Source organism: Variovorax sp. 01N425 (assembly GCF_056399465.1).
Genome location: NZ_JBFTRJ010000010.1, coordinates 222,032 through 315,774 on the forward strand (window position 1 = coordinate 222,032; position 93,743 = coordinate 315,774).

The 93,743-nt window shown below is 69.0% G+C and carries 80 protein-coding genes (1 of these 80 cut by a window edge); 33 read left to right on the forward strand and 47 right to left on the reverse strand.

The window, feature by feature from the left end:
- The 3 genes in view from AC1DSC_RS19750 to AC1DSC_RS19760 are tightly spaced (at most 8 nt apart) and all read left to right on the forward strand, a layout consistent with a single transcriptional unit that may run on beyond the window.
- A protein-coding gene (locus AC1DSC_RS19750; protein WP_012748702.1) for an efflux RND transporter permease subunit crosses the window boundary here: on the forward strand, window positions 1–1,256 show its end. The gene continues 1,936 nt to the left of window position 1, outside the view; 1,256 of the gene's 3,192 nt are visible here — the last part of the coding sequence; its start codon lies beyond the left edge, outside the window; its stop codon occupies window positions 1,254–1,256.
- Window positions 1,253–4,495, forward strand: coding sequence for an efflux RND transporter permease subunit (locus AC1DSC_RS19755; protein ID WP_012748701.1), 3,243 nt, complete (start codon window positions 1,253–1,255; stop codon window positions 4,493–4,495). The genes AC1DSC_RS19750 and AC1DSC_RS19755 overlap by 4 nt, the downstream gene beginning before the upstream one ends.
- Window positions 4,496–4,503: 8 nt before the next feature.
- Complete coding sequence (locus tag AC1DSC_RS19760) at window positions 4,504–6,012, forward strand: efflux transporter outer membrane subunit (protein ID WP_012748700.1); 1,509 nt, start codon at window positions 4,504–4,506, stop codon at window positions 6,010–6,012.
- Between the two features lie 85 nt (window positions 6,013–6,097).
- Here AC1DSC_RS19760 and AC1DSC_RS19765 read toward each other — a convergent pair whose 3' ends face one another.
- Complete coding sequence (locus AC1DSC_RS19765; protein WP_012748699.1) at window positions 6,098–6,463, reverse strand: SPW repeat protein; 366 nt, start codon at window positions 6,461–6,463, stop codon at window positions 6,098–6,100.
- 107 nt (window positions 6,464–6,570) lie between these two features.
- Complete coding sequence (locus AC1DSC_RS19770) at window positions 6,571–7,437, reverse strand: MurR/RpiR family transcriptional regulator (RefSeq protein WP_012748698.1); 867 nt, start codon at window positions 7,435–7,437, stop codon at window positions 6,571–6,573.
- Window positions 7,438–7,574: 137 nt separating this feature from the next.
- Here AC1DSC_RS19770 and AC1DSC_RS19775 point away from each other — a divergent pair, with 137 nt between their 5' ends.
- The 4 genes from AC1DSC_RS19775 to AC1DSC_RS19790 all read left to right on the forward strand — a co-directional run bounded on the left by AC1DSC_RS19775 (window position 7,575) and on the right by AC1DSC_RS19790 (window position 11,461).
- Window positions 7,575–8,909, forward strand: coding sequence for an aspartate aminotransferase family protein (locus AC1DSC_RS19775; RefSeq protein WP_012748697.1), 1,335 nt, complete (start codon window positions 7,575–7,577; stop codon window positions 8,907–8,909).
- Between the two features lie 62 nt (window positions 8,910–8,971).
- The gene (locus AC1DSC_RS19780) at window positions 8,972–9,886 is read left to right on the forward strand and encodes an amino acid ABC transporter substrate-binding protein (RefSeq protein ID WP_012748696.1); all 915 of its coding nucleotides are present in this window, start codon (window positions 8,972–8,974) and stop codon (window positions 9,884–9,886) included.
- Window positions 9,887–9,899: 13 nt separating this feature from the next.
- Entirely contained in the window at window positions 9,900–10,556 is a 657-nt protein-coding gene (locus AC1DSC_RS19785; protein WP_012748695.1) for an aspartate/glutamate racemase family protein, read from the forward strand.
- A gap of 80 nt (window positions 10,557–10,636) precedes the next feature.
- Window positions 10,637–11,461 carry an undecaprenyl-diphosphate phosphatase gene (locus AC1DSC_RS19790; RefSeq protein ID WP_012748694.1) on the forward strand — a complete coding sequence of 275 codons (825 nt, stop codon included), beginning with the start codon at window positions 10,637–10,639 and terminating at the stop codon, window positions 11,459–11,461.
- A gap of 21 nt (window positions 11,462–11,482) precedes the next feature.
- On the opposite strand, the gene AC1DSC_RS19795 is transcribed toward AC1DSC_RS19790, so the two are convergent.
- Complete coding sequence (locus AC1DSC_RS19795; RefSeq protein WP_012748693.1) at window positions 11,483–12,304, reverse strand: IclR family transcriptional regulator; 822 nt, start codon at window positions 12,302–12,304, stop codon at window positions 11,483–11,485.
- A 126-nt stretch (window positions 12,305–12,430) separates the two neighbouring features.
- Here AC1DSC_RS19795 and AC1DSC_RS19800 point away from each other — a divergent pair, with 126 nt between their 5' ends.
- Together AC1DSC_RS19800 and AC1DSC_RS19805 are read left to right on the forward strand one after the other, a co-directional pair.
- Window positions 12,431–13,402: a Bug family tripartite tricarboxylate transporter substrate binding protein gene (locus AC1DSC_RS19800; RefSeq protein WP_012748692.1), complete on the forward strand. Its 972-nt coding sequence runs from the start codon at window positions 12,431–12,433 to the stop codon at window positions 13,400–13,402.
- A 10-nt stretch (window positions 13,403–13,412) separates the two neighbouring features.
- Entirely contained in the window at window positions 13,413–15,761 is a 2,349-nt protein-coding gene (locus AC1DSC_RS19805) for a cytochrome P450/oxidoreductase (RefSeq protein WP_012748691.1), read from the forward strand.
- 6 nt (window positions 15,762–15,767) lie between these two features.
- Here AC1DSC_RS19805 and AC1DSC_RS19810 read toward each other — a convergent pair whose 3' ends face one another.
- Both AC1DSC_RS19810 and AC1DSC_RS19815 read right to left on the reverse strand, forming a co-directional pair.
- On the reverse strand, window positions 15,768–16,445 hold the full coding sequence (locus AC1DSC_RS19810; protein ID WP_012748690.1) for a response regulator: 678 nt from the start codon (window positions 16,443–16,445) through the stop codon (window positions 15,768–15,770).
- 186 nt (window positions 16,446–16,631) lie between these two features.
- Window positions 16,632–18,530 (reverse strand): sensor histidine kinase, encoded by a 1,899-nt coding sequence (locus tag AC1DSC_RS19815; protein WP_478131909.1) that lies wholly within the window; start codon window positions 18,528–18,530, stop codon window positions 16,632–16,634.
- 87 nt (window positions 18,531–18,617) lie between these two features.
- Here AC1DSC_RS19815 and AC1DSC_RS19820 point away from each other — a divergent pair, with 87 nt between their 5' ends.
- The gene (locus tag AC1DSC_RS19820; protein ID WP_012748688.1) at window positions 18,618–20,846 is read left to right on the forward strand and encodes a YadA family autotransporter adhesin; all 2,229 of its coding nucleotides are present in this window, start codon (window positions 18,618–18,620) and stop codon (window positions 20,844–20,846) included.
- A 28-nt stretch (window positions 20,847–20,874) separates the two neighbouring features.
- Here the strand turns inward: AC1DSC_RS19820 and AC1DSC_RS19825 are convergent, their stop codons facing one another.
- The 4 genes from AC1DSC_RS19825 to mutS are packed head-to-tail and all read right to left on the reverse strand — an operon-like array spanning window position 20,875 to window position 25,888.
- On the reverse strand, window positions 20,875–21,582 hold the full coding sequence (locus AC1DSC_RS19825) for a response regulator (protein ID WP_012748687.1): 708 nt from the start codon (window positions 21,580–21,582) through the stop codon (window positions 20,875–20,877).
- A gap of 14 nt (window positions 21,583–21,596) precedes the next feature.
- Complete coding sequence (locus tag AC1DSC_RS19830; RefSeq protein WP_012748686.1) at window positions 21,597–22,406, reverse strand: alpha/beta fold hydrolase; 810 nt, start codon at window positions 22,404–22,406, stop codon at window positions 21,597–21,599.
- A 17-nt stretch (window positions 22,407–22,423) separates the two neighbouring features.
- Window positions 22,424–23,263, reverse strand: coding sequence for a proteasome-type protease (locus tag AC1DSC_RS19835; RefSeq protein WP_012748685.1), 840 nt, complete (start codon window positions 23,261–23,263; stop codon window positions 22,424–22,426).
- A gap of 27 nt (window positions 23,264–23,290) precedes the next feature.
- A complete protein-coding gene (gene mutS / locus AC1DSC_RS19840; RefSeq protein WP_436288299.1) occupies window positions 23,291–25,888 on the reverse strand; it encodes a DNA mismatch repair protein MutS in 2,598 nt (865 codons plus the stop codon).
- A gap of 157 nt (window positions 25,889–26,045) precedes the next feature.
- Here mutS and AC1DSC_RS19845 point away from each other — a divergent pair, with 157 nt between their 5' ends.
- Both AC1DSC_RS19845 and corA read left to right on the forward strand, forming a co-directional pair.
- Window positions 26,046–26,660, forward strand: coding sequence for a hypothetical protein (locus AC1DSC_RS19845; RefSeq protein WP_012748683.1), 615 nt, complete (start codon window positions 26,046–26,048; stop codon window positions 26,658–26,660).
- A 36-nt stretch (window positions 26,661–26,696) separates the two neighbouring features.
- The gene (corA, locus tag AC1DSC_RS19850; RefSeq protein WP_012748682.1) at window positions 26,697–27,674 is read left to right on the forward strand and encodes a magnesium/cobalt transporter CorA; all 978 of its coding nucleotides are present in this window, start codon (window positions 26,697–26,699) and stop codon (window positions 27,672–27,674) included.
- 139 nt (window positions 27,675–27,813) lie between these two features.
- Here corA and AC1DSC_RS19855 read toward each other — a convergent pair whose 3' ends face one another.
- The 7 genes from AC1DSC_RS19855 to AC1DSC_RS19885 all read right to left on the reverse strand — a co-directional run bounded on the left by AC1DSC_RS19855 (window position 27,814) and on the right by AC1DSC_RS19885 (window position 35,637).
- Window positions 27,814–28,653 (reverse strand): siderophore-interacting protein, encoded by an 840-nt coding sequence (locus tag AC1DSC_RS19855; RefSeq protein WP_012748681.1) that lies wholly within the window; start codon window positions 28,651–28,653, stop codon window positions 27,814–27,816.
- An 18-nt stretch (window positions 28,654–28,671) separates the two neighbouring features.
- On the reverse strand, window positions 28,672–29,283 hold the full coding sequence (locus AC1DSC_RS19860; protein WP_012748680.1) for a PadR family transcriptional regulator: 612 nt from the start codon (window positions 29,281–29,283) through the stop codon (window positions 28,672–28,674).
- Between the two features lie 98 nt (window positions 29,284–29,381).
- A complete protein-coding gene (locus tag AC1DSC_RS19865) occupies window positions 29,382–30,272 on the reverse strand; it encodes a 2OG-Fe(II) oxygenase (protein ID WP_012748679.1) in 891 nt (296 codons plus the stop codon).
- Window positions 30,273–30,276: 4 nt separating this feature from the next.
- Window positions 30,277–30,885 (reverse strand): hypothetical protein, encoded by a 609-nt coding sequence (locus AC1DSC_RS19870; protein ID WP_012748678.1) that lies wholly within the window; start codon window positions 30,883–30,885, stop codon window positions 30,277–30,279.
- A 17-nt stretch (window positions 30,886–30,902) separates the two neighbouring features.
- Window positions 30,903–32,333 (reverse strand): cytochrome-c peroxidase, encoded by a 1,431-nt coding sequence (locus tag AC1DSC_RS19875; protein ID WP_012748677.1) that lies wholly within the window; start codon window positions 32,331–32,333, stop codon window positions 30,903–30,905.
- Complete coding sequence (locus tag AC1DSC_RS19880; protein ID WP_041945534.1) at window positions 32,330–34,624, reverse strand: alkaline phosphatase family protein; 2,295 nt, start codon at window positions 34,622–34,624, stop codon at window positions 32,330–32,332. The genes AC1DSC_RS19875 and AC1DSC_RS19880 overlap by 4 nt, the downstream gene beginning before the upstream one ends.
- 185 nt (window positions 34,625–34,809) lie before the next feature.
- Window positions 34,810–35,637: an HDOD domain-containing protein gene (locus AC1DSC_RS19885; protein WP_012748675.1), complete on the reverse strand. Its 828-nt coding sequence runs from the start codon at window positions 35,635–35,637 to the stop codon at window positions 34,810–34,812.
- Window positions 35,638–36,027: 390 nt separating this feature from the next.
- Between AC1DSC_RS19885 and AC1DSC_RS19890 the strand changes: the two genes are divergently transcribed.
- Together AC1DSC_RS19890 and AC1DSC_RS19895 are read left to right on the forward strand one after the other, a co-directional pair.
- Complete coding sequence (locus tag AC1DSC_RS19890) at window positions 36,028–39,351, forward strand: bifunctional diguanylate cyclase/phosphodiesterase (protein WP_369663147.1); 3,324 nt, start codon at window positions 36,028–36,030, stop codon at window positions 39,349–39,351.
- A gap of 72 nt (window positions 39,352–39,423) precedes the next feature.
- Window positions 39,424–40,053, forward strand: coding sequence for a glycine-rich domain-containing protein (locus AC1DSC_RS19895; protein ID WP_012748673.1), 630 nt, complete (start codon window positions 39,424–39,426; stop codon window positions 40,051–40,053).
- 51 nt (window positions 40,054–40,104) lie between these two features.
- Here AC1DSC_RS19895 and AC1DSC_RS19900 read toward each other — a convergent pair whose 3' ends face one another.
- The 3 genes from AC1DSC_RS19900 to AC1DSC_RS19910 are packed head-to-tail and all read right to left on the reverse strand — an operon-like array spanning window position 40,105 to window position 43,468.
- Window positions 40,105–41,421 (reverse strand): sulfatase family protein, encoded by a 1,317-nt coding sequence (locus AC1DSC_RS19900; protein ID WP_012748672.1) that lies wholly within the window; start codon window positions 41,419–41,421, stop codon window positions 40,105–40,107.
- A 14-nt stretch (window positions 41,422–41,435) separates the two neighbouring features.
- The gene (locus AC1DSC_RS19905; protein ID WP_012748671.1) at window positions 41,436–42,428 is read right to left on the reverse strand and encodes a Bug family tripartite tricarboxylate transporter substrate binding protein; all 993 of its coding nucleotides are present in this window, start codon (window positions 42,426–42,428) and stop codon (window positions 41,436–41,438) included.
- Window positions 42,429–42,463: 35 nt separating this feature from the next.
- The gene (locus AC1DSC_RS19910; RefSeq protein WP_369663146.1) at window positions 42,464–43,468 is read right to left on the reverse strand and encodes a Bug family tripartite tricarboxylate transporter substrate binding protein; all 1,005 of its coding nucleotides are present in this window, start codon (window positions 43,466–43,468) and stop codon (window positions 42,464–42,466) included.
- A gap of 105 nt (window positions 43,469–43,573) precedes the next feature.
- On the opposite strand from AC1DSC_RS19910, the gene AC1DSC_RS19915 reads away from it, so the two are divergent.
- On the forward strand, window positions 43,574–44,098 hold the full coding sequence (locus tag AC1DSC_RS19915) for a MarR family winged helix-turn-helix transcriptional regulator (RefSeq protein ID WP_369663145.1): 525 nt from the start codon (window positions 43,574–43,576) through the stop codon (window positions 44,096–44,098).
- On the opposite strand, the gene AC1DSC_RS19920 is transcribed toward AC1DSC_RS19915, so the two are convergent.
- Window positions 44,070–45,080 carry a Bug family tripartite tricarboxylate transporter substrate binding protein gene (locus AC1DSC_RS19920; RefSeq protein WP_012748668.1) on the reverse strand — a complete coding sequence of 337 codons (1,011 nt, stop codon included), beginning with the start codon at window positions 45,078–45,080 and terminating at the stop codon, window positions 44,070–44,072. The two genes, AC1DSC_RS19915 and AC1DSC_RS19920, sit on opposite strands and share 29 nt — an antisense overlap.
- Window positions 45,081–45,205: 125 nt before the next feature.
- Here AC1DSC_RS19920 and AC1DSC_RS19925 point away from each other — a divergent pair, with 125 nt between their 5' ends.
- Together AC1DSC_RS19925 and AC1DSC_RS19930 are read left to right on the forward strand one after the other, a co-directional pair.
- Window positions 45,206–46,174 carry a LysR substrate-binding domain-containing protein gene (locus tag AC1DSC_RS19925; RefSeq protein ID WP_012748667.1) on the forward strand — a complete coding sequence of 323 codons (969 nt, stop codon included), beginning with the start codon at window positions 45,206–45,208 and terminating at the stop codon, window positions 46,172–46,174.
- Window positions 46,171–47,388 (forward strand): DUF418 domain-containing protein, encoded by a 1,218-nt coding sequence (locus AC1DSC_RS19930; protein WP_012748666.1) that lies wholly within the window; start codon window positions 46,171–46,173, stop codon window positions 47,386–47,388. Before AC1DSC_RS19925 ends, AC1DSC_RS19930 begins: the two co-directional genes overlap by 4 nt.
- Here the strand turns inward: AC1DSC_RS19930 and AC1DSC_RS19935 are convergent.
- Window positions 47,361–47,984 carry a LysE/ArgO family amino acid transporter gene (locus AC1DSC_RS19935; protein WP_012748665.1) on the reverse strand — a complete coding sequence of 208 codons (624 nt, stop codon included), beginning with the start codon at window positions 47,982–47,984 and terminating at the stop codon, window positions 47,361–47,363. The genes AC1DSC_RS19930 and AC1DSC_RS19935 overlap by 28 nt on opposite strands.
- Window positions 47,985–48,091: 107 nt before the next feature.
- Between AC1DSC_RS19935 and AC1DSC_RS19940 the strand changes: the two genes are divergently transcribed.
- Window positions 48,092–48,550, forward strand: coding sequence for an Lrp/AsnC family transcriptional regulator (locus AC1DSC_RS19940; RefSeq protein ID WP_012748664.1), 459 nt, complete (start codon window positions 48,092–48,094; stop codon window positions 48,548–48,550).
- 19 nt (window positions 48,551–48,569) lie between these two features.
- On the opposite strand, the gene AC1DSC_RS19945 is transcribed toward AC1DSC_RS19940, so the two are convergent.
- Genes AC1DSC_RS19945 through AC1DSC_RS19955 form a run of 3 tightly spaced genes read right to left on the reverse strand, consistent with a single transcriptional unit; the run spans window position 48,570 to window position 52,932 of the window.
- Window positions 48,570–49,631, reverse strand: coding sequence for a mechanosensitive ion channel family protein (locus AC1DSC_RS19945; RefSeq protein WP_012748663.1), 1,062 nt, complete (start codon window positions 49,629–49,631; stop codon window positions 48,570–48,572).
- On the reverse strand, window positions 49,631–51,871 hold the full coding sequence (locus AC1DSC_RS19950; RefSeq protein WP_012748662.1) for an FUSC family protein: 2,241 nt from the start codon (window positions 51,869–51,871) through the stop codon (window positions 49,631–49,633). The genes AC1DSC_RS19945 and AC1DSC_RS19950 overlap by 1 nt, the downstream gene beginning before the upstream one ends.
- On the reverse strand, window positions 51,871–52,932 hold the full coding sequence (locus tag AC1DSC_RS19955) for an inositol monophosphatase family protein (RefSeq protein ID WP_012748661.1): 1,062 nt from the start codon (window positions 52,930–52,932) through the stop codon (window positions 51,871–51,873). Before AC1DSC_RS19955 ends, AC1DSC_RS19950 begins: the two co-directional genes overlap by 1 nt.
- Window positions 52,933–53,053: 121 nt before the next feature.
- On the opposite strand from AC1DSC_RS19955, the gene AC1DSC_RS19960 reads away from it, so the two are divergent.
- On the forward strand, window positions 53,054–53,785 hold the full coding sequence (locus tag AC1DSC_RS19960) for an RNA methyltransferase (protein ID WP_012748660.1): 732 nt from the start codon (window positions 53,054–53,056) through the stop codon (window positions 53,783–53,785).
- Between the two features lie 80 nt (window positions 53,786–53,865).
- Window positions 53,866–54,636 carry a serine O-acetyltransferase gene (gene cysE / locus AC1DSC_RS19965; RefSeq protein ID WP_012748659.1) on the forward strand — a complete coding sequence of 257 codons (771 nt, stop codon included), beginning with the start codon at window positions 53,866–53,868 and terminating at the stop codon, window positions 54,634–54,636.
- Window positions 54,637–54,815: 179 nt separating this feature from the next.
- On the opposite strand, the gene cadR is transcribed toward cysE, so the two are convergent.
- Entirely contained in the window at window positions 54,816–55,289 is a 474-nt protein-coding gene (cadR, locus tag AC1DSC_RS19970) for a Cd(II)/Pb(II)-responsive transcriptional regulator (protein WP_012748658.1), read from the reverse strand.
- A gap of 73 nt (window positions 55,290–55,362) precedes the next feature.
- Between cadR and AC1DSC_RS19975 the strand changes: the two genes are divergently transcribed.
- Window positions 55,363–57,642 carry a heavy metal translocating P-type ATPase gene (locus tag AC1DSC_RS19975; protein ID WP_080515774.1) on the forward strand — a complete coding sequence of 760 codons (2,280 nt, stop codon included), beginning with the start codon at window positions 55,363–55,365 and terminating at the stop codon, window positions 57,640–57,642.
- A gap of 85 nt (window positions 57,643–57,727) precedes the next feature.
- Window positions 57,728–58,990, forward strand: coding sequence for a cation:proton antiporter (locus tag AC1DSC_RS19980; protein WP_369663144.1), 1,263 nt, complete (start codon window positions 57,728–57,730; stop codon window positions 58,988–58,990).
- A 7-nt stretch (window positions 58,991–58,997) separates the two neighbouring features.
- Here AC1DSC_RS19980 and AC1DSC_RS19985 read toward each other — a convergent pair whose 3' ends face one another.
- Together AC1DSC_RS19985 and AC1DSC_RS19990 are read right to left on the reverse strand one after the other, a co-directional pair.
- Window positions 58,998–60,332 (reverse strand): heavy metal sensor histidine kinase, encoded by a 1,335-nt coding sequence (locus AC1DSC_RS19985; RefSeq protein WP_012748655.1) that lies wholly within the window; start codon window positions 60,330–60,332, stop codon window positions 58,998–59,000.
- Window positions 60,329–61,006, reverse strand: a complete 678-nt coding sequence (locus tag AC1DSC_RS19990; RefSeq protein ID WP_012748654.1) for a heavy metal response regulator transcription factor — start codon at window positions 61,004–61,006, stop codon at window positions 60,329–60,331. The genes AC1DSC_RS19985 and AC1DSC_RS19990 overlap by 4 nt, the downstream gene beginning before the upstream one ends.
- Before the next feature lie 162 nt (window positions 61,007–61,168).
- Here AC1DSC_RS19990 and czcI point away from each other — a divergent pair, with 162 nt between their 5' ends.
- From czcI to AC1DSC_RS20010, 4 genes are all read left to right on the forward strand, one after another.
- Window positions 61,169–61,543 carry a cation efflux protein, CzcI family gene (czcI, locus tag AC1DSC_RS19995; RefSeq protein WP_012748653.1) on the forward strand — a complete coding sequence of 125 codons (375 nt, stop codon included), beginning with the start codon at window positions 61,169–61,171 and terminating at the stop codon, window positions 61,541–61,543.
- A gap of 103 nt (window positions 61,544–61,646) precedes the next feature.
- Window positions 61,647–62,975: a TolC family protein gene (locus AC1DSC_RS20000; protein WP_012748652.1), complete on the forward strand. Its 1,329-nt coding sequence runs from the start codon at window positions 61,647–61,649 to the stop codon at window positions 62,973–62,975.
- Between the two features lie 17 nt (window positions 62,976–62,992).
- On the forward strand, window positions 62,993–64,294 hold the full coding sequence (locus tag AC1DSC_RS20005) for an efflux RND transporter periplasmic adaptor subunit (protein ID WP_012748651.1): 1,302 nt from the start codon (window positions 62,993–62,995) through the stop codon (window positions 64,292–64,294).
- Window positions 64,295–64,303: 9 nt separating this feature from the next.
- A complete protein-coding gene (locus tag AC1DSC_RS20010; RefSeq protein ID WP_012748650.1) occupies window positions 64,304–67,492 on the forward strand; it encodes a CusA/CzcA family heavy metal efflux RND transporter in 3,189 nt (1,062 codons plus the stop codon).
- Here the strand turns inward: AC1DSC_RS20010 and mog are convergent.
- Together mog and yjgA are read right to left on the reverse strand one after the other, a co-directional pair.
- The gene (gene mog, locus AC1DSC_RS20015) at window positions 67,482–68,066 is read right to left on the reverse strand and encodes a molybdopterin adenylyltransferase (protein WP_012748649.1); all 585 of its coding nucleotides are present in this window, start codon (window positions 68,064–68,066) and stop codon (window positions 67,482–67,484) included. The two genes, AC1DSC_RS20010 and mog, sit on opposite strands and share 11 nt — an antisense overlap.
- Entirely contained in the window at window positions 68,063–68,719 is a 657-nt protein-coding gene (yjgA, locus tag AC1DSC_RS20020) for a ribosome biogenesis factor YjgA (protein WP_012748648.1), read from the reverse strand. The genes mog and yjgA overlap by 4 nt, the downstream gene beginning before the upstream one ends.
- A 105-nt stretch (window positions 68,720–68,824) precedes the next feature.
- Between yjgA and pmbA the strand changes: the two genes are divergently transcribed.
- Window positions 68,825–70,195, forward strand: a complete 1,371-nt coding sequence (pmbA, locus tag AC1DSC_RS20025; protein WP_012748647.1) for a metalloprotease PmbA — start codon at window positions 68,825–68,827, stop codon at window positions 70,193–70,195.
- Window positions 70,196–70,211: 16 nt separating this feature from the next.
- On the opposite strand, the gene AC1DSC_RS20030 is transcribed toward pmbA, so the two are convergent.
- Window positions 70,212–71,006: a fumarylacetoacetate hydrolase family protein gene (locus tag AC1DSC_RS20030; RefSeq protein ID WP_012748646.1), complete on the reverse strand. Its 795-nt coding sequence runs from the start codon at window positions 71,004–71,006 to the stop codon at window positions 70,212–70,214.
- A gap of 174 nt (window positions 71,007–71,180) precedes the next feature.
- Between AC1DSC_RS20030 and AC1DSC_RS20035 the strand changes: the two genes are divergently transcribed.
- The 4 genes from AC1DSC_RS20035 to AC1DSC_RS20050 all read left to right on the forward strand — a co-directional run bounded on the left by AC1DSC_RS20035 (window position 71,181) and on the right by AC1DSC_RS20050 (window position 76,325).
- Window positions 71,181–72,164, forward strand: a complete 984-nt coding sequence (locus tag AC1DSC_RS20035) for a helix-turn-helix transcriptional regulator (protein ID WP_049826095.1) — start codon at window positions 71,181–71,183, stop codon at window positions 72,162–72,164.
- 71 nt (window positions 72,165–72,235) lie between these two features.
- Window positions 72,236–75,304, forward strand: a complete 3,069-nt coding sequence (locus tag AC1DSC_RS20040; protein WP_012748644.1) for a helix-turn-helix transcriptional regulator — start codon at window positions 72,236–72,238, stop codon at window positions 75,302–75,304.
- A 120-nt stretch (window positions 75,305–75,424) separates the two neighbouring features.
- Window positions 75,425–75,784 carry a group I truncated hemoglobin gene (locus tag AC1DSC_RS20045; protein ID WP_012748643.1) on the forward strand — a complete coding sequence of 120 codons (360 nt, stop codon included), beginning with the start codon at window positions 75,425–75,427 and terminating at the stop codon, window positions 75,782–75,784.
- A gap of 70 nt (window positions 75,785–75,854) precedes the next feature.
- Window positions 75,855–76,325, forward strand: coding sequence for a cupin domain-containing protein (locus tag AC1DSC_RS20050; RefSeq protein ID WP_012748642.1), 471 nt, complete (start codon window positions 75,855–75,857; stop codon window positions 76,323–76,325).
- A 3-nt stretch (window positions 76,326–76,328) separates the two neighbouring features.
- Here the strand turns inward: AC1DSC_RS20050 and AC1DSC_RS20055 are convergent, their stop codons facing one another.
- Window positions 76,329–76,604 carry a DUF4242 domain-containing protein gene (locus AC1DSC_RS20055; protein WP_012748641.1) on the reverse strand — a complete coding sequence of 92 codons (276 nt, stop codon included), beginning with the start codon at window positions 76,602–76,604 and terminating at the stop codon, window positions 76,329–76,331.
- Window positions 76,605–76,674: 70 nt separating this feature from the next.
- Between AC1DSC_RS20055 and AC1DSC_RS20060 the strand changes: the two genes are divergently transcribed.
- A complete protein-coding gene (locus AC1DSC_RS20060; protein ID WP_012748640.1) occupies window positions 76,675–77,217 on the forward strand; it encodes a nucleoside 2-deoxyribosyltransferase in 543 nt (180 codons plus the stop codon).
- 24 nt (window positions 77,218–77,241) lie between these two features.
- Here the strand turns inward: AC1DSC_RS20060 and AC1DSC_RS20065 are convergent, their stop codons facing one another.
- A complete protein-coding gene (locus AC1DSC_RS20065; protein WP_012748639.1) occupies window positions 77,242–78,147 on the reverse strand; it encodes a LysR family transcriptional regulator in 906 nt (301 codons plus the stop codon).
- A 102-nt stretch (window positions 78,148–78,249) separates the two neighbouring features.
- Here AC1DSC_RS20065 and AC1DSC_RS20070 point away from each other — a divergent pair, with 102 nt between their 5' ends.
- Complete coding sequence (locus AC1DSC_RS20070) at window positions 78,250–79,017, forward strand: sulfite exporter TauE/SafE family protein (RefSeq protein WP_208856264.1); 768 nt, start codon at window positions 78,250–78,252, stop codon at window positions 79,015–79,017.
- A 24-nt stretch (window positions 79,018–79,041) separates the two neighbouring features.
- On the opposite strand, the gene AC1DSC_RS20075 is transcribed toward AC1DSC_RS20070, so the two are convergent.
- The 15 genes from AC1DSC_RS20075 to AC1DSC_RS20145 form a co-directional block, all read right to left on the reverse strand.
- Window positions 79,042–79,515, reverse strand: a complete 474-nt coding sequence (locus AC1DSC_RS20075) for an NUDIX domain-containing protein (RefSeq protein ID WP_012748637.1) — start codon at window positions 79,513–79,515, stop codon at window positions 79,042–79,044.
- Window positions 79,515–79,967, reverse strand: a complete 453-nt coding sequence (locus tag AC1DSC_RS20080) for a GatB/YqeY domain-containing protein (protein WP_012748636.1) — start codon at window positions 79,965–79,967, stop codon at window positions 79,515–79,517. The genes AC1DSC_RS20075 and AC1DSC_RS20080 overlap by 1 nt, the downstream gene beginning before the upstream one ends.
- Window positions 79,968–80,074: 107 nt before the next feature.
- Window positions 80,075–80,287, reverse strand: a complete 213-nt coding sequence (rpsU, locus tag AC1DSC_RS20085) for a 30S ribosomal protein S21 (protein WP_007833691.1) — start codon at window positions 80,285–80,287, stop codon at window positions 80,075–80,077.
- 150 nt (window positions 80,288–80,437) lie between these two features.
- A complete protein-coding gene (locus AC1DSC_RS20090; protein ID WP_041945532.1) occupies window positions 80,438–81,670 on the reverse strand; it encodes a BaiN/RdsA family NAD(P)/FAD-dependent oxidoreductase in 1,233 nt (410 codons plus the stop codon).
- Between the two features lie 5 nt (window positions 81,671–81,675).
- Window positions 81,676–82,467, reverse strand: a complete 792-nt coding sequence (locus AC1DSC_RS20095) for a YaeF family permuted papain-like enzyme (protein ID WP_012748634.1) — start codon at window positions 82,465–82,467, stop codon at window positions 81,676–81,678.
- Window positions 82,467–83,597: a sterol desaturase family protein gene (locus tag AC1DSC_RS20100; protein WP_012748633.1), complete on the reverse strand. Its 1,131-nt coding sequence runs from the start codon at window positions 83,595–83,597 to the stop codon at window positions 82,467–82,469. The genes AC1DSC_RS20095 and AC1DSC_RS20100 overlap by 1 nt, the downstream gene beginning before the upstream one ends.
- A 111-nt stretch (window positions 83,598–83,708) precedes the next feature.
- Entirely contained in the window at window positions 83,709–84,599 is an 891-nt protein-coding gene (locus tag AC1DSC_RS20105; RefSeq protein ID WP_012748632.1) for an ABC transporter permease, read from the reverse strand.
- Between the two features lie 339 nt (window positions 84,600–84,938).
- Window positions 84,939–85,856 (reverse strand): ABC transporter permease, encoded by a 918-nt coding sequence (locus AC1DSC_RS20110; RefSeq protein WP_012748631.1) that lies wholly within the window; start codon window positions 85,854–85,856, stop codon window positions 84,939–84,941.
- Window positions 85,857–85,860: 4 nt separating this feature from the next.
- Window positions 85,861–87,129 carry an ABC transporter substrate-binding protein gene (locus AC1DSC_RS20115; protein WP_012748630.1) on the reverse strand — a complete coding sequence of 423 codons (1,269 nt, stop codon included), beginning with the start codon at window positions 87,127–87,129 and terminating at the stop codon, window positions 85,861–85,863.
- Between the two features lie 88 nt (window positions 87,130–87,217).
- On the reverse strand, window positions 87,218–88,336 hold the full coding sequence (locus AC1DSC_RS20120) for an ABC transporter ATP-binding protein (protein WP_012748629.1): 1,119 nt from the start codon (window positions 88,334–88,336) through the stop codon (window positions 87,218–87,220).
- Window positions 88,337–88,474: 138 nt separating this feature from the next.
- The gene (gene cobA, locus AC1DSC_RS20125; RefSeq protein ID WP_012748628.1) at window positions 88,475–89,281 is read right to left on the reverse strand and encodes a uroporphyrinogen-III C-methyltransferase; all 807 of its coding nucleotides are present in this window, start codon (window positions 89,279–89,281) and stop codon (window positions 88,475–88,477) included.
- A complete protein-coding gene (gene ybiB / locus AC1DSC_RS20130; protein ID WP_012748627.1) occupies window positions 89,278–90,183 on the reverse strand; it encodes a DNA-binding protein YbiB in 906 nt (301 codons plus the stop codon). The genes cobA and ybiB overlap by 4 nt, the downstream gene beginning before the upstream one ends.
- Window positions 90,184–90,230: 47 nt before the next feature.
- Window positions 90,231–93,026 (reverse strand): nitrate reductase, encoded by a 2,796-nt coding sequence (locus tag AC1DSC_RS20135; protein ID WP_012748626.1) that lies wholly within the window; start codon window positions 93,024–93,026, stop codon window positions 90,231–90,233.
- Window positions 93,027–93,049: 23 nt separating this feature from the next.
- A complete protein-coding gene (gene nirD / locus AC1DSC_RS20140; RefSeq protein WP_012748625.1) occupies window positions 93,050–93,508 on the reverse strand; it encodes a nitrite reductase small subunit NirD in 459 nt (152 codons plus the stop codon).
- Window positions 93,509–93,527: 19 nt separating this feature from the next.
- The coding region (locus AC1DSC_RS20145) for a hypothetical protein (protein ID WP_478131910.1) at window positions 93,528–93,743 on the reverse strand (216 nt) is incomplete at its 5' end.

The window sequence follows — 93,743 nt, forward strand, 5'->3', positions numbered from 1 at the left end:
TGAACACCGGCAGCATGCTCATCAACATGCGCGCCGACCGCGGCAACCAGGAAGCCACGATGCAGCGCCTGCGCGAGCGCGTGCGCGCCGTGGCCGGCGTCACGCTGTACCTGCAGCCCACGCAGGACCTGACCATCGACGCCGAGACCGGCCCCACCGAATTCCGCGTCTCGCTCGAAGGGGTGGACACCAACACCGTCGACGCCTGGGCGCAGAAGCTGGTGGAGCGCCTGCGCACCGAGCCGCTGGTGCGCAACCCCACCACCAACGCGGGTGCGAAGGGCCTGGCCGCCTACGTGGACATCGACCGCAACACGGCCTCGCGCCTCTCGGTCACGGCCAGCTCGGTGGACGACACGCTCTACAGCGCGTTCGGCCAGCGCATCGTCTCGACCATCTTCACCGAGACCAACCAGTACCGCGTGATCCTGGAAGCGCAGCGCGAGGCATTGGCCTCGCCGCAGCTCCTGGGCAACCTGCAACTGCGCACCGGCGGCGGCAGTGCCACCACGCTCTCATCGATTGCCACGGTGCGCGAGCAGGCCGCGCCGCTGCAGGTGACGCACGTGGCGCAGTACCCGGCCGCCACCGTGGGCTTCGACACGGCCGACAACGTGGCGCTCGGAAAGTCGGTGGCGGCCATTCGCGCGGCGGCCAAGGAGATCGGCATGCCCGCGAGCATGACCATGAGCTTCCTGGGCGCGGCGGGGGCCTACGAGAAATCGCTTTCCAACCAGCTGTGGCTGATCCTGGCGGCGGTGGTGTGCGTGTACATCGTGCTGGGCGTGCTGTATGAGAGCTACATCCATCCGCTGACGATTCTCTCGACACTGCCTTCGGCCGGCGTGGGCGCGCTGCTCGCGTTGATGGTCACGGGCAACGACCTGGGCGTGATCGGCATCATCGGCATCATCCTCTTGATCGGCATCGTCAAGAAGAACGCGATCATGATGATCGACTTTGCCATCGACGCCGAGCGGCGCGAGGGCAAGTCGCCGCAGGAGGCCATCCACCAGGCGGCGCTGCTGCGCTTCCGGCCCATCCTCATGACCACGCTGGCGGCGCTTTTTGCGGCGCTGCCGCTGATGTTCGGCTGGGGCGAGGGGGCCGAGCTGCGCCGGCCGCTGGGCCTGGCCATCTTCGGCGGGCTGGTGGTGAGCCAGGTGCTCACGCTCTTCACCACGCCGGTGGTCTACCTGGCCTTCGACCGCATGGGCCGGCGCTTCGGGCGCAAGCGGGAGGCCGCAGCCGCATGAACCTGTCCAGGCCCTTCGTCGAGCGCCCGATTGCGACGGTGCTGCTGACCATCGGCATTGCACTGGCCGGGATCGCGGCGTTCTTCGTGCTGCCTGTGTCGCCGCTGCCGCAGGTCGACTTTCCCACCATCTCGGTCACCGCCAGCCTCTCGGGCGCCAGCCCGAGCACCATGGCGTCGAGCGTGGCCACGCCGCTGGAGCGGCGGCTCGGGGTGATCGCGGGTGTCAACGAACTCACCTCGACCAGCTCCAACGGCTCCACCCGCATCAGCCTGCAGTTCGACCTCAAGCGCAACATCGACAGCGCCGCGCGCGAGGTGCAGGCGGCCATCAACGCGGCGCGGGCCGACCTGCCCGCCACCCTGCGCAGCAACCCCATCTACCGCAAGCGCAACCCGACCGCCGCGCCCATCGCGATCCTGGCGCTCACCTCCAGGACGCGCACGCCGGGCCAGATCTACGAGGCCGTGTCCAACATCGTGAGCCAGAAGCTCTCGCAGGTGGAGGGCGTGGGCGAGGTCGAGATCGGCGGCGGCTCGCTGCCGGCCGTGCGGGTGGAGCTGGAGCCTTTCTCGCTCAACCGCTTCGGCATCAGCAGCGAGGACGTGCGCGCCGCCATCCAGGCCAACAACGCCAACCGGCCCAAGGGCGCCATCGAGAACGACGAGCGCCGGCTGCAGATCTACACGCCCTCGCCGGGCCGCCATGCCGTGGAGTACCGCGACATGGTGATCGCCTGGCGCAACGGCTCGGCCGTGCGGCTGGGCGACGTGGCGCGGGTGATCGACAGCGTGGAGAACACGCGCACGCTGGGCCTGTTCAACGGCCAGCCCGCGGTGATCGTGCTGGTCACGCAGGAGCCGGGCGCCAACATCATCGACACCGTGGACGGCGTGCGCGAGCTGCTGCCGGAACTGCGCGCGCAATTGCCGCAGGACATCGAGGTGCAGGTGGCCTCCGACCGCACCAACTCCATCCGCGCCTCGCTGCGCGAGATCGAGGCCACGCTCATGATCTCCATCGCGCTGGTGGTGCTGGTGGTGGGCCTGTTCCTGCGCCGCGCGCGCGCCACCATCATTCCGGCGGTGGCCACGGTGGTGTCGCTGCTCGGCACCTTCGGCGTGATGCATCTGCTGGGCTACAGCCTCAACAACCTGAGCCTGATGGCGCTCACCGTGGCCACGGGCTTCGTGGTGGACGACGCCATCGTGGTGCTGGAGAACACCAGCCGCCACATCGAGGCCGGCATGGGCCGCATCGAGGCCGCATTGCGCGGCGCGCGAGAGGTCGGGTTCACCGTGCTGTCGATCAGCCTGTCGCTGGTGGCGGTGTTCATTCCGCTGCTGTTCATGGACGGGCAGATCGGCCGGCTGTTCCGCGAATTCGCGGTGACGCTGTCGGTGTCGGTGCTGATCTCGCTGGTCATTTCGCTCACCACCACGCCCATGATGTGCGCCATGCTGCTGCGCGCCGAGGAGCCCGGCGCGAAGCCGCCGGGGCGCCTCGCGCGCATGGCCGAGAGCGTGTACCAGTGGAGCCTGCGCACCTATGCCCACAGCCTGGACTGGGCGCTCGCGAGCAAGGCCGTGGTCGTGGTGGTGCTGCTGGCGGTGGTGGGCCTGAACGTGTACCTGTTCTCCGCCATTCCCAAGGGCTACTTCCCCGAGCAGGACAACGGCCAGCTCAACGCGGGCCTGCGCGCGGACCAGAGCATTTCGTCGGTGGCGCTCAGCGACAAGCTGCGCCAGGCCGTCGACATCATCCACAAGGACCCGGCCGTGGACACCGTGGTGGGCTTCTCGGGCGGCAGCCGTTCGGGCGGCGGCTTCATGTTCGTCAACCTGAAGCCGCTGTCGCAGCGCACCGAGAAGACCGCAGCCGTCATCAACCGGCTGCGGCCGCAGCTCAACCAGCTCACCGGCCTGCGGGTGTTCCTGAGCCCGGTGCAGGACCTGCGCATGGGCGGGCGTTCGAGCAATTCCACCTACCAGTACACGCTCAAGGGCGACAACCTGGCCGACCTGCGCACCTGGACCGCCAAGCTGGCCGACCGGCTGCGCCAGGAGACCGCGCTCACCGACGTCGACAGCGACCAGGCCGACAACGGCGTGGAGACCTTCGTCGACGTCGACCGCGAAAGCGCCGCGCGCCTTGGCGTGACTTCGAGCGCGGTCGACAACGCGCTCTACAACGCCTACGGCCAGCGCTCGGTCGCCACCATCTACGACGAACTCAACCAGTATTCGGTGATCATGGAGTGGGCCCCGCGCTACCAGCGCGCGCCCGTGGTGCTGAAGGACCTGTACGTGCCTTCGACGCTCACCACCAGCACCACCGCGAGCGGCGCCACCACGGTGAGCTCGCTGGCCAACACCACCGACGCGAGCACCGGCACCTCGACCACCACCTCGGCCAACCCGGGCCTGCGCACCGCTTCCACCGGCCAGGCGCTCGCGGCCAGCACCACGCTGATGGTGCCGCTCTCGGCCATTGCCAAGGTCAGCGAGCGCGCGGTGCCGAGCTCCATCGACCACCAGGACACGGAGCTTGCGAGCACCGTCTCGTTCAACCTGGGCGAAGGCGTGACGCTGCAGGACGCGCGCCGCATCGTCGCGCAGGCCGAGGCCGACATCGCGATGCCGGTCAACGTGCGCGGCAGCTTCCAGGGCACCGCGCTTGCGGCGCAGCAGTCGCAGGGGCAGCAGCTCGCGCTCATCCTGGCGGCGATCGTGGTGATCTACATCGTGCTCGGCGTGCTCTACGAAAGCCTGATCCACCCCATCACGGTGCTGACCACGCTGCCTTCGGCGGGCGTGGGCGCGGTGCTGGCGCTGCTGCTGTTCCGCATGGAGTTCTCGATCATTGCGCTGATCGGGCTCTTCCTCTTGATCGGCATCGTGAAGAAGAACGCGATCCTGATCATCGACTTTGCGCTCGAGGCCGAACGCGCGCGCGGCATCTCGGCCGTGGAAGCGGTGCGCGAGGCCTGCATGCTGCGCTTCCGGCCGATCCTCATGACCACGCTGGCAGCTGCGCTGGGCGCGCTGCCGCTGGCCATCGGCTTCGGCCAGGGCGCCGAGCTGCGCCAGCCGCTGGGCGTGGCGATCATCGGCGGCCTGATCGCGAGCCAGCTGCTCACGCTGCTGACCACGCCGGTGGTCTACGTGCTGCTCGACAAGCTGCGCCGGCGCTCGGGCAACGAGCGGCACCTGAGCCGCGCCGCAGCCTCGCCGACCTGAACAGAAGAATGAACGAAGCTGCCATGACACACCGACAACGCATCCTTTCGCATCTGCCCGGCAGGCTGTCCGCGCTCGCCTTGGCGGCCGTGCTGGCCGGCTGCGCCGTGGGCCCCGCCTACGAAGTACCCACCTCGGCTGCGCCCGCCGGCTGGAAGGAGCAGAAGACCGCCGAAGGCTGGCTGCCCGCCGCGCCGGCCGATGCGCTCGACCGCGGCGAATGGTGGAAGCTCTTCGGCGACGCCACGCTCGACGAACTGGCCGCCCGCGTGCAGGTGTCGAACCAGAACATCGCCGCGGCCGTGGCCAACTACGCGCAGGCCCAGGCGCTGGTGCGGGGCGAGCGCGCTGCGCTGTTCCCCACGGTATCGCTCGACGGCAGCGGCCGGCGCAGCGGCAACATCGGCGGCACCAGCAATGCGGCCAATGCGTTTTCGGCGACGCTCGGGGTCGACTGGGCGCCCGACGTGTGGGGGCGCCTGCGGCAGGCCGTGAGCAGCGCGCAGGCCAATGCCGAGGCCAGCGAGGCCGACTTGGCGTCGGCGCGCCTGTCGGCCGTCGGCGACCTGGCCACCAACTACTTTTCGCTGCGCGAGGCCGATGCCGAGATCGTGCTGCTCGACCAGACCATCGAGGGCTACCAGCGCGCCTTCGAAATCACCAGCAACCGCTACAAGGCCGGCATCGCGGCCCAGACCGACGTGCTGCAGGCGCAGACCCAGCTGGTGAACGCGCAGGCCGAACGCGTGGGCCTGCAGCGCACCCGCACCACGCTGGAGCACGCCATTGCCATGCTGGTGGGCGTGGCGCCGGCCGATTTCAGCCTGCCCGCGGCGCAGTGGACGCCCACGGTGCCCGGCATTCCGACGGGCGTGCCTTCCACGCTGCTGCAGCGCCGGCCGGACATCGCGGCGGCCGAGCGCGCGGTGGCTGCGGCCAATGCGCAGATCGGCATCGCGCGCTCGGCGTACTTCCCCAACTTCGGGCTCAGTGCCTCGGTGGGCAGCAGCGCGAGCCGGGTGAAAGACCTGTTCAACGCGTCCAATACGCTGTGGGCGCTGGGTCTGTCGGTGGCGCAGGTGGTGTTCGATGCGGGCGCCATCGGCGCCACGGTCGACTCGGCCAAGGCGGCGCACGAAGCCAGCGTGGCGCGCTATCGCCAGACCGTGCTCACCGCCTTCCAGGCGGTGGAAGACCAGCTCACTGCCGGCGCCGCACTGGCGCAGCAGGAAGGCCTGCGGCGCGAGGCCTCGGCCGCGGCCGACAAGACCGAGCAGCAACTGCTCAACCGCTACCGCGCGGCCCAGGTGAGCTACACCGAGGTGGTCACTGCGCAGGCCGCCGCCCTCGGCGCGCGGCGCACGCTGGTGCAGCTGCAGGTGAATCGCCAGACCGCCGCGGTGGCGCTGATCCAGGCCCTGGGCGGCGGCTGGCATGCCGGCGGGGCGGGCGGCACCGTGTCGTCCACGCCTTCGACGGCGCAGGCTGCCCCTTCTCCGCAGCGCGGAGTGAAGTAGCTGCCGGGGAGGGCGGCTGCCCGTCCCCTCAGCCCGCTGCACGTGGCGCGCGGGGCCGCTTCTCACGACGCGATCGCCTGCGTGCTCAATGCGCGTGGCGATCCATGCTCCCGCCCAGGTAGTCCTTGTCGGTGACAAGCACCCACAGCGCGAGCACCAGGATGGCCGCAGCCACGAGCACCGCGTTGACCATCGCGTTCTCCACGGTGGCAAAACCGAGCACCCAGGGCGACACGGCCAGCCAGATGGCGAGTGCGCCTTCGGTCCACTCTTCCCATGCACGCGGTACCAGGGTCGCTCCCAGCGCCACGGCGCCCAGCACGACACCCGTCGCCACTGCGCTCCACATCGCGGCAGTGACGCCCTGGAAGCCCAGGACCCAAGGCGAGATGATCAGCCACGCACCCAGGGCGACGTTGACCGGATCTTGCCAATGCTTCACTTGCTTCATGGTCATTACCTCCTGTCGCGACACACAACCGCGACAGCGGTTGGACCATGCCGATCCGGCGGGGTTCCGCGATGCGGCGCTGCAGCATGCAATCGAGCCTGCCGGGCCTAGCCTCCGCGCGCCACCGGCGCCACCAGGTAGGCACCCGACTCGAACAGCTGCGCCTCGGCCTGGTCGATGCGCCGGATCACCGGCTTGCCCGCGCGGCTCGCGAGCAGCTCGACCAGTGCCTCGGTCACGGCCACGCCGGCCGCCACCGAAGGAAAGAACGAGGGGCTGTTGATCGTGAAGAGCAGCGTTTCGTCCGCCAAGAGCGACAGCGGCGAGGCCACGCTGTCGGTGATGGCCACGATGCGGCAGCCGGCCGCCCGGGCCGCCTCGGCCACCTGCAGCGCCTCGCGCGAGTAGGGCCTGAAGCTGGCCACCACCAGCGCGTCGCCCTTGGCGAAGGCGCGCTGCTGCATTTCGAGCGAGCCGCCCTGGCCATCGACCAGGTGCACGCTGGCGCGGAAGAGCCGGTACACATAGACGAACGAGAACGCGATCGGAAAGCAGGCCCTGAAACCCGCCGCATGTACCGCCGGCGCCTTCTCGATCAGCGCGCAGGCCTTTTGCAGCGCCTGCTCGCTCTGCTGGTGCGTGGCCTCCAGGTTGCGGCGCTGCACCTCGAACATCTCGGCCGTGAGGCTGCGGTCCTGCGCGCGGCCGATCAGCTGCTTGGCGCGCCCGCCATAGGTTTCGCTGGCCAGGCCCATGTCGCCGGCAAAGGCTTCCTTGAGCTGCGGCCAGCCCGCATAGCCCAGGTGCTGCGCGAAGCGCACCAGCGTGGCGGGCGTGCTCTGCGCGCGCGTGCCCACGTTGCGCATCGACGCGGTCACCACCTCGTTGGGATGGTCGAGCACGTAGCGCGCCACCTGCTGCAGGGCGGGGCTCAGTTCGTTGAAACGCTGGCGGATCTGGTCTCTGGCGCCCATGGCGGTGTCTCTCTTCTGGCGGTCGTTGGAACGAATGTACCGGACATGGAACGCTGGAACAGTTGACGGAACAAATGTTCCAAACAATAATCCGGTGGAAACGTTAGTTCCAGAACCGAACAGGCCAGCCACCCGCCATGACGCACGTCTTCCACCGCCACCTTCGCCACACCCCGCCGGTTGCCGCCGGCTCCAGCGGCATGTTCATCCGCGATGCCGAAGGGCGCGAATACCTCGACGCCTCTGGCGGCGCGGCCGTGTCTTCGCTCGGCCACGCGCATCCCGAGGTGCTGGCCGCCATGCATGCGCAGCTCGACAAGCTCGCTTATGCCCACACCAGTTTCTTCACCAGCGAAGTGGCCGAGCAGCTGGCCGACGAGCTGATCGCTTCCGCGCCCGAGGGCATGAGCCACGTGTACCTGGTGAGCGGCGGCTCCGAGGCGGTGGAGGCGGCGCTCAAGATGGCGCGGCAGTATTTCGTCGAGACCGGCCAGCCGCAGCGCACGCACTTCATCGCGCGCCGCCAGAGCTACCACGGCAACACGCTGGGCGCGCTGGCCGTGGGCGGCAACGCGTGGAGGCGCGAACCGTTCGCGCCCATCCTGGTGCCGGCCACCCATGTGGCGCCGTGCTATCCGTACCGCGAGCAGCGCGCCGATGAAAGCGCCGAGCAGTACGGCCTGCGCCTGGCGGCCGAGCTCGAAGCGGCCATCGTCGCGCAGGGTGCCGACCGCGTGATCGCCTTCGTGGCGGAAACGGTGGGCGGCGCGACGGCCGGCGTGCTCACGCCCGTGCCGGGCTACTTCAAGGCGGTGCGCGCGGTGTGCGACAAGTACGGCGTGCTGCTGATCCTCGACGAGGTGATGTGCGGCATGGGCCGCACCGGCACGCTGCACGCCTGCGAGCAGGAGGGCGTGGTGCCCGACCTGGTCACCATCGCCAAGGGCCTGGGCGGCGGCTACCAGCCGATCGGCGCGGTGCTGGCGCAGCGCAGGATCGTCGAGGCCATGTCCAGTGGCAGCGGCTTCTTCCAGCATGGCCACACCTACCTCGGCCATCCGATGGCCTGCGCGGCGGCGCTCGCGGTGCAGCAGGTGATCCGGCGCGACGGCCTGGTCGCCAAGGTGCGCGAAGACGGCGCGGCCTTCGGCGCGATGCTGGCCGAGGCGCTCGGCGGCCACGCCCATGTGGGCAACATCCGCGGCCGCGGCTTCTTCTGGGGTATCGAGCTGGTGGCCGACCGCGCGAGCAAGGCGCCGTTCGATCCGGCGCTGAAGCTCCACGCGCTCATCAAGAAGGACGCGATGTCGCGCGGCCTGCTGTGCTACCCCTTCGGCGGCACGGTCGACGGCCGGCAGGGCGACCACGTGCTGCTTGCGCCGCCCTTCATTGCCACGCGGCAGCAGCTGCAGGAGATCGCGGCCCGCCTCGCGGCTTCGATCGATGCGGTGACGCGCGCCGCCGCGCGCTGACCGCTTCGCTGCCGATTTTCTTTCGCCCGTTTTCTTCCACCGCCGTTCCGAGGAGCGCTTCCATGCCCAAGCTTCGTCTGCCGATTCCTTTCGGTGCTGCCGCTCTCGCGGTGGCCTTTGCCGCCCTGTTGCCGCACGTGGCCGCGCAGGCCCAGGAGAACGACACGCTCTCCAAGATCAAGGCGAGCGGCGCCATCACCTTCGGCTACCGCGAGTCGTCGTTCGGCTTCTCGTACCTCGACGGCAACCTGAAGCCGGTGGGCTACAGCATCGAGATCTGCAACCGCATCGTCGAGGCGGTGAAGAGCGAACTCAAGCTGCCGGCCATCGAGATCAAGTACCAGGCCGTGACCTCGGCCAACCGCATTCCGCTGGTGCAGAACGGCACGGTGGACATCGAGTGCGGCTCCACCACCAACCTGGTCGAGCGCCAGAAGCAGGTGGCGTTCTCGCCCGACATCTTCCGCTACAACGTGCGCATGCTGGTGAAGGCCGATTCTGGCATCAGGAGCATTGCCGACCTGCAGGGCAAGACGGTGGCCACCACCACGGGCACCACCTCGTTCCGACTGCTGCGCGAGGCCGACAAGGGCCGCAACCTCGAGGTGAACAACCTGGGCGGCAAGGACCACAGCGACTCCTTCCTGCTGGTGGAGAGCGGCCGTGCGCAGGCCTTCGTGCTCGACGACATCCTGCTGGCCGGCCAGATCGCGAATGCGCGCAATCCGAAGGACTTCATCATCACGGGCGAGAGCCTGCGCACCGAGAACCAGTCGCTGATGTTCCGCAAGGACGATCCGGCCTTCAAGGCGCTGGTGGACCGCGTGGTGTCGGGCATGATGAAGTCGGGCGAGATGGAGAAGCTCTACAACAAGTGGTTCATGTCGCCGATTCCGCCCAAGGGCATCAACATCAACTATCCGCTCAACGCCGAGACGAAGGAGGCCTTTGCCAACCCGTCGTCCAAGGGCATCTGACCCTTCCTGCCGCATGACCCGCATCGCACTGATCCACGCGCTCTCGCACTCGGTTGCGCCCATCAACGCCGCCTTCGAGCGCGACTGGCCCGAGGCCGTGCGCATGAACCTGCTGGACGACAGCCTCTCGGCCGACCTGGCGCGCGGCGGCAAAGGGCTCGACGCGGCGATGCACGAGCGCTTTCAGCGGCTCGCGCAGTACGCGGTCGACACGGGCGCCGAGGGCATCCTCTTCACCTGCTCGGCCTTCGGGCCCTGCATCGAGGCCGTGGCGCAGCGGCATGCGGGCATTCCGGTGCTCAAGCCCAACGAGGCGATGGTGGCCGAGGCCGCGCAAGGGCAGCAGGGCCGCCTCGGCCTCATCGCCACCTTCGCGGCCACGCTGGTGTCGATGCCGCCGGAGTTTCCGCCGGGCATCGCGCTCGAGCCCATGCTGGCCGAAGGCGCGCTCGACGCGCTGAACGCCGGCGACACGCAGCGGCACGATGCGTTGATTGCCGCCCAGGCGGCGGCGCTGCGCGAGCGCGGCTGCACGCGCATTGCGCTTGCGCAGTTCAGCATGGCGCGCGCGCGTGCCGCCTGCGAAGCGGCCAGCGGCCTGCCGGTGCTCACCACCGTCGACAGCGCGGTACGGGCCCTGCGGCTGCGCACGAATCGGGCTCTTCGATAAAGCCCGCAGATGCCAGGGGCCAGCTGAACCTGGCCTGACTCGATGCCTCGCCATAATTGCTGCTCTTTAAAGGAGTAAGCGTGGACATCGTTTTGCTGGTGAAGGCCGCCGTCATGGGCATCGTCGAGGGGCTGACCGAATTTCTTCCGATCTCGTCGACAGGGCATCTGATTCTTGCGGGCTCGCTGCTCGGTTTCGACGACGACAAGGCCAAGGTGTTCGACATTGCCATCCAGACCGGTGCGATCTTCGCGGTGATCCTGGTGTACTGGCAGAAGATCCACTCCACCGTGGTGGCGTTGCCAAGGCAGGCCAAGGCGCGGCGCCTCGCGCTCAACGTGGTCATCGGATTTCTGCCCGCCGTGGTGCTGGGCCTGCTGTTCGGCAAGATGATCAAGGCGCACCTCTTCATTCCCGTGGTGGTGGCCAGCACCTTCATCATCGGCGGCTTCATCATCCTGTGGGCCGAGAAGCGGCCGCCGGGCTCGGTGCGCATCGAGCATGTCGACGACATGACGATGTGGGACGCCCTCAAGGTCGGCCTGGTGCAGTGCTTCGCGATGATTCCGGGCACCAGCCGCAGCGGCTCGACCATCATCGGCGGCATGCTGCTCGGCCTGTCGCGCCAGGCGGCCACCGACTTTTCGTTCTTCCTGGCCATTCCGACGTTGATCGGCGCCGGCGCCTACAGCCTCTACAAGGAGCGCGCGCTGCTGTCGGTGGCCGACATTCCGCTGTTCTCGGTGGGGCTGGTGTTCTCCTTCATCAGCGCCTGGCTCTGCGTGCGCTGGCTGCTCAAGTACATCAGCACGCACGACTTCATTCCCTTTGCCTGGTATCGCATCGCCTTCGGCATCGTGGTGCTGGCCACGGCGTGGACCGGCACGGTGGTCTGGGCGGAATAAGCGCAGCAGCCGGCCCGGCGCTCAGGCGCCGTTCCCGTGCCCCAGGATGGCGCTCGCGGCACGGGCTTCCTGCCGCACCGCGGTGGCGATCGGGCCGTCGATGGCCGGGTCGAAGCCGCCTGTGGCGCCCAGCGCGGTCAGCACCGCGCACACCCGGCCCGCATAGTCGTAGACCGGCGCCGCCACGGCGCTGATGCCGCGCAGGTAGGTGTCCTTCACGCTCGCGCAGCGGGCCAGTTGCACCTCGCGCCGCAGCTGGCCGATGGGGTCCTTCGCGTCCAGCGTGGCCCGCATGTCTTCCGGTGAATCGGCCAGTTCCTGCTCGGCCAGCGCCAGCACCCGCGACTCGTCGAGCAGGCCCAGGAACGCGCGTCCGGTGGCCGACCAGAGCATCGACATCACCGAGCCGGCGCGCACGTTCACCGTGACCGGCAGGCCCGGCTCCTCGAAGCGCACGATGGTCGGCCCCTTGTTGCCCATGACCGCGACGAAGCAGGTCACTTCCAGCGATTCGCGCAGCCGCACGAGGCAGGGCTCGGCCGCGCGGATCGGGTCGGCCTGGCGCATGGCGGCCAGGCCGATCTGGATGGCTTCCGTACCCAGGTAATAGTGCTGCGAGACGGCGTCCTGCAGCACCAGCCCTTCCTCCATCAGGCTGGCGAGGTAGCGGTGCACCTTGGCCGGGCTTTCGGCCACGTGGGCCGACAGGGCCGTCAGGCTGCTGCGGCCGCCCAGGTGGGCCAGCCCCTTGAGCACCGCCATGCCGGTCTCGGCCGATTGCACGCGCTGGCGGCGTTCGCGGGTCGCGGGGGAGAGAGGGGGGAGCTCCGGAGCTTGGGTCATGTGGGCTGCATGTTAGGTGCTGGGGCCGGGCGCCGAGCGGCCGCTCGGGTTCAGGGTTGTCCCTTGAATCAATATTACGCAATGCGTATGATAATTACGCAATACACAATCATGCCGGAGACATCCATGAAAAACCGCCTTGTTCGGTGCCTTGCCGTTCTTTCCCTTGCTGCCGTGGCAACAAGTGCCGGCGCCCAGACCTTTCCCGCCAAGCCGATCCGCTGGCTCGTTCCGTACGCGGCCGGCGGCGGCTCCGACTTTCTCGCGCGCACGGTGGCGCAGACGCTCTCCACCCAGGTGGGACAGCCGGTGCTGGTGGACAACAAGCCCGGCGGCAACACCGCGCTGGCCGCGGCCGAGACGGCGCGCGCGCCGGCCGACGGCTACACGGTGCTGTCGGCCGACAACGGCACGCTGGTGTTCAATCCGGCGCTCTACAAGTCGCTCTCGTACAGCCCGACCAAGGACCTGGCGCCCGTCACGCTGATGGGCAAGTTCCCGATGATCCTGGTGGTCGGCGCCAATTCCGGCATCGCGACGGCCAAGGATTTCATCGCCAGGGCCAAGGCCAAGCCGGGCGACGTGAGCTACGCCTCGGCCGGCGCCGGCAGCCCGCACCACCTGGCAATGGAACTGCTCAAGGTGGAGGCCGGCCTTTTCATGGTCCATGTGCCGTACCGCGGCGCGGCGCCGGCGCTGGCCGACGTGGTGGGAGGGCAGCTGCCGGCCATGATGGTCGACCTGGCGGCCGGCGCCGGCTTCATCAAGGGCGGCAAGGTCCGCGCGCTGGCGGTGGCCAACCCGACGCGCCTGCCGCAGCTGCCCGACGTGCCCACCTTCGCCGAGCTGGGCTACAAGAACGTCGAAGCCGCCGCGCTGGTCGGCGTGGTGGTGCCCTCGGCCACGCCGACGGAGGTGGTGAACACGCTCAACCGCCAGCTGGTGGCGGCCATCCATGAGCCCTCGGTGAACAAGCGCATGGTCGACTTCGGCGTCGAGCCGGTCGGCAACACGCCCGCGCAGTACACCGCGCTGCTGAAGGCCGAGACCGTGCGCTGGCACAAGCTGATCCGCGATTTGAAGATCACGCTGGACTGAGTCTGCTGCCATGTCCGATACCGCCATGCCTTCGCGCACTTCCGGCTGCCCCGTCGCGCACGGGCCGCTGTCTTCCGAGCGCACGCCCACCGGCTGCCCTGTGAGCGCGCGCGCCGCCGAGTTCGACCCCTTCGAGGACGGCTACCAGCAGGACCCGCCCGAGTACGTACGCTGGGCGCGCGAGAAGGAGCCGATCTTCTTCAGCCCCAAGCTCGGCTACTGGGTGATCACGCGCTACGACGACATCAAGGCGGTGTTCCGCGACAACATCACCTTCAGCCCCTCCAACGCGCTCGAGAAGATCACGCCCACCGGCGACGAGGCCAACGCCGTGCTCGCCTCCTACGGCTTCGCGCTGAACCGCACGCTGGTCAACGAGGACGAGCCCGCCCACATGCCGCGCCGCCGCGTGCTGATGGACCCGTTCACGCCCGAGGCGCTCAAGCACCGCGAGCCGATGGTGCGCGAGCTGGCGCGCAGCTATGTCGACCGCTTCATCGACGACGGCCGTGCCGACCTCGTCGACCAGATGCTGTGGGAAATTCCGCTGACCGTGGCGCTGCACTTCCTTGGCGTGCCCGAGGAAGACATGGACACGCTGCGCAAGTATTCGATCGCGCACACCGTCAATACCTGGGGCCGCCCCAAGCCCGAGGAGCAGGTGGCCGTGGCGCATGCGGTCGGCAACTTCTGGCAGTACGCTGGCAAGGTGCTCGAGAAGATGCGCCAGGACCCCGACGCGCCCGGCTGGATGCAGTACGGCATCCGCAAGCAGAAGCTGCACCCCGAGGTGGTGACCGACTCGTACCTGCACTCGATGATGATGGCCGGCATCGTGGCCGCGCACGAGACCACCGCCAATGCCAGCGCCAATGCAGTCAAGCTGCTGCTGCAGCATCCGCAGGTGTGGCAGGAGCTGTGCGAAGACCCGGGCCTCATTCCCAACGCGGTGGAAGAGTGCCTGCGCCACAACGGCTCGGTGGCCGCGTGGCGGCGCCTCGTCACGCGGGACACGCAGGTGGGGGGCGTCGACCTGCCGGCCGGCTCGCGGCTCCTGATCGTCACCTCGTCGGCCAACCATGACGAAGCGTATTTTTCCGATGCCGACCTGTTCGACATCCGCCGCGACAACGCCAGCGACCACCTGACCTTCGGCTACGGCTCGCACCAGTGCATGGGCAAGAACCTCGCGCGCATGGAGATGCAGATCTTCCTGGAGGAATTCACGCGGCGGCTGCCGCACATGCGGCTCTCGGAGCAGCGCTTCAGCTACGTGCCGAACACCTCGTTCCGCGGGCCCGAACACCTGTGGGTCGAGTGGGACCCGGCGGCCAATCCGGAGCGCAGGAACCCCGCGCTGCGCGCGGTGCAGGTGCCGGTGCGCATCGGCGAGCCCTCGCGGCACGCGATCACGCGGCCGGTGGTGGTGGAGCGCGTGACGCCGGTGGCCGAGGGCATCGTCAAGCTGCGGCTCGCGTCGCCCGATGGCAAGCCGCTGCCGCGCTGGACCGCCGGTTCGCACATCGACGTGGAATGCGGCTCGCCCGAGCGGTCGCGCCAGTATTCGCTGTGCGGCGACCCGGGCGAAGCCGGCGTGTTCGAGATCGCGGTGCTGCATGAGCCCGAAGGCCGCGGCGGCTCGGCCTGGGTGCATGCGCAGGTGAAGGCCGGCGACCGGCTGCGCATTCGCGGGCCGCGCAATCACTTCCGGCTCGACGAGTCGCTGGCGAAGGCGATCTTCATCGCGGGCGGCATCGGCATCACGCCCGTCAGCGCGATGGCGCGCCGCGCGAAGGCGCTCGGCATGGACTACGAGCTGCACTACAGCGGCCGCAGCCGCGCGCGCATGGCCTTCCTGGACGAGCTCGCGGCGCTGCACGGCGAGCGGCTGCAGGTCCATGCGAGCGACGAAGGGCGGCGCTGCGACCTGCGCGCGCTGCTTGCCGAGCCGGTGGCCGGTGCGCAGGTCTATGCCTGCGGACCGCTGCGCATGCTCGAGGCGCTCGAAGACTGCTGCGCCGCCTGGCCCGAGGGTGCCTTGCGCGTCGAGCATTTCGAGTCGACGCTCGCCACCCTCGATCCGTCGAAGGAGCATGCCTTCGAGGTCGAGCTGAAGGATTCCGGCCTGGTGGTCAACGTGCCGCCCGGCCAGACCCTGCTGTCGGCGCTGCGCGCCGCCAACGTCGACGTGCAGAGCGATTGCGAGGAGGGCCTGTGCGGCTCCTGCGAAGTGCGGGTGCTGTCCGGCAAGGTCGATCACCGCGACGTGGTGCTGACCCGCCCGGAACGCGAGGCCCACAACAAGATGATGGCCTGCTGCTCGCGCGCCTGCGAAGGCCGGCTGGTGCTCGAGCTCTAGGACTGGTCAGCGCGCCAGGGCGTGCCCGCCGCCCATGTGCGCCGTCTCGGCGCGCGAGCCGAGCGCCAGCTTTCTGTAGATGCCCTTGATGCGGCATTCCACCGCCAGCCGGGGCATGGCCAGCGCCTGGGCGATGTCGCGGTGCTCGAGCCCCTGCACCACCAGTTCGAGCGTCTTGCGCTCCTGCGGCGTCAGCGCCGCTTCGGGCATCGACCCCGGATCGGCCGCCTGCCCCGCATGCCAGGCCAGCACGCGCCGCGCAATGGCCGGATCGATGGTGGCGCCGCCCTGCTCGATGCTGCGCAGGCCGATGCTCAGCTCGAGGTCGTCGCGCTCCTTCAGGAGATAGGCCACCGCGCCGGCGCGGAGTGCGGAAAAAATGGCTTCTTCGCTGCGGGAGGCGGAAATGGCCACGGCGGGCACTTGCGGATGGTGGGCCTGCAGCCATTCGACGAGCTCGACCGCGTCGTCGCCAGGCGGGCCGATGTCCACCAGCATCACGCCGAAGCTCGGCTTTTCCAGCAGCTGCATGGCCATCTCGGCATCGTCGGCCCAGGTGATCTGCGGCTCGTCGCAGCCGAGCGTGGGCAGGATGTAACGCAGGCGTTCCTGCATTGCCGTGTCGTTTTCGACCACGAGCACCGAGCTCAGCGAAACGGTTTCGGCGGCTTCCGAGGAGAACATTTGGGCGGCATTCTGAGACTGTGGCCGAGAAACTGGGACGTTTTGACTTATTTTGCGCGAATGTTGCCGGAATTGACATTTATGTCCCCCGGTTTGCCCATGCCCTGAACAGGGCCTTGCACAGAGGGCCGGACCAGGTGGCGCAACCCGCTCCGGCAAGGGCCGGGACGGGGGTGCGCAGGCCCCTCAAGACGCCGCTGCCAGCGGCATGCGCAGCGCCAGTTGCGTCTGGCCGGGGCGCGATTGCAGCTGCAGTTCGGCCCCCAGGCGGCGTGCGCGCGTGCGCAGGCTGCGCAAGCCCGCGCCGGCGCCCTTGTCGGCGCCGTCCACCACGAAGCCGCGGCCGTCGTCGCGCACGCTGAGCTGCAGTTCGGCGCCGGTGCGCGTCACCGCCACGTCGACGCGGCGGCTTGCGCTGTGCTTGAGCACGTTGGTCAACGCCTCCTGCAGGAAGCGCAGCAGATCCAGGCTCTGCGACGGCGGCAGCTCGAGCGTCTCGATGTTCGATACCTGCCAGCGGCAGTCGATGCCGTTCGCGTCGAGCAGCTGCGAGGTGCGATGGCGCAAGGGCGCGAGCAGCTCGCCGAATGCACGCGCCCCGTCGTGCTGGCCCGCGGCCTCGATGATCAGCCGCAGGTCGTCGCGCAAGCGCTTGAGCATGGCGAGCAGTTCGGGCGCGGAGAGTTTCTCGGGTTTGCGTTCGAGCGTTGCGATGCTGCCGACCAGCATGCCGCCCAGCCCGTCGTGCAGGTCGCTCGCGAGGTTCACCCGCTCGCCGATGCGCGCATGCGCCAGCTCGAGCGCATGCTGCTGCGTCAGCGTGACGCCGAGTTCGGCCTTGGCCGCGTTCACTTCCTCGATCAGCTCGGTGTTGAAGTTCTCGATGCGCTTCAGGCTCTGCACGAAGCGCCCGGCCTGCGTCAGCGCCATGCCCAGCAGCAGGCCATACGAGGACATGGTCGTGTAGTAGATGTTGCTGTCGATCACCTGCGTGAACACCAGCAGGTCGTGCGCGCCCGTTGCCGCCGACAGGGCCATGAAGGGCGCGAGCGAGCGCATCGGGCTGCGGCGATGGCGCAAGGCATGGATCAGCGCGGCGCTGTTCACCGCGATGATCGTGAGGCCGCCCACCAGCGTCCAGACGGCGCGGTGAGCGAGCAGGTTGGCGGAGCCGGCGAGCCACAGGTCGAGCACGCCGGCCACCGCGACCAGCAGCGCAAGGCCTTCCAGCCGCGGCATGCGCCGCTCGCAGAAGCGCAGCGCGAACACGGCGTAGGACACACTGAAGAGCAGCAGCAGCGAGGTGTTCAGCGCCTGCCAGCTGTGGTTGCTCGCAAAGGGCCAGGGGCTGGTGGCGATCTGGTTGTAGCCGAACAGGAGCCACAGCACCGACATCAGCGCGAACCAGCCATAGGCCGTCTCGCGCCGGCGCATGGCCCACAGCGCGGCAAAGAAGGCCGAGACCGCGGCGCTCACCGCGAGCCCGAGCATCTGGAGATCGCGGCGCCAGACGCGCTCCTGCCCGTACTCCGCCTGCATGGCCGCGGGTGCGCCCAGGCTGACCGGGCCGAGGCCGGCCTGGTAGGCGGACAGGCCCGAGACGCGTACCAGCAGCGTGTTGCGGCCCGCCTGCAGCAGCGGCGGCGCCAGCAGCCAGTAGCGCGGGCTGTTCCAGGCGCGGGTCAGCGGCTCGACCAGGCTTTGGTCGCGCCAGATCGGGGTGCCGTTGAGCGACACCGCGCCGGCCATGTTGAGGTAGTGCAGCAGCAAGCCGACCTCGGTGACCTCTGCGGGCTGGTCCCAGGTGAGCCGGTACCAGACCACGCCGTCGAAGCCGGGCCAGCGTTCGGCCCAGCTGTCGGGCAGCGTGACGCGCGTCCATCCGTCGGTCGGCGGGCTGGTCTCGTTCCAGCCCGTGCTCCGCACTGCCTCGACATGGAACTCGGGAGGAGGGGGCTGCTGCGCGAGCGTCGTCGCAGGGATGGAAACAAGGAGGAAGAAAAGAAGGGCGCCCATCAACGCGGCAAGCAGTGCCTGTGCGGGCGATGCGGGCTGCCGGCTCCTCATCCGATCCAGATCCTTCATTTACCAGTTCTCGGGGATGGCCTCGATGAAAACGAAAAGACACACTTTGCCATGTTTTGTCTTGGTTGTTCACAAGGGGAGAAGTCCATGTCCATCCGGATCCACGCGCAGCTGCTGGCGATTGCCTTGTCTTTCGCGGGAAGCGCACATGCCGCCGGCTATGCGGCCGGTGGCGCGGGCAACGCAGGCCCCGCCCAACCCGGCTGGTCGTCGAGCGCCGGCGGCGGTGCGGCTACGGTCTCAGGAGACGGTTCCACTGCGATCGGCGCGGGTGGCGATGGCAGCAACGGAACTGCTGGCGGAACAGGTGGAACGGGCGGCGTTGGCGCCAGTGCGACCGCGAATGGTTCGACGGCCATCGGGGGCGGCGGAACCGCGGGGCAAGGTAGGGCGGGCGGCACGGGCGGGGCAGGGGGAAGCGGCGCCCAGGCCACGTCTTCCGGCGCCATTGCCGTCGGCGCTGGCGGCGCTGGCGTTGACGGTTGCTGCGGCTTCCCCGGCCGCGCCGGCGGCAGCGGCGCGCAGGCCACGGGCAACTCGGCGGTCGCCATCGGGAGCGCCTCTGGCACCAGCCAGGGCGCAGTGGCGTCCGGCAATGGCAGCACGGCGATCGGCGGCGCGAACGGTGGCGCTTCGGGCGCGGCGGCGCTTGCGACAGGCGGTGTGGCGATCGGCTCGGGCAGTCGGGTCGAAAGCGGCGCGAGCGGCAGCGTGGCCATCGGCGCGAATTCCGTCGCCACGGCGGCCAACACGGTGTCCTTCGGGTCCACCGGCCAGACGCGCGGCCTGGTCAACGTCAGCGCCGGATCGGTGAACTCCACGAGCACCGACGCTGTCAACGGCAGCCAGCTGTACGCCGTGCAGAGTGCTGCAGAAGTGGCTCGAGCAACTGCGAGCGGCGCAATGGGCCGGGCGATGATTGCTGAACTTGATGCGACGCGAGCCCAAGACACGGCGAATACCGCACAGACCACGGCCGTTGGCGCTCAAGGCACGGCAAATACTGCGCTCGCGAATGCGGCCACTGCGCAGACCACAGCCAACGGCGCCCAGACCACGGCGGCTACTGCCCAGGGCACAGCAAACACTGCCCTTGCCAACGCAGGCACCGCGCAGACCACGGCCGTTGCCGCCCAGGGCACGGCAAATACTGCGCTCGCGAATGCGGCCACCGCGCAGACCACGGCCAACGGCGCCCAGACCGCGGCGGCTACTGCGCAGGGCACAGCAAATACCGCGCTCGCCAACGCAGGCACCGCGCAGACCACGGCCGTTGCCGCCCAGGGCACGGCAAATACTGCGCTCGCGAATGCGGCCACTGCTCAGGCCACGGCCAACGGTGCCCAGACCGCGGCGGCTGCCGCCCAGGGCACGGCGAACACCGCCCTGGGCGTGGCCAACAACTCGGTCCAGTACGGCCCGGGCGGTACGAGCGTCAGCCTGAACGCCAACGACGGCGCGGGAACCACGCTCAACAACGTGCGCGCCGGCACCGCCGCAACGGATGCCGCCAACGTCGGGCAGGTCCAGCAGGCGGAGCAAGGCGCCGTCACGGCCTCCAACAGCTTCACGATGCAGCAGGTGACTGCCCTGCAGAGCGTCATGAACCAGGCCCTTGCCAACGGCCTGTGCAGCTTCAGCGGGGGCAGCGTGACCTGCGGCACGGGCAGCAAGGCCACCGGCGCGGGTGCCACGGCCATGGGCACCAACGCCATTGCCGATGGCGAGGGCACCACCGCGCTGGGCAGCGGCGCCGAGGCCCGCCATGCCGGCTCGGTGGCCATCGGCGCCGGCGCCAAGGCGCTGGCCGATCCCGCCACGGCCGTGGGCAACAACGCGGTGGCCACCGGCAACAACGCGGTGGCGCTGGGCGCCAACACGCTGGCCTCGGGCAGCAATGCGGTGGCGTTGGGCCAGGGGTCGGTGGCGGACCGCGACAACACCGTGTCGGTGGGCAACGCGGCCACCGGGCAGTTGCGCGGCATCGCGAATGTCGCTCCCGGCGTGCTGGGCACCGATGCCGTCAACGTCAACCAGCTGCAGCAGGCGGTGAGCAGCGCGACCAGCCAGGCGAACGCCTTTGCCGCGCAGGGCGTGGCCTCGGCACTGGCCATGCCGTCGATGCCGGCCCTGTCGGCGGGCAAGAAATGGATGGGTGCCGCCGTGGGCAACTACGCCGGCGCAGCGGCCATCGGCTTTGCCTTCGGCTACCAGGTCAACGACAACCTGAACCTGGGGCTGGGGGTTTCCACCGCCACCAGCAGCGGCAGCAGCAACCGCATCGCCGCCCGCGTGCAGGCCGGCTATTCCTGGTGAGGCGTGCAGCAGGGAAGAACGCGTGCCCTCAGTCCAGCAAGCCGTGCCTTCGGGCCTGGTAGACGGCTTCGGTGCGAGAGCTGACGGCCAGCTTGCGGTAGATGTTCTTGGTGTGGCATTCCACGGTCAGCCTGGAGATCGACAGCGATTCGGCCATGTCGCGGTTGCTCAGCCCCTGCGCCACGAGTTCGAGGATCCGGCGCTCCCGCGGCGTCAGCGCGACGGGCAGCGCAGCAGGTGCATCGGCCGCCGACACGGCGGGCGGCGAAGGCTGCTGCGCCGCGAGCCAGCCGAGGATATGGCGCGCAATGGCCGGATCGATCGGCGAGCCCCCCTGCTCGATGCTGCGAAGCGCAATGCCCAGTTCGAGATCGTCGCGGTCCTTCAGCAGGTAGCCGATGGCGCCGGCCCGCAGCGCCGCGAAGATGACGTCCTCGGTCCGGAAGGCCGAGATCACCACCGCGGGCACCTTGGGATGCTGCGCCTGCATCCAGCCGATCAGTTCGACCCCGCTGCCGTCCGGCAGTCCGATGTCGACCAGCGCGATGCCGAAGCTCTGCGCGCCGAGCAGTTCCTTGGCCGCGGCAATGCTGTCGGCCCAGGCGATCTGCGGCGCGGCGTGGCTGAGCGTGGCCAGCACGTGGCTGAGGCGTTCGCGCATCGCGGGGTCGTCCTCGACCACCAGCGAAGGGCTCAAGGAAACGCCTTCGACGGCTTCCGGCCTGGAATTGGACATATGTTTCCGTGCGATCAGCCCATCAGGTTGCGCAGCGCCGCTTCCACCGCCGCCGCGGTGGCCAGCGGCTTTTCCATGGGAAACAGGTGCGTGCCGTCGAGCATGGCGATGCGTCCCCGGGTGACCTTCTGGGTCATGGCCATGCCCACCTGCTTCATCTCGGCGGACTGGCGCCCGCCGATGAAGGCCGCCTTGCACTTGAGCGGATGGCGGCGCAGCAGCGCGCCCAGGTTGTGGGGCAGGGTGTCGTAGATGGCCGTTTCCACGTCGCGGTCGAAACTCAGCTCTCTCATGTCTTCGCTCGCGAAGGTGCCGTGGTCGATGTAGTCGTGCAGCACCTGCTCGTCCCACCTGGCAAAGGCCTTCTTGCTGCGGAAATGCTCGAACACCGCTTCGCGGTGCGCCCAGCTGTTGCGGCGTTTCCGGCTAATGGCGCCGGGCGAAATGCTCTTCATGAGCGGTGTGCGCTTGACGACATTGAGCGTGTTCGCGCGCCAGCCGCTGAGGACCGGCGAGTCGAGCAGCACCACGCCGCAAGCGAGCGCCGGATGCAGCGCTGCGCACATCAGGCTCAGGATTCCGCCCAGCGAATGGCCGACCAGGAACACCGGGCCGCCGGCGCGGTCGGCGTGCCGTTGCGCGAAGTCGGCCAGCTGCTGCACCAGGTGCGGCCAGTTATCGGTGACGGGGTACTTCGGGTCGTGCCCGAATTTCTCGATGGCATCGACCTCGAAGCCGCGGCTGCGCAGGCTGTCGAGGACGACGCGGTAGGTGCTCGCGGGAAAGCTGTTGCCGTGCGAGAACACGACGGGAGGCATCGGCATGGCCGCGGTCGGCTTCTTCAGATCAGCTTTTCGTCGGGCGTCGAGATCTTGCGCAACGGGCTGTGCCGCGTGGCCGGCATCTTCAGCGGATGCTCGGTGGCGGAGTCGTCCCACACCGGGTCCTCGATGCTGTCGAACACCTCGCGCAGCTTCTGGCCCCAGCTGTTGTGCATCATGCGGTAGTAGGGGTTGTCTGCGTCGATGCAGATCACGCGGTCGGTCTCGAGCTTGTTGGCCTCGTACACCACCAGGTCGAGCGGCAGGCCCACCGACAGGTTCGACTTCATGGTCGAGTCCATCGACACCAGCGCGCACTTGGCGGCTTCGTCCAGCGGGGTCTCGGGTGTGAGCACGCGGTCGAGCACCGGCTTGCCGTACTTCGACTCGCCCACCTGGAAGTAGGGCGTCTCGGTGGTGGCCTCGATGAAGTTGCCGGCCGCATAGACCAGGAACAGGCGCATGCCTTCGCCCTTGACCTGGCCGCCGAAGATGAAGGACACGTTGAAGTCCAGCCCCGCATGCTTGAGCGCCTCGGCGTCGCGGTCGTACACGTGGCGCACGGCCGAGCCGAGCACGCGCGCGGCATCGAACATGCTCTTGGCGTTCCAGATGGTGATGGGGTCGCCCTGCGAGCCGTCTTCGCGCGTTTCGCGCAGTTCCTCGATCTGCAGGATCTCGCGCACCGACTGCGAGATGCTCAGGTTGCCCGAGGACAGCAGCACCATGACGCGGTCGCCCGGCTGCTCGTAGACGATCATCTTGCGGAAGGTGCTGATGTGGTCCACGCCCGCATTGGTGCGCGAGTCGGAGAGAAACACCAGGCCGGCGTTGAGTTTGATGCCTACGCAATAAGTCATTTTTTCATCTCGCACGAAGGATGCCCGCTACGCGGCGCCGCGTTCGCGCGTGTTCAGTTTTTGTAAGGCATAGAGCGCGTCGAGCGCCTCCCGTGGCGTCATCGCATCAGGATCGAGCGCGGCCAGGGCGGATTCTACGGCGCTGGCCATCGGCGTTTCGGCCGCCGGGGGCGGGGCGAACAGGTCGACCTGCGCGCGCGTCTGGGCGTGTTGCGACTCGAGCGCCTCGAGCGCCTGCCGCGCGTGGTTGACCACTGCGGCCGGCATGCCGGCGAGCCGCGCCACCTGGATGCCGTAGCTCTTGCTGGCCGGGCCGGGCTGCATTTCGTGCAGGAACACGATGTCGCGGCCCGCCTCGGTGGCGCTCACATGCATGTTCACGGCGCAGTGGTGCGTGGCCGGGAATTCGGTCAGCTCGAAGTAGTGGGTGGCAAAGAGCGTGAAGGCCTTGCTGCGGTCGTGCAGCTGGGCCGCGATGCCCGCGGCCAGCGCCAGGCCGTCGAAGGTGCTGGTGCCGCGGCCGATCTCGTCCATCAGCACCAGCGACTGGGCGGTGGCGCTGTGCAAAATTTGCGCGGCCTCGGTCATCTCGAGCATGAAGGTCGACTGCGCGTTGGCCAGGTCGTCCGCGGCACCGATGCGGGTGTGGATGGCGTCGATCGGCCCGAGCCGGCAGGCCGCCGCCGGCACGTGCGAGCCGATGGAAGCCAGGAGCACGATGATCGCCACCTGCCGCATGTAGGTTGACTTACCGCCCATGTTGGGGCCGGTGATCACCTGCATGCGCTGCTGCGGCCCGAGCTGCGTGTCGTTGGCGATGAAGCCGCCCGACGATTTTTCGGCCAGCCGCGCCTCCACCACCGGATGGCGGCCCTGCTGGATCTCGATGCAGGGGTGCGAGACGAAGCTCGGCGCGCGCCAGTGCAGCGTGTGCGAGCGCTCGGCCAGCGCGCACAGCGCATCGAGCGTGGCAATGGCGCCGGCCAGCTGCGTGAGCGCGGGCACCGAGGGCTGCAGCGCGTCGAGCAATTGCTCGTAGAGCCACTTCTCACGGGCAAGGGCCCGGTCCTGCGCGCTCAGCGCCTTGTCCTCGAAGGCCTTGAGCTCGGGCGTGATGAAGCGCTCGGCATTCTTCAGCGTCTGGCGGCGGCGGTAGTTGTCGGGCACCTTGGAGAGCGCGCTTTGCGTGACCTCGATGTAGAAGCCGTGCACGCGGTTGAACTGCACCCGCAGGTTGCTGATGCCGGTGCGCTCGCGTTCGCTGACTTCGAGCTTCAGCAAAAAATCGTCGCAGTTCTCGCTGATCGCGCGCAGCTCGTCGAGTTCGGCGTCGTGGCCGGTGGCGATCACGCCGCCGTCGCGCACCAGCGCCGAGGGGTCGGGCTTGATCGCACTCGCCAGCAGGTCGGCGCAGCCCGACGGCGGCGCGAGCCGTTCGATGATGCCGCCCAGCAGTTCGCCGGACGCCGGAAGCGCCGGGGCCAGCTGCTCGGCCTTTGCAAGCGCGAGGCGCAGCGCGAGCAGTTCGCGCGGGCGCACCTGCCTGAGCGCGATGCGCGCCGCGATGCGTTCCACGTCGCTGGTGTTCTTGAGCTGTTCGCGCAAGGTGCGCCAGGGCGCGGCGGTGCCGCCCAGCACCGTGGACTGGAGCGCCGCAATGGCTTCGAGCCGGGCCTGCGCCTCGCCGCGGTCGCGCCGGGGCGACAGCAGCCAGCGCTTGAGCAGCCGGCTGCCCATGCCCGTCATGCAGGTGTCGAGCAGCGAGAACAGCGTGGGCGAGTCTTCGCCGCGCAATGTCTGCACCAGTTCGAGGTTGCGCCGCGTGGTGGGCGGCAACTCGACCAGGTCGCCGTCGCGCTCCACCGACAGGCGCTGCACATGCGACAGCGCGCGGCCCTGCGTGTGCTCGGCATAGCCCAGCAGCGCGGCCGCGGCGGCATGCGCGTTGGCGAGCGATTCGGCGTTCCAGGCCGCGAGGCTGTTGCTGCCCATCTGCTCGCTGAGCTTGCGCTCGCCCAGGCCGCCGTCGAACTGCCACGCGGGGCGGATCGAGAGCGTGAAGGGCGTGGCCGCGCGCGCGGCCTTCAGGCGCTGCTCGAAGGCCGGCGTCACCTCGGCGCTGTAGAGCAGCTCGCTCGGCGCGATGCGCGCGATCCAGGCTTCGAGCGCATCGGCCGGGCATTCGGCCAGCCGCAGCTCCGCGCCGGTCACGCTGAGCCAGGCCAGGCCGCAGAAGTTGCGCGTGCCCGCATGCACTGCGAGCAGCAGCGATTCGCTCTTGTCGTTGAGCAGTTCCGAATCGGTCAGCGTGCCGGGCGTGACCACCCGCACCACCTTGCGCTCGACCGGGCCCTTGCTCGCGCCGACTTCGCCCACCTGCTCGCAGATGGCCACCGATTCGCCCAGCTTGATGAGCCGCGCAAGATAGGTGTCGACCGCATGGAAGGGCACGCCGCACATCACCACGGGCTGGCCGGCCGACTGGCCGCGCTGGGTGAGCGTGATGTCGAGCAGGCGCGCGGCCTTTTCGGCGTCGGCCCAGAACAGCTCGTAGAAATCGCCCATCCGGTAGAACAGCAGGGTGTCCGGATGGTTCGCCTTGAGGCCCAGGTACTGCGCCATCATGGGCGTATGCCCGGAGAAGTCGCTGGTGGAGGGGGAGGGTTGCGCGGTCGTCGTTTTCACTCGGACGATTATCGGGGACGCGAATGCCTCGGCCGGGCCGGCGCCCCACCTTTAAAATCCGCCGGCGCGAACCCCGCGCGAAAGAAACAAGGCGCCCATGGTCCACCCGGATGAATTCAAAGGCCCCGAAGCGGACGCGCTGCCCGACACCGCCACCGTGCCCGCAGAACTCGCCGCGCTGTACCTCTGCATGCCGCCGGCCCAGCTCGCCGACCTGCGCAAGTCGAAACGGCCGGACGGCCGGGCAGGCAATGGCGCATCCATCATCAAGCCGGTGGAAGGCGGCGCGAAAGACCCGGTGCTGTACCAGATGGGCACCTTGCGCGGCTTTGCAAAGACGCACACCGCCCCCACGGCCTTCGACACCGCGCTGGACTCCGGGCTGCCGGGCTGGGTGGCCGCCAGGCTGCCTTTCTTTGCCGAGCGCGAACCCCGCATCAAGCGCGGCCGGCGCGTGCTCATCGGCGGCGCCTGGGACCGGGCGGACCCGCTGCGCGAGAAACGCTTCGCCGACCTGGCAAAGGGCCGCATCCGCTTCACCTCATTGACATGCGCCGAAGCCGCCGCGAGCCTGTGGGCCGACGTGGCAAGCCACAGCGCGCTTGCCGAAAAGGGGCTCGCCCTGCTCAGGCGCGAGACCGAGGCCATCGAGGCCGCGCTGGCGGCCACCGCGCAGCTGGCCGCGGCTTCCAATCCGGATGCGGTGGCCTGACCCGCTTCCTTCCAGACCGACCATGGACGAGTACCGATGCTGATCAACTGCGTGGCCTACGAGAACGGCGCCAAGCTTGCCGACATTCCGGTCGAGGACATCAGCGAGTACATCTCCCGGCCCGGCTGCTTCGTCTGGGTGGCGCTGAGCGACGCCACGCCGCAGGAGCTGGCCCAGATGCAGGAGGAGTTCAACCTGCATCCGCTCGCGGTGGAAGACGCCCAGCACGGCCACCAGCGGCCCAAGGTCGAGGAATACGGCGATTCGCTCTTCGTCGTGATGCACCTGGTCGAGCCCTCTGCCGAGGGCGAGCACTGCGTGAACGTGGGCGAGGTCGACGTCTTCGTCGGCAAGAACTACGTGCTGTCGGTGCGCAACCGCAGCCAGCAGGGCTTCCTGGGCGTGCGCGAGCGCTGCGAGCGCGAGCCCGAGCTGCTGCGCAATGGCGCGGGCTTCGTGCTGTATGCGCTGATGGATGCGGTGGTCGACCGCTACTTTCCGGTGATCGATGCGCTCGAGGTGGAGCTCGAATCCATCGAGCAGCAGATCTTCACGCAGGGCGGTGCGGCGCGCGACAAGATCAAGCAGCTGTACGACCTGAAGCGGCGCAGCATGATCCTCAAGCGCGCGGTGGCGCCGCTGGCCGAGGCGGCGGGCAAGCTGCATGGCGGGCGGGTGCCGCAGATCTGCATGAGTTCGCAGGAATATTTTCGCGACGTGGCCGACCACCTGGTGCGTATCAACGGCTCGATCGACGCCATGCGCGACACCATCGGCACGGCCATTTCGGTGAACCTCTCGATGGTCACGATCGAGGAGAGCGAAGTCACCAAGCGGCTGGCTGCCTGGGCCAGCATCTTTGCGGTGTGCACCGCGTTCGCGGGCATCTGGGGCATGAACTTCGAGCACATGCCGGAGCTGAAATTCCGCTATGGGTATCCGGTGGCGCTGGTGCTGATTGCGGCCACCTGCAGCTATCTCTACTACCGGTTCAGGCGCGCGGGCTGGCTCTGAGCCTTTTCTTTCTCCCTCCCCTTCCGGGGGAGGGCAGGGGTGGGGGCTGGCGGCGTATCAAGCATCGGCGGCCTTGCAAGTGCCGCTCGCCCCCATCCCAACCTTCCCCCGGGAGGGGAAGGAGCAATACCAAGGCGCTTTACTCGTCGTGCGTATCGTGCGTGGCCACCGCACCGCGCCGCCAGTAGCCCGAGGCGCGAATCCACTTGGGGTTGGCGCCGCGTTCGCCCACGAGGTGCGCGCGCAAGGCCTTCGCAATCGCCGATTCGCAGCCCACCCAGGCGTGGAAGTCGCCGGCCGGCAGCGCCATGGCCCGCAGCGCATCGATCAGCACCGGGCTCAGGCCCGGTTCGGCGCCGTTGCGGTGCACCCACTTCAGCGTGAGTTGCGCCTTCGTCTCGAACGGAACCTGGTCGGCTTTGCTGTCGACCTCGGCCAGCACCACCACCCGGGCACTGGCCGGCAGCTCGGCCAGGCGCCGCGCAATGGCGGGCAGGGCGGTGTCGTCGCCGATCAGCAGGTGCCAGTCGAAGGCCGTCGGCACGATGAACGAGCCGCGCGGGCCGCCCACGCCGAGCACATCGCCGGGCTTGGCCTGCTCGGCCCATTGCGTGGCGGGGCCGGCGTCGTGCAGCGCGAAGTCAAGCTCCAGCGTGTTGGCGCTGGCGTCGTGACGGCGCGGCGTGTAGTCGCGCATGGTGGGCCGGCCGCTCGCGGGCCACACCGGGCCGTCGGGCCCCACGGTCGGCAGCGTGAGCTGGCCGGTCACGGCATCGGGGAAAAAGATCTTGGCGTGGTCGTCGAAACCCGGGCTCGTGAAGCCCGCGAGGTCGTCGCCCGTCAGCGTGATGCGGATCAGGTGCGGTGTCACGCGCTGCACGGTCTTGACCGTGAGCTGGCGAAAGCGAAGCTCGTGGCGCACGCGTTGCGGCGTGCGGTCGGGTGTGGTGGAAGCAGAAGTGGTTGTGAAGTCGGTCATTTCAAAAAAAGAAGAAGTTCAGATGCGCTCTAGCTGTTGAGCGGCGCTGTCGAGCACCGCGGCGAAATCGTGGGCTTGTTGTTCGGTGAGGGGGGTGCCCGAGAGGCGCATGCGCATCGCGAGCTTGAGGTTCTCGATGGCGCGCGTGACCTGCGGCGGGCGGCCGCCGCGCGGACCGGCGCCGTCGACGCCGCCGCTCATGCGGGCCATCATGGCGTCGGCCGTGTCGCGGTTGGCGGCCAGGAATTCCCGGCCGCTGGCGGTGATGCTGTAGCGCTTGCGCCCGCCGGTGTCGGCCATCTCCACGCTCAGGTAGCCCATCTCCTCGAGCAGCGTGAGGGTGGGGTAGACCACGCCGGGGCTGGGCGCGTAGCTGCCGCCCAGGCGGTCTTCGATAGCCTTGATGAGCTCGTAGCCATGGGCGGGCTTGTCGGCGATGAGCTGCAGCAGCACGAAGCGCAGGCCGCCATGGCCGAACACCCGTCCGCCGCCGCGTCCGCCGCGGCCTCCGCCGTGCATGCGCTCTTCGCCGCCGTGGCGGCCACGGCCGCCCGAGAGGCCGTCCTCGTGTTCGCCGCGCGGAGAGTGGCAGTGGTGAGAGTGGTGGTGGCCGAAGTGGAAATGTCGCATGATCGATGCCTTCTCGATGTGTATCTGACTTATTTTAGATATATCTAAATAAAAGTCAAACCGATACGCATCCGAATGCCCCGAGGGGCGCGTTGCCCTCAGGGGCGCGGCGCCTGGGCGGCGGCCACGAAGCGCCGCTGCCGCATCCATTTGGTCGCCACCCACTTCTCTCCGCTCAGCACGGGCGCGCCCGCGTGCAGCGATGCGTGGTCCACCTGGCCGAGGCTGTTGCAGTACTCGAAGTACACCGCGCCGCCGCGTTGCGGCGACACCGACCACCCCGTCTCCGGAAACACCGTTTCGCCGCCTTCTTCCACCTCGTTGAGGTAGGCCACGAGCGTGCTCACGCGCTGGCCGCTGCGTTGCAGCGAGGCCTGGTTGGCGGCGTTCGACGGCACCAGGAAATCGAAGTGCGGCAGGCTCTGCGCGCCGGCCGGGTAGTGCAGCACCTGCAGGCCTTCGCCGTTTTCCACCGGCAGGTTCATGAGTTCGGACAGGCGTTCGTCGAGCCGCGCGACGAAGGCGTTTTCGCGCAGCCGGAAGAACATGCCCAGGCTGCTGCGCTGTGCCCCCAAGCGGTTGCGTCCGGTCAGCGGATCGACGCTGGTCGAGGGCGCGAGCCGCGGCCGGGCCAGTGCGATCAGCGCCTCGCATTCCTCGGCGCTGAAGACGTCGCTCAGCACCGCGAGGGCCGGCTGCGCCGCGCGCGCCGCCACGCGCACAATGCGGTCCGCGGTGCGGATCGATGCGCCCGGCGGCAGCCGCGATGCTTCGTGGCGGTAGGCCGGCGCCACCGTGACCGAATCGGTCGGCAAGGGGCCCGCGGTGCGCAGCGCGAACACGAAGGCGTCGACGATGGCCTTGGCCGCATCAGGCGGCATGTCCTGCGTGCGCATGGCCTGCACCACCTGCGCGGGCGTGCAGCCCTGGCGCAGGTTGTGCAGCACCCAGTCGCTCAGCGCGGGCGAAAAGCGCAGCACGGCATCCATCGGGTCAGATGCCCTCTGCAGCCCAGCCAGTGGGCGTGCGCCTGAAGTTCTGCTTGAGCTGCATCGTGCCGGCACCGCGCACCACGCGGTCCACCATCGGAAAGACCCTCTGCGCGTCGGCATCGCCGGTCCACGGTGCGGCATCGATCCTGTAGGTGTAGGTGACGGCGACGGCGGACGCGTCCTTGGCCGCTTCCCAGCCCACGATCCTGTCGAGCGTCAGGTGGGCGGCGCAGAAATCGCCCTGCGGCTCGCGCGCGTGGAAGTATTTCTTTCCTTCGTCGGTCAGCGCATAGCGCGTGACGGTGACCTGGGTGGGCTGCTCGCCTTCCCTGGCTTCCCCGACCTGGGCCGTGGACGCGCTCACCAGCCCCAGGTGCTCCAGCACCGGCATCTGCACGGCGTTGCGCGCGCGCGTGCCGGCTTCGCGCTGCGGCACGTCGATGGGCCAGCGGGTCTTGCCCAGGCACAGGTCGCCCTTGGCCGCGAGGTAGGTGTTCATCGCGGCGGTCAGGTCCTGCAGATTGGCCTGGGGCTGCTGCGGGCCGCAAGCGGCGAGCATGGCGAGCGCGGCCGCAGCCAGTGCCGTGGGGATTTTTCTGTTGTTGTTCATGGAAGAGGGAGAAGGGATCAGTTGGCGCAGGCACCGGGCTTCGCGGGCGCCGCGGGTTGGGTGTCCGCGTCGCTCAGGGTGTGGAGGAAGCAGACCAGGTCGCCCATGTCCTGCTCGGACATGGGGGGCGCCGAGCCCGCGGCGCGGCCGTCCATCGGCAGTTGCGTGTCGATGTTCGATGCGTAGGCAGCCGGCAGGTCGTCGTACTTTTGCACCTTGCCGCCCGTGTACTGGGTGGTGACGAGGCCGTAGGCCGGAAAGCCGGGGTCGTTCTTCGCCTTCGGCGTGCCGCCCACGGTGGGATACCAGAGCTCGGGCTGCGTGTCGCGCGTGTTGTAGAAGCGGACGACCTGTTCCAGCGAATGCATCACGCCGTTGTGGAAGAAGGCCGTGCGCGTTGCCACGTTGCGCAGCGTCGGCGCCTTGAACATGCCGCAGAAGCCGTTCGCGGCACTGGGCGCGGCCGGCGCGTGGTCGGTGCGCATCGGGCCGCACACGCCCATGTCGAAATACTGCAGGTTGCCGTTGGCGGGAATGCCGGCGTTGCGCGGCACGCCGATGGCCTCGTAGGAGAAGTCGGTGAACAGCGCGGAGCTGCCGCCGAGGCCCGCGCCCTGGTAGTGGCACGAGGCGCAGTTGCCGGTGTTCGGATTGGTGAACACCTTGAGGCCGCGCCCTTCGGCGGGCGTGAGCGCACCGCCGATCTTGTTGCCCGCGTACAGGTCGAACTTGCTGCTGTACGGATGAAAGCTCTTGTCCTCGAGCTGGTAGGCCTGCAAGGCCTGCAGGGCATTGGCGAAGGCCGCGTCGCTGTCGTCGAAGGCCTTGGCACCGAAGGCCTTGGCAATGAGCGGGGCGTAGTCGGCGGCCTGGAGCTTCTTCACCACGTCGGCGCTGCTGGCGTTGGCCATCTCGAGCGGGTCGAGCAGCGGGATGCGGGCCTGGGCGGCCAGCGTGTCGGCGCGGCCGTCCCAGGCCAGCCCGCCGCCAGGGCCCGGCACGCTGACGCCGTCGGGGTTGTCCAGCAGGTCGGCGTAGGGCGGGGTCACGTCCTTGTAGCGCAGCGAGGGCACGGCGCGCAGGCCGGCCCGGTCCATGTGCGGGCCGCCGAGCTGCACCGAAAGACCGTTGGCCGGCGCGTGCGCATGCGCCGGGTCGTGGCAGCTTGCGCAGGACATGGCGCCGGAGCCCGAGAGGTTCTTGTCGAAGAACATCTTCTGGCCCACCTGCGCTGCAAGGCTCAGCGTGCTGGAGAGCGCGGGCGGCGTCGCTGCGGCACCGGCAGCCGCGGCGGCCGCAACCGCACCCGGCGGCACGGCGGCAGAGCCGCTGCCGTTGCTGCCGCCGCATGCAACCAGCAACGCGCCCGCGCCGAGCGCCGCCAGCGCGAGCCGACCCGCGCGCGCCGCCGCCGCCGGCCCTTTCGGGCCTGAACGGCGCAGCCTCATTGCTTCAGCGACCAGACATTGAGCTGGTTGGCGTCCGGCCCGACCTGCGCCGTGGTCGACACGTCGCCCGACTGCTTCTGCGTGTAGCCCGCCGGAATCACGAAGGCATGGTTGATCGGCCGCACGCTGTCGAAGTGCGTGTCCGCGCTGCCTGCGTATTCGGGCAGGTTCACGATGTTCTGGGCGATGAAAGCCTCGGTGTACTTCGAGCGGTTCATGTACGTGCCGTCGACCGCCGGGTCGGCCAGCTGGAACATGTCCTGCAGCGTGCGCACGAACGAGAAGTGGCTGTAGGCATCGCTGTCGGACACGCCCTTGGGCGCGCCAGCCTGGTTGGTCAGGATGCCGAAGATGCTCTCGCCGTGGCCGCGGTTGCCCTTGGTGTAGTTGTTGATGCTCGCGTCCACCGACCAGCTGCCGTCCGCGTTCTGCTTGACCGGATTGGCGACCGTGCTGTTCGACACGTTCCAGCCGCAGCAGGAGTTGAAGCCGCTGGTGGCGCTGCCCTCGTCGAACATCAGCACGATGGCCACGCGCTTTTGCGGGTTCTGCCACAGCGGCGAAGCCTGGATGCGCTTGACCGTGTAGTCGACGTAGTTGTCGCCGCGCGTGATGATCGGCGAGACGGCGCTGGTCGACACGTTGTTGGCCACGCTGGCGCAGTCGCTCGCGGTGCCGACGCCGCCTGCGCCCTTCACGCTGATGCCGTGCATGTCGTCGCACTGGTCCGGCACCAGGAAGTTCAGGTTGCCGACGTTGCCGCTGGCCAGGTCGGTGCCGAGCTGGTCGTAGTCGTAGCTGGCGGGAATGGCGTAGTCGGTGCTGTTCTTCAGCGCCGCGTCCCACTGGCCGCCGCCCATGGTGCGGTTGCTGTACTTCCATTCGGGCGCGCTGCGCACGTTCTGGTAGGCCATGCCGGGGTGGTGCTTGGTCTTGTACAGGCCGCCCGGCAGCGGCAGCGTGAGCGTGGCGTCGCCAATGGCCGTGGTGTTGCCGCCCAGCGTGCCCGGCGCGTAGACGTTGTCCTTGGCGGTGACGGCGGCATCGGCCACGCTGTCGGTGCGGAAGTCCTGGCCCGGGTTCATCGATTCGCTGTAGGTGCGCCAGGTCAGGCCGGCATTGGTGATCGCATTGAACAGGTTCGGCCTGCCGACGATGTTGTGGTTCACCGCGGCGGCCTGCGTGCAGGTGGCTGCAAAGGGCGACTTGGCCAGGCCCGGCTGGGTGTTGTCGGGCACGGGCAGGTCCTGCACGGCGTTGGCGCCGGTGGCGTCGCAGTTCCACTGGCTGTCGTCCGTGATGCCCCAGTCGTCGGCGCCGCCCAGGGCCGTGTAGTTGGGCTCGCTCGGGTTGCCGGTGGCGTAGTAGCTCACCAGCTGGTTGCCGGCCTTCAGGTAGCCGTTGATCTTGGGCGCATAGGCCGAGTTCAGGATCGACATCGTGGCCTTGTTCTCGAGCATCACGATGAAGATGTTGTCGTAGCGCGGAATGCCCTCCACATTGAACGCCGCCTGCTGCGATTGCAGGAAGGTGATGGGCTTGCGGTTGTCCGCGACGCTCGCCGTGGCCGCGGTCACGCCGGCCATGCCTGCGAGGCGCGGATCGCCGCCGGGGTTGGCCAGCGCGTCGGGGAACTTGTCGCCGCGGTCGAGCTTGGTGGTGGCGTAGGCGAAGCGGTTGTTCAGCGCATTGGCTTCATTGAGCAAGGCGGCCTGCACGGCGCCGCTGGCGGCGTTGACGTCGCCGAGCAGGGAACCGACAGGCACGCCCAGGCGCGCGGCCAGGTTCTGCTTCTCGGCGGCATAGCTCGTGCCGTTGGCCTCGACCAGCCGCGCCACTTCGGAGGACAGCGGGCTGACCACCACGGCCGTGCCCTGTTCCTGCACTTGGTCGAGCATGACGCGCAGCACTTCGCGCGTGGCCACGTTGGTGTTGCTCGCGGTGTTCCTGGCGTTGGTGCCGATGTCGGCAATGAGTGCCGACGCGCCGGACAGCGACAGGCTGAACTTGCCGTTGGCATCGGTGACCGCGGCGGGCTCGCCGCTGTCGCAGCGGCCGTTGCCGTTGCTGTCCACGCAGACGGTGGCGCCGGCGTAGTAGCCCGGCGTGACCACCGGGTCGGTGCTGCTGCCGGGCTTGAAGGCGCTGGCCGTGAGGACGCCGCTGAAGGTGGTGCTGCTGGCCTGGTTCGCGGGCGGCGGCAGGAAGGCTGCCGGTCCGGCGCCGTGGCTGCCGCCTCCGCACGCGGCCAGCAGCGAGGCTGCGAGCATGCTCAGAGTGGGGTACAGCAAGCCGGATCTGATGTTTGGAATGGCTTTTTTCAATTCGTTCTTTCGACGTGGAAGGGCATGACGCAGCGCGGCGCGGCGCTGCGTCGGCACTGGGGGCCGCGAACGAATCTAGGTTTGCCCCGTGTCAGTCGAAAGGCAGAAGACTTAGCTGTGAATGAGCGAGGGCGGGGCGCCCGCCGCGGTGATCAGGCGATCATCGATTCCAGGTCGGACGCCAGCTCGCGTGGTGCCGGCATGTCCTGCATCACGTCTTCGGACAGGCCGATCGCGTCCGCCGGCTGGGCCGGCCAGACATGCTGCGCGTCGCCGATGCGCAGCCCTTCGCGTTCCAGCGCGACGCGCCAGACCGCCAGGTGCAGCACGCTGGCGAGCGGGTCGACCTGCTCGGCCTCCATCGGGTTGGCGAAGGAGGACAGGGCGCTGACGAACTCGGGCGCGAATTCCCAGCGGGCGGCCAGCCGGGCGCCGACCTGGCCGTAATGGAAGCCGAACTTCTGCCGTTCGACCTCGAGCCGTCCCATGCGGTCGAAGGGGTGCGCGGCGTTGAGCTCGGCCATCGGCTGCTTCATGGCGCCGGCCATGATCAGGTGGCCGATGGCGTGCATGCTGCCGACCGTGAAGGCCAGGCTCTGGTCCACACGGCGCGTCTTGCCCGCGAGATAGCGGGCCACGGCGGCCACGCGCAGGCTGTGCGACCAGAAGGCCGGCAGGTTCACGCCCTCGACCTTGCGGAAGGTGCCCGTGAGGCCGGAGCTCACCACCAGGGAGCGGATCGAGGAGAAGCCCAGCAGCTGGATCGCGTCCTGGATCGACAGGATCTTGCGGCGCAGCCCGAAGTACGGCGAATTGGCCATGCGCAGCACGCGGGCCGTCAGCACCTGGTCGAGCTCGATCTTGCGTGCCACCACGGAAACCGCGGCGTCCTCGTTGCGAAGGAGCTCGATGAGATCGAACACCACCTTGGGCACCGTGGGAAGCAAGTGGCTGTCGGTAAACAGTTCGTCCAGGGTCATGGCGATCTCGGGCTGTAGTTTTTTGCTGCCCGGGATTGTCCTGCAACCTTAGTGTTACATGTTGATGTCTTCGGAATCGGGCCGGTTCCCGCGGCCTGGTTGCAGACTTCCTGCAACACCGATGCGGCTGCGCGCTGGTCCGCGCGGTGGCTACCCCGGGCGCGTAAGTAGATGTTTCTCCGCGGGGTGTTTGATCCATCTCAACACGGCCCGCGGCCGCGGCGCGCAGCATGGTTTTCCCGTGCTCTCACCCTTGTCGAGACAAATCGCGTGACGTTCTCGCTCCGGCCATATATATTTCGCGGACGATACAACCTGTTGCGTTCTCTGTCGTGCCGCGCTGCTGCACACGGAACCGACCGGCCTGTGCCGACGACAGGATCAAATCCGATGTCATCGTCCATCTGGGTCAGGATTCGCTTGCCGCTGGTGATTTTCGCGGCTGGCACGGTGCTGTCGATCGCCCTCGGCGTCTCCGCCCGCCAGGAGATCGGGCGCAGCGCCCAGGCGCGCTTCGACGCCACCGCCTTCGATCTGGCGCGCAAGGTCGAGGCCCGCTTCGATGACTACGTTGCCGTCCTGATCGGATTGCGTGCGCGATTCAACACCTCCGAGACCGTGACGCGAAGCGATTTCAGGGACTACGTCGCGGGGCTGGACCTGGCGCGCGCCTACCCCGGTTTCCAGGCCGTCAACTATGCGCCCCGCATCACGGTCAACGACAGGCAGGCCTTCGAGGAACAGGTCCGCCGCGATGCCAGCCTCGACACCGGCGTTGCCTCCAGCTTCGCCATCAAGCCGCCCGGTGAGCGGGACACGTACTACCCGCTGATCTACATCGAACCGCAGGCCGGCAACGAGAGGCTGCTCGGCAATGACCTGGGCGCGATGCCCGACAGGGGAGACGCGCTCGAGCAGGGGCGCGACACCGGCGGGCTCGTCACGTCCGGCCGCAAGGTCCGCATCGCGGGCCGCGAGTCCGACATCGGATTGGCGATGCGGCTGCCGGTCTACCGCCCCGGGCAACCGCTCGATACGCTCGAACAGCGGCGCAGTGCCTATATCGGTTCGGTCGGCTCGGGCTTCAGCGTCGCAGGGATGTTGAGCGACGTGGTGGGTACCGACGCCATGAGGACGCTCCGGTTGCGCCTGATCGATGCCGGGCCGAGCCGGGGAGCGATCGGGACACGGGTCGAGACCAGGTTCGTGACGACGGCCTCGTTCGGCGAACGGCAATTGCTGTTCGACAGCGCGGCCCTGGCCAGGCCCGCTGCCGCACCTGCGCGCAGCCTGGAGCGCATGCTCGGCTTCGAGTTGGGCGGCCACTCCTGGCTCGTGGAAGTCGGCCAGGACGAAAACCAGGTCTTCGGCCCGCTCGACAAGGCGATCCCGTGGTTCATCGTCCTTGGCGGCCTGGCCACCAGCATGCTGCTTGCCGGCATCGTCTTTTCGTTGACCACCGCACGCAGCCGAGCCCAGATCCTGGCGAACGAGATGACCCGCCACCTGCGCACGAGCGAACGGCAGCTGGAGGAGGCCCAGCACCTGGCAAGCCTGGGCAGCTGGATCCTCGATCCCGAAACCGGAGCCCTGCAGTGCTCCGAAGAAGCCCGGCGCATCCTGGGCTTCGAGGCCGGCCACTTGCGGCCGGAGCTGCCCGCGCTGCTCTCGCGTGTTCCGGCCGCAGAACGCCCCGCGGTCGAACAGCAGATCGCGCAGGCCTCCCGGTCCATGGAACGCAGCGAATTCGAGCATCACCTGTGCCTGCCCGACGGCACCGAGCGCTGGCTCCACGTCATCGCGCAGTCGGCCGAAGAAGACGGAAAGACGATGGTGCGCGGCACCGTGCGCGACGCCACGCGGCCGCGCAAGGATGCGTTGCGCCAGGGGCTCGAATACAGGATTGCCCGGCTGCTTGCCGGCGATGGCAGGGCCGAGACGGTGATCACCCAAGCGCTGGAAGCCCTGTGCACCGACCTGCGCTGGGACTGCGGCGCGTTGTGGAGCGTTGGCGAGGACGGCGTGGTTCGCTGCGCCGCCGCCTGGCATGCCGACCACATTCCCCCGGCGGTGCGGCAATTCGCCTCCGACAGCCGGTCGTTCGAATACCGGGCCGACGAAGGCTCGCTGGGCCGCGCCTGGAAAACCGGCGGCATCGTGCAAATCGACGTGCTGGCGGCTCCGGGCCATTTCGCGCGCGATGCGATGGCCCGCGAGGCCGGGCTGGCCGTCGGCATCGTCGTGCCGATGGCCGTTACCGATTCGATCACGGCGCTGGAGCTCCTTGGCTCCAATCCGTACGCCATCGACGCCCAGACGCAGGAGTCGCTGCGTGTGATCGCCTTGCAGATCGCCCAGTACAAGCAGCGCAAGCAGGCGGAGAGAAGCCTTCGTTTCATGGCCAGCCACGACGGACTGACCGGCCTGTTCAACCGCGCTGCGCTGCAACACGAGCTTGCTCGCGCCATCAAGCGCAGCAACCGCCATCAAAAGCAGTTCGCGGTGATATTCGTCGACCTGGATCGCTTCAAGCACATCAACGACACGCTGGGCCACGGCGTGGGCGACGAGATGATCAAGATCTGCGGCGAGCGCCTCACGGCGCTGCTGCGCGAGGCGGATGTCGTGGCGCGTTTCGGTGGCGATGAGTTCGTGCTGCTCCTGGAGAACCTGTCCAGCGCAAACGATGCCGCGGGGCTCGCCGAAAAAGTGCTGGCCTGCTGCGCCGAGCCTTTCTTCCTCGCGGGGCGCGAACTGCACGTCAGCGCCAGCGTCGGCGTGAGCATCTATCCGGACAACGGCGCAGACGCCGAAGCGCTCTTGAAAAATGCCGATACGGCGATGTACCGGGCCAAGGAAAGAGGCCGCAACACCTTCCGGTTCTACGCCGCGAAGATGAATGCGCAGAATACCGAACAGCTGATGCTCGAAAGCGCGCTGCGCCATGCCTTGGAGCGTGGCGAGCTCGAAATGCACTACCAGCCGAAGATGGATCTGCAGACCCAGCGCATCGTCGGTGTCGAGGCGCTGATGCGCTGGCACCATCCGATCCTGGGCATGATCCCGCCGGTGCAGTTCATTCCAATCGCCGAAGAACTCGGCCTGATCGTGTCCTTGGGCAAATGGGCGCTGGAGAGGGCTTGCGCCGATTCGCGTTCGTGGCAGAAATACGGTTTGCCGAAGGTGTTGATGAGCGTCAATCTATCGCCGCGCCAATTCGAAAGCCGCACGCTCATCGCCGACATCCAGGCTGTCCTGGAAGCCTCGGGGCTGGAGCCGTCGCTGCTGGAGCTGGAGATCACCGAAGGCGCGGTGATGGCGAATCCCGAGCATGCGGCGAAGTTGCTCAGGGCGATCCGGGACATGGGCGTCGGCCTTGCGATCGACGATTTCGGAACGGGCTATTCCTCGCTCTCCTACCTCAAGCACTTCCCGCTGTCGACGGTCAAGATCGACCGCTCCTTCATCAACGACCTGTCGCAGGACGCCGACGCGCGGGCGCTCATCGACGGCATCATCACCCTGGCCCACGGGCTGCGGATGAAAGTGGTCGCCGAGGGCATCGAGACCACGGCCCAGCTCGATTACCTGCGCAGCCACGGTTGCGACGAGGCCCAGGGCTATTGGCTGTGCAAGCCCGTGCCTGCCGACGAGGTGCGCAATTTCATGGCGCGCCACCTGCGCAACCAGTTTGCTCCATCGGAGGCGGCCTGACGGCCGAGTTCCTGAAGCAATCGTCACCGGGCACGTTCGCTCGGACCTTCCCGCAACTTCACAGGAGCATTCATGATCCATTCCACCCAGCGCAAGACACTGGAGCAGACGATCGCCGCCATCGAGGCGATCGACCTCACGCCGATCAAGTTCAAGGCCTGCCGCAAAGAGGACGGCTACGGCTGGTCGGCCGGCTACGCGGACCAGATGGAGGTGGCCTACAAACGCTACCTGATACTGCACGCCAGGCACCCCGAGCTGACGCTCGCTCCCGAGCAGGACGTCGACCGCTTCTGGCACATGCACATCCTCGACACGAGAAAGTACGCGGCCGATTGCGAAACCACTTTCGGCTACTTCCTGCACCACTTTCCGTACCTCGGCCTGCGCGGCGAGGAAGACGCCAAGGCGCTGCAGGCGGCCTTCCTGGAGATGCAGCGCCTGACCGCCGAGGAATTCGGCGAGCCGGCGGCCGCAGCCCGATACGCGCCGGGCAAGGATGCGCCCGCATGGTGCTCGCTCGAGGCGGGCAAGCCTGCAGCCGCATGGTGTTCGCTCGAGGCGGGCAAGCCCGCAGCGGCATGGTGTTCGCTCGAGGCGGGCAAGCCCGCGGCCGCATGGTGTTCGCTGGAGGCGGGCGCTGCCTCCGCGTCCGAGCTGGCCGCTTCTGCTCGCAGGGCCTCGCTTGGCGTGAACAGGTGAAGGATCGGCGAAGGGACGCGGCGGCGGGTCCGCCCGTTCCCTCGCCTGGGTTCAGCGCTGCGGCATGTCCTTGACCGAGTAGCCCAGGCTCACCGTCGCATCCTCCGGAATTGAAGGCATGGTTGCGTTCCAGGCCAGCCAGTCTTCCCGCATGGCCGCGAGCCGCTGCGGCTCCTTCTTGCCCAGGTTCGCGCGCTCGCGCTCGTCGGCCGGAATGTTGAAGAGGTACTCGTTGCCGTCGACCTTCAGGTACTTCCAGTCGCCGTCGCGCATGGCCTGCTGGCCGCGGTGGTTCATGCGCCAGTGCAGCGGACGGCGGAAGCTGTGCCTGGCGTCCTTCAGCACGGGCATCAGCGACACGCCGTCCAGCGGGTAGTCCGCATCGGCCTTGACGCCGGCCGCATCGAGCATGGTGGCGGACCAGTCCATGGTCATGCACAGCTGCCGGCTCTCGCCGCCCTTGGCAATCACCGCGGGCCAGTGCGCGATCCATGGCACGCGGATGCCGCCTTCGGTCAGGTCCATCTTGCCGCCCACCAGCGGCCAGTTGTCGGAGAAGCGCTCGCCGCCGTTGTCGCTGGTGAACACCACCAGCGTGTTGTCGGCCATGCCGTGCTTGCGCAGCGCGGCCATGATCCAGCCGATGCCTTCGTCCATGTGATGGATCATGCGGCGGTACACGTGGATGTTGCCGCCGGCCAGGTCGAACAGGTTGTCCTTCACGAGCGGCGCCTTGTCGGCGTCGTCCCGCGTTTCCCAGGGCCAGTGCGGCGCGGTGTAGTGCAGGCTCAGGAAGAAGGGCGCGTCCTGCTTTGCCATGCGCTCCACGTAGTCGACGGCGCGCTTCGAAAGGATGTCGGTGAGGTAGCCCTCTTCCTGCTTGTCTTCCTCGCCGAACCACAGGTCGTGGCGGCCGGTGGAGTCGCAATGCGTGAAGTAGTCGACGCCGCCCGACATCGGCCCGAAGAACTCGTCGTAGCCCGAGCGCAGCGGCCCGAAGGTGGGCGGATAGCCCAGGTGCCACTTGCCGATGAGCGCGGTCTGGTAGCCGCCGGCCTTCAGCAGCGAAGGCAGCGTGGGATGCTCGGTCGGCAGGCCGAGCGTGGTGCTGCCGCGGCTCTTGCTGTTGATGGGCTCCTCGGCCGCGCCGCGCAGCCGGTACTGGTAGCGCGCGGTGATCATCGCAAAGCGCGTGGGCGAGCACACGGGCGAGTTCGAGTAGCCCTGCGTGAGCTTCAGGCCGTTGGCCGCCAGGCCGTCGAGCACGGGCGACACGGGGCCGAAGGCGGCGTCGCGGCCGCCGTAGCAGCCGAGGTCGGCATAGCCGAGGTCGTCGGCCACGATGAAGATGATGTTGGGTCTGGTCATGTCTTTTGGAAAGGTCAGGGCTGGTAGCCGGACTTTTGCACCACGGGCGCCCATTGCGCCTTGTAGGCCTTGAGCATCGCCGCGGTCTGCGCCTGCGTGCTCACCACCGGCGTCATGCCGGCGTCCTTGAACTTGCGCTGCGTGTCCGCATCCTGCATGACCTCGCGGATGGTGGCGGCCAGGCGCTCGGCCTTGGCCTTGGGCATGCTGGCCGGCGCAAAGAAGGTGTTCCAGCCGGTGGCGGCCAGGTCGAGGCCGGCTTCCTTGAAGGTCGGGATGTTCGGCGCGAAGGGCGAGCGCTTGTCGCCCGAGATCGCCAGGATGCGCAGCTTGCCGGTGTCGTGCAGCGGCAGCACCACGTCCTCGGTGTCGACCGAGATGGGCACCTGGCCGCCGATCAGGTCGTTCAGCAGCGGGGCCGAGCCGCGGTAGCCGATCACCTGCGTCTGCACCTTGGCCTTCTCGCCCACCATGAGTCCGAAGAAGTGCGGCAGGCTGCCGGTGGCCGGCACGCCCACGTTGGCCTGGTTGGGGTTGGCGCGCATCCACGCCAGCAGGTGGTTGAGTTCGCGCACCGGCAGCGTGGGCGACACCGACAGCGCGAAGTTGTAGCTGTTGACGTGCGACACGGGCACGAAGTCGCGCTCGGGGTCGTAGTTGTTGTCCTTGAAGACGAGCGGCGCCACCACCATCACGGCCGGGTTGGCGAGCATCAGCACGTTCTGGCTGGCAGGCGTGTTCCTGGCCTGCTGCGCGGCCAGGCGGCCGCCGGCGCCGGGCTTGTTGTCGACGACGACCGGCACGCCCAGCCTCGCGCCGAGCTTGTCGCCCACGATGCGCGCCACGCGGTCGGTGGCGCCGCCGGGCGCGTAGCCGACGACGATGTGCAGCGGGCTGTCGAGCGCCTGTGCGCCCGCGCTGGCGGGCACGGCGGCGATGGACGCCATGAAGCCGGCTGCGGCAAGCAGCGCGGCAAGGCGGCGGGTGATGGGGGCGGTCTTGGGCATGTGGGGGTTCCTCCTCGGTTCGTTCGTTCGGTCGTTCAGTCGGTGGCCTGGAAATTCACGGCCTTCATGATGCCCGCCCAGCGCGCGGTGTCCTCGCGCATGGTCTTGAGCAAGGCCTCGCTGCCGTCGGCGATCGGGTACATGCCGTTTTGCAGCAGCAGCTGGCGCACCTCGCGGGCATTGACGGCGCGGGTGAATTCGGCGCGCAGCTTGTCGATGACGGGCTGCGGCGTCTTGAGCGGCGCATAGTAGGCAAACCAGGCGGTGGCCACCACGTCCTTGTAGCCGGCCTCGACGAAGCAGGGCAGGTTGGGCATGAGCGGCGAGCGCTTCTCGCCGCTGGTGGCCAGCACCTTCGCGCGGCCCGTGGGCAGCATCTGCTGCGCGCCGCCGACGGTGTCGAAGTACACCGGCACGGTGCCGCCCATCAGGTCCTGCCGCGCGGGCGTGGAGCCGCGGTAGGGCACGTGCACCATCTTGAGCCCGGCCGCGCGGTTGAGCATCTCGCCAAGGAAGTGCGAAGGCGTGCCCGCGCCGTAGGAGCCGAAGCTCAGCTTGTCGCCCTGCGCCTTGGCCCAGGCGATGAATTCGGCCAGCGTGTTGGCGGGCACGTCCTTGTGGACGGTGAGCGCCAGCTCGAAGCGCGCCGCGTTGATGATGGGCACGAAATCCTTGATCGGGTCGTACGAGAGGCTGCGGTATGCGCTCGGGAACATGGTCATCATGCTGGCCGTTCCCAGCAGCAGCGTGTGGCCGTCGGGCGCGGCCGTCTTGACGGTTTCGGCCGCGATGCGGCCCGCCGCACCCGCGCGGTTGTCGATGATGAGCGGGCCCAGCGCATCGCGCACCTGCTGCGCGATGGCGCGCGTCAGCACGTCCTGCGTGCCGCCGGCGGGCACGCCGATCAGCACCTTGATCGGCTGGCCGGGCCTGAAAACCTGGGCCTGCGCGTCGAGCGCGAGGGGTGCCAGGGCGAGTCCGCCCAGCGCGGCAAGTGCGCGGCGGCGGTCGAGGCTCAAGGAAAGGGGCGTGCGGGGCATGGGGCGGTGTCTCCGGGGTCTTATAGGGTTGGCGTTGGATCCCGAAGGACTTTAGAGACGCTACATTCGATTGATCTAATCAACCATCCCCCGGACTAACCCCGAATGACCGTGCCGCGCCGTTCGCCCGACGACCTGCTGCTGTACCGGCTCGCGCGGCTGATCGGGGTTGCGGGCAGCATGGTGATCCGGCTGTGCGAGGGCCGCTTCGGCATCACGCGGCGCGAGTGGCGGCTGATCGCGGTGCTCGCGAGCCGCGGCGAACTGGGCTCCTCGCAGCTGGCCGAGCACGCCCAGCTCGACCGCGCCCGCACCTCCAAGACGACCGGTTCGCTGGTCGAAAAGCGGCTGGTCTCGCGCGTGGCCCGCGCGGGCGACCGGCGGCAGGTGCTGCTGGGCCTGACCGAGAGCGGGCAGGCGCTGTACGAGGAGCTTTTTCCGCTGGTCACCCAGATCAACGCCGAGCTGATGGAAGCGCTCGACAAGGAAGACGCGGCGCGCCTGGACGCATTCCTGGACCGCCTGCAGGCGCAGGCCGAGCGCATGGTGCAAAAGGCCGTGCTGCCCAAGGCCGACCGCGGGCGCCGCGGCGCGGGCGGCATCAGTCCACCTTCATCCCGGTCGCCTTGACGATGCGGCCGTAGCGCGCCTGGTTGGCTGCCAGGCGCTCGGCCGCAGGTGCGCCGGTCTCGCCGAGCGCCACCATGTCGAGCGAAGCGAGGCGCGCCTTGACCTCGGGCAGCGCCAGCGCCTTCTGCAGCGACTGGCGCAGCAGCTGCACCACGGGCTCGGGCGTGGCGGCCGGCACCATTGCGAGGTAGAGCACCTCGAATTCCAGGTCCTTCAGGCCGAGCTCGCCCACCGTGGGCACCTCGGGCAGCAGCGGCGAGCGCTGGCGGCCGGTCACGGCCAGTGCGCGCAGCTTGCCGGCCTGCACCTGCGGCAGCAGGCCCGGCGTGGCGAGGATGCCGGCCTGCACCTCGCCGCCCAGCAGCGCCATCACGGCCGGCGCATTGCCCTTGTAAGGCACGTGCGTGATCCGGGCGCCGGTCGCGGTCGAGAAGATGCCGGCCGCAAGATGGCCCGGGCTGCCGTTGCCGGCGGAACTGAAGGTGGCGGGCTCGGCCTTGGCCTGGGCGATGAATTCCGGCAGCGTCCTGGCCTTCACGGCGGGCCCGACGCCGAAGCTCAGGCCCGAGGAGCTGAAGATCATCAGCGGCTTCAGGTCCCTGGCCGCGAAGGGCATCGACGCGTACAGGTGCGGGTTAATGGTGAAAGTGCTGTCGATGCTCAGCAGCACCGTGTAGCCGTCGGGCGGGCTCTTGGCGACGAGGTCGGCGCCGATGTTGCCGCCGGCGCCCGGCCTGTTGTCGACCACGAAGGGCTGCCTGAGCTCCTTCTGCAGCACGTCGCCCAGCGCGCGGCCGAGGATGTCGAGCGGACCGCCGGCCGGGAAGTTGGTGATGAACTTCACCGGCTTGGCGGGGTAGGCCGCGTCGGCATGCGCGGCCGGGCTGCCGAGCGCGAGGCAAAGCGCAGCGCAGGCGGCGGCGGCAAGGGCCAGGCGGCGCGATGCGCCCGGGGCGTTCTTCTTCGAGAAACCGGTGGTCATGTCTTTGCTTGTCTCCGTATCGGGGGCCACTCTAGAAGGCGGAAGCGGCCCGCACAACTGAAAGCTCTTCTGCCAGCTATTCCTTCTGGTTATATTTGGATGGCCGCTCCACAGGGAAGACACCCATGTCAGCCATGAACAACTTTGCACGCCTCAAGCTGCGCCACCTGCAATGCCTGGTGATGGTGGCGCAGGAGCGCAACCTCGTGCGCGCGGGCAAGGCCCTGGCGCTCACGCAGCCCGCGGTGTCCAAGACCATCGCCGAACTCGAGGAGATCGTCGGGCGCCAGTTGCTGCTGCGCCGCCGCCGCGGCGTCGAGCTCACGCCGGCGGCCGAGGTGCTGGTGCGCCATGCCGTCTCCGCGCTGCGCGGACTGCGCGAAGGCATGGGCCTGGCCATGGACCAGCCCGAAGCCGACCAGCTGCGCGTGGCCGTGGGTGCCCTGCCCAACATGGCGGCCAACCTGCTGCCCGAGGCCGTCGCGCGGCTGTATGCCTCGCACCCGGCGCTGCGCGTGCGCGTGGTGAGCGGCACCAATGCGCAGCTGATGACGCAGCTGCGCCAGGGCGAGATCGACCTGGTGCTCGGCCGCCTCGCGCAAGCCTCGGCCATGGCCGACCTGGCGTTCGAACAGCTCTACAGCGAACCGCTGCTGCTGGTGGTGCGACCCGGCCATCCGCTCGCCGCGCGGCGCAGGCCCACGCTCGATGCATTGGCCGCCCATCCGCTGGTGCTGCCGGTCTCGGGCACGCTGATCCGGCACACGGCCGATGCCTTCCTGATCGCGCAGGGCATGGCGCTGCCCAGCCGGCTGGTGGAGGCGACGGACACCAGCTTCGTGGTCGGGCTGCTGCAGCGCTGCGATGCGGTGTGGTTTGCGCCGCAGGGTGCCGTCGAGGGCTTGATTGCACAGGGCGCGTTGAAGCGCGTGGCCATCGACACCTCGGGCACCGAAGGGCCGGTGGGCTTCACGGTGCGGCGCGGCGGCGAAGCGGGCGAGGGCGCGCGGCTGCTGGTCGAGGCGATCCGCGGCATCGTCGCGGCCGCGGCGCGCGGCAACCTGGCCAATGCCGGCATCGGGAAACCCGCATGAACACCGCTCCGGGCGAACGCCAGCAGATGGTCGATGCGCTGCGCGGCTTTGCGCTGCTGGGCATCCTGGTGGTCAACATCGCGAGCTTTGCATCGACCTACTACGGCCTGGGCATTCCCGATCCGATGGCCGTCTCGCCGGCTGACCGCGGCGCCTCGTTCGTGCGGGCCCTTGTGTTCGAGAGCAAGTTCTACCTGCTGTTCTCGTTCCTGTTCGGCTACAGCTTTACGCTGCAGATGCGCGCGGCCGAGCGCGACGGCAAGCCTTTCGTGCCGCGCATGGTGCGGCGGCACTTCGGGTTGTGGGTCCTCGGCGTGGCGCATGCCGTGCTGCTCTACTACGGCGACATCCTCACCGCGTACGCCGTGCTGGGCGCCGTGCTGCTCATGCTGCGCAGGCGCGGCGATGTGTTCCTGGCGTGCGCGGCCATCGCGCTGGTGCTGCTCACTTCATTGCTGTGGGCCGCCGTCGGCCAGATGTACACGCACATGGACATGCTGATGGCCACGCAGGCGGCCTACGCCGAAGCCGCCGCGGCGCTGGCCGCCTACCGCGCCACGCCCGCCATGGTGGTGGTGCAGCACTTGCGCGATCTCTCGCAGACCTGGTGGATCACGGCGCTGGTGCAGGCGCCCGAGGCGCTGGCCATGTTCCTTGCGGGCTTCATCGCCGGCAAGCGCGGGCTCCTCGCGCAGGCCGAAGCGCATCGCACGCTGTGGTGGCGCGTGTTCTGGTGGGGGCTTGCCCTCGGCCTGCCGGGTGCGCTGGCCTACGCCTGGCCGACCCTGCGGCTGAACGACCCGGTGCGCGACATCCAGGGCCTCGCGCTCACGCTGCTGACGGCGCCGTTCCTGTCGGCTGCGTATGCGGCCGGCCTGCTGCTGGTGTTCCAGGGCCGGCGCGGCCGGTGGCTGGCGCAGCTGCTGGCGCCCGCGGGCCGCATGGCGTTGTCGAACTACCTGCTGCAATCGGCGGCCTGCGCGTGGATCTTTCTGGCCTACGGGCTGCGCTGGATCGGAACCGTCGGGCCGCTGGCCACGTTTGCAATTGCCTTCGCGATCTTTGCGGGCAACCTGGCGCTGAGCCACTGGTGGATGCAGCGCTTCGCCTACGGCCCGGCGGAGTGGCTGCTGCGGGCGTTCACCTACCTCGAGCGCCCGCCGCTGCGCCGGCGCCGTCATGCGGATCAGCGCGACAGCAGCGCCGAGAGCTGAAACACCGCAAAGCCCAGCAGCAGTGCGCCCGACAGCCGGTTGATGGACTGGAGCACCTGCGCACCGAGCCTGTGCCGCACCATCGACACCACGGTCGACAGGCCCAGCCACCATATCGCCGACCCGAGGAAAACGCCCGCCACCATCGTCACGGCAGCGCCGCTGCCGCTGCTCGCATGCCCGGTGCCGATCGATGCGAACACCGCGACGAAGGACAGGATCGTCATCGGGTTCGCGAGCGTGAGCATGAACACCGACAGCATGGCTTTCAGCGGCGTGGCAGCGTCCTGCGCGGCGCGGGCCTGGGTGGCGGCCGGCGCACGCAGCAGCTGCACGCCCATCCATGCCAGGAAGGCCGCGCCGCCGAGCGCCAGCGGCACGCGCGCCGCCACCATCGACGAGATCACCGCCGACACGCCGAACGCGCCAATGGCGCCGTAGCACGCATCCGCCAGCGCGGCGCCGAGGCCGCTGAGAAAACCGATGGCACGGCCGTGCGCGAGCGTGCGCTGGATGCAGAGCAGCCCGATGGGGCCCACGGGTGCGGCGATCGACAGCCCGATGACCAGGGCCTTGAGGAAAAGAGAAAAGTCCATGCCTTCGATTGTTCGGCGCCACCTTCATGGTGAGAATGACGGAATTCAGGCGCGCAGCGTGCCTGGCCTGAAATCGGAAGTGAAATTCCCAACTGCACCTTAGATTCATGGAAATCGACTCCAAGAACTGGCAAATCCTCGACGCGCTCCAGCAGGACGCGCGCACCTCGCTGACGGCGCTGGCGCGGCAGGTGGGCTTGTCCGTGCCCTCGACCTCGGAGCGCGTGAAGCGGCTCGAGGAGGCCGGCGTGATCGAGGGCTACCGCGCGGTGGTCCCGCCGCGCAAGGCGGGCTACACGGTAACGGCGCTGATCGGCATCACGACCGCGCAGCCCGACAAGGCCCGGCTGCTGAAGCTGCTCGACGGCCGGCGCGAGGTGCTCGAGTGCTTTCACGTCACCGGGCAGGATTCCTATGTGCTGAAGGTGGTCGCGCGGGACATCGAGCATCTCGAGGCCTTCGTGAGCAGCATCAACCACCTGGGCGAGACGCGCACATCGATCGTCATGTCGGTGCCGATCCCGGCGCGCGCGGTGGCGGTGCCGGCGGGCGCCGTGCCCGGCTGAGGCGCTGCGGCGCGCTGCGTCAGGCCGCCGCCGCGCCCTGGAGCGGATCGGCCTCGATGCGCATCTTCGGCAGGAACTGCGGGTACTCGCGCTGCATGAAGTCGAGGAGCCCTTCGCGCACGGTGCAGCGCAGGTCGAAGGCCAGGCCCGATGTGGCGGCGGTGCACAGCACGCGAACCTGCATGCTGCGCTCGGTGGCGTCGGTCACGCGCATGTTGAAGAAGCGGCCGTCCCATTCGGGCGCCGCCTTCACGATGCGCTCGACCTCTTCGCGCAGCGGCGCGAGCGGCATGCCGTAGTCGACGTAGACGAAGACGGAGCCCAGCAGCTGCGAGGAATGGCGCGTCCAGTTCTGGAACGGCTTCTCGATGAAGTAGCTGAGCGGCAGGATCAGGCGCCGGTCGTCCCAGATCTTGAGCACCACGAAGGTGCCCGTGATCTCCTCGACGCGGCCCCATTCGCCCTCGACCACCAGCACGTCGTCGATGCGGATCGGCTGGGCCAGCGCGATCTGCAGCCCGGCGATCAGGTTGCTGAACACCGGCTTGGCCGCGAGGCCCGCCACGATGCCGATCACCCCCGCGGAGGCCAGCAGGCTCGCACCCACCTGGCGCGCGCCCGGAAAGGTCATGAGCATCATCGCGCCGCCGGCCACCAGCACCACCGACATGGCCGTGCGCGCGAGCACGCGCGTCTGCGTGAGCACGCGGCGCGCCTGCAGGTTGTCGGCAACGTCGGAGGGATGCTGCGCGAGTACGCCGTCGGCAAAGCCGCTGATGGCCCGCACCGCGAGCCAGGTGGTCGCGGCGATCAGCAGCAGGCCGTTGAAATGCCGCACGCTGCCAAGGAAGCGCAGGTCCTCGGGCGCGGCCTGGAAGATGAGCAGCAGCGCCACCAGCGGCAGCACCAGCCGCGCCGGTGCGTTGCAGTTGACCACCATCGCGTGCACCGCGGGCGCGGGGCGGGTGATGCGTTTCAGCACAAGGCCGCCGATGCGGTGGACCAGGAGAGCGAGCGGGACGGCGACGAGAACGGCAATCCAGGTGCCGAACCAGGGGTGGGCAAGTATCTCTTGGGTCATCAGGCGGGGGTCGTGGCTGCTTCTGTTGTCTCGTCCAGGTGTTGAAGGATGCGCGCCGCGTCGTCGCGCAGCTGCGTCGAGAGTGCCGTGGCCAGGTCGAGCCGGCGCAGCAGCCAGGGGCTGATGTCGTTGTCGAACGGGTCGGGCAGGGGAATCGGGCCGCCCACGGTGGTGGAGCCGGTGCTTTCAGGGAGCGAGGGGCCGGTGGTCGGCGCGCTGCCGATGGCGGCCTCGATGCGCTGCGCGGTGCGCGCGAGCGGGCCTTCGATCTCGGCGGCCGTGAGCCGGTCGCGCCTGAGCACCAGCATCGACTTGACGGCGCTGAGCTGCGCGAGCAGCTGATAGCTGTGCGCCTGCAGGTGTTCGAGCGGCTCGAGCGGCGGCTGCACCGCGCGCGGCTCCGACAGCGAACGCTGCGTGGCCTGCACCAGCGCCGAGAGGCTGTCGTAGGCCTCGCGGCGCGCGAGCCGCCATTCGAGCTCGGGGCTGCTGTCGACGGCCTGCAGCTGGCCGAGGCCGAGCGCCAGCCGTGCATGGCGCGCCTGCGCGGTGAGCGTGCGCGCCACCAGCGCCGGAATCTGCCCGCGCTCCCACGAGGGCAGCACATAGCAGAAGCCCCAGGCCAGCGCGGCGCCGATCAGCGTGTCGGCAATGCGCTCGAACAGCGCGAAGATGGGCGCGGCGCCCACGTTGAGCATGTGCGCCTGCACCAGGCCCAGCACCGTGGCCGCCACCGCCGTGATCAGGTAGCGCCGCACCGCAAAGCTGTGGGCAATGGCCTGCGCCACCGTGAGGATGACCAGCAGCGCGAGCGGCGACGGATGCGCCGAGAGCAGGCCCACCGCGAGCACGCTGCCCAGCAGCGTGCCGGCGACGCGGCTGTTGCGCCGTTCCAGCGTCTGCGAAAGGCTGCCGCGCAGCACCACCACGATGGTCAGCAGGATCCAGTAGTCGTGCGAACCCCAGGGCAGCGACACCGCAATCGTGTAGCCGGCCGCAATGGCCAGGGCCGCGCGAATCGCGTGGCGCAGCGGCGGCGCGTCCCAGCGCCACAGCGCGAGAAAGGGCCGCAGCGACCAGTCGGTCGGGCTCACGAACATCTGCCAGTTGGCGCGCACCACCGCAAGATTGGGCTCGGCATCGCCGCGCGCCATGGCCGACAGGCGCAGCACCTCGTCGTTGATGTGGCCGATGCGGCTGGCCAGGCCGCGCGCGAGCATGGCGGCGTTCGGGCCCGGCAGGCCGTGGCTGGCGATGTGGTCTTCGCCCGAAAGATGGATCGACGCGAGCCGCGGCCGCCGGTCGGCCACCGCCTCGGGCTGGCGGCCCATCAGCAGCGCGTCGCCGAGCGCGGTGGTGTCGTCGGCCAGCTCCTCGAGCACGCGGCGCATCTCGATGAGCGCCTCGGCGTGCGCGGGATGGCTCTTGAGCGCGTCCAGGTCGAGCTCGCTCGCGAGCAGCTGGTCGCGCATCTCGAGCACGATCACCAGCATGGCGGCCAGCCGCTGCCGGCGCGGGGTGCGCGGCGATTCGAGCACGATGTCGCGCGTGGCCTGCAGCTGGTCGGCCAGCGCGGCCTGTTCGCGCAGCAGCCGGCCCAGCAAAGGCGCGGGGGTTTCGCGGATGTCGCTGGTGTCGTCGCGCGGCGTGAACTGGCTGGCCTCGGTGCGCATCAGCGCGGCCAGCGAATACAGCACGTCCGAGACCGACTGCACGCGAAAGCGCGAATTCAGCGCATGGTTGGCGAGCGTGGCCCAGATCACGTAGAGCCCGGCGCCGATGCCGAAGTGCCAGGTGCGCTCGAGCGCCTCGGCCATGCCGCTGGGTGCGGGCGTGGCCATCGAGAAGATCATCGAGAACATCACCGCGATGGCAATGGGGATGCCGCGCTTGCCCCATGCCATCGCCAGGAAGGCGACGAAGGTGGCGGGCACCAGCACCAGGCCCAGGCGGATGGGCGCGGCGTGCAGCAGCTGCACCAGGAAGAACAGCGGCAGCCCGATCAGCGGGGCCGGCAGCATCTGGAAGAACTTGCCGCGGCGCGGGCCGGGCAGGTCGGGCGGGGCCGTGACGATCACGCCCACCGCGGCGGCCGAGGCCGCGACGGCGCCGAGCCACAGGTGCGCGCCGGCCGAGATCACGAGCAGGCCGAGCGCGACGGTGAGGCCGCTGGCGACGTACTGGCTCAGCGCAATGCGCAGCGCCGCACGGAAGCGGAGGGCGGCGCCTGGCCCCTGCATCACTTGGCGGAAGCGTCGCCTTCGGGGGAGCCGCCGCCCGCGGGCGCGTCGCGGCGCACGCGCGTGAGCTTGCGCGGCACGGGCGCGGCCGGTGGGGCGGCGGGAGCGGGCGCCTCGCCGTCGAGCGGCGCGGCCGTCAGGTCGGTCACGGTGCTGCGGGCGTACAGGTCGACCGATTCGTCGGCACCGGGCCGCGCGGCGGCCGACACGGCGCGCACGCGGTCGCTGGCGCGCATCTTGTCGTCGATGCCCGCGAACTTGGAATATTTGGAGAGCAGTGGCACCAGCTGGCCGTAGATGCGCGGTGCGCCGGCCAGGCATTCGCGCTGCTCGAGGAAGTCGGGCTCGCCCGTGAAGTTGCCGATCAGGCCGCCGGCCTCGGTGACCAGCAGCGAGCCTGCGGCCACGTCCCAGGGGTTGAGGCCGGTCTCGAAGAAGCCGTCGGTGAAGCCGGCCGCCACGTAGGCGAGGTCGAGCGCCGCGGCGCCGGGGCGGCGCAGGCCCGCCATGCGGGGCATCATGTCGGCCATGATGGCCAGGTACTGCTTGAAGTTGTCGCCGCTGCGGAACGGAAAGCCGGTGGACACCAGGCATTCGCTGAGCCGGGTGCGCTTGGAAACGCGGATGCGGCGCTCGTTCATGTAGGCGCCGCGGCCCTTGGTGGCGGTGAACAGGTCGTTGCGGCTCGGGTCGTAGATGACCGCCTGCTCGATCTTGCCGCGCACCGACAGCGCGATGGACACGCAGTAGACCGGAAAGCCGTGGATGAAGTTGGTGGTGCCGTCGAGCGGATCGATGATCCAGACGTAGTCGGAATCCTTGGCGCCATGCTCGGTGCCCGATTCCTCGGCCAGGATGCCGTGCCCCGGATACGCGCCAAGCAGCGTTTCGATGATGACCTGCTCGCTGGCGTGGTCGACTTCGGTGACGAAGTCGTTGACCTGCTTTTGCGAGATGCGCACGGCCTCGACGTCGAGGGCGGCGCGATTGATGATGGCGCCGGCGGCGCGTGCGGCCTTGACGGCCACATTGAGCATGGGATGCAGGTTGGGGGACGACATTCTGGATTGTGGGAAGAACGGTGGGATAGGTCCCCTGGGGGCGACCCTGCGGTCCGGCGATGCGGGCGGCGAGAATCAAGCATTTTACCGGCTCCGCCGCCTCGTGTCTCCCAACCCCGCCATGCGCACCCGTTTCATCCTGATCCAGACCAGCCACGCCGGCAATGTGGGCGCCGCCGCCCGCGCCATGAAAACCATGGGTTTCGACGACCTGGTGCTGGTCGCGCCAAGGTGGGCCAACGTGCTGCGGCGCGAGGAAACCATCCAGCGCGCAAGCGGCGCCCTCGACGTGCTGACCAATGCCCGCATCGTCGAAACGCTCGACGAGGCGCTCGACGGCGTCACCCACCTGTGCGCCACCGCCATGATCCCGCGCGACTTCGGCCCGCCCACGCGCACGCCGCGCGAGCACCTGGAGCCGCTCGCCAAGCAGGGCGAGCAGCACGTGGCCTTCCTGTTCGGCTCCGAGCGCTTCGGCATGCGCAACGAAGACGTCTACCGCTGCAACGTGGCGCTGAGCATCCCGACCGATCCGAAGTTCGGCTCGCTCAACCTTGGGGCCGCGATCCAGGTGGTGGCCTACGAATGGCGGCTTGCGCTGGGCGGCTACGAGGTGCGCGATGCCACCGCGCCCATCGAGGCGGCCGATGCCAAGGCGGTGGCCGGCATGCTCGAGCACTGGGAGCGTTCGCTGGTGGAGATCGGCTTTCTGGACCCGGCGGCGCCCAAGAAGCTGATGCCGCGGCTGCAGCAGCTGTTCAACCGCGCCCAGCCCACGCCGGAGGAGATCCACATCCTGCGCGGCATCGCCAAGGCCATGGCCGATGCGGCGCGCGGACCGCGCAAGGGCTGACAAAACCCCATCGGCGATACGCGAAGACGGCCGGCCTTAGACTTCGCGGCCCTATCGATATAACGACAACAAAGGCTGCGATGTTCTCTCGATTGCGCGCCGACATCCGGTGCATCCTCGAACGCGACCCGGCCGCGCGCAGCGCCTGGGAAGTGATCACGGTCTATCCCGGCTTCCATGCCGTGGTGCTGCACCGCTGGGCGCACGCCTGTTGGACGCACGGCTTCAAGTGGCCGGCCCGCTTCATCGCGCACGTGGCGCGCGGGCTCACGGGCATCGAGATCCATCCGGCGGCCAAGATCGGCGAGCGGGTGTTCTTCGACCACGCAATGGGCGTGGTGGTGGGCGAGACCGCCGAGATCGGCGACGGCTGCACCATCTACCAGGGCGTGACGCTGGGCGGCACCTCGCTCTACAAGGGCACCAAGCGGCATCCGACGTTGGGCAAGAACGTGGTCGTGAGCGCGGGCGCCAAGGTGCTGGGCGGTTTCCTCGTCGGCGACGGTGCGAAGATCGGCAGCAACGCGGTGGTCATCAAGCCGGTGCCGGCGGGCGCCACGGCGGTGGGCATTCCCGCACGCATCATCCCGTCGAAGGCCGGCGAGAGCGCCGATGTGGCCGCGCCGCAGAAGTTCTCCGCCTACGGCATCACGCAGGAGGACGACCCGCTGAGCCAGGCGATGCGCGGGCTGATCGACAACGCCGCAGGCCAGGAGCACCAGATCGCGCTGCTGTGGCAGGCCATCGAGAAGCTGTCTGCGCATCCCGGCACCAAGGACTGCGTACCCTGCGACGCGGCGCGTGATGAGAGCTTCGAGGCGGAGAAGCTGACGCAGCTGATCGGGAAGTGACGGTTCAGGTTGCTTGTGTTCGGGCGCTCTTGTTCAGGGCGCGTGCACAGGCCACCGGGTACTCCCCTCCGCGAATGTCCCCCGGGGCTACGCCCCTCCTCCTTGATTTCGCTGCGGGGAGCACCCGATGCCCTGTGCACGAGGGCACGCTCGTTGTGCATCGCTGAACTACATCACCCTCAAGCCGAACGCTTCGCGGACGCGCTGTGCAGCGACCCATGCACATGCCCCGCATGCTGCCCGAAAGGCTCGGCCGCGGGCGCGGCGGTGTCCAGCTCCTGCAGGATGCCGCAGTTGCGTGCTGATTCGGGCCCGCAGCATTGCTGGCGCAGCGCCTTCAGCTGCTTTTCCAGCGTTTTGAGCTCGCGGATGCGCGCGGCCACGTGGCCGATGTGGTCGTCGAGCAGCTGGTTGACCTCGCCGCAGTCTTCGCCCGGCGCATCGCGGAACCTGAGCAGGTTGCGGATCTCGTCGAGCGTCATGTCCAGGGAACGGCAGCGGCGGATGAAGCCCAGGCGCTGCGCATGCTCGTCGTCGTAGATGCGGTAGTTGCCTTCGGTGCGCGCGGGCGCGGGCAGCAGCTGCTCGCGCTCGTAGTACCGGATGGTTTCGACCGGCGTGTTCGCGGCCTTGGCCAGGTCTCCGATTTTCATGATGCGGCAAGATGAATGAGTGGAGGAATGGTCGTTTGACTCTACACCTGCTTCAGGGTTTCCAATGGGATTCATGACGAACCAGAATGCCCTGAAACCGATGGCGCCGCATGCCCACTCCCATGCGCCGGCCGCTCCCGAAACGGCCTGCTGCGGCAGCACGGCCTGCGGCTCGCCGGCCGTTGCCGTGGCCGCTGCCGACATTCCGAAGGGCGCCTTGCTCTTTCGCATTCCCACGATGGACTGCGCGGTCGAAGAGTCCGAGATCCGGCGCGCGCTCGAGCCGGTCGCGGGTGTGCGGGGGCTGCGCTTTCGGCTCGGTGAACGCACCATGGCCATCACGGCCGACGAAGGCGCCTTGCCCGGTGCGCTCGACGCCATCCGCAAGGCGGGCTTCAAGCCCGAACCGCTGAACGGCGCGGCAGGCAGCCCGGCCGATGGTGCGCAGCCGGTGGCAGCCTCTGCAGGCATCGCGGGCATGAGCAGCGGCCTCGTGCGCCTCGTTGCCGCGCTGGTGCTCGCCATCGCGGCCGAGGCCGTTGCCTTTCTCGCACCGGAGGGCGCCGGGTCCATGGCGGCGGAGATGGGGCTCGCGCTCGCGGCCATCGCACTGGCCGGCCTCGACACTTACAAGAAGGGCTTTGCCGCGCTGCTGCGCGGGCGCCTGAACATCAACGCGCTGATGGCCGTGGCGGTCACGGGCGCCTTCCTGATCGGGCAATGGCCCGAGGCCGCGATGGTGATGGCGCTCTATGCCATTGCCGAGCTGATCGAGGCGCGCGCCGTCGATCGCGCGCGCAACGCCATCCAGGGCCTGCTGGCGCTGACGCCCGAACTGGCCGAGGTCAGGCAGCCCGATGGCCGCTGGAAGACGGAGAAGGCCGATGCGGTGGCGCTCGATGCCGTCGTGCGCATCCGGCCCGGCGAACGCGTGCCGCTGGACGGCGTGGTGACCGAAGGGGCGAGCGCCATCGACCAGGCGCCGGTCACGGGCGAGAGCATTCCGGTCGACAAGGCGGTGGGAGACGCGGTGTTCGCAGGCACCATCAACCAGACGGCCGCGCTCGAATTCCGCGTCACCGCGGTGGCGGCCAACACCACGCTCGCGCGCATCATCCATGCGGTCGAAGAGGCGCAGGGCACGCGCGCGCCCACGCAGCGCTTCGTCGACCGGTTCGCGGCCGTCTACACGCCCGCGGTCTTCGTGCTGGCCATTGCCGTGGCGCTGCTCACGCCCTGGCTCATGGGCTGGAGCTGGACCGAGGCCATCTACAAGGCGCTGGTGCTGCTGGTCATTGCGTGCCCGTGCGCGCTGGTCATCTCGACGCCCGTCACGGTGGTGAGCGCGCTGGCCTCGGCCGCGCGGCGCGGCATCCTGATCAAGGGCGGCACCTATCTCGAAGAGGCGCGCAGGCTCAAGGCCGTGGCACTCGACAAGACCGGCACCATCACCGAAGGCAAGCCGAAGCTGGTCGCATCGCGCCTGCTCGACCCCGCGGCGGATGAAGCCGCGATCTTTGCCATTGCCGCGAGCATCGCGGGCCGCTCCGACCATCCGGTGTCGAAGGCCATTGCCGACGGGCTGAACCGCGAGCACCAGCCGGTCGGCGGCTTCACGGCCTTGCCCGGACGCGGCGTGCAGGCCGTGCACGAAGGCCGCAGCTATGTGCTTGGCAACCACCGCCTGATCGAAGAGCAGGGGCTGTGCAGCCCCGCGCTCGAAGCCGAGCTGAAGCAGCATGAGGAAGCGGGGCGCACCGTCACGCTGCTGGCCTCCGGCCAGGCCGTGCTGGCGCTGTTCGCGGTGGCCGACACCATCAAGCCCTCTTCGAAGGCCGCCATGGCCGAGCTGCGCGCGCTGGGCGTCACGCCCGTGATGCTGACCGGCGACAACGCCGCCACGGCCAGGGCGATCGGCCTGCACGCGGGCATCGACGACGTGCGCGGCAACCTGCTGCCCGAGGAGAAGCTCGATGCCATCAAGACGCTGCAGCAGCGCCACGGCATGGCCGGCATGGCGGGCGACGGCATCAACGATGCGCCCGCGCTTGCGCAGGCCGACATCGGCTTTGCGATGGGCGGCGCCGGCACCGACACCGCCATGGAAGCGGCCGACGTGGTCATCATGAACGACGACCTGCGGCGCCTGCCCGAAACCATCCGCCTCTCGCGCCATGCGCATGCGGTGCTGTGGCAGAACATCACGCTCGCGCTCGGCATCAAGGCCGTGTTCTTCGTGCTCGCGGTGTTCGGCAGCGCCACCATGTGGATGGCGGTGTTTGCCGACATGGGCGCCAGCCTGCTGGTGGTGGCCAACGGATTGCGGCTGATGCGCGCACCGAAGGGCGGCTGAGGAACGGCGCCCGCGCGGCGTTGCGGACGAGGCGCCCGAACAAAACTAACATCGGGTGCTTCGCTCACCCCAGGCCACCGCTTCCATGTCCGCCACTTCGCTCCTGCTGCAACTCATCGTCATCCTGAGCACCGCGCGCATCTGCGGCTGGGTGCTGCGCCACGTGGGCCAGCCCGGTGTGGTCGGCGAAATGGCGGCGGGGCTCATGCTGGGGCCGGTGGTCATGGGCGCGCTGTTCCCTTCGCTGCATGCGCAGCTTTTTTCGAAGAGCCATCTCGAAGGCCTGTCTTCGCTCTCGACGGTGGGCCTGGTGCTCTTCATGTTCGTGGTGGGCCTGGAGCTGCGGACCACGCAGGGCGTGCGCGCGCAGCTGAAGGCGGCGGGCTATGTGGGCGCGCTCAGCGTCATCGTGCCGATGGTGCTGGGGCTGGCGATCTCGCCGGCGCTGCATCCGGCGCTGGCGCCCGCGGGCGTGGGCTTCTGGCCGTTCGCGCTGTTCATGGCCGCGGCGCTGTCGATCACGGCCTTTCCGGTGATGGCGCGCATCCTGAAGGACCGCGGCCTCACGCGCACGCCCTTCGGCCAGCTGTCGCTCGGCGCCGCGGCCGTGGTCGACGTGTTCGCCTGGATCCTGCTGGCGCTGGTGGTGGCGCTCGCGGGGGCGGGAGAGGGCTACGCGGGCCTTTTGAAGACCACGGCCGGCGTGGCCGTGCTGCTGGCCGTGCTGTTCTTCGGGCTGAAGCCGGCCTTCGCATGGATCCTGCGCACGCGCGCACCCGACGGCGAACCGTCGACCACGGTCATGGCCTCGCTCATGATCGGCCTCCTGGGCTGCGCGATGGTGACCGAATGGCTGCACCTGCATGCCGTGTTCGGCGCCTTCCTGTTCGGCGCCTGCCTGCCGCGCGACGACCGCCTGCTGAGTTCGCTCACCGAGCGCATCGAGCCGATCTCCATCGTCGTGCTGATGCCGCTGTTCTTTGCGCTGGCCGGGCTCGGCACCACCACCCATGCCTTCTCGGGCGCGAGCATCGGCGCCATGCTGCTGATCGTGGCGGTGGCCACCATCGGCAAGCTGGCCGGCGGCGCCATCGGCGCGCGCATGGCGGGCTACGGATGGCGCGACAGCCTGGCCACCGGTTCGCTGATGAATGCGCGCGGGCTGATGGAACTCATCGTGATGAAGATCGGGCTGGATGCCGGCCTGATCGGCCCCGAGCTCTTCACCATGCTGCTGGTGATGGCGCTCGTCACCACCGCGATGACCGGGCCGCTGATCAACCTGGTGATGGGGCGCGCCAAGGCTCCCGCCGTGGCCGAAGAGGCCGAGGCGCGCGCCAAGCCCTGATGCGACGTCAGCGCGCGAGCGGCACCGCGAAGCCGATGCGGGTTTCGCCGTTCGCACTGGAGGCGAACACGCGCCCGCCATGCATGCGCGCAATGGCCTCCACGATCGAGAGCCCCAGGCCGTGGTGGCGCGCCGACCGGTCCCGTGCGGGATCGGCGCGGTAGAAGCGCTCGAACAGGCGCGGCAGCGTCTCGGCCGCAATCGGTTCGCCGCGATTCACGACGGTGAGCGTGGCCTCGTTCGGTTCCGTGCCGATCTCGATGCCGATGCAGGACGCCGGCGCCGCGAAGCGGATCGCATTGCCCAGCAGGTTGGAAAGCGCACGCCGCACCAGGGAGGCATCGACGTCGGCCACGGCCTCGCCGGTGACCGTGGCGCGGAGCCCGGCTTCCTCGAGCATCGCTTCGTGGAAGTCGATCACGTCGCGCGCCTGCGCGGCCAGGCTGGTGCCGGCCTTCACGCGCAGCGGCGCACCGCGCTCGGCCTGCGAGAGAAAGAGCATGTCGGTGACGATGCCCGAGAGCCTGCCGACCTCCTCGAGATTGGAGGCCAGGACGGCCTGCAGCTCGTCGTTCGGCCGCGGGCGCGACAGCGCGAGCTCGGTGGTGCCGATCAGGTTGGCGAGCGGTGTGCGCAGCTCGTGCGCGACGTCGGCATTGAACGATTCGAGCTGCACATAGGCCTTCTGCACGCGCAGGAGCAGGGCATTGAACTGCGTGATCCACGGGTGCAGTTCGCGCGCGAACGCCGAGGCGTCGATGGGCTGGTTGATGTGGTCCGGCGTCAGCGCCGCGGTGCGCCCGGCCAGCGCTTCCAGTGGCCGCAGCCCGCGCCGCACCAGCTGCGCGCCGGTCAGCGAGACCAGCAGCGTGCCCAGCACGGCGGCCGCCAGCAGCGTCCATGCAAGGCGGCGCAGCAGCACCACGTCCCGTGCCACGTCGATGCCGATGCGGATCGAAAGCGGCGTGCCGCCGCCCGCCTGGCCGCCCCATGTGTGCACGAAGTCGCGCTGGAGCCAACGCCCGCCTGCGGGCGGCTCGGAGCGGAAGAACACGCTGCCGTCGGACTGCCGCGCGATCGACAGGCGCACGTCGTCCTGCAGCGAGAAGAAGTCCTCGAGCTTGTGGCGCAGGAAGGAAAGGTCGCCGTCCTTCTCGCCTTCCTCGAGCAGGTGCCGCACCAGCTGCGCCTTGTGCTCGAGCTCGCCGTCCTGCTTTTCGCCGAAGCTCCACGCCGTCACCAGGTAGACCGCGAGACAGGCCACGCTCAGGCAGAAGAAGGCCTGCGCGGCAAACCAGGAGGTGAGCCGGTTGCGGATCGAGTGCGGCCGTGCCGGGCTCACGACCAGGAACGATCCTCGAGCACGTAGCCCATGCCGCGCACCGTGTGCAGCAGCTTGACCTCGAACGGGTCGTCGATCTTGCTGCGCAGGCGGCGGATGGCCACCTCGACCACGTTGGTGTCGCTGTCGAAGTTCATCTCCCACACCTGCTCGGCGAGCGTGCTGCGCGAAAGTATCTGCCCGCGGCGGCGCAGCAGCACCACCAGCAGCGTGAACTCCTTGGCCGTGAGGTCCAGCCGCGTGCGGTTGCGAAAGCACTTGCGGCTGGCCAGGTCGAGCTCCAGGTCGGCCAGCCGCAGCACGGTGGACTCCTGCGGCTTGCCGCGGCGCAGCAGCGCCTGGATGCGCGCCAGCAGCTCGGAAAAGGAAAAGGGCTTGACGAGGTAGTCGTCGGCGCCTTGCTGCAGGCCGTTGACCCGGTCCTCGACCTTGTCGCGCGCGGTGAGCACCAGCACGGGCACGTTGCTGGTGCGCCGGATCGCCTGCAGCACCGCGAAGCCGTCGATGCCGGGGAGCATCACGTCGAGCAGGATCAGCGCGTAGTCGCCCTCGGTGGCGAGGTAGCGGCCTTCGATGCCGTCGCGCGCGATGTCGACCACGTAGCCGTTCTCTTCCAGGCCCTTCTTCAGGTAGTCGCCCAGCTTGGGCTCGTCTTCAATGACCAGAATTCGCATCGACGGATGTTAACGATGGGGCAGGAGCGCAGGAGGTTACGAATTCGTAATGAGAGCGACGGGCAAAAGCCCGCACGCCTGTCGTACATTGCGCCGCAACCTGCAAACCGCAGGGGCATTGCAGGCCCGCATGCCATGTGCCGCCGATATACTTTTTGCTCCATGCGCCGCTGGCTCCTGATCTTTCTGCTGCTTGTGCTCCCGTTCCAGTTCAGCTGGGCGGCCTCGGCCGCCTATTGCCAGCACGAGCGCGACGCGCAGCCAGGCCACTGGGGCCATCACGAGCACGCACCGGACCGCAGCGCAGACGGTTCGCGCACCGACGATGCGCAGAAGAGCTCCGGCACCCAGCCCAATGCCGTGCTCGGCGATTGCGCCGCCTGCCACCTGGGGCAGGCGCAACACCTGCCGCCGGCGGCCGATCGCGCGCATGCGTCCTTGCCCGTCGGGCAGGCGCTGCGCGCCATGCCCGCCGAGCATTTCATCTCGCACATCTCCGAAGTGCCCGTGCCTCCTGCGTGGCCTCTCGCCCTTTGATTCGGCGAGAGAACAAGCACCCCCACCCTTGATACCCGACATCAGCCGCTGAGCCCTCTCGCCGAATTCGTCCGCCCGTTGTTTTGCAACCCAGGAGAATTCGATGCGCACGCTCTTCGTGCCGCTGGCCGTCATGGCCTTGGCGGTGCCCCCGGCATTTTCACAACCCGCTGCCGGTTCCAACCCTTCGCCGATCCGGCACACGGCCGCGGCAACGGCGGAGCCCGCCGGCCCGCTGGACCTGCGCAGCGCGCTCGCGCTTGCGCTGCGCTTCAATCCCGGGCTCTCGTCCGCCTCGCGCGAGCGCGAGGCCGGCGATGCGGCCGTGCTGCAGGCCGGTGCCTGGCCCAATCCGGTGTTCGACGCGCAGGTGGAAGACCTGCGCCGCGGCAACCGCACCACCACGCTGCAGCTGAGCCAGCCCATCGAGCTGGGTGGCAAGCGCGCGGCCCGCGTGACGGCGGCCGAGCGCGCGCGCGACCAGGCCGCCTCGGCGCTGCTCGCGCGGCGCTCCGAATTGCGCGCATCGGTGATCACGCTGTTCTTCGAGCTGCTGGCCGCGCAGGAGCGCCTGCGCCTGGCGCAGGATTCAGTCGGGCTTGCGGAGACGGCCACCCGCGCCGCCGCCAACCGCGTGGCGGCCGGCAAGGTCTCGCCGCTGGAAGAAAGCCGCGCGCGCGTGGCCGAGGCCGGCATCCGCGTCGAGCTGCTGCAGGCCGAAGGCGCGCTGCGTTCGGCGCGCCAGCAATTGGCCGCGCTCTGGGGCAACCCGAACCCGCGATTCACGCAGGCGGACGGCGCGCTCGACCGGCTGCCGGCCGATGCTGCTGCGGCGGATGTGGAGGGCCGGTTCTCCGCGGCGCCGGTGTTGCGGCAGGCGCGGCTCGAGGTGGAGCGGCGGCAGGCGCTGTCGGACCTGGAGCAGGCCCGGCGCGTGCCCGACGTCACGGTGTCGCTGGGCGCCAAGCGCGTGCCGGCCGATGAGGGCATGGGCAGCGGCAGCAGCCGCAACCAGGTCGTGGTGGGCCTGTCGGTGCCGCTGCCGATCTTCGACACCAACCGCGGCAATGTGGCCGAGGCGCTGAGCCGCGAAGAGAAGGCGCGCGACGAGCTCGCCGCGGCCGAGCTGCAACTGGGCGCCGACGCGGCGCGGGCCACCGAGCGCCTGCGCTCGGCGCGCGCCACTGCCCTGACGCTGCAGCGCGATGCGCTGCCCGGCGCCGAAGCCGCCTACAAGGCCGCCGCCAGGGGCTTCGAGCTCGGCAAGTTCAGCTTTCTAGAAGCGCTCGATGCGCAGCGCACGCTGTTCCAGGTGCGCAACCAGCACCTGCTGGCCGTGGCCGAGGCGCACCGCGCGGCCGCCGAGCTCGACCGGCTGCTCGGCATCGACGCCGATGAAGAAACCCCTGATGCGGCACCCGCCGTGCGCTGACAAGGAATGCACCAATCATGAACACCGAAGAAGAACGCAAGCCTTTCGCCGAGCGCATCGGCAGGAAGCAGTGGATCGCCATCGCGGTCGTGCTGGCGCTAGGCCTGGGCGCCGGCGCGATGATCCTGCGCACCGCGCCGCCCGCGCCCGAAGCGGCGGGGCATTCGGAAGCCGAGGGGCATGCCGATGGCGAGCACCATGAGGAAGGCAAGGCCGAGGGCAAGGACGAGCACGGCCACGGCCACGGCGAAGCCAAGGGCCATGCCGCCGAGGAGCACAACGAGGAAGAAGAGAAGAAGATCGCCTTCACCGACGCGCAGATCCAGGCCGCCGGCGTGGCGATCGAAAGTGCCGGCCCGGCGCGCATCAAGACCACGCTGCAGTTGCCCGGCGAGATCAAGTTCAACGAAGACCGCACGGCCCACGTGGTGCCGCGCGTGGCGGGCGTGGTCGAGAGCGTGCCGGCCAACCTCGGGCAGGAGGTCAAGCGCGGACAGGTGCTGGCGGTGCTCTCGAGCCCGACGCTGTCGGAGCAGCGCAGCGAGCTTCGGTCGGCACAGCGCCGGCTCGAGCTGGCCCGCACCACCTACCAGCGCGAGAAGAAACTCTGGGAAGAAAAGATCTCGGCCCAGCAGGACTACCTGCAGGCGCAGCAGGCCATGCAGGAGGCGCAGATCGCCGTGGCCAATGCGAACCAGAAGCTGCTGGCGCTGGGCGCCGCGCCCGCCTCTTCGGCCCTGGGCCGCTACGAGTTGCGCGCGCCCTTCGACGGCATGGTGGTCGAGAAGCACATCTCGCTCGGCGAATCGGTGAAGGAAGACGCCAGCGTCTTCACCATTTCCGATCTCTCGACCGTGTGGGCCGAGATCAGCGTGGCCGCCAGCAACCTGAACCTGGTGCGCGTCGGCGAGCCGGTGAGCATCCGCTCCAGCGCGTTCGAGCAGGCGGCCAGCGGCACGGTGTCCTACGTCGGCTCGCTGATCGGCGCGCAGACGCGCACCGCCACGGCGCGCGTCACGGTGACGAACCCGCAGCGCATCTGGCGGCCCGGGCTGTTCGTGAATGTGGAGCTGGTCTCGTCGGAGATGGAGGCGCCGGTGACGGTTTCGGCCGACGCGGTGCAGGCGGTGGAAGACAAGCCCACCGTCTTCCTCAAGGTGCCCGGCGGCTTCATTCCGCAGCAGGTGCAGACCGGCCGCAGCGACGGACGGCGCATCGAAGTGTTGAGCGGCCTGAAGCCCGGCGCGGCCCATGCCGCGAGCGGCAGCTTCGTCGTGAAGTCGCAGCAGGGCAAGAGCTCTGCCACCCACACCCACTGAGGACGCCGCATGTTCGAACGAGTCATCCGGTTTTCCATCGAGCAGCGCTGGCTGGTGCTGCTGGCCGTGCTGGGCATGGCGACGCTCGGCGTCTTCAGCTACCAGAAGCTGCCGATCGACGCGGTGCCAGACATCACCAACGTACAGGTGCAGATCAACACCGCCGCGCCCGGCTATTCGCCGCTCGAGGCCGAGCAGCGCGTGACCTATCCCATCGAGACGGTGATGGCCGGCCTGCCGGGGCTGCAGCAGACCCGGTCGCTCTCGCGCTACGGCCTGTCGCAGGTGACGGTGATCTTCGAAGACGGCACCGACATCTACTTTGCGCGACAGCTCGTGAACGAGCGCATCCAGTCGGCGCGCGGGAGCATGCCCAGCGGCATCTCGCCGGTGATCGGGCCGATATCGACCGGGCTCGGCGAAATCTATCTCTGGACCGTGGAGGCCGAGGAGGGCGCGAAGAAAGCCGACGGCAAGCCCTACACGTCCACCGACCTGCGCGAGATCCAGGACTGGATCATCAAGCCGCAGCTGCGCAACGTGAAGGGCGTGACCGAGATCAATTCCATCGGCGGCCATGCCAAGGAGTTCCAGATCGCGCCCGACCCCGCCAAGCTGCTGGCGCACGGCCTCTCGATGGCCGACCTGGTCAGCGCACTGGAGCGCAACAACGCCAACGTGGGCGCGGGCTACATCGAGAAGCGCGGCGAGCAGTACCTGATCCGCGCGCCGGGCCAGGTCAAGTCGGTGGAGGACATCGGCAACGTGATCCTCGCGAGCTCCAGCGCGAGCGCGGCCGGCATGCCGCTGCGCGTGCGCGACGTGGCCGAGGTCGGCATCGGCCAGGAGCTGCGCACGGGCGCTGCCACCGACAACGGCCGCGAGGTGGTGCTGGGCACGGTGTTCATGCTGATCGGCGAGAACAGCCGCACCGTCTCGCAGGAGGTCGATAAAAAAATGCAGCAGATCAACCGCACGCTGCCCGCGGGCGTGAAGGCCGTCACCGTGTACGACCGCACGGTGCTGGTCGACAAGGCCATTGCCACGGTGAAGAAGAACCTGTTCGAAGGCGCGGTGCTGGTGATTGCGGTGCTGTTCCTGTTCCTCGGCAACATGCGCGCGGCGCTGATCACCGCGCTGGTGATTCCGCTGTCGATGCTCTTCACCTTCACCGGCATGGTGAACCAGAAGGTCAGCGCCAACCTCATGAGCCTGGGCGCGCTGGACTTCGGCATCATCATCGACGGCGCGGTGGTGATCGTGGAGAACTGCGTGCGGCGCCTCGCGCATGCGCAGGCCAGGCACGGGCGGGCACTGACGCGCAGCGAGCGCTTCCACGAGGTGTTCGCGGCCTCGCAGGAGGCGCGGCGGCCGCTGCTGTTCGGCCAGCTGATCATCATGGTCGTGTACCTGCCGATCTTTGCGCTCGCGGGCGTGGAGGGCAAGCTGTTCCACCCGATGGCCTTCACCGTGGTGATTGCGCTGCTGGGCGCGATGATCCTGTCGATCACCTTCATTCCCGCGGCCGTGGCGCTCTTCATCGGCCACAAGGTGAGCGAGAAGGAGAACCGCCTGATGCAGTGGGCCCGGTGCGGCTACGAGCCGCTGCTGGCGCGCGCGATGGCGGCCAGGCCGCTGGTCATCACCACGGCGGTGGTGGCGGTGCTGCTCTCGGGCCTGCTGGCGACGCGCCTGGGCACGGAGTTCGTGCCGAGCCTGGGCGAAGGCGACTTCGCCATCCAGGCGCTGCGCATTCCGGGCACCAGCCTCACACAGTCGGTCGAGATGCAAAAGCAGATCGAACGCACGCTGAAGGCGAAGTTTCCGGAGATCGAGCGCGTGTTCGCGCGCACCGGCACGGCCGAGATCGCGTCGGACCCGATGCCGCCGAACATTTCCGACGGCTACATCATGCTGAAGCCCGAAGACCAGTGGCCCGTATTCCAAGGTACATCGCGCCGCACGCGCGACGAGCTGCTGGCCGCCGTGCAGCAAGAAGTCGAGAAGCTGCCGGGCAACAGCTACGAGTTCTCGCAGCCGATCCAGCTGCGCTTCAACGAACTGATCTCGGGCGTGCGCAGCGACGTGGCCGTGAAGATCTTCGGCGACGACATGGAGGTGCTGAACAAGACCGCGGCCGAGGTGTCGGAAACCTTGGGCAAGATTCCCGGCGCGGCCGAGGTGAAGGTCGAGCAGACCACGGGCCTTCCGATGCTCACGGTGAACATCGACCGCGCCAAGACCGCGCGCTACGGCCTCAACGTGGGCGACGTGCAGGACGCGGTCTCCATTGCGGTGGGCGGCCGCGAGGCGGGCACGCTGTTCGACGGCGACCGGCGCTTCGGCATCATCGTGCGGCTGCCCGAGAACCTGCGCACCGACCTGGAGGCGATCAAGCGCCTGCCGCTGGCGCTGCCCGTGGGCGCGGGCGCGCAGGCCCCGCAGCGCGCCAGCTTCATCCCGCTTGGCGAAGTCGCCACGCTGGAGCTTGCGCCGGGCCCGAATCAGGTGAGCCGCGAGGACGGCAAGCGGCGCATCGTGGTGAGCGCCAATGTGCGCGGGCGCGACCTCGGCTCCTTCGTGGCCGAGGCCGAGGAAGCGATGCGCAAGGTGCGCATTCCGCCGGGCTACTGGACGGCCTGGGGCGGCCAGTACGAGAACCTGGCCTCGGCCGCCGAGCGGCTGCAGGTGGTGGTGCCGGTGTCGCTGCTGCTGGTGTTCACGCTGCTGTTCGCGATGTTCGGCAACCTGAAGGACGGGTTGCTGGTGTTCACCGGCATTCCGTTTGCGCTCACGGGCGGCATCGTCGCGCTGTGGCTGCGCGGCATTCCGCTGTCGATCTCGGCGGCGGTGGGTTTCATTGCGCTGTCGGGCGTGGCGGTGCTCAACGGGCTGGTGATGATCTCGTTCATCCGCAAGCTGCGCGAAGGCGGGCTGCCGCTCGACGCGGCAATCCGCGAAGGCGCGCTCACGCGGCTGCGGCCGGTGCTGATGACCGCGCTGGTCGCATCGCTGGGCTTCGTGCCGATGGCCATCGCCACGGGCACCGGCGCCGAGGTGCAGCGGCCGCTGGCCACGGTGGTGATCGGCGGCATCCTGTCATCGACCGTGCTGACGCTGCTGGTGCTGCCGCTGCTCTACCGCATCGCGCACCGGCGCGATGCGGATGAGGAAGAGGCCGGCCCGCTCAGCGCCTGATGGCCGACTTGGGCCGGAAGGCCTTGCAGACCGTGTCGTCCGTTTCGAGGTACGGGCCGCCGATCAGGTCGATGCAGTAGGGCACCGCCGCGAAGATGCCGGGCACCACCTGCACGCCTTCGGTGTCCTTGAGCCCTTCGAGCGTTTCCGCGATCGACTTGGGCTGTCCCGGCAGGTTGATGATCAGGCTTTGGTCGCGGATCACCGCCACCTGGCGCGACAGGATCGCGGTGGGCACGAAGCGCAGGCTGATCTGGCGCATCTGCTCGCCGAAGCCGGGCATTTCCTTGTGGGCCACGGCCAGCGTGGCTTCGGGCGTGACGTCGCGCAACGCCGGGCCGGTGCCGCCGGTGGTCAGCACCAGCGAGCAGCCGGCGTTCACCAGCTCGATCAGCGTGGCGCTGATGAGGGCCGCTTCGTCGGGAATCAGCCGGGCCTCGAAATCGATCGGATTCTTGAGCGCGCGGGCCAGCCATTCCTTCAGCGAGGGCAGGCCCTTGTCCTCGTAGGTGCCGCTGGAGGCGCGGTCGCTGATGGAGACGATGCCGATGCGGACGGGGTCGGGCGTGGTCATGCGTCCTCTTCCCGGTCCTGCGCGGCTGCCGCCGCCGCATGGTCCGCACCACCGTGCACCGCAAGCTGCGCGCGCACCAGCTGGAAGATCTCGCGGTAGGCCTTGCCCTGGCGCGGCGCCTCGCCGGCCGGCCCGGCCTTCAGGTCCTTGCGGGCCTGGCGCACCAGGGCGCGCAGCTGCTGGGAATCGGTGGCGGGGTGGGTTTCGATCCAGCCGCCCAGCGCATCGTCGTCGGCAATCAGCCGGTCGCGCCAGCGCTCGGCCTCGTGCAGCGCGGCGGTTTCGGCCGCGGGCACGCTGTTCTGCTCGGTCAGGGCGAGCTTCACGGCTTCGAGTACTTCGGGTTCGAGCTTGCGCATCAGCTTGCCGATGAACTGCATCTGCCGCCGCTTGCCCTCGAAGTTGGTGATGCGCTTGGCCTCGGCGACGGCGTCGACCAGTTTTTCGCCCAGCGGCAGCGCATCGAACAGGCCGGCGCGCAGGCCGAGCAGTTCGGTGCCGAGCTTTTGCAGTTCATCGCTTTCGCGCTTGAGATCGGTGCGGCTGGCTTCGTCGGTGCCCTTGAGCTCGCGCTTGAGCTCCAGGTCGAGCTCGCTGCCTTCGGCAACGAACTGGCCACGGACGAAATAGCCTTTTTTGGGTTTGCGGGACATGGGGTGGATTCTGGGCCGCACCGTGCGGCGTTGCAACGCGTGCAATGCGCAACGGAAAGCCGGGACAAAACGGGATATGGGGGGCGCAAGTATCATAGCCACCACATGACGACATCCTCCTCGCGCGCCGATTCCGGCTTCGCCTACAGCCGCTCCTTCTTCGAAAACCTGGTCGACACGGCCCTGGCCCACGCCAGGAAGCTCGGTGCCACCGATGCCGGCGCCGAGGCCTCCGAGGGCTGCGGCCTCAGCGTCTCGGTCCGCAAGGGCGAACTCGAGAACGTGGAGCGCAACCGCGACAAGTCGCTCGGCATCACGGTCTACGTGGGCCACCGCCGCGGCAACGCCAGCACCTCCGACTTCTCCGAGGCCGCCATCGCCCAGACCGTGCAGGCGGCCTACGACATCGCCCGCTTCACCGCCGAGGACCCGGTCAGCGGCCTTCCCGACGAGGAAGACATCGCCAAGGAGCACCCCGAGCTCGACCTGTTCCATCCCTGGAGCGTGACCAGCGAAGAAGCCGCCCGGCTCGCGCTCGAATGCGAAGAGGCGGCGCTCTCGACCGACAAGCGCATCACCAACAGCGAGGGCGCAGGCGTCTCGGCCCAGCAGAGCCACTTCTTCAGCGCCCACACGCACGGCTTCCGCGGCGGCTACGCGAGTTCGCGGCATTCGATCTCGGTTGCGCCGATCGCCGGCAAGGGCGACGACATGCAGCGCGACTCCTGGTACAGCTCCATGCGCTCGGCCGGCGAGCTGGCCAGTCCGCAAGCCGTGGGCCGCTATGCCGCCGAACGGGCGCTGAGCCGGCTCAAGTCGCGCAAGATCAAGACCACCGAATGCCCGGTGCTGTTCGAGTCGCCGCTGGCCGTGGGCCTGCTGGGCGGGCTGGTGCAGGCCGTGAGCGGCGGGGCGCTGTACCGCAAGAGCACTTTCCTGCTCGATTCGCTCGGCAAGCCGGTGCTGCCCAGGCACGTCGACGTGGCCGAAGACCCGCACATCCTGCGCGGCAAGGGCAGCTCGCCCTTCGACGACGAAGGCGTGGTGACCCGTGCACGCAAGGTGGTGGACGCGGGCCGGCTCGAAGGCTACTTTTTGTCGACCTATTCCGCGCGCAAGCTGGGCATGAAGACCACCGGCAACGCTGGCGGCTCGCACAACCTGACGCTGAGCTCGCGCCTCACCCAGCCGGGCGACGACCTCGACGCCATGCTCGCCAAGCTCGGCACCGGCCTCTTCGTGATCGAGCTGATGGGGCAGGGCGTGAACTACGTGACCGGCGACTACTCGCGCGGCGCGAGCGGCTTCTGGGTCGAGAAGGGCAAGATCGCCTTCCCGGTGCATGAGATCACCATTGCCGGCAACCTCAAGGACATGCTGATGGGCATCGAGGCCATCGGCGCCGATGCCTACACCTTCGGCGCCAAGACCACGGGTTCGGTGCTGGTCAACCGCATGAAGGTGGCCGGCAGCTAGCCGGCCGGCGCATCCATCAGACGATGCGCACCGACAGCTTCGGCAGGCCGTCGATGTGGATCTCGATCACATCGCCGCGCACCACCGGACCCACGTTCTCGGGCGTGCCCGAATAGATGATGTCGCCGGGCATCAGCTCGAAGGCCTGCGACAGGCGGCTGATCTGCTCGGCCACCGACCAGATCATGTGCTTGAGCGTGGCGTTCTGTTTGGTCTGGCCGTTCACCTTGAGCCAGATCGCGCCGTCGGTGTAGTGGCCGACCTTGGCCACGGGATGGATCGGCCCGATCGGCGCCGAGCGGTCGAAGCTCTTGCCGATCTCCCAGGGCTTCTTCTGGTCGCCCATCTCGCGCTGCAGGTCGCGCCGGGTCATGTCCAGCCCGAGCGAGTAGCCGTAGACCAGGTCCAGCGCATCCGCCGCCGCGATGTTGCGCCCGCCCTTGCCGAGCGCGACCACCAGTTCCACCTCGTAGTGGTAGTTCTTGGTGAGCGAGGGGTACGGATGGTCGGCCACGGTGCCGGGCGTGACGACCTGGATCGCGTCCGCCGGTTTCTGGAAGAAGAAGGGCGGTTCGCGGCTCGGGTCGGAACCCATCTCGCGCGCATGGGCCGCATAGTTGCGGCCGATGCAGTAGATGCGGCGCACCGGAAACGCCTGCTCGCTGCCGACGATCGGCACCGTGGCCTGTGCGACCGTGAAGGGCGTGGGCGCCGGGCGCGATGCGCCGCCGGCCGGCAGCGCGCAGCCGGCCATGGCGCTGGCGGCCACGGCGGCGGAGCCGGCCAGCAGGCCGCGTCGTGAATTGGACATGGTCTTTGTCTCCTGGATCTTTGATGAAAGGCGATGAACGCCGGCCGCAGCCGGCCGGGCCATTCTGGAGCGCGCCGCGGCGGCGCTTGCGCACGCATCTACGCAAAAACAGGACGAAAGCAACACCGTCCCGCCTGTCGGGGCGGCCCTGGGCGAGGGGCTTACCATCGCGCCATGTCGTCGGCTCTTCCATCCAGCAGCTTGCGCCTCTATGGCATGCAGGAGCGCGCGAACCACCTCGACTTCGACATCCGCTTCGAAGGCGCGCGCGACGTGCTCGCGCGGCCGCACCGGCACGAGTACTTCCAGATCCAGGTGAGCATCCACGGCGGCTCGCAACAGGTAGTTGGCGGCGCGGTGCGGCCGTTCACCGCGGGGCACCTGAGCTTCGTGCTGCCCTACCGCGTGCACGTGGTGCCGCATCCGCCCGGCGCGCGCTATGCCATCGTGAACTTCGACCAGGGCTTTCTCTGGCCCGAACTCGCGGTCGAGGCGCTCGACCTGGAGGAGGTGCCGGCCGCGCGCCAGCCGGAGCTCGCACCCTTCCTGTTCCAGGAATACATGGACTTCCACTTCGGCGATGCCGATTTCGCGCGCATCCTCGGATGGCTCGATGAGCTTGCCGCGCTGAACCGCGAGCGGCGCTTCGGTGCCGTGGGTGCGATCCGCGGCATCCTGCTGCAGTTGATGGCGCTGGCCTGCCACCGGCACGAGGCGCCGCTCCTCGCGCAGGCGGCGCTGCAGAGCGGCCGCAGCGCGGGCCACGATGCGCTGCAGCGCGTGATGCGCTACGTGCGCGAGCACCTGGCCGAGGAGATGTCGCTCAACGACGCCGCGGCGGCCGCCATGCTGTCGCCCAACTACCTCGCGCACCTGCTCAAGAAGCAGACCCAGCGCACCTTCACCGAACTCGTGACCGAGCGCCGCCTGGAGCGCGCGAAGGAACTGCTGGTGACCTCGAACGCCCGCATCGGCGACATCGCGCGGCAGTGCGGCTTCGGCGACGCCGTGTACTTCAGCCGCCGCTTCAGGCTGCAGAGCGGCGTCACGCCGCGGCAGTTCCGCAGCCAGGCGGATGCCGGGCTGGCGGCGGCGGCGGCGCCGCCGGACCGGAGCCGCCGGGCCGACAGCCTCCCTTCACCGTCGCGTAAGTCCTAAGTCCTATAGGCATTCGCCGCGCGCAGACTCGCGCTTGCCGGTCCCGTGGCCGGCAAAGCACAAGGAGCGGCATGGCTGCACTGGACCGGATCGGCTGTCATCGCTGCGGGCGCGTTCGCCTGCATGCCGATGCGCCATGTCCGGCCTGCGGTGCGGCGCCTGCTGCGGGAGCGGCGGTGGCGGGCGCGAGCGAGCCCTTCGTCGGGCGCCGCGGCGAATTGCAGCTGGCGCACGATGCGCTCGGCGGGGCGCTGGCCGGGCGCGGCCGCGTCGTCATGCTGAGCGGCGAGGCCGGCATCGGCAAGACGCGGCTCGCCCAGGAGGTGGCGACGCTGGCCCTGCGGCGCGGCATGCTGACCCTGTGGGGCCGCTGCCTCGAGGAACCCGGCGCGCCGCCCTTCCTGCCGTGGACCCGCGCGATGCAAGCCTGCCTGCGTGCCTGCCGCGACGAGCGCCTGCCCGCGCTGCTCGGGCGCGAGGCCGCCGCGGCGGTCGAGATCGCGCCCGAGCTTGCCGGGCGGCTGCCCCCCGGCACCGCGCTGCCGGCGATCGGCGAGGGCGACCAGGCACGCTTCCGGCTGTTTGCCTCGATCACGCATTTCTGGCGCCAGGTGGCGACGCTGCGTCCGCTGCTGCTGATCCTGGACAACCTGCACTGGGCCGACGCCTCGTCGCTGCGGCTGCTGGCCTTCATCGCCCAGGACGTCGGCGAATCCCGCATCCTGCTGCTCGGCTCCTACCGCGAGGCCGGCCTGTCGCGCCAGCATCCGCTGGCTGCCACCCTGGCCGAGCTGCTGAACACCCGGCAGTTCTGCCGCCTGCCGCTGCAAGGGCTGAGCCTCGAGGAAACCGAGCGGATGGTGGCCGCGGCCAGCGCCGTGACGCCGCCGCCCGCCGTGATCGCGACCATGCATCGCCGCACCGAGGGCAATCCGCTGTACCTGGTCGAGACGCTGCGCTTCCTGCAGCAGGGCCCCTGCGGCAACGACCCGCACGCCGCCGCGGCGCGGGCCGAGACCGTGCCGAGCGGCATCCGCGCGGTGATCGGCCAGCGGCTCAACCAGCTGTCGGCGCCGTGCTGCGAACTGCTCGCGATCGCCGCGTGCATCGGCCGCGACTTCGACTTGCCGCTGCTGGCAGAGCTGGCCGGCGCCGGCAGCGAGGCCGCGTTGCTGGGCAGGCTCGACGAGGCGCTGGCGCAGCGCGTCATCGAGGCCGTGCCGCCCGGGCCGCAGTACCAGTTCAGCCACGTGCTGATCCGCGAGGTGCTCTATGACGAGCTGCCCGCGGCGCGCCGCGTCGCGCTGCACGGGCGCATCGCCGAGTCGCTCGAGGCGCGCCACGCCGGGCGGCTCGACGCGGTGCTGGCGCAGCTCGCCTACCATGCGGCCGCGGCCCTGCCCGCGGGCAACGCGGCGCGCGCGCTGGACATCGCGCAGCAGGCCGCCGCGCGCGCCGTGGCGCTGATGGCGCACGAAGAAGCCCTGCGCTGCTACCGCCTCGCGCTGCAGTTGCAGGAGCGCTGGCTGCCGGCCGAGCGCGCGCGACATGGCGCGCTGCTGCTGGCGCTCGGTGCGGTGCAGATGCATGCCGGCGAGAACGATGCCAGTGCCGCCACCTTCCTGGAAGCGGCCACGCTGGCGCGCGCGCTCGGCGACGCGGACCTGTTCGCGCAGGCGGCGCTCGGCTTCGAGAACAACGGCTGGCGCATCAGCCACCCGGGCGAGCAGGCGGCGGCGCTGCTCGAAGAGGCGCTGGCGCCGTCAGACGGTTTCGACGCCGCGCTGCGGGTCGACCTGCTGGCCGCGCTGTGCCGCGCCTGCATCTTCTGCGGCCGCCAGCCGCAGGCCAACGCGGCGCAGCACCAGGCCGTTGCGCTGGCGCGCGAACTGGCGATGCCGCACCCGCTGTTCAAGGCGCTGGCGGCAATCCTGCCGGCGCGCGCCGATCCCACCCAGCTCGACGAGCGCCTGCGCTGCGCGCGCGAGGCACTCGAAGTGGCCGAGCGTGCCGGCCACATGGAGTGGGTCGACGCGCTGACCGGCTGGTACTTCGGCGACCTGGTCGAGAAGGGCGAACTCGCCGCGGCGCGCCCGCTGGCCCAGGTCCATACGCGGGTGGCGGATGCCATCCGCCAGCCCTTCATGCAGGCCATGGGGCTGGCCAGCCTCACGCTGCTCGCAGCCTACGAGGGCCGCTTCGCGGATGCCGAGCGGCTGGCCGGCCAGACCTTCACGATCGGGCAGCGCTTCCTGCCCGGCAACGCACAGGGCGCCTACAGCCTGCAGATCTTCGTGCTGCGGCGGCACCAGGGCCGCCTTGGCGAGGTGCTGCCGGTGCTGCGCGGCCTGGTCGGCAGCGTGCCGCGCGACAGCCTCTGGCAGCCCGGCCTCGCACTGATCTGCGCCGAGCTCGACCTGCACGAGCCGGCCCGCGAGGCCTACGAGGCACTCGCGGCCGACGGCTTTGCCGGCATTGCGCGCGACGGCATGTGGCTGACCAACACCGTCTTTGCGGCCGAGGTCTGCGCCCGCCTCGGCGACCGGCCGCGCGCGGCGCTGCTGTACCGGCTGCTCGCGCCTTACGCCGGCCGCAACGTGGTGACCGGCACCAACATTGCCTGCTTCGGCGCCGTGGACCGCTACCGCGGCATGCTCGCCGCACTGGCCGGCGACGATGCGAACGCCGCGGTGCATCTGGAAGCCGCCGTTGCCCTGGACGAGCGCTGCGGCGGCCGCCCCTGGCTGGCGTACAGCCGCTTCGAGTGGGCGCGCTGGCTGGCCGCGCGCGGCGATGCAGCGGCCGCGGGCACGCAGCTCGATGCGGCACTCGCGCTCGACCGCGAACTGGGCATGGCCAGCCTGGCGCGGCGCTGCGAGGCGCTGCAGCGCGAACTGGCAGGCGCCGGCGCGATGCCGTCCGCGTCCCCCGAGGGCCTGAGCCGGCGCGAGCTTGCCGTGCTGCGGCTGCTCTGCGCCGGCTGCAGCAACCAGGCGATCGCCGAGCGCCTGTTCATCAGCCCACACACGGTGGCGCACCACGTGCGCCACATCCTCTCCAAGACCGACTGCCGCAGCCGCACCGAAGCCGCGGCCTGGGCGCACCGCCACCGCGTCGCCGAGGGCCTGGAGCCATCCTGATCGCCGGGGCGGACCGGCGCGAAATGGTCAATTCGGGCGATGCGCGGCCGCGCGCCCAGGCCTAACTTCGGTTCTCGGGCTCGGCGCCGCCGGGCCCCTCAACCCGAAGGAGTGCGCCCCATGCCTGCAACCCTGTACGAACGACTTGGTGGAGAGGAGCGCATCCAGCGGCTCGTCACCGACGTCGTCGAGAACCACTACTCCAACCCGCTCATCCGTTCGCGCTTTGCGAACAGCAACCGCGCCGAGGTCGAGCGTCATGTGGTCGAGTTCCTCTGCTCCGGCAGCGGCGGCCCGCAGTGCTACACCGGCAAGGACCTGGTGTCGGCCCACAAGGGCATGAACATCAGCGAGCAGGAACTGGTCGCCGCAATGGACGACATCGTCGCGGCCATGACCAAGAACGGCTACGACCAGGCCGAGAAGAACGAGGTGGTCGCGATCCTCTATTCGCTCAAGGGCGACGTGGTGCGGCTGTAGACGCAGCCGCAGCTCTCGCTCGCGCCCCGGCGGCGCTTCGCCGGTGACACGGAAGGAAAGGAAGCTCACCATGACACGCCAGCCATTTGCCGCCTGGGCGATCGGCGCCGCCCTGATCGCGGGCATCGCCACCAGCTGGGCCCAGTCCGGCGATCACCGGATGGTCTCGCCCGCCGACCTCAAATGGGCCGATGTTCCCTCGCTGCCGCCCGGCGCGAAGCTCGCGGTGATCGAAGGCCCGATGAGCGAGGCCGTGCCTTTCACGGTGCGCCTCAAGGTGCCGGCCAATTACCGGATTCCGTCGCACTGGCATCCGGCCGTCGAGCGGGTGACCGTGCTCTCGGGCACCTTCCACATGGGCCTGGGCGACAAGCTCGACATGCAGAAGTCGATGCCGGTGGTTGCGGGCGGCATGATGATCCTGCAGCCCAAGACGCCGCACTTCGCCTGGACCAGCGAGGAAACGGTGGTGCAACTGCACGGCACCGGCCCCTGGGGCGTGACCTACGTCAATCCGGCGGACGACCCGCGGGCGAAATGAACTTCAGGCCGACAGGAGGTCGGCCGGCAGCGGCGGCGGGCGCAGCTCGCCGACCTCGACCACCACATCGGCCGGCAGTCCGTTGCGCCGTGCCGCCTCGCGGATCGGCTCGATGCCGGGGGCTTCGTACAGGCAGTAGGTCTTCTTCTTGTCGGCGCTGAGGAACGAATACAGCCAGCGCACGCCGACGTCGTCGTTGACGCGGATGATGCCGGCCGCGGCCTCGGGCGAGACCTCGAGTTGATCCGCAAAATTGCGCTCGATCAGGTAGAGAGGCATGGCGGCTCCTTCGTCGTGAGGAAGTGCCATCGTAGTACGGCGGGCCGCAAAAACCTAAGATGTGCCCTTCATGGACACATCCCCCGACAACCCGGCGCGCCCGCGGATCTACCTTGCCGGCCCCGATGTCTTTCGCCCGGACGCCAGGGAGCACTTCGTGCGGCTCGCGGCGGCCTGCGACGCGCTGGGGCTGGCGGCCCTGCTGCCGGCCGACGGCAACGAGGAGCCGGCTGCACAGGCGCCGGAAATGCAGATCTTCCAGGCCAACATGCAGCGCCTTCGCGGCGCCGACGGCGTGGTGGCCAACCTCGCGTGCTTCCGCGGCCTGGAGCCCGATTCGGGCACGGTGTTCGAGGTGGGCGCCGCGGTGGCGCTGCAGATCCCGGTCGTGGCCTACGGCGTGTCCGCGGGCAGCTATGCCGACCGCGCCAGGGAGGCGCTGCAATGCGCGCCCGATGCGGCCGGGGTGCTGCGCGAGAGCGGCAGCGGCATCGCGGTGGAGGACTTCGGGCAGCCGCTGAACCTCATGCTGGCCTGCTCGATCCACATCGCGCCGACGCCGGAAGCGGCGCTGCAGAAGATGGCGGAACTGCTCGCCGCACCGGCGCGCTGAGCCGCCCGGGGAAGGGCGCCGCGGCTACTTCGCCGCCACCTGTTCCACCGGTGCCACCAGGTGCTCAAGCATGCGCCGCGCGTTGAGCGGCAGTTCCTGCGACGAGCGCACGCACGCCATCAGCGTGCGCTCGGCCCAGGCGTCGCCGAGCGCGGCGCGCGCGATCTTCATCGAGCGGGCGCAGCGTTCGGCCGCCGTCTGCGGCACGATGCCCACGCCGATGCCATGCGCCACCATGCGGCACACGGCCTCGAAGTTGCCCACGCGCACGCGGTAGGCCAGGTGCTTGCCGAGCGCGCGGGCATGCTGCGTGAGCAGCAGCTGCAGCGCGCTGTCGGCGGGCAGGCCGACGAATTCGCTGTCGATCACCTCGGCCAGCATCACGCGCCGGCGCCCGGCCAGCGCATGGCCGCGCGGCATCACCAGCACCAGGTCGTCGCGGCGGAACGGATGGCATTCGAGGCCCTCGGTGTCGATGGCGTCCGAGACGATGCCGATGTCGCAGCGGCCGCCGCGCAGTGCATCGACGGTGTCGGGGCTGGGGCGCTCCTCGAGGTCGACCGAGATGCGCGGATGCTGCATGAGAAAGCGGCTCAGCACCTCGGGCAGGTGCTCGGTCAGCGCCGAGGTGCCGCACATGAGCCGCACATGGCCCTTGAGGCCCTGGCCGTACTCGCCGAGCTCGCCGCGCAGGCGCTCCATCTGCTGCAGCACGACGCGCGCATGGTGCAGCAGCGTGCGGCCGGCCTCGGTCGGGCGCACGCCCTGCGCATGGCGCGTGAGCAGCGGGCTGCCGAGGGCGTCTTCCATGCCGCGCACGCGCTGGCTGGCCGAGGCGAGCGTCATGTGCGAGCGTGCCGCGCCGGCCGTGAGGCTGCCGGCCTCGACCACATGGAGGAAAAGCCGCAGGTCGGTGAGATCGAATCGCATGGTGAGGCCGCAAGGTAGCACGGGAGCCTCAGCCTGTGCCTGAGGCCGGCTGCGCGAATGCCGCATTTCCAGGCGCGGCCGTGGCCGGCAGACTGCGCCGCCATGACGATTTCGAATGATCTTGCAGAACTGGCAACGGGCCACTGGGCGGCGGCCACCCTGGTGTTTCTGCTGGCCGGCGTGGTCAAGGGCGTGATCGGGCTCGGGCTGCCGACGGTGTCGATGGCGCTGCTTGCGCTCTGGATGCCGCCGGTGCGCGCGGCGGCGCTGCTGATCGCGCCGTCGCTCGTCACCAACCTCTGGCAGACCGGGCCGCGCGCGAGCTTCTGGCCGGTGCTGCGCCGCATCGGCGGCATGCAGGCGGGCATCGTGGCGGGCACCCTGGGCGGCGCACTGTGGCTCGGCGTGCCGGCGGGCGAAGGGGCCTCGGTGGCGCTGGGCGTGGCGCTGGTGGCTTACGCGCTCTGGGGCCTCACGGGACGGCAGCTGCAGGTGCCCGCGGCGCATGAGCGCTGGCTCGGGCCGGTGGTGGGCGCCGCCACCGGGTTGGTGACGGCGGTGACCGGCGTGTTCGTGGTGCCGGCCGTGCCCTATCTGCAGGCCCTGGGCTTCCAGCGCGATGCGCTGATCCAGGCGATGGGCATTTCGTTCACCACCTCGACCGTGGTGCTTGCCATCGGGCTCGCGGGCAACGGCGGCTATCCGGTGGCGGCGGTGGGGGGATCGCTCGCCATGCTGGTGCCGGCCCTCGGCGGCATGGCGATCGGCACCTGGCTGCGCAAGCGGCTGCCGGTGGCGGTGTTCAGGCGCTGTTTCCTGGCCGGGCTGGCGCTGCTGGGGCTCTACATGGTGGTTCGCGCGCTGGCGTGAGCCCGAAGCACCTGGCGACGAGCCCTACGCTGCGAGCAGGGCCGCGCGCACGCGCTCGATGGCCTGCCGGTAGGGCAGGGTGAAGCTGCTGATGTCGTCGCCGCCCGCGAGCCAGCTGAACGAGAACACCAGGCCGTCTTCCTCGGGGCTGCCCATGGCCACGTGGTCGAAGGTTTCGGGCAGCGGACCATCGGCGCGCATCAGGAACAGGTGCCACAGCTGGGGGTGGCGCAGCGTATTGCCTTCGATGCCGGCTTCGCAGTCGCGCTGCAGGGTGCCGAGCGGCTGCAGCTCGCCGACGTGGTCGATGCCCGATTCCTCCAGCAGCTCGCGCCGCACCGCCACCTCGGGCGATTCGCCGGGCTCGACGGTGCCCTTGGGCAGCTGCATGTTGCCGTCGCCGGGGTGGCGGAACACCAGCAGCCGGCCCCTGGCGTCGACCAGGCAGGCGCAGGCCTTCAGGATCGGGCTGGTGCGGCCGCTGCTGCTGTCGTTCATCAGGCGTTGTTCGCGAGGGCGGCCTTGACGGCGGCGCTCACCTGGCCCATGTCGGCCTTGCCCGCGAGGCGGGTCTTGACCGCGCCCATCACCTTGCCCATGTCGCCGGGGCCCTTGGCGCCCAGTTCGGCCACGATGGCCTTCACTTCGGCGGCCACTTCGTCGGCGCTCATGCGCTGCGGCAGGTAGACCTCGAGCACCTTGATCTCGGCCGATTCCTTGTCGGCCAGGTCGGCGCGGCCGCCGGTGGTGAACGCGGCGATCGAGTCCTTGCGCTGCTTGACCATCTTGTCGACGATGGCAACGACCATGGCATCGTCGAGCTCCACGCGCTCGTCGACTTCCTTCTGCTTGAGCGCGGCCAGCAGCAGGCGGATGGTGCCCAGGCGCTCCGAGTCCTTGGCGCGCATGGCGGTCTTCATGTCTTCGGTGATCTGTTCTTTGAGTGTCATTCGGCACAACCTTTCGGAAAAAACAAAAGCCGCGGCAGGTTTCCCTGGCGCGGCTGGGGCAACGGGGCTGGCGGCGACTTTCGTCGGCGGCCGGGCCCGGGTGTTGCTTAGTACAGCTTCTTGGGCAGCTGCATGCTGCGCACGCGCTTGTAGTGGCGCTTGACGGCGGCTGCCTTCTTGCGCTTGCGCTCGGCGGTCGGCTTTTCGTAGAACTCGCGGGCACGCAGGTCGGTCAGCAGGCCGAGCTTTTCGATGGTGCGCTTGAAGCGGCGCAGGGCGACGTCGAAAGGCTCGTTTTCTTTAACGCGGATGGTGGTCATTGATGAATCGTTGAACTGAATTTGGCCTGGGGAGATCGAGGCCCCAAGCCGGGGTTCCTCAACTGAAAATTTTTGCGGCCGTTGAGGGAAGGCCAGAAGTTAGCCCGCGAGTATAGCACTCCGCGAGGCCTCGCGCGCCTCGCGGCCTTTTCAGAAGGAGGTGGCGCAGGCGTGCGCGCTGGCCCAGGCCCACTGGAAGTTGTATCCGCCCAGCCAGCCCGTCACATCGACCACTTCGCCGATGAAATACAGGCCCGGCTGCTTCGATTCCATGGTCTGGGAGGACAGGTCGCGGGTGTCGACGCCGCCGGCCGTGACTTCGGCCTTCTTGTAGCCCTCGGTGCCGCTGGGGGTGATCTGCCAGCGGGCAATGCGCTCCGCCAGGGCGGCCAGCGCCTTGTCGGCCGCCTCGTTGACAGGCCGCTGCAGCGCCGGATCCTGCCCGACCCAGGCATCCGCCAGCCGGGAGGGCACCAGCGCGGCCAGCTCGTTGGCGATGCGCTTCTTCGAGCGCAGCTTGGCTTCGCCCAGGGCCTCGGCCACGTCCACGCCCGGCGCGAAGTCGAGCGTGAGCGGGCTGCCGGGCTTCCAGTAGCTCGAAATCTGCAGCACCGCTGGGCCCGACAGGCCGCGGTGGGTGAACAGCAGGTCCTCGAGGAAGGCCATCTTTTCCTTCCTGGCGCCGGTCTCGATGCGCACCGGCAGCGCCAGCCCGGCCAGTTCGGCATACGGTGCCCAGGCCTCGCCGCCGAAGGTCAGCGGCACCAGCGCCGGGCGCGGCGTGACGACGCGCAGGCCGAACTGCTCGGCCAGGCGGTAGCCGAAGTCGCTGGCGCCGATCTGCGGAATCGACAGGCCGCCGGTGGCGACCACCAGCCTGGGCGTCTCGATGGGACCCCGGGTGCTATCGATCCGGTAGCTGCCTGCGCCCGATGCGCCGTCGCCGGCGGCCGAGAACACGATCTTTCCGAGCTTGCACGGCTGCCAGCGCGTGACGCCGCCGGCCTCGCACTCCGCCAGCAGCATGTCGATGATCTGCTGCGAGGAGCCGTCGCAGAACAGCTGGCCCTTGTGCTTTTCGTGATACGCAATGCCGTGCTTGTGCACCAGGTCGATGAACTGCTGCGGCGCATAGCGCGACAGCGCCGAGCGGCAGAAATTCGGGTTGTCGCCGATGAAGTGGCGCTGCGGCGCGCGCACGTCGAGGTCGCGGTTGGTGAAGTTGGCGCGGCCGCCGCCCGAGATGCGGATTTTTTCCGCGATCTTTTCGCTGTGGTCGACCAGCAGCACCTTGAGCCCGCGCTGGCCGGCCAGGCCCGCGCAGAACAGCCCGGCCGCGCCCGCGCCAACCACCACCACGTCGAAATGAGAAGGAGCGCTCAAGCCGGTCAGGGTCCATCGGCCGCCAGCAGCGGCGGCGCGTTGTACTTGAGGTGGCCCACGTAGCGCAGCGGCTGCGTGGCGGCAATCGAGGGCACATCGCCCTCGCGCATGTGCAGCAGGTCGGCCGGGCTGACCCAGCGCGGGTCGGCGTCGGTGATCGGCAGGCCGGCCTGGCGGTAGGCCTCGAGCACGAACTGCGAGCAGAAGAACTGGTCGTCGCGGCTCGCGCCCAGCTGCACCATGGCCATGCCGCTGATGCAGTAGTGGCTCACGGCGGAGGGAATGAGCGGCAGCTCGCACAGGCGCCGGTTCAGCACGAAGGGCGCATTCAGCAGCACGCCGGTGGTGTTGTAGCGGATGCCCACCTGCGAGTTGGCCCAGGCGCGCAGTTTCCGGGCCCCCGAGTCATCGAGCCCGGGCACGCGGAAGGCCACGACCATCTGCTCCTCGTCCACCACGTCGGCCAGCGGCCGCGCGCGCACGCCGCTGCCGACCGCCTCGGCGATCAGGCCGTCGCCCAGGTAGAGCACGGCATGGCTCACGGGCGAGAAGGTGCCCAGCCGGATGCCGAAGGAATTGACCGTGGCGATGGAGGTCAGCAGGATGTCGCCGGGCTGCAGCGCATCGGCGGCAATGAGCTCGCCGCCGTTGCCGGGCGCGATGACCGAGCTCTGCACGCGCAGGCGCAGCCCCGCGTCCTTGGACGGCAGGTCGACGCGGGTGGCGCAGGCCGACAGCAGCAGCAGCAGCGATGCGCAAGCGGCAAGCGCCGCCGCGCGGAGATGGCGCCGCGCCATCATCCCTTCCAGACGAAAGGAAACTTCAACTGCTTGAAGAAGCCGTTGGGCACGTAGTCGCCGAGCACGCCGTATTTCTCGGGCCAGAGCTTGGTGCTTTTCACGGCGGTGCCGAAGAGATAGTCGAGAAAGGCGTAGTGCGCCGAATAGTTCTTGTCGAGCGCTTCCACGTCCTGGCTGTGGTGCCAGTGGTGGAAGTTGGGCGTGACGATGATGTAGCGCAGCGGCCCGAGCCGCACGCTCACGTTGCAGTGGTTGAACACCGCCTGGAAGCCCACCACCACGATGTACGCGTCGATCACTTCCTTGGAAAAGCCCAGCACATAGATCGGCGCCAGCACCAGCGTGCGCGTGATCAGCAGCTCGAGGATGTGCTGGCGCGAGCCGGCCATCCAGTCCATGCTCTTCACGCTGTGGTGCACCGCATGCAGGCGCCACAGCACCGGCACCTCGTGGTAGGCGCGATGGGTCCAGTACTGCACCAGGTCGGCCACCAGGACGATCAGCAGCAGCCCGGCCCAGAACGGCAGGTTGCCCACCCAGCCGCGCACGCCGTCGTTGGCGGCCCAGCCGAAGAACTTGTGCACCATCAGGTTGGTGGCCAGCAGCACGAAGCCCACGATCATGTGGTTGACCACGAAATGGTGGAAGTCGGTCTGCCATTCGGCGCGGAACACCGGCTGGTCCTTGCGCAGCGCAAACAGCTTCTCGATGAAGATGAAGATCAGCGAGGAGCCCAGCAGATCCAGGATGAACCAGTCCAGGCCGATGTAGGGCGTGTTGTCGGCAAAGTCGTTCACCGGCACCTTGTGCCCGCCCAGCAGCGCGGCCGCGGCCACCAGCAGGAAGGCGGCCGAAGACAGCCAGCGCGAGCGGTTGAAGATGATGTTCACCAGCGCCAGCCCGCCCGAGACCACCATGGCCGCCAGCAGGATGAAGCGCATCACGTCGACGTTGTAGCTCTTGCGCAGCTCGGGCGTCGTGAGGTACTGCGGAAAGTGGAAGGCCAGCACGCCAAGGAAGCACAGGATGCCCAGGCTCAGGGCGATGGTTCCGGTGACGAGGCCGCGGCCGCGCTGCAGCTCGCCATGGTTCTGTGTGAATTCGTTGAGTTTGTCGATGTCCAGCATGCCCGCCTCTCTCTCTTTTGCTTGCGCTTTTGTTGGAGCGCGATTTTAGGCGGCTGTAGGAAAACGCTCACGTCGACCAAAAGGTCTAGACGCGGCCGCCGGTCTCCGGTATCAGCGCGGCCGGACCGCGCGCCGGCGCAGCAGCGCGGCCGTGCCCAGCGCCACGGCCATGACCAGCAGCGAAACGACGGTGGTCACCGTGCCCAGCGCATAGATGGAAGGCGTCGTGACGGTCGAGGTCAGGCCCTGCAGCTCGAGCGGCAGCGTGTTGACGTCGCCGATGGCTTGCGAGGTGCGGGCGATCTCGTCCCACGACAGCGTGAATCCGAACATGCCGATGCCGACGATCGACGGCCCGATCAGCGGCAGCACCACGAAGCGGAAGGCCTGCCACGGCGTGGCGCCGAGGTCGCGCGCGGCTTCCTCGTAGGCCGGGTTGAAGCGGTTGAACACCGCGAACATGATGAGCAGGCCAAAGGGCAGGGTCCAGGTCAGGTGGGCGCCGAGCGCGGAGCTGAAGAGGCCGAGCGCGGTGCCGTAGCCTTCGAGCAGGGTGGTGGCGTCCATTGCCGTGAGCAGGCTCTTGATGCCGGTGTCGAGCAGCCGGAACTGCAGGCCGATGCCGAGCGAGATGATGATCGACGGCATGATGAGGCTCGCCACGGTCACGAAGAAGAGGGCGTTGCTGCCCTTGAGCTTCTTGCGGAACGCGAGCCCGGCGAGCACCGACAGCACCACGGTGAAGCCCATGACCACGGCGCCCAGCGCCAGCGAGCGCCGGAAGGCCGCGCCGATGTCGACGGTGCCCAGGCCTTCGGCCAGCTTGTGGAACCAGTGCAGAGAGACGCCGCGCAAGGGGAAGGTCAGCCCGCCTTCGGGGCCCTGGAAGCTCAGGATGAAGATCGTGATCATCGGGCCGTAGAGGAACAGCACGAAGAGGGCGAACACGATCGCCAAGGGCCAGAAGCCGGGGGCGCGTTGTTCTCCGATGCGTTGGCTCATCTGTGTTTTTCTTTCGGGGGGCTGTTGTTCAGGGCGCTGTCGTTCAGGGCGCGTGCACAGATCACCGGGTACTCCCCTCCGCGAATGTCCCCCGGCCTGCGGCCTCCTCCTTGATTTCGCTGCGGGGAGCACCCGATGCTCTGTGCACGAGGGCACGCTCGTTGTGCACCGCTGATCAACCACCGCTCTTTGCAACGCTTCCGTCGATGGGGTGCCTTGCGCAGCGAAATAAAGGAGGAGCGCGAAGCGCGGGGGACATTCGCGGAGCAAGGTACCCCGTCGGCGGGAGCGCGCCCTGAACAACGAAACCCGAATCGAACAAAAGAGCCCAAGTTCACCCTAAAGCTCCTTGCGAATATCAACCAGCCGCGTGAGCCCCCAGATGATCATCAGCACCACCGCCAGCAGGATCACCGCGTTGGCCGCGGCCAGCGGAAACTGCAGGTACGAGGTCTGTACCTGGATGATCTTGCCGATCGATGCGATCTGCTGCCCGCCCATCACGCCGATGGTGACGAAGTCGCCCATCACTATCGTGATGACGAAGATCGAGCCGATCAGGATGCCGGTGCGCGACAGCGGCACCACCACGTTCCAGAGCGTCTGCCAGCCCGAGGCGCCCGCATCGCTCGCGGCTTCGAGCAGCGAGCGGTCGATGCGCATCATGCTGTTGAAGATCGGCACGATCATGAACATCGTGTAGAGGTGCACGAAGGCGAGCACCACCGAGAAATTGGAGAACAGCAGCCACTCGACCGGCTGATTGACCACGCCCGGGCCCATCAGTGCCTGGTTCACCAGCCCGTTGCGGCCCAGCAGCGGCACCCACGAGATCATGCGGATCACGTTGGAAGTCCAGAACGGCACCGTGCACAGCACGAACAGCGCCGTCTGCATGCCCGGCGAGCGGACGTGGAATGCAAGGAAGTAGGCCACCGAAAAGCCGACCACCAGCGTGATGCCCCACACCAGCAGGCAGAACTTGAAGGTGCTCAGGTAGGTGTTGAGCGTGACGCACAGGTCGCCGTTGTCGGTGAGATGCGAACAGCCCTCGAACAGGCTCAGGTAGTTGCGCAGCGTGACCGCGGGGATCAGCTCGTACTCGTTGAAGTTCCACAGGCTGACCATCGCGACCAGCGCCAGCGGAACCAGGAAGAACAGCAGGAACACCAGCGCGAACGGCGCCGCCTGCCACCATGCCTTGACGGCGTGGACGGACGGGCTGGGCGCATGCGCGCTGGCGGTGGGGGCGCTCACGGGGTCAGGCGGCGACGAACTCGTTCCACTTTCTGACCATGTACTCGTTCTCGTCCATCACCGCGTTCCAGCAGGCGATGCCGCCCATGCGCTGCTCGTAGCTGCCGCCGTCGCGCACCGCGCCGGCCTTGGCGATCACGTCGCCCTGCGGGCTCTTGATGTCCTGCGCCGCGGGCTTGCCTTCCATCCAGTAGGCCCACTCGTAGGCTTCCATCTTGGTCTTGGCGGTGTCGAGCACGGCGCTGTAGTAGCCCTGGCGGTTGAGGTAGGCGCCGGCCCAGCCATCGAGGAACCAGTTGATGAACTCATAGGCGCCGTCGAGCTTCTTGCCCGAGAGCGTGGCCGGCAGCCCGAAGCCCGAGGCCCAGGCGCGATAGCCTTCCTTGAGCGGCTGGAACGTGCAGTCGATGCCCTTGCCGCGCACGGCCGTGACCGCGGGCGACCACATCGACTGGATCACCACCTCGCCCGAGGCCATCAGGTTCACCGATTCGTTGAAGTCCTTCCACAGCGCGCGGAACTGGCCGGCCTTCTTGGCTTCGATCAGGGTCTTGATCGTGAGGTCGATCTCGGCCTTGGTCATGTTGCCCTTGTCGGCGTACTTGTGGATGCCCTTGGCCTCCACCACCATCGCGGCGTCCATGATGCCGATCGACGGAATGTTCAGGATCGCGGCCTTGCCCTTGAATTCCGGATTGAGCAGTTCGGCCCAGGAGCCGATGGGGCGCTTGATCAGGTCGGGGCGGATGCCCAGCGTGTCGGCGTTGTAGGTGGTCGGGATCAGCGACATGAACTGGGTGGGCGACTTGGCAAAGGCCTTGCTCTTCTCGCCTTCGAGATAGATCACCTTGATGGGCGCCGTGCCCTGGTCGCCGACCTTCTTGCCGCCCACTTCGCCCTTGGTGAAGAGCGAGGTGATCTTGCCGGCGTTCTTCACGCGCTTGGTGTCGATGCCCTTCAAGTTGCCGGTGGGCACGATCTTCTTGAGCGAGAAGAACTCGGTGTCGATCAGGTCGAAGCTGTTGGGCGCGGTGACGGCGCGCTTGGTCACGTCGTCGGTGGTCACGGCCACGTACTGGATCTCGATGCCGGTGTCGGCCTTGAACTTCTCGGCAATGGCCTTGTCCTGGTTCACCGCCGTGCCCAGGTATCGCAGCACGATCTTTTCCTGCGCATGCACGAAGGGCGCAATGCCCGTGGCCAGGATGCCGGCGGTGCCTTGCAGCAGGGTGCGACGCTGGAGGCCGGCGGACGAGTCGATGGGGTCGGTCATGGAAGAGTCTCCGTGGAAGAAAAAAGCAGGGGAGGGAACGTGAAAAAAAGCAAACGGAAATGCAGGCAATGCATGAGCGGCCGCGCGCTCACAGCGGCATGCTCGCGAGCGCGGCCAGGTCGTCGCGTGCGGGGCGACTGCCGCTCGCGGCCGGCACCGGCACGCGCTCGGCGGGCGGCTTGGCGCCGGGGCCGAGCACGCGCGCATCGGCTTCGGCCCAGGACAGGCGCACCGCATCGCCCGGCGCATGGGGGCTGGCAAGAAAGGCGGCTTCGCCCAGCAGCACCGAGACGCTGCCGCGGCCGGGCGCGGCGTCCTGCAGCGCGAGGCCGAGCAGCACGTAGGTGCCCTGGTATTCGACGTCGGTGACCGTGGCGGCCAAGCCGCCGGCTGCATCGCCGCGGGCGATCCGCATGTGGTCGTTGCGCACGGCGACCTGGCCGGCGGGCGTGTCGAACACGTTGTGGCCGCCCATGAAGCGCGCCACGAATTCGCTCGCCGGATGGTTGTAGACCTGGTGCGGCGAGCCGACCTGCTCGATCACGCCGTGGTTCATGACCACCATGGTGTCGGCCAGCGCCATCGCTTCTTCCTGCGAGTGCGTGACGTGCACGAAGGTCAGCCCCAGTTCCTTCTGCCAGCGGCGCAGTTCGGCGCGCATCTGGATACGCAGGAACGGATCGAGCGCCGACAGCGGTTCGTCGAGCAGCAGCACGCGCGGCTCGGTGATGAGCGCGCGCGCGAGCGCCACGCGCTGCTGCTGGCCGCCGGAGAGTTCGCCGGGCTTGCGCTCGGCCAGGTGGCCCATTGCCACGCGCTCGAGCAGTTCGCGTGCGCGCTTCTGGCGCTCGGCCTTGCCGACGCCCTTCATCTTGAGGCTGAAGGCCACGTTGTCCAGCGCCGAAAGATGCGGGAACAGCGCGAAGCTCTGGAACATCATCGCGGTGCCGCGCGCCGCCGCGGGCAGGTTGGTGATGTTGCGGTTGTCCAGCAGGATGTCGCCGCTCGTGACCGACTCATGGCCCGCGATCATGCGCAGCGTGGTGCTCTTGCCGCAGCCCGACGGGCCCAGCAGGCAGCAGTAGCTGCCGCTCGCGATGCGCAGGTCGATCTGGTCGACGGCGGCGGGCGTGCCCGCGGCATAGCGCTTGCTGAGCGCGACGACCTCGACGGCGGCGGGCGGGGGCGCGATGGCGGCGGCGCTCATCGAGGGGCCCGGGGGGCGAAAAATGATCGGAAGGCGAGCATGCTGGCGTTAAGCACGCTCCATGCCACGTCGGTGGCTTGCGGCCCGAGGCACCGCGCGTGCGGTGCCCGGCGGCCCCCGCCGCGGAACCCCGGAAGCCTAGGTGCCGAAGCGGTTCGCGTCGGCCGGCAGCGTCGCCGCGGCCAGTCCGCGCAGCACGTCGCCCACCACGATCACCGCGGGGCTCGCGATGCCGGCTTCGGCAATGCCGGCCTGCAGCTTGCCGAGCGTGGTCGCCACGTGGCGCTGGTGCGGCAAGCTCGCGTGCTGCACCACGGCCACGGGCGTGTCGCCGGGCAGGCCGTGCAGCAGTTCGCGTTCGATGTGGCCGGCGCCCGCCACGCCCATGTAGATCACGAGCGTGAGCCGCGCGCTGTGCGCGGTGGCGGCCAGGGCGCGCCAGTCGGTCGGGTCTTCGGCCGCGCCGGCGCCGGTCTTGGCATGGCCCGTGACGAACACCACGCCCTGCGCATGGTCGCGGTGCGTGAGCGGCACGCCCAGCGAGGTGACGGCCGCGAGGCCGGCCGTGATGCCGTTGACCACCGTGCATTCGATGCCGGCTTCGCGCAGGTGCTCGACCTCTTCGCCGCCGCGGCCGAAGATGAAGGGGTCGCCGCCCTTGAGCCGGACCACGGTCTCGCCTTCGCGCACCGCGGTGATCATGAGCCGCTCGATGAAGGCCTGCGGCGTGCTCTTGCAGCCGCCGCGCTTGCCCACGTGCACGATGCGCGCATCGGGCCGCGCATACGAGGCCAGGATGCTGTCGCTCACGAGGTCGTCCACCAGCAGCACCGTGGCGGCCTGGATCGCCTTGACGGCCTTGAGGGTCAGCAGTTCGGGGTCGCCGGGGCCGGCGCCCACCAGCGTGCAGCTGCCGGCGGTGGATGAAGAAGTGGCTTTGTTCATGCGTGGGATGCCAGTTGCGTGATGTGCCTCACCTGCGTTGCGATGGCCTCCGGCACGGGAAGCTCGCCATCGAGCACACGCCGCGTGTACGCGGCCGTGGTCGCGACGTCGATCTCCTTCGGCAGGCCCGGCACTTCGCTTGCCGTGCCGCTTTCCTGGGCCTGCAGTTCGCTGCGCACGCCGCGCACGAAGCCGTCGATCTGCGCAGTGCGGCGCGGGTCGGACACCACTTCGCCTTCGAGGCCGCGCGAGAGCAGGGCGGTCATGCCCATGAGCTCGAAGGTTTCGCCCATGGTGCGCGCGTATTCCGGATGCGTGTAGCTTGCCACGATCACGCAGGGGCCGGTGGTCGGCTGCATCAGCTTGACCACGCTGTGGCCAGGGTTGCGTAGGCCCACCACGCGGCGCACGTCGAGCAGCCGCTTGAGCGCGGGGTTGAGCAGCTCGGTCGGCGCAAAGCCCACCTCGCCCGAAGGAATCTTGCGGATGGCGGGCAGCGCGGGCACGTCCAGCGCCTCCAGCACGTTCGACGCCAGCACGCGCGAGGTTTCGGTGGCGCTGCCGTGCACCAGCACCGGCAGGCCTTCGCGCGCCAGCAGCAGCGCCAGCAGCGGCGTGAGCACCGGCAGCCGGCGCGCGCCGTTGTAGCTTGGCAGCACGATGAGCGGGCGGTCGGCCGCGGGCAGGCGGTTGAGCCTGGCATGCGTGGCATCGAGGAAACCCGCCATCTCCTCGGGCGTTTCGCCCTTGATGCGCATGGCAAGGCAGAAGCCGCCGATCTCCAGGTCGGTGACGGTGCCGTCCAGCACCTGGCCGAACAGGTCGGCGGCCTGTTCGCGCGTGAGCGGCTTGGCGCCTCGCGCGCCGCGGCCGATTTCCTTGATGTATTGGCTGATTCCCATGGGTGCGCCGATTGTCCCGCAATGCTTATGCCGGAATGCAAGTCGGCTTATGCACCCTCGGCCACGGTCTCGGCGGGCGTTGCGCGCACCATGCGCTTGAGCTCGGGCAGGCAGGAGCCGCAGTTGGTGCCGCATTTGAGCGCACCCTGCAGCGCGGCCAGGCGCTCGTCGGGCGTGCCGGTGCAGCGGCCCAGTTCGGCCTGGATCGCCAGGTCGGTCACGTTGAAGCAGGTGCAGACCGGATGTCCGCGCGACTGCACCGCCACCGGCGCGCGCGCGCCCGGCGACAGCAGCAGCCGGCCGTAGCTCTGCGCCGGAATCTCCTCGCGCAGCAGGGTGCCGATCCAGGCCTCGGCGCTGGTGTCGCCGCCCAGCAGGAAGGCTTCGAGGCCGGCGTTGCCGTCGGCGCGCCGCACCAGCCGCGCCACGCGGCGCTGGCCGCGCCGGCGGTCGGCGTAGCGCAGGGCATCGCTGCCGCGCAGGCCGAGCAGGCCTTCGATGCGGTCGATGGTTTCGTCGGCCGGCGCATCGTGCGCGGCGGCGCGGAACAGGATGCCGCTGCGTTCCTCGCCCGGCGTGTTGCCCGAGAACGGCACGCAGGTGGCAAACGGAAACATCGCCATCATCGGCTTGAGCGCCTGGTGCGCGGCCAGCGCCGCGTCGGGCGGCAGCCAGGCCATGGCCAGGAGCGACCAGGGCAGCTCGGCCTTGAGGATCTTGACCGGCGTGTGCTTGAGCTCGGGCTGCTTCGAGGTGGGGCAGTAGGCCGAGGTGGTCAGCGCATTGATGCCCGCGAGCGGCGTGCCGGTCGACGAGCAGCCGCTCAGGTATTCCTCGCCCCAGTGCATGGCGACGAAGGCCTGGCTCAGGCCGATCTCGGCGCTGGCCTGCACAGGCATCAGGATCGAGCCGCGCTTGGAGGTCAGGTGCACGAGGTCGCCGTCCTTCAGCTGGCGGCGCGCCATGTCCTGCGCATTCATCTGCACGAGCGGCTCGGCCACGTGGCCGAACAGGCGGCCGACGGTGCCGGTGCGGCTCATGCCGTGCCACTGGTCACGCAGGCGCCCCGTGTTGAGCGAGAACGGATAGCGCGCCTCGCGCGCCTCGGCCACCGGCTTGTAGACGGTGTCGACAAAGCGCGCGCGGCCGTCCGGCGTGGGGAAGATGCCGTCTTCGTAGAGGCGTGCGCGGCCGGTGGCCTCGCCTTCCTTCAGCGGCCATTGCTGCGGTCCCGCGCTGTCGAGCATCGCGTAGCTCATGCCGGTGATGTCGAGGTCGCGGCCGCGCGTGGATTCGCGGTGCTCGTTCCAGACCGACTCGGCGGTCTCGTAGGGAAACAGCGTGGGCGTGGCGCCGAGCCGCTGTTCGAGCCGGCGCGCGAAGTCCACGGCAATCGACCAGTCGTGCCGTGCCTCGCCGGGCGCCGCCACCGCGGGGCGCACGCGCGAGATGCGGCGCTCGCTGTTGGTCACGGTGCCTTCCTTCTCGCCCCAGGTGGTTGCGGGCAGCAGCAGGTCGGCGAAGGCGCAGGTGGCGGTGGTCGAAAAGGCTTCCTGCACCACCACGAACTCGGCGCGCTCGAGGGCGCGGCGCACCGTGGCCTGGTCGGGCATCGACTGGGCAGGGTTGGTGCAGGCGATCCACAGCGCGCGGATCTCGCCGTCGGCCGCGGCCTGGAACATCTCGACCGCGGTCTTGCCGGGCTTTTCGGGCACCGAGGGCACATTCCACAGCGCCGCCACTTCGGCCCGGTGCGCGGGATTGGCCAGGTCGCGGTGCGCGCTCAAGAGGTTGGCCAGGCCGCCCACTTCGCGCCCGCCCATCGCATTGGGCTGGCCCGTGAGCGAGAACGGGCCGGCGCCGGGCTTGCCGATCTGGCCGGTGGCCAGGTGCAGGTTGATCAGCGCCGCGTTCTTGGCGGTGCCGCTCGACGACTGGTTGAGGCCCTGGCAATAGAGGCTCAGCGTGGCCGGCGAGGTCGCGAACAGGCGCGCCGCGGCGAGCAGGTCTTCTTTCGAGATGCCGCAGATCTGCGCCACCTTGTCGGGCGTGCATTCGCGCACCGTGGTCTTCAATGCATCGAAGCCGCTGGTGTGGGCGGCGATGTAGCCGTTGTCGGTCCAGCCTTCCCACAGCATCAGGTGCAGCATGCCGTTGAACAGCATGACGTCGGTGCCTGGCTGGATCGGCAGGAACAGGTCGGCGATCTCGACCGTGTCGGTGCGGCGCGGATCGGCCACGATGATCTTGAGCCCCGGGTTCGCGGCCTTCGCATCCTCGATACGCCGGAACAGGATCGGATGCGCCCACGCGGCGTTGCTGCCCACGATGAAAAGGCATTGCGCATGCTTGAGGTCGTCGTAGCAGGCGGGCGGCGCATCGGCGCCCAGCGTCTGCTTGTAGCCGGCCACCGCGCTGCTCATGCACAGGCGCGAGTTGGTGTCGATGTTGTTGGTGCCGATGAGGCCCTTGGCGAGCTTGTTGAAGACGTAGTAGTCCTCCGTGAGCAGCTGGCCCGAGACATAGAAGCCCACGGCGTCGGGGCCGTGGTCGCGAATGACCTGGGCGAACTTGTCCGTCGCCATGTCGAGCGCGCCGTCCCAGCCGATGGCTTCGGGCGTGGCGCCGCGCTCGGCGCGCCGCATCGGCTGCAGCAGCCGCGTCTGCCGCGTCACCGTGGCTGTCGCCGTGAGGTGCAGCGTCGAGCCCTTGGTGCACAGGCGCCCGAAATTCGCGGGGTGATCGGGGTCGCCGCGCACGCCGGTGATCTGGGCGCCATCGGATTCGATGACGACGCCGCAGCCGACGCCGCAATAGGGGCAGGTGGAGCGAGTCTCAGCCATGGATCGATGCCTCTGTTTCGCGTCTAGCTGCCGTGCGGCGCCTGCACGTCGAAGGTCTCGTCGCCCAGCTTGCCGGCCGTGGCGGCGCCGGGGCCGGCGCGCGGCGGTGCCAGGTCGAGGGCATGCGTCTTCAGTTCGACCATGCTCATCATGACCTGGCCGTCTTCAAGCTTCACCGCAAACCTCGGCGTACACCCCTCATCCGGCGACTTGGCACACCCATCGTCCAGCCCGATGGCCCAGTTGTGCAACGGACACGCCACGCTGGTGCCGAACACGATGCCCTGGCTCAAGGGCCCGCCCTTGTGCGGACAGCGGTCCAGCAGCGCGAACACCTGGTCCTCGGCATTGCGGAACACCGCCACGTCCACGCCCACCGGCCGTGCCACGCGGCGCGCCCCCAGCACCGGGATGTCCTCGACCCGGCAGATCACCTGCCACTCGTTGCCGCTGTTGTTGGGGTTGCTGTTGTTGTTGCTCATTTGCTGTTGCTCCTCGTCTTCAGGCCGCCTGGCTCGCCTTGTCATCCACCACCGCCACCGGCGTGAACTGCCGCACGTCCACCGACGCCTGGCTCGACTCGAACCACGGATCGGGCTCCCCATCCAGCGCGAACTGCAGCCGCTCCCACAGCGCCTTGCGGCCTTCGGTGTCCTCCAGGATCTTCTTCTTCACATGGTCCAGCCCCACCCGCCCGATGTAGTGCACCGTGCGCTC

What these genes read in the sequence shown, in the direction of transcription:
- AC1DSC_RS19755 (WP_012748701.1), top strand. Translation starts at nt 1,253, where the DNA reads ATGAACCTGTCCAGGCCCTTCGTCGAGCGCCCGATTGCGACGGTGCTG.
- AC1DSC_RS19760 (WP_012748700.1), top strand. Translation starts at nt 4,504, where the DNA reads ATGAACGAAGCTGCCATGACACACCGACAACGCATCCTTTCGCATCTG.
- AC1DSC_RS19765 (WP_012748699.1), bottom strand. Translation starts at nt 6,463, where the DNA reads ATGAAGCAAGTGAAGCATTGGCAAGATCCGGTCAACGTCGCCCTGGGT.
- AC1DSC_RS19770 (WP_012748698.1), bottom strand. Translation starts at nt 7,437, where the DNA reads ATGGGCGCCAGAGACCAGATCCGCCAGCGTTTCAACGAACTGAGCCCC.
- AC1DSC_RS19775 (WP_012748697.1), top strand. Translation starts at nt 7,575, where the DNA reads ATGACGCACGTCTTCCACCGCCACCTTCGCCACACCCCGCCGGTTGCC.
- AC1DSC_RS19780 (WP_012748696.1), top strand. Translation starts at nt 8,972, where the DNA reads ATGCCCAAGCTTCGTCTGCCGATTCCTTTCGGTGCTGCCGCTCTCGCG.
- AC1DSC_RS19785 (WP_012748695.1), top strand. Translation starts at nt 9,900, where the DNA reads ATGACCCGCATCGCACTGATCCACGCGCTCTCGCACTCGGTTGCGCCC.
- AC1DSC_RS19795 (WP_012748693.1), bottom strand. Translation starts at nt 12,304, where the DNA reads ATGACCCAAGCTCCGGAGCTCCCCCCTCTCTCCCCCGCGACCCGCGAA.
- AC1DSC_RS19800 (WP_012748692.1), top strand. Translation starts at nt 12,431, where the DNA reads ATGAAAAACCGCCTTGTTCGGTGCCTTGCCGTTCTTTCCCTTGCTGCC.
- AC1DSC_RS19805 (WP_012748691.1), top strand. Translation starts at nt 13,413, where the DNA reads ATGTCCGATACCGCCATGCCTTCGCGCACTTCCGGCTGCCCCGTCGCG.
- AC1DSC_RS19810 (WP_012748690.1), bottom strand. Translation starts at nt 16,445, where the DNA reads ATGTTCTCCTCGGAAGCCGCCGAAACCGTTTCGCTGAGCTCGGTGCTC.
- AC1DSC_RS19815 (WP_478131909.1), bottom strand. Translation starts at nt 18,530, where the DNA reads ATGAAGGATCTGGATCGGATGAGGAGCCGGCAGCCCGCATCGCCCGCA.
- AC1DSC_RS19820 (WP_012748688.1), top strand. Translation starts at nt 18,618, where the DNA reads ATGTCCATCCGGATCCACGCGCAGCTGCTGGCGATTGCCTTGTCTTTC.
- AC1DSC_RS19825 (WP_012748687.1), bottom strand. Translation starts at nt 21,582, where the DNA reads ATGTCCAATTCCAGGCCGGAAGCCGTCGAAGGCGTTTCCTTGAGCCCT.
- AC1DSC_RS19830 (WP_012748686.1), bottom strand. Translation starts at nt 22,406, where the DNA reads ATGCCGATGCCTCCCGTCGTGTTCTCGCACGGCAACAGCTTTCCCGCG.
- AC1DSC_RS19835 (WP_012748685.1), bottom strand. Translation starts at nt 23,263, where the DNA reads ATGACTTATTGCGTAGGCATCAAACTCAACGCCGGCCTGGTGTTTCTC.
- mutS (WP_436288299.1), bottom strand. Translation starts at nt 25,888, where the DNA reads ATGATGGCGCAGTACCTGGGCCTCAAGGCGAACCATCCGGACACCCTG.
- AC1DSC_RS19845 (WP_012748683.1), top strand. Translation starts at nt 26,046, where the DNA reads ATGGTCCACCCGGATGAATTCAAAGGCCCCGAAGCGGACGCGCTGCCC.
- corA (WP_012748682.1), top strand. Translation starts at nt 26,697, where the DNA reads ATGCTGATCAACTGCGTGGCCTACGAGAACGGCGCCAAGCTTGCCGAC.
- AC1DSC_RS19855 (WP_012748681.1), bottom strand. Translation starts at nt 28,653, where the DNA reads ATGACCGACTTCACAACCACTTCTGCTTCCACCACACCCGACCGCACG.
- AC1DSC_RS19860 (WP_012748680.1), bottom strand. Translation starts at nt 29,283, where the DNA reads ATGCGACATTTCCACTTCGGCCACCACCACTCTCACCACTGCCACTCT.
- AC1DSC_RS19865 (WP_012748679.1), bottom strand. Translation starts at nt 30,272, where the DNA reads ATGGATGCCGTGCTGCGCTTTTCGCCCGCGCTGAGCGACTGGGTGCTG.
- AC1DSC_RS19870 (WP_012748678.1), bottom strand. Translation starts at nt 30,885, where the DNA reads ATGAACAACAACAGAAAAATCCCCACGGCACTGGCTGCGGCCGCGCTC.
- AC1DSC_RS19875 (WP_012748677.1), bottom strand. Translation starts at nt 32,333, where the DNA reads ATGAGGCTGCGCCGTTCAGGCCCGAAAGGGCCGGCGGCGGCGGCGCGC.
- AC1DSC_RS19885 (WP_012748675.1), bottom strand. Translation starts at nt 35,637, where the DNA reads ATGACCCTGGACGAACTGTTTACCGACAGCCACTTGCTTCCCACGGTG.
- AC1DSC_RS19890 (WP_369663147.1), top strand. Translation starts at nt 36,028, where the DNA reads ATGTCATCGTCCATCTGGGTCAGGATTCGCTTGCCGCTGGTGATTTTC.
- AC1DSC_RS19895 (WP_012748673.1), top strand. Translation starts at nt 39,424, where the DNA reads ATGATCCATTCCACCCAGCGCAAGACACTGGAGCAGACGATCGCCGCC.
- AC1DSC_RS19900 (WP_012748672.1), bottom strand. Translation starts at nt 41,421, where the DNA reads ATGACCAGACCCAACATCATCTTCATCGTGGCCGACGACCTCGGCTAT.
- AC1DSC_RS19905 (WP_012748671.1), bottom strand. Translation starts at nt 42,428, where the DNA reads ATGCCCAAGACCGCCCCCATCACCCGCCGCCTTGCCGCGCTGCTTGCC.
- AC1DSC_RS19910 (WP_369663146.1), bottom strand. Translation starts at nt 43,468, where the DNA reads ATGCCCCGCACGCCCCTTTCCTTGAGCCTCGACCGCCGCCGCGCACTT.
- AC1DSC_RS19915 (WP_369663145.1), top strand. Translation starts at nt 43,574, where the DNA reads ATGACCGTGCCGCGCCGTTCGCCCGACGACCTGCTGCTGTACCGGCTC.
- AC1DSC_RS19920 (WP_012748668.1), bottom strand. Translation starts at nt 45,080, where the DNA reads ATGACCACCGGTTTCTCGAAGAAGAACGCCCCGGGCGCATCGCGCCGC.
- AC1DSC_RS19925 (WP_012748667.1), top strand. Translation starts at nt 45,206, where the DNA reads ATGTCAGCCATGAACAACTTTGCACGCCTCAAGCTGCGCCACCTGCAA.
- AC1DSC_RS19930 (WP_012748666.1), top strand. Translation starts at nt 46,171, where the DNA reads ATGAACACCGCTCCGGGCGAACGCCAGCAGATGGTCGATGCGCTGCGC.
- AC1DSC_RS19935 (WP_012748665.1), bottom strand. Translation starts at nt 47,984, where the DNA reads ATGGACTTTTCTCTTTTCCTCAAGGCCCTGGTCATCGGGCTGTCGATC.
- AC1DSC_RS19940 (WP_012748664.1), top strand. Translation starts at nt 48,092, where the DNA reads ATGGAAATCGACTCCAAGAACTGGCAAATCCTCGACGCGCTCCAGCAG.
- AC1DSC_RS19945 (WP_012748663.1), bottom strand. Translation starts at nt 49,631, where the DNA reads ATGACCCAAGAGATACTTGCCCACCCCTGGTTCGGCACCTGGATTGCC.
- AC1DSC_RS19950 (WP_012748662.1), bottom strand. Translation starts at nt 51,871, where the DNA reads ATGCAGGGGCCAGGCGCCGCCCTCCGCTTCCGTGCGGCGCTGCGCATT.
- AC1DSC_RS19955 (WP_012748661.1), bottom strand. Translation starts at nt 52,932, where the DNA reads ATGTCGTCCCCCAACCTGCATCCCATGCTCAATGTGGCCGTCAAGGCC.
- AC1DSC_RS19960 (WP_012748660.1), top strand. Translation starts at nt 53,054, where the DNA reads ATGCGCACCCGTTTCATCCTGATCCAGACCAGCCACGCCGGCAATGTG.
- cysE (WP_012748659.1), top strand. Translation starts at nt 53,866, where the DNA reads ATGTTCTCTCGATTGCGCGCCGACATCCGGTGCATCCTCGAACGCGAC.
- cadR (WP_012748658.1), bottom strand. Translation starts at nt 55,289, where the DNA reads ATGAAAATCGGAGACCTGGCCAAGGCCGCGAACACGCCGGTCGAAACC.
- AC1DSC_RS19975 (WP_080515774.1), top strand. Translation starts at nt 55,363, where the DNA reads ATGACGAACCAGAATGCCCTGAAACCGATGGCGCCGCATGCCCACTCC.
- AC1DSC_RS19980 (WP_369663144.1), top strand. Translation starts at nt 57,728, where the DNA reads ATGTCCGCCACTTCGCTCCTGCTGCAACTCATCGTCATCCTGAGCACC.
- AC1DSC_RS19990 (WP_012748654.1), bottom strand. Translation starts at nt 61,006, where the DNA reads ATGCGAATTCTGGTCATTGAAGACGAGCCCAAGCTGGGCGACTACCTG.
- czcI (WP_012748653.1), top strand. Translation starts at nt 61,169, where the DNA reads ATGCGCCGCTGGCTCCTGATCTTTCTGCTGCTTGTGCTCCCGTTCCAG.
- AC1DSC_RS20000 (WP_012748652.1), top strand. Translation starts at nt 61,647, where the DNA reads ATGCGCACGCTCTTCGTGCCGCTGGCCGTCATGGCCTTGGCGGTGCCC.
- AC1DSC_RS20005 (WP_012748651.1), top strand. Translation starts at nt 62,993, where the DNA reads ATGAACACCGAAGAAGAACGCAAGCCTTTCGCCGAGCGCATCGGCAGG.
- AC1DSC_RS20010 (WP_012748650.1), top strand. Translation starts at nt 64,304, where the DNA reads ATGTTCGAACGAGTCATCCGGTTTTCCATCGAGCAGCGCTGGCTGGTG.
- mog (WP_012748649.1), bottom strand. Translation starts at nt 68,066, where the DNA reads ATGACCACGCCCGACCCCGTCCGCATCGGCATCGTCTCCATCAGCGAC.
- yjgA (WP_012748648.1), bottom strand. Translation starts at nt 68,719, where the DNA reads ATGTCCCGCAAACCCAAAAAAGGCTATTTCGTCCGTGGCCAGTTCGTT.
- pmbA (WP_012748647.1), top strand. Translation starts at nt 68,825, where the DNA reads ATGACGACATCCTCCTCGCGCGCCGATTCCGGCTTCGCCTACAGCCGC.
- AC1DSC_RS20030 (WP_012748646.1), bottom strand. Translation starts at nt 71,006, where the DNA reads ATGTCCAATTCACGACGCGGCCTGCTGGCCGGCTCCGCCGCCGTGGCC.
- AC1DSC_RS20035 (WP_049826095.1), top strand. Translation starts at nt 71,181, where the DNA reads ATGTCGTCGGCTCTTCCATCCAGCAGCTTGCGCCTCTATGGCATGCAG.
- AC1DSC_RS20040 (WP_012748644.1), top strand. Translation starts at nt 72,236, where the DNA reads ATGGCTGCACTGGACCGGATCGGCTGTCATCGCTGCGGGCGCGTTCGC.
- AC1DSC_RS20045 (WP_012748643.1), top strand. Translation starts at nt 75,425, where the DNA reads ATGCCTGCAACCCTGTACGAACGACTTGGTGGAGAGGAGCGCATCCAG.
- AC1DSC_RS20050 (WP_012748642.1), top strand. Translation starts at nt 75,855, where the DNA reads ATGACACGCCAGCCATTTGCCGCCTGGGCGATCGGCGCCGCCCTGATC.
- AC1DSC_RS20055 (WP_012748641.1), bottom strand. Translation starts at nt 76,604, where the DNA reads ATGCCTCTCTACCTGATCGAGCGCAATTTTGCGGATCAACTCGAGGTC.
- AC1DSC_RS20060 (WP_012748640.1), top strand. Translation starts at nt 76,675, where the DNA reads ATGGACACATCCCCCGACAACCCGGCGCGCCCGCGGATCTACCTTGCC.
- AC1DSC_RS20065 (WP_012748639.1), bottom strand. Translation starts at nt 78,147, where the DNA reads ATGCGATTCGATCTCACCGACCTGCGGCTTTTCCTCCATGTGGTCGAG.
- AC1DSC_RS20070 (WP_208856264.1), top strand. Translation starts at nt 78,250, where the DNA reads ATGACGATTTCGAATGATCTTGCAGAACTGGCAACGGGCCACTGGGCG.
- AC1DSC_RS20075 (WP_012748637.1), bottom strand. Translation starts at nt 79,515, where the DNA reads ATGAACGACAGCAGCAGCGGCCGCACCAGCCCGATCCTGAAGGCCTGC.
- AC1DSC_RS20080 (WP_012748636.1), bottom strand. Translation starts at nt 79,967, where the DNA reads ATGACACTCAAAGAACAGATCACCGAAGACATGAAGACCGCCATGCGC.
- rpsU (WP_007833691.1), bottom strand. Translation starts at nt 80,287, where the DNA reads ATGACCACCATCCGCGTTAAAGAAAACGAGCCTTTCGACGTCGCCCTG.
- AC1DSC_RS20095 (WP_012748634.1), bottom strand. Translation starts at nt 82,467, where the DNA reads ATGGCGCGGCGCCATCTCCGCGCGGCGGCGCTTGCCGCTTGCGCATCG.
- AC1DSC_RS20100 (WP_012748633.1), bottom strand. Translation starts at nt 83,597, where the DNA reads ATGCTGGACATCGACAAACTCAACGAATTCACACAGAACCATGGCGAG.
- AC1DSC_RS20105 (WP_012748632.1), bottom strand. Translation starts at nt 84,599, where the DNA reads ATGAGCCAACGCATCGGAGAACAACGCGCCCCCGGCTTCTGGCCCTTG.
- AC1DSC_RS20115 (WP_012748630.1), bottom strand. Translation starts at nt 87,129, where the DNA reads ATGACCGACCCCATCGACTCGTCCGCCGGCCTCCAGCGTCGCACCCTG.
- AC1DSC_RS20120 (WP_012748629.1), bottom strand. Translation starts at nt 88,336, where the DNA reads ATGAGCGCCGCCGCCATCGCGCCCCCGCCCGCCGCCGTCGAGGTCGTC.
- cobA (WP_012748628.1), bottom strand. Translation starts at nt 89,281, where the DNA reads ATGAACAAAGCCACTTCTTCATCCACCGCCGGCAGCTGCACGCTGGTG.
- ybiB (WP_012748627.1), bottom strand. Translation starts at nt 90,183, where the DNA reads ATGGGAATCAGCCAATACATCAAGGAAATCGGCCGCGGCGCGCGAGGC.
- AC1DSC_RS20135 (WP_012748626.1), bottom strand. Translation starts at nt 93,026, where the DNA reads ATGGCTGAGACTCGCTCCACCTGCCCCTATTGCGGCGTCGGCTGCGGC.
- nirD (WP_012748625.1), bottom strand. Translation starts at nt 93,508, where the DNA reads ATGAGCAACAACAACAGCAACCCCAACAACAGCGGCAACGAGTGGCAG.